This window comes from Streptomyces sp. NPDC085900 (assembly GCF_044540925.1).
GTDB lineage: Bacteria > Actinomycetota > Actinomycetes > Streptomycetales > Streptomycetaceae > Streptomyces > Streptomyces gilvifuscus.
On record NZ_JBITSP010000014.1, the window covers coordinates 151,065 to 234,755 of the forward strand.

79 protein-coding genes, 1 pseudogene and 1 riboswitch are annotated in these 83,691 nt (G+C 72.2%); of the genes and pseudogenes, 36 read left to right on the forward strand and 44 right to left on the reverse strand.

The features are described 5' to 3' along the window. Nucleotides 1-437: 437 nt before the first annotated feature. From cobC to cobM, 6 genes are read right to left on the reverse strand one after another with little or no spacing between them, the layout of a single operon-like run. Nucleotides 438-1,508, reverse strand: a complete 1,071-nt coding sequence (cobC, locus tag ACIGDI_RS36910; RefSeq protein WP_399906248.1) for an Rv2231c family pyridoxal phosphate-dependent protein CobC — start codon at nt 1,506-1,508, stop codon at nt 438-440. Further along, nucleotides 1,498-2,424 carry a sirohydrochlorin chelatase gene (locus ACIGDI_RS36915; RefSeq protein WP_399906251.1) on the reverse strand — a complete coding sequence of 309 codons (927 nt, stop codon included), beginning with the start codon at nt 2,422-2,424 and terminating at the stop codon, nt 1,498-1,500. The genes cobC and ACIGDI_RS36915 overlap by 11 nt, the downstream gene beginning before the upstream one ends. Further along, nucleotides 2,421-3,011, reverse strand: a complete 591-nt coding sequence (locus ACIGDI_RS36920) for a precorrin-8X methylmutase (RefSeq protein WP_399906253.1) — start codon at nt 3,009-3,011, stop codon at nt 2,421-2,423. Before ACIGDI_RS36920 ends, ACIGDI_RS36915 begins: the two co-directional genes overlap by 4 nt. Beyond that, nucleotides 3,008-4,690 carry a precorrin-3B C(17)-methyltransferase gene (gene cobJ / locus ACIGDI_RS36925; protein ID WP_399906256.1) on the reverse strand — a complete coding sequence of 561 codons (1,683 nt, stop codon included), beginning with the start codon at nt 4,688-4,690 and terminating at the stop codon, nt 3,008-3,010. The genes ACIGDI_RS36920 and cobJ overlap by 4 nt, the downstream gene beginning before the upstream one ends. Beyond that, nucleotides 4,687-5,937, reverse strand: a complete 1,251-nt coding sequence (cbiE, locus tag ACIGDI_RS36930; RefSeq protein WP_399906259.1) for a precorrin-6y C5,15-methyltransferase (decarboxylating) subunit CbiE — start codon at nt 5,935-5,937, stop codon at nt 4,687-4,689. The genes cobJ and cbiE overlap by 4 nt, the downstream gene beginning before the upstream one ends. Beyond that, nucleotides 5,934-6,752, reverse strand: a complete 819-nt coding sequence (gene cobM, locus ACIGDI_RS36935) for a precorrin-4 C(11)-methyltransferase (RefSeq protein ID WP_384817581.1) — start codon at nt 6,750-6,752, stop codon at nt 5,934-5,936. Before cobM ends, cbiE begins: the two co-directional genes overlap by 4 nt. A 105-nt stretch (nt 6,753-6,857) precedes the next feature. Between cobM and ACIGDI_RS36940 the strand changes: the two genes are divergently transcribed. Continuing rightward, the gene (locus ACIGDI_RS36940; protein WP_399906262.1) at nt 6,858-7,589 is read left to right on the forward strand and encodes a ZIP family metal transporter; all 732 of its coding nucleotides are present in this window, start codon (nt 6,858-6,860) and stop codon (nt 7,587-7,589) included. 20 nt (nt 7,590-7,609) lie between these two features. Here ACIGDI_RS36940 and cobI read toward each other — a convergent pair whose 3' ends face one another. From cobI to ACIGDI_RS36990, 10 genes and pseudogenes are all read right to left on the reverse strand, one after another. Continuing rightward, nucleotides 7,610-8,341 (reverse strand): precorrin-2 C(20)-methyltransferase, encoded by a 732-nt coding sequence (gene cobI / locus ACIGDI_RS36945; RefSeq protein ID WP_399906265.1) that lies wholly within the window; start codon nt 8,339-8,341, stop codon nt 7,610-7,612. Next, nucleotides 8,338-9,738: a cobyrinate a,c-diamide synthase gene (locus tag ACIGDI_RS36950; RefSeq protein ID WP_399906268.1), complete on the reverse strand. Its 1,401-nt coding sequence runs from the start codon at nt 9,736-9,738 to the stop codon at nt 8,338-8,340. The genes cobI and ACIGDI_RS36950 overlap by 4 nt, the downstream gene beginning before the upstream one ends. Then, nucleotides 9,735-10,334, reverse strand: a complete 600-nt coding sequence (cobO, locus tag ACIGDI_RS36955) for a cob(I)yrinic acid a,c-diamide adenosyltransferase (protein WP_200700488.1) — start codon at nt 10,332-10,334, stop codon at nt 9,735-9,737. The genes ACIGDI_RS36950 and cobO overlap by 4 nt, the downstream gene beginning before the upstream one ends. Next, nucleotides 10,334-12,322 (reverse strand): putative cobaltochelatase, encoded by a 1,989-nt coding sequence (locus tag ACIGDI_RS36960; protein WP_399906272.1) that lies wholly within the window; start codon nt 12,320-12,322, stop codon nt 10,334-10,336. The genes cobO and ACIGDI_RS36960 overlap by 1 nt, the downstream gene beginning before the upstream one ends. Beyond that, nucleotides 12,319-15,972, reverse strand: coding sequence for a cobaltochelatase subunit CobN (cobN, locus tag ACIGDI_RS36965; protein WP_399906275.1), 3,654 nt, complete (start codon nt 15,970-15,972; stop codon nt 12,319-12,321). Before cobN ends, ACIGDI_RS36960 begins: the two co-directional genes overlap by 4 nt. After that, on the reverse strand, nt 15,969-17,480 hold the full coding sequence (locus tag ACIGDI_RS36970; protein WP_399906277.1) for a cobyric acid synthase: 1,512 nt from the start codon (nt 17,478-17,480) through the stop codon (nt 15,969-15,971). Before ACIGDI_RS36970 ends, cobN begins: the two co-directional genes overlap by 4 nt. After that, complete coding sequence (locus tag ACIGDI_RS36975) at nt 17,477-18,418, reverse strand: cobalamin biosynthesis protein (protein WP_399906280.1); 942 nt, start codon at nt 18,416-18,418, stop codon at nt 17,477-17,479. Before ACIGDI_RS36975 ends, ACIGDI_RS36970 begins: the two co-directional genes overlap by 4 nt. A gap of 100 nt (nt 18,419-18,518) precedes the next feature. After that, a riboswitch (cobalamin riboswitch) is annotated at nt 18,519-18,660 on the reverse strand. Nucleotides 18,661-18,787: 127 nt separating this feature from the next. Continuing rightward, nucleotides 18,788-19,015, reverse strand: coding sequence for a hypothetical protein (locus ACIGDI_RS36980; protein WP_200700493.1), 228 nt, complete (start codon nt 19,013-19,015; stop codon nt 18,788-18,790). Nucleotides 19,016-19,049: 34 nt separating this feature from the next. Further along, the gene (locus tag ACIGDI_RS36985; RefSeq protein ID WP_200700494.1) at nt 19,050-20,294 is read right to left on the reverse strand and encodes an inorganic phosphate transporter; all 1,245 of its coding nucleotides are present in this window, start codon (nt 20,292-20,294) and stop codon (nt 19,050-19,052) included. Nucleotides 20,295-20,395: 101 nt separating this feature from the next. Beyond that, nucleotides 20,396-21,139, reverse strand: a pseudogene (locus ACIGDI_RS36990) (lysozyme); the annotation flags it as partial. A gap of 196 nt (nt 21,140-21,335) precedes the next feature. Here ACIGDI_RS36990 and ACIGDI_RS36995 point away from each other — a divergent pair. The 6 genes from ACIGDI_RS36995 to ACIGDI_RS37020 all read left to right on the forward strand — a co-directional run bounded on the left by ACIGDI_RS36995 (nt 21,336) and on the right by ACIGDI_RS37020 (nt 28,123). Continuing rightward, nucleotides 21,336-22,064, forward strand: a complete 729-nt coding sequence (locus ACIGDI_RS36995) for a class II aldolase/adducin family protein (RefSeq protein ID WP_399906283.1) — start codon at nt 21,336-21,338, stop codon at nt 22,062-22,064. A gap of 116 nt (nt 22,065-22,180) precedes the next feature. Next, the gene (locus tag ACIGDI_RS37000) at nt 22,181-23,299 is read left to right on the forward strand and encodes an alpha/beta hydrolase (protein WP_399906286.1); all 1,119 of its coding nucleotides are present in this window, start codon (nt 22,181-22,183) and stop codon (nt 23,297-23,299) included. Nucleotides 23,300-23,471: 172 nt separating this feature from the next. Continuing rightward, nucleotides 23,472-24,875, forward strand: coding sequence for a hypothetical protein (locus ACIGDI_RS37005; RefSeq protein ID WP_399906289.1), 1,404 nt, complete (start codon nt 23,472-23,474; stop codon nt 24,873-24,875). Between the two features lie 149 nt (nt 24,876-25,024). After that, complete coding sequence (locus ACIGDI_RS37010) at nt 25,025-26,623, forward strand: ABC-F family ATP-binding cassette domain-containing protein (protein ID WP_200700653.1); 1,599 nt, start codon at nt 25,025-25,027, stop codon at nt 26,621-26,623. A 352-nt stretch (nt 26,624-26,975) separates the two neighbouring features. Further along, nucleotides 26,976-27,197, forward strand: coding sequence for a helix-turn-helix domain-containing protein (locus ACIGDI_RS37015; RefSeq protein ID WP_004002281.1), 222 nt, complete (start codon nt 26,976-26,978; stop codon nt 27,195-27,197). 122 nt (nt 27,198-27,319) lie between these two features. Next, entirely contained in the window at nt 27,320-28,123 is an 804-nt protein-coding gene (locus ACIGDI_RS37020) for an enoyl-CoA hydratase/isomerase family protein (protein ID WP_200700652.1), read from the forward strand. 4 nt (nt 28,124-28,127) lie between these two features. On the opposite strand, the gene ACIGDI_RS37025 is transcribed toward ACIGDI_RS37020, so the two are convergent. Further along, nucleotides 28,128-28,838, reverse strand: coding sequence for a nucleopolyhedrovirus P10 family protein (locus ACIGDI_RS37025; RefSeq protein ID WP_399906292.1), 711 nt, complete (start codon nt 28,836-28,838; stop codon nt 28,128-28,130). Between the two features lie 88 nt (nt 28,839-28,926). Between ACIGDI_RS37025 and ACIGDI_RS37030 the strand changes: the two genes are divergently transcribed. Genes ACIGDI_RS37030 through amaP form a run of 5 tightly spaced genes read left to right on the forward strand, consistent with a single transcriptional unit; the run spans nt 28,927 to nt 31,265 of the window. Further along, nucleotides 28,927-29,424: an Asp23/Gls24 family envelope stress response protein gene (locus tag ACIGDI_RS37030; protein ID WP_399906295.1), complete on the forward strand. Its 498-nt coding sequence runs from the start codon at nt 28,927-28,929 to the stop codon at nt 29,422-29,424. Between the two features lie 29 nt (nt 29,425-29,453). Next, a complete protein-coding gene (locus ACIGDI_RS37035) occupies nt 29,454-29,639 on the forward strand; it encodes a hypothetical protein (RefSeq protein WP_399906297.1) in 186 nt (61 codons plus the stop codon). A 2-nt stretch (nt 29,640-29,641) separates the two neighbouring features. Beyond that, complete coding sequence (locus tag ACIGDI_RS37040) at nt 29,642-30,025, forward strand: Asp23/Gls24 family envelope stress response protein (RefSeq protein ID WP_399906431.1); 384 nt, start codon at nt 29,642-29,644, stop codon at nt 30,023-30,025. Further along, nucleotides 30,022-30,681 (forward strand): DUF6286 domain-containing protein, encoded by a 660-nt coding sequence (locus ACIGDI_RS37045; protein WP_399906300.1) that lies wholly within the window; start codon nt 30,022-30,024, stop codon nt 30,679-30,681. Before ACIGDI_RS37040 ends, ACIGDI_RS37045 begins: the two co-directional genes overlap by 4 nt. A 5-nt stretch (nt 30,682-30,686) precedes the next feature. Continuing rightward, nucleotides 30,687-31,265, forward strand: coding sequence for an alkaline shock response membrane anchor protein AmaP (amaP, locus tag ACIGDI_RS37050; protein ID WP_399906302.1), 579 nt, complete (start codon nt 30,687-30,689; stop codon nt 31,263-31,265). 15 nt (nt 31,266-31,280) lie between these two features. Here amaP and ACIGDI_RS37055 read toward each other — a convergent pair whose 3' ends face one another. From ACIGDI_RS37055 to ACIGDI_RS37075, 5 genes are read right to left on the reverse strand one after another with little or no spacing between them, the layout of a single operon-like run. Beyond that, entirely contained in the window at nt 31,281-32,036 is a 756-nt protein-coding gene (locus ACIGDI_RS37055) for an SDR family oxidoreductase (protein ID WP_399906305.1), read from the reverse strand. Between the two features lie 5 nt (nt 32,037-32,041). After that, complete coding sequence (locus tag ACIGDI_RS37060) at nt 32,042-33,829, reverse strand: glycoside hydrolase family 15 protein (RefSeq protein WP_399906308.1); 1,788 nt, start codon at nt 33,827-33,829, stop codon at nt 32,042-32,044. A gap of 33 nt (nt 33,830-33,862) precedes the next feature. After that, the gene (locus ACIGDI_RS37065; RefSeq protein ID WP_399906310.1) at nt 33,863-34,162 is read right to left on the reverse strand and encodes a hypothetical protein; all 300 of its coding nucleotides are present in this window, start codon (nt 34,160-34,162) and stop codon (nt 33,863-33,865) included. Next, nucleotides 34,159-34,725, reverse strand: coding sequence for a SigE family RNA polymerase sigma factor (locus ACIGDI_RS37070; RefSeq protein ID WP_384817555.1), 567 nt, complete (start codon nt 34,723-34,725; stop codon nt 34,159-34,161). Before ACIGDI_RS37070 ends, ACIGDI_RS37065 begins: the two co-directional genes overlap by 4 nt. Further along, nucleotides 34,722-36,263 carry a sodium:solute symporter gene (locus tag ACIGDI_RS37075; protein ID WP_399906313.1) on the reverse strand — a complete coding sequence of 514 codons (1,542 nt, stop codon included), beginning with the start codon at nt 36,261-36,263 and terminating at the stop codon, nt 34,722-34,724. The genes ACIGDI_RS37070 and ACIGDI_RS37075 overlap by 4 nt, the downstream gene beginning before the upstream one ends. Before the next feature lie 342 nt (nt 36,264-36,605). On the opposite strand from ACIGDI_RS37075, the gene ACIGDI_RS37080 reads away from it, so the two are divergent. Further along, the gene (locus ACIGDI_RS37080; RefSeq protein ID WP_399906316.1) at nt 36,606-38,747 is read left to right on the forward strand and encodes a carbon starvation CstA family protein; all 2,142 of its coding nucleotides are present in this window, start codon (nt 36,606-36,608) and stop codon (nt 38,745-38,747) included. A 108-nt stretch (nt 38,748-38,855) separates the two neighbouring features. Here ACIGDI_RS37080 and ACIGDI_RS37085 read toward each other — a convergent pair whose 3' ends face one another. From ACIGDI_RS37085 to ACIGDI_RS37095, 3 genes are all read right to left on the reverse strand, one after another. Continuing rightward, complete coding sequence (locus tag ACIGDI_RS37085) at nt 38,856-39,647, reverse strand: SURF1 family protein (RefSeq protein WP_399906319.1); 792 nt, start codon at nt 39,645-39,647, stop codon at nt 38,856-38,858. 50 nt (nt 39,648-39,697) lie between these two features. Next, the gene (locus tag ACIGDI_RS37090; protein WP_063824492.1) at nt 39,698-39,931 is read right to left on the reverse strand and encodes a hypothetical protein; all 234 of its coding nucleotides are present in this window, start codon (nt 39,929-39,931) and stop codon (nt 39,698-39,700) included. Between the two features lie 80 nt (nt 39,932-40,011). After that, nucleotides 40,012-40,992 carry a DEDDh family exonuclease gene (locus tag ACIGDI_RS37095; RefSeq protein WP_399906321.1) on the reverse strand — a complete coding sequence of 327 codons (981 nt, stop codon included), beginning with the start codon at nt 40,990-40,992 and terminating at the stop codon, nt 40,012-40,014. A 326-nt stretch (nt 40,993-41,318) separates the two neighbouring features. Between ACIGDI_RS37095 and ACIGDI_RS37100 the strand changes: the two genes are divergently transcribed. The 4 genes from ACIGDI_RS37100 to ACIGDI_RS37115 all read left to right on the forward strand — a co-directional run bounded on the left by ACIGDI_RS37100 (nt 41,319) and on the right by ACIGDI_RS37115 (nt 45,049). Then, on the forward strand, nt 41,319-42,032 hold the full coding sequence (locus ACIGDI_RS37100; protein WP_399906324.1) for a VIT family protein: 714 nt from the start codon (nt 41,319-41,321) through the stop codon (nt 42,030-42,032). Nucleotides 42,033-42,155: 123 nt separating this feature from the next. After that, nucleotides 42,156-43,046, forward strand: a complete 891-nt coding sequence (locus tag ACIGDI_RS37105) for a sterol desaturase family protein (protein ID WP_399906327.1) — start codon at nt 42,156-42,158, stop codon at nt 43,044-43,046. A gap of 272 nt (nt 43,047-43,318) precedes the next feature. Next, nucleotides 43,319-43,966 carry a lysoplasmalogenase gene (locus ACIGDI_RS37110; RefSeq protein ID WP_399906434.1) on the forward strand — a complete coding sequence of 216 codons (648 nt, stop codon included), beginning with the start codon at nt 43,319-43,321 and terminating at the stop codon, nt 43,964-43,966. A 36-nt stretch (nt 43,967-44,002) separates the two neighbouring features. After that, entirely contained in the window at nt 44,003-45,049 is a 1,047-nt protein-coding gene (locus ACIGDI_RS37115; protein ID WP_399906330.1) for a zinc-dependent alcohol dehydrogenase family protein, read from the forward strand. A gap of 14 nt (nt 45,050-45,063) precedes the next feature. Here the strand turns inward: ACIGDI_RS37115 and ACIGDI_RS37120 are convergent, their stop codons facing one another. From ACIGDI_RS37120 to ACIGDI_RS37135, 4 genes are all read right to left on the reverse strand, one after another. Beyond that, nucleotides 45,064-46,074, reverse strand: coding sequence for a CopD family protein (locus ACIGDI_RS37120; RefSeq protein WP_399906332.1), 1,011 nt, complete (start codon nt 46,072-46,074; stop codon nt 45,064-45,066). A gap of 100 nt (nt 46,075-46,174) precedes the next feature. Next, nucleotides 46,175-47,539 (reverse strand): CoA transferase, encoded by a 1,365-nt coding sequence (locus tag ACIGDI_RS37125; RefSeq protein WP_399906335.1) that lies wholly within the window; start codon nt 47,537-47,539, stop codon nt 46,175-46,177. A gap of 54 nt (nt 47,540-47,593) precedes the next feature. After that, nucleotides 47,594-49,126 (reverse strand): S8 family peptidase, encoded by a 1,533-nt coding sequence (locus ACIGDI_RS37130; protein WP_399906338.1) that lies wholly within the window; start codon nt 49,124-49,126, stop codon nt 47,594-47,596. 101 nt (nt 49,127-49,227) lie between these two features. Then, complete coding sequence (locus ACIGDI_RS37135; protein WP_399906340.1) at nt 49,228-50,757, reverse strand: S8 family peptidase; 1,530 nt, start codon at nt 50,755-50,757, stop codon at nt 49,228-49,230. Between the two features lie 253 nt (nt 50,758-51,010). On the opposite strand from ACIGDI_RS37135, the gene ACIGDI_RS37140 reads away from it, so the two are divergent. The 3 genes from ACIGDI_RS37140 (at nt 51,011) to moaA (ending at nt 54,140) form a co-directional block, all read left to right on the forward strand. Continuing rightward, entirely contained in the window at nt 51,011-51,367 is a 357-nt protein-coding gene (locus tag ACIGDI_RS37140; RefSeq protein WP_272175470.1) for a DUF485 domain-containing protein, read from the forward strand. After that, nucleotides 51,364-52,989 (forward strand): cation acetate symporter, encoded by a 1,626-nt coding sequence (locus tag ACIGDI_RS37145; RefSeq protein ID WP_200700630.1) that lies wholly within the window; start codon nt 51,364-51,366, stop codon nt 52,987-52,989. Before ACIGDI_RS37140 ends, ACIGDI_RS37145 begins: the two co-directional genes overlap by 4 nt. A 161-nt stretch (nt 52,990-53,150) precedes the next feature. Beyond that, a complete protein-coding gene (moaA, locus tag ACIGDI_RS37150) occupies nt 53,151-54,140 on the forward strand; it encodes a GTP 3',8-cyclase MoaA (RefSeq protein ID WP_399906344.1) in 990 nt (329 codons plus the stop codon). On the opposite strand, the gene ACIGDI_RS37155 is transcribed toward moaA, so the two are convergent. Both ACIGDI_RS37155 and ACIGDI_RS37160 read right to left on the reverse strand, forming a co-directional pair. Beyond that, nucleotides 54,137-54,352 carry a hypothetical protein gene (locus ACIGDI_RS37155; RefSeq protein ID WP_399906347.1) on the reverse strand — a complete coding sequence of 72 codons (216 nt, stop codon included), beginning with the start codon at nt 54,350-54,352 and terminating at the stop codon, nt 54,137-54,139. The genes moaA and ACIGDI_RS37155 overlap by 4 nt on opposite strands. Nucleotides 54,353-54,566: 214 nt before the next feature. Continuing rightward, the gene (locus tag ACIGDI_RS37160; protein ID WP_399906350.1) at nt 54,567-54,965 is read right to left on the reverse strand and encodes a DUF3099 domain-containing protein; all 399 of its coding nucleotides are present in this window, start codon (nt 54,963-54,965) and stop codon (nt 54,567-54,569) included. A gap of 243 nt (nt 54,966-55,208) precedes the next feature. On the opposite strand from ACIGDI_RS37160, the gene ACIGDI_RS37165 reads away from it, so the two are divergent. Further along, the gene (locus tag ACIGDI_RS37165; RefSeq protein ID WP_200700625.1) at nt 55,209-55,487 is read left to right on the forward strand and encodes a GlsB/YeaQ/YmgE family stress response membrane protein; all 279 of its coding nucleotides are present in this window, start codon (nt 55,209-55,211) and stop codon (nt 55,485-55,487) included. Nucleotides 55,488-55,536: 49 nt separating this feature from the next. Here the strand turns inward: ACIGDI_RS37165 and tyrS are convergent, their stop codons facing one another. The 3 genes from tyrS to ACIGDI_RS37180 form a co-directional block, all read right to left on the reverse strand. Then, the gene (gene tyrS, locus ACIGDI_RS37170) at nt 55,537-56,805 is read right to left on the reverse strand and encodes a tyrosine--tRNA ligase (RefSeq protein ID WP_399906353.1); all 1,269 of its coding nucleotides are present in this window, start codon (nt 56,803-56,805) and stop codon (nt 55,537-55,539) included. Nucleotides 56,806-56,862: 57 nt separating this feature from the next. Continuing rightward, entirely contained in the window at nt 56,863-58,257 is a 1,395-nt protein-coding gene (locus ACIGDI_RS37175; RefSeq protein ID WP_399906356.1) for a metallopeptidase TldD-related protein, read from the reverse strand. Between the two features lie 168 nt (nt 58,258-58,425). After that, a complete protein-coding gene (locus ACIGDI_RS37180; protein ID WP_200700622.1) occupies nt 58,426-59,949 on the reverse strand; it encodes a TldD/PmbA family protein in 1,524 nt (507 codons plus the stop codon). 251 nt (nt 59,950-60,200) lie between these two features. Here ACIGDI_RS37180 and fabG point away from each other — a divergent pair, with 251 nt between their 5' ends. The 3 genes from fabG (at nt 60,201) to ACIGDI_RS37195 (ending at nt 62,195) form a co-directional block, all read left to right on the forward strand. After that, nucleotides 60,201-60,905: a 3-oxoacyl-[acyl-carrier-protein] reductase gene (gene fabG, locus ACIGDI_RS37185; protein WP_399906360.1), complete on the forward strand. Its 705-nt coding sequence runs from the start codon at nt 60,201-60,203 to the stop codon at nt 60,903-60,905. A gap of 5 nt (nt 60,906-60,910) precedes the next feature. Then, complete coding sequence (gene fabI / locus ACIGDI_RS37190; protein WP_399906362.1) at nt 60,911-61,678, forward strand: enoyl-ACP reductase FabI; 768 nt, start codon at nt 60,911-60,913, stop codon at nt 61,676-61,678. A gap of 175 nt (nt 61,679-61,853) precedes the next feature. After that, nucleotides 61,854-62,195, forward strand: a complete 342-nt coding sequence (locus tag ACIGDI_RS37195) for a hypothetical protein (protein WP_399906365.1) — start codon at nt 61,854-61,856, stop codon at nt 62,193-62,195. On the opposite strand, the gene ACIGDI_RS37200 is transcribed toward ACIGDI_RS37195, so the two are convergent. Further along, on the reverse strand, nt 62,176-62,865 hold the full coding sequence (locus tag ACIGDI_RS37200) for a FadR/GntR family transcriptional regulator (protein ID WP_399906367.1): 690 nt from the start codon (nt 62,863-62,865) through the stop codon (nt 62,176-62,178). The genes ACIGDI_RS37195 and ACIGDI_RS37200 overlap by 20 nt on opposite strands. 82 nt (nt 62,866-62,947) lie before the next feature. On the opposite strand from ACIGDI_RS37200, the gene ACIGDI_RS37205 reads away from it, so the two are divergent. From ACIGDI_RS37205 to ACIGDI_RS37220, 4 genes are all read left to right on the forward strand, one after another. After that, on the forward strand, nt 62,948-64,240 hold the full coding sequence (locus tag ACIGDI_RS37205; RefSeq protein WP_399906370.1) for a CynX/NimT family MFS transporter: 1,293 nt from the start codon (nt 62,948-62,950) through the stop codon (nt 64,238-64,240). A 47-nt stretch (nt 64,241-64,287) separates the two neighbouring features. Then, a complete protein-coding gene (locus tag ACIGDI_RS37210) occupies nt 64,288-64,404 on the forward strand; it encodes an SGM_5486 family transporter-associated protein (protein ID WP_142151069.1) in 117 nt (38 codons plus the stop codon). A 167-nt stretch (nt 64,405-64,571) separates the two neighbouring features. Further along, nucleotides 64,572-64,778, forward strand: coding sequence for a hypothetical protein (locus ACIGDI_RS37215; RefSeq protein ID WP_399906373.1), 207 nt, complete (start codon nt 64,572-64,574; stop codon nt 64,776-64,778). 65 nt (nt 64,779-64,843) lie between these two features. Further along, on the forward strand, nt 64,844-65,362 hold the full coding sequence (locus ACIGDI_RS37220) for a SixA phosphatase family protein (RefSeq protein ID WP_399906376.1): 519 nt from the start codon (nt 64,844-64,846) through the stop codon (nt 65,360-65,362). Nucleotides 65,363-65,438: 76 nt separating this feature from the next. Here ACIGDI_RS37220 and serB read toward each other — a convergent pair whose 3' ends face one another. Then, complete coding sequence (gene serB, locus ACIGDI_RS37225; RefSeq protein WP_399906378.1) at nt 65,439-66,665, reverse strand: phosphoserine phosphatase SerB; 1,227 nt, start codon at nt 66,663-66,665, stop codon at nt 65,439-65,441. A 151-nt stretch (nt 66,666-66,816) separates the two neighbouring features. Next, nucleotides 66,817-68,961: a streptophobe family protein gene (locus ACIGDI_RS37230; protein ID WP_399906381.1), complete on the reverse strand. Its 2,145-nt coding sequence runs from the start codon at nt 68,959-68,961 to the stop codon at nt 66,817-66,819. Between the two features lie 238 nt (nt 68,962-69,199). Here ACIGDI_RS37230 and ACIGDI_RS37235 point away from each other — a divergent pair, with 238 nt between their 5' ends. Continuing rightward, entirely contained in the window at nt 69,200-71,746 is a 2,547-nt protein-coding gene (locus ACIGDI_RS37235) for an FHA domain-containing protein (RefSeq protein ID WP_399906384.1), read from the forward strand. Nucleotides 71,747-71,825: 79 nt separating this feature from the next. Here the strand turns inward: ACIGDI_RS37235 and ACIGDI_RS37240 are convergent, their stop codons facing one another. From ACIGDI_RS37240 to ACIGDI_RS37250, 3 genes are all read right to left on the reverse strand, one after another. Beyond that, nucleotides 71,826-72,593 (reverse strand): transglycosylase SLT domain-containing protein, encoded by a 768-nt coding sequence (locus ACIGDI_RS37240; protein WP_399906387.1) that lies wholly within the window; start codon nt 72,591-72,593, stop codon nt 71,826-71,828. Between the two features lie 298 nt (nt 72,594-72,891). Continuing rightward, the gene (locus tag ACIGDI_RS37245; protein ID WP_399906390.1) at nt 72,892-74,013 is read right to left on the reverse strand and encodes an S-adenosylmethionine:tRNA ribosyltransferase-isomerase; all 1,122 of its coding nucleotides are present in this window, start codon (nt 74,011-74,013) and stop codon (nt 72,892-72,894) included. Further along, the gene (locus ACIGDI_RS37250; protein ID WP_399906393.1) at nt 74,010-74,708 is read right to left on the reverse strand and encodes an SDR family NAD(P)-dependent oxidoreductase; all 699 of its coding nucleotides are present in this window, start codon (nt 74,706-74,708) and stop codon (nt 74,010-74,012) included. Before ACIGDI_RS37250 ends, ACIGDI_RS37245 begins: the two co-directional genes overlap by 4 nt. A 226-nt stretch (nt 74,709-74,934) precedes the next feature. Here ACIGDI_RS37250 and ACIGDI_RS37255 point away from each other — a divergent pair, with 226 nt between their 5' ends. From ACIGDI_RS37255 to chpE, 3 genes are all read left to right on the forward strand, one after another. Then, complete coding sequence (locus ACIGDI_RS37255; RefSeq protein ID WP_399906396.1) at nt 74,935-76,080, forward strand: GAF domain-containing sensor histidine kinase; 1,146 nt, start codon at nt 74,935-74,937, stop codon at nt 76,078-76,080. Beyond that, nucleotides 76,073-76,714 carry a response regulator gene (locus ACIGDI_RS37260; protein WP_399906398.1) on the forward strand — a complete coding sequence of 214 codons (642 nt, stop codon included), beginning with the start codon at nt 76,073-76,075 and terminating at the stop codon, nt 76,712-76,714. Before ACIGDI_RS37255 ends, ACIGDI_RS37260 begins: the two co-directional genes overlap by 8 nt. A gap of 169 nt (nt 76,715-76,883) precedes the next feature. Further along, nucleotides 76,884-77,129, forward strand: a complete 246-nt coding sequence (gene chpE, locus ACIGDI_RS37265) for a chaplin ChpE (protein ID WP_200704208.1) — start codon at nt 76,884-76,886, stop codon at nt 77,127-77,129. A 78-nt stretch (nt 77,130-77,207) separates the two neighbouring features. Here chpE and ACIGDI_RS37270 read toward each other — a convergent pair whose 3' ends face one another. Continuing rightward, nucleotides 77,208-77,996: a hypothetical protein gene (locus tag ACIGDI_RS37270; protein ID WP_399906401.1), complete on the reverse strand. Its 789-nt coding sequence runs from the start codon at nt 77,994-77,996 to the stop codon at nt 77,208-77,210. Nucleotides 77,997-78,139: 143 nt separating this feature from the next. On the opposite strand from ACIGDI_RS37270, the gene ACIGDI_RS37275 reads away from it, so the two are divergent. The 3 genes from ACIGDI_RS37275 (at nt 78,140) to ACIGDI_RS37285 (ending at nt 80,497) form a co-directional block, all read left to right on the forward strand. Beyond that, entirely contained in the window at nt 78,140-78,937 is a 798-nt protein-coding gene (locus ACIGDI_RS37275) for an ABC transporter ATP-binding protein (protein WP_142151056.1), read from the forward strand. Nucleotides 78,938-78,986: 49 nt separating this feature from the next. Beyond that, nucleotides 78,987-79,418 (forward strand): NfeD family protein, encoded by a 432-nt coding sequence (locus tag ACIGDI_RS37280; protein ID WP_399906404.1) that lies wholly within the window; start codon nt 78,987-78,989, stop codon nt 79,416-79,418. A 131-nt stretch (nt 79,419-79,549) separates the two neighbouring features. Further along, a complete protein-coding gene (locus tag ACIGDI_RS37285) occupies nt 79,550-80,497 on the forward strand; it encodes an SPFH domain-containing protein (protein ID WP_399906407.1) in 948 nt (315 codons plus the stop codon). Nucleotides 80,498-80,564: 67 nt separating this feature from the next. Here the strand turns inward: ACIGDI_RS37285 and ACIGDI_RS37290 are convergent, their stop codons facing one another. From ACIGDI_RS37290 to ACIGDI_RS37300, 3 genes are all read right to left on the reverse strand, one after another. After that, nucleotides 80,565-81,071 carry an HNH endonuclease gene (locus ACIGDI_RS37290; RefSeq protein WP_399906410.1) on the reverse strand — a complete coding sequence of 169 codons (507 nt, stop codon included), beginning with the start codon at nt 81,069-81,071 and terminating at the stop codon, nt 80,565-80,567. Nucleotides 81,072-81,214: 143 nt separating this feature from the next. Beyond that, nucleotides 81,215-81,754, reverse strand: coding sequence for a YbhB/YbcL family Raf kinase inhibitor-like protein (locus tag ACIGDI_RS37295; protein ID WP_200704213.1), 540 nt, complete (start codon nt 81,752-81,754; stop codon nt 81,215-81,217). 43 nt (nt 81,755-81,797) lie between these two features. Next, a complete protein-coding gene (locus tag ACIGDI_RS37300) occupies nt 81,798-82,580 on the reverse strand; it encodes a sporulation protein (protein WP_142151051.1) in 783 nt (260 codons plus the stop codon). 146 nt (nt 82,581-82,726) lie between these two features. On the opposite strand from ACIGDI_RS37300, the gene ACIGDI_RS37305 reads away from it, so the two are divergent. Beyond that, complete coding sequence (locus ACIGDI_RS37305) at nt 82,727-83,368, forward strand: DNA-3-methyladenine glycosylase (RefSeq protein WP_399906413.1); 642 nt, start codon at nt 82,727-82,729, stop codon at nt 83,366-83,368. The last annotated feature ends 323 nt before the right edge of the window (nt 83,369-83,691 follow it).

Sequence of the window (83,691 nt, forward strand, 5' to 3'; positions counted from 1 at the left end):
CGCCGGCCGTGTCCCGGGGGGCTCGGCGGGCGGCCGGCGTCATCGGGCCTTGTGGCCCGGTCGCGCGCTGTCGGCCGCGGCCACTTCTCGCCGAGCCGGGCGGATCCGACCGCGACCGCCGGGGCCTTGCCGACAACCTGCCCGTGCGGCACGCCGGCCGTGTCCCGGGGGGCTCGGCGGGCGGCCGGCGTCATCGGGCCTTGTGGCCCGGTCGCGCGCTGTCGGCCGCGGCCACTTCTCGCCGAGCTGGGCGGATCCGACCGCCGGGGCCTGCCCGCAACCTGCCCGTGCGGCACGCCGGCCGTGCCGCGTGGGGCTCAGCGGGCGGCCGGCGTCATAGCCCGGTCTCGCGCAGTCGGGCGCGGCCACTTCTCGCCGAGCCGGGCGGAGCCGACCGCCCGGGCCTTGCCCACCGCGCCGGCCGTGTCCCGTAGGCCTCAGGGCGCCGCGAGCGTCATCGCCCGGTCCAGGGCCTGCAGGAAGGAGTTGACCGTGGCCCGGTCCCGCACCGCCAGCCGCAGCCACTCCTCGTCCAGCCCCGGGAACGTGTCCCCCCGGCGCACGGCATAGCCGAGGTCTCGCAGATGCTCGCGGACCGCTCCCGCCCTCGGCAGCCGTACGAGGACGAAGGGGCCCTCGGCGGGCTCCGCCACCCGCAGGCCGTCCGGGGCGAACTCGCGCAGTCCCGCGACGAGATGAGCCCGGTCGGCGGCGATCCGGTGGGCCGCGTGGGCGGCCTCCGCGAGTGCCTGCGAGCCCACGCAGGCCTCGGCGGCGGCCAGCGCCGGGGTGGAGACCGGCCACAGCGGCTGCGCCCGCTCCAGGTCGGCGATCGTCTCCGGGGCGGCGAGGACGTATCCGATGCGCAGCCCGGCGAGACCCCAGGTCTTGGTGAGGCTGCGCAGGACGACGAGACCGGGCACGTCCGTGCGGTCCGCCAGTGCTTCCCGCTCGCCCGGCACCGCGTCCATGAACGCCTCGTCCACCACCAGCGTCCGCCCGGGGCGCGCGAGTGCGGCGACGGAGGCGGCCGGGTGGAGGACCGACGTCGGGTTCGTCGGGTTGCCGATCACCACCAGGTCTGCGTCCTCGGGGACGGCCGCCGCGTCGAGCCGGAAGCCGTCCTCCTCGCGCAGCAGCACCCGGCCCACCGTGTGCCCGGCGTCCCGCAGCGCCGCCTCCGGCTCGGTGAACTGCGGGTGCACCACGACCGGCCGGCGCACCTTCAGGGCGCGCGCCAGCAGCACGAAGGCCTCCGCGGCGCCCGCGGTGAGCAGCACGCGCTCCACCGGCAGCCCGTGCCGGGCCGCCACCGCCGCCCGCGCGGCCCGCCCGTCGGGATAGGCCGCGAGCGAGCCCAGCGACCGGGCGATCCGCTCCCGCAGCCAGGCCGGGGGCGTGTCCGCGCGGACGTTGACGGCGAGGTCGATCAGTTCGGCGCCGCCGTCGCGCACCTCGGCGTCGCCGTGGTGCCGCAGATCGTGCCCGGCGCCGTCCTCAGTGCGCATGGGCGTGTCCGCCGTGATGGTGCCCGTGGTGGTGATGGTGGCCGTCGTCGTCGGGGTGGAAGTGCGGCTGCTGCGGCTGGCCGACCTTGTCCTCGAAGCCGGGCAGGGCGATGCGGTACACGCACGAGTCGCAGTTCATGCGCAGATCGCCCTGCACGGCCTCCCGGTACCGCTCCATGACGAGGTCGAGGAGCTCCGGCTCCGGGCCGATGACCTCGGCCGACCGCACCTCGGTCGCCGGGTGCGCGGCCGCCCAGGCCTCGGTCTGCTCCTTCACCCGGTCCGGCAGGATGCCGGTGAACAGGAAGTAGGGGAGCACGACGATCCGGCGCGCCCCGAGCTTCAGGCACCGGTCGAGGCCGCTGGGCACGTCCGGCGCCGCCAGCGACACGAACGCCGTCTCCACGCCCGCGTACCCGCGCCCCTCCCACAGCAGCCGCGCCGCCTTGTGCACCTCGGCGTTGGCGTCGGGGTCGGTGGAGCCGCGCCCGACCAGCAGCACGGTCACGTCGGCCCGCTCCTCGGGGGTGCGGGGGCCACCGCCCAGGGCCTCGTCCAGCCGCCGCTCCAGGACCGACAGCAGCGCGGGGTGCGGACCCAGGGGACGGCCGTAGGTGTACGAGATCCCCGCGTGCCGTTCCTTCTCGCGGGACAGCGCCGCCGGGATGTCCCCCTTGGCGTGACCGGCGGACACCAGCATCAGCGGGACGGCGGCGAACCGGCGCACCCCGCACTCCACCAGTTCGGCGACCGCGTCGCCCAGCGGCGGCGGCGACAGCTCGATGAAGCCGCCGGCGACGGGCAGTTCGGGGTGGCGGCGGCCGAGCTCCCGCACGAAGGCGCGGAACGCCTCGGCCCCGGCCTCGTCCCGGGTGCCGTGACCGGCGATGAGCAGGGCGGGCGGCGGGGTGGTCACGATGTCTCCTCGGACGGTGAAGTGGGGTGGTACAGCAGGGCGTTGAGCGCGGCGGAGGCGACCGCCGAACCGCCCTTCTCGGACACGTTGCTCACGGCGGGCAGCCCGCTCTCGCGCAAAGCGGCCTTGGACTCGACCGCGCCGACGAAGCCGACGGGCAGTCCGATGACGAGCGCCGGGTCGGTGTCCAGGGTCAGCAGCTCCTCCAGCGCGGTCGGCGCGTTGCCGATCACCCAGAGGGCGCCCGGGCCGACCTGCTCGTGCGCCAGCCGGATCGCGTGCGCGGAGCGGGTAAGCCCGGGCCGGGCGACGGCGTCCCGGAGCCGGCAGACGGTCTCGCGCCGGGTGATGCCGGCGGCCACCATCTCGACGTCGACGACCACGGGCGCACCGGCGTGCAGCGCGGCGTGCGCCCTGACCAGCTCGCCCTCGTCCATGACGAGGTCGGTGGCGTAGTCGAGGTCGGCGGCCGAGTGGACGACCCGCTCGACCACGGCCCGGGTCAGCGGCGGGAGGTGCGAGGTGTCCAGGCGGGCGCGCATCCGCCGGTAGGACTCCACCTCGATCGGGTGGATCACACGGTTCACTTCGGCTCCTCCTGCCAGCGGTAGCCGCGCGGCGTCACCATGCGTCCCGCGATCTCGCGGGTCGCCGTGTTGCCCACGGTCACGACCGTCATCATGTCGACCGTCGCCGGGTCGAGGTCGGCCAGCGTCGTCACCCGGGCGGACTCGTCCGGACGGGAGGCGTTGCGTACGACACCGACCGGTGTCACCGGCTCGCGGTGCCCGGCGAGGATCGCCAGCGCCTTCGGCAGCTGCCAGTCCCGGCCCCGCGAGCGCGGGTTGTAGAAGGTGACCACGAGATCCGCCTCGGCCGCCGCGCGCACCCGCCGCTCGATGACCTCCCAGGGGGTGTGCAGGTCGGAGAGGCTGATGGACACGTGGTCGTGGCCGAGGGGAGCCCCGAGGAGCGCCCCGGCCGCGAGCGCGGCGGTGACGCCGGGCACACCGACCACGTCGATGTCGTCCGACGCCTCGGCCAGCGCGGGCGAGGCCATGGCGTACACGCCCGCGTCCCCGCTGCCGATCAGCGCGACGGCCTGCCCCTCGCGGGCCTCGGCGACCGCCGTACGGGCCCGCTCCTCCTCGGCGCCCAGCCCCGACTCCAGGACACGGGTGCCGGGCCGCAGCAGATCGCGGATCTGGTCGACGTACTGGTCGAGGCCGACGAGCACGGAGGCGCGCCGCAGTTCGGCCTCGGCACGCGGGGTGAGCAGGTCGCGGGCGCCGGGGCCGAGGCCCACGACCGCGAGCCGGCCGCGCGCGGGTCGCCGTACGACCGCGCAGGTCGCCATCGCGGGGCTCGCCGCGGACTTCCGCTTGGGGACGAGGAGTTCGCCGCCCCGCACGAGGGCCGCCGCCTCGGCGACCGACGGCGTGCCGACCGCCGCGAGAGGGGCCTCGGACGGGTTGGGCACGTCGACCGCCGCCAACTGCTCGGCGGAGTACGTCACCAGCGGCACGCCCAGCCGCTCGGCCGCCCGCACGATCCCGGGCTCGTCGGCCTTGGCGTCGACGGTGGCCAGTTCGGCGAGCGAGGCAGGGGACAGGCCGGCGTCCCGCAGCGCGTCCTCGACCAGCCCCAGAACCTCCTCCACCGGCGCGCCCCTGGAAGCGCCGACGCCGACGACGAGGGAGGGCGGCCGCAGTACGACCTCGCGCTCGCCGGGCTCGACGGCCCGGTCGGTCACCCGGATCGTGTACGCACCCTGCGCCGCGACCGGCAGCGCGGGCAGCGGCCAGCGCAACTCGGCTTTCAGGGCGACCGGTTCGCCGTCCAGCAGCGCCCGCGACACGGCCGCGACGGCTCCCTCGACGGGCAGCCCGAGCGTGTCCAGACCGGCCAGTCCGACCGAGTCCGTCGCCGTGGTCACCACCGGCTCCGCCCCCAGCAACTCCCCGACCTCGCGCGCGAGTTCGTTGGCGCCGCCGCCGTGCCCGCCGACCAGCGACACGGCGAACCTGCCGCCCTCGTCGACGCACACCACACCGGGGTCGGCCGTCTTGTCGCCCAGCAGCGGTGCGACCAGCCGGACGACCGCTCCCGTGGCCAGGAAGCACACGAGCTGCTCGCACTCCGCGAACGCGGCCCGTACGGCGTCCCCGACGGGACCCTCGTACACGCGCGTGCGGTCCGGCCATGCGGCGGCCAGCCGGTCGCGTGCCGCCGCCCCCGCCGCGGTGGCGGAAATGAGGCCGATCACTGGGCAACTCCTTCGTCAGACACGGGGGTTCTGACCCCCCACAGCAGAAACACGGGGTTGGTCGCCGCGAGCCGGGTGACGTTCCCCGGCAGCGGAGCGAGCCGCGAGGACTGCAGCAGCACGCCGTCGCAGTCGAATCCGGCGCCGGTGAGCGCCTCGCGCGCGGCCGGTACGCGGTCCAGCGCGGCCATGGCGACCACGACGGTCCGCCGGGCGCGTTGGGCGCAGGCGCCGACGACGGCGGGCAGATCGGCTCCGCCGCCGCCGACGAACACGGCGTCCGGGTCGTCGAGTTCGCTCAGCGCGGCCGGCGCCGAGCCGTGCACGACCTGGACGTCCACGCCGTGGGCGGCGGCGTTGGCCCGGATCCGTTCGACGCCGTCCGCGCTCTTCTCGACCGCGGTGACGGCGGCACCGAACCGGGCGCACTCGACGGCCACCGAGCCGGAGCCCGCGCCGACGTCCCACACCAGGTCACCCAGGCGCGGCCCGAGCCGGGCCAGCGCGAGGGCCCGTACCTCGAACTTGGTGATCATCGAGTCCCGGTGCGCGAACGCGCCCTCGTCCAGGGCCCACAGCCCGGGACCGGCCGGCGCACCGGCGACGGTGCGCACCCCACCCGTCGCGCGCGTCTCGTCGAGACACAGCACCACGCTGACGTCCGCACCCCAGTCCCGCCCGGCGGCCTCGGCGGGCGTCACCCGCTCCAGCCGCTCGGCCCCGGAACCGAGCGCGGAGGCGACGACCAGGACCCGGCCGGCACCGCGCAGCGCGGCCCCCAGTTCGGCCGGCCCGCTGCCCGGCCCCGTCAGCACGGCCACCTTCGGCCGCGCCCGGCACACGTTCACCGCCGTCCGCAGCGCCCGGCCGTGCGCGCTGACGACCACCGCGTCGTCCCACGTCAGCCCGGCCCGCGCGAACGCGGCGGCGACGGACGACACCCCGGGGCGCACATCCAGCCGCCCCGATCCGAACCGCTCGGCCAGCACCCGCACGATCCCGAAGAACCCGGGGTCGCCGGAGGCCAGCACGACCACCCGGCCGCCCTTGTCCAGATGCCGCTCGACGGCGTCCAGGGCCGGCGCCAGCGGGCCGAGGACGACCTGCTCGGCGTCCGGCGGCACCGCGGCGGCGGCCAGGTGGCGCCGCCCGCCGACGACCAGCCCGGCGCCGGCCAGCACCTCGGCGGGAACCGGCGCTCCCGTCCCCGTGCCGACGACCGTGATCGGGCCGCTCACGTCGCTCACGTACTCGCCCCTCGCTCGCGCAGGGCCCGGCGGGCCTCCGGGTCGGCCTTGCGGAAGCCGTGGAAGTGACCGGGGTGGTACAGGTGCGAGCGGGTGCCCTCGGCGTCCAGCGCCGGGCCGACCAGGAACAGGGTGTGCTTCCAGAGCTTGTGCTCCTTGACCGTCTCCTCCAGGGTGCCGATGGTGCAGCGCACCAGCAGCTCCTCCGGCCAGGTCGCCTGGTAGGCGACGACGACCGGCGTGGACGTCGGATAGCCGCCCTCCAGCAGCTCCCGCACCAGCTGCCCGCTGCGGGCGGCCGACAGGAACAGCGCCATGGTGGTGCCGTGCCGGGCGAACTCCCGCACCTCCTCCCCGGGCGGCATCGGTGTCTTGCCGCCGCCGAGCCGGGTGAGGATCACGGACTGCGCGACCTCGGGGATGGTCAGCTCACGCTGCGCGAGCGCGGCGACGGCGGAGAAAGCGGAGACACCGGGGACGACCTCGGTGGCGATGCCGATCGCGGCGCACCGGTCGAGCTGCTCCTGGGTGCCGCCCCACAGGGCGGGGTCGCCGGAGTGGATACGGGCCACGCGCAGCCCCTCGGCATGCGCCCGCTCGTAGACGGCGACGACGTCCTCCAGGGACATGGTCGCCGAGTCGAGGATCTCCGCGCCCTCGCGCGCGTGCTCGAGGACCTCCGCCTGCACCAGGCTCGCCGCCCAGATCACGACGTCGGCCTCGGCGATGGCGCGCGCGGCACGGAACGTCAGCAGGTCGGCGGCGCCGGGGCCGGCACCGACGAAGGTCACCTTGCCGGTGGAGGCATCGGCCATGAAAATCGGTCCTCTCATGAACAATTCGTACAAAACGTCTTACGTGGAAGGCCGTGGAGGCCGCACGATGTGCGAAAACGGCGGTTGATCGGATAACAAGGCCCCATGGCGGTCTTCGTCGCGCTCTGCGCGTTCCTCATGACGCTGGCCGGCGGCTGGACGGCACAGCGGGTCACCGACCGTCGCCATCTCGTCCTGGGACTGGCCGGCGGGCTGATGCTGGGCGTGGTCGGCCTGGACCTGCTGCCGGAGGCGCTGAAGGCGGCGGGCGACGAGGTCTTCGGCGTACCCGCGGCCCTGCTGCTGTTCGTGGCCGGCTTCCTGCTCGCCCATCTTGTGGAGCGCACCCTGGCCGGCCGCCAGGCGTCCCACGGCGGTGACGAGGCGCACGACCACCGGGCGCCCGAGGTGGGCCTGACGGCGGCGGCCGCCATGGTCGGCCACAGCGCGATGGACGGCGTCGCGATCGGCGCGGCCTTCCAGGTCGGCGGCGGCATGGGCGCGGCGGTCGCGCTGGCAGTGATCGCCCACGACTTCGCGGACGGCTTCAACACGTACACGATCACGAGCCTGTACGGGAACGCCCGCCGCAGAGCCCTGGGCATGCTGTTCGCGGACGCGGCGGCCCCGGTGGTCGGCGCGGCCTCCACGGCCTTCGTGACCATCCCGGAGGGCCTGCTCGGCGGCTATCTGGGCCTGTTCGGCGGCGTACTGCTCTACCTCGCCGCCGCCGAGATCCTCCCCGAGGCGCACCACGAGCACCCCGCCCGCTCGACCCTGCTGTTCACGGTCGCGGGCGCGCTGTTCATCTGGCTCGTGGTCGGGCTCGCCGGCTGAGCCGGGCCGCTCGCGCAGTCTCACAGCTTGCCGCCCCGCCCGCCCTCGCGCCGGGCGGGCGCGATCAGCGTCGACAGGTACGGCAGCGGGGCCCCGTCGAGGTCGGCGGCCGCCCGGATCGACTCGCTCTCCAGGCCGAGCGCCGCCCCCCACACCGCGCCCTCGAGCCGTCCGGTCTCGCGCAGCGCCTCGGCGACCTCGGCGGCGTGCCGGCCGAACTTGTAGGCGACGACGGTGCCGGGACCGTTCAGGGCGTCCTTGAGGACGGCCGCCCCGGCGGTGACGGGGACCAGGGTGAGCGGCTCGGTGCCCTCGGTCAGCACGGCCCCCGACCGCGCCGCGAGGTCCTGCATGGCGGTGATGCCGGGCACGGTCTCCACCACCGTTCCCGGAACCAGCCCGGCGACGGTCTGCGCGAGGTAGGTGAAGGTGGAGTACACGTTGGGGTCGCCGATGGTGGCGAAGGCGACGCTGCCGTGCTCCCGCAGCAGTGCGGCGACCCGCTCGCCGGCCGCGTCCCAGGCGGCCTCCCGCCGTCCCCGGTCACTGCGCTCGTTGAGCGCGAACACCACCCGTACGACCTTCTCCTCGGGCACGTAGTGCAGCACGGTCGCCTCGGCACGCCCGCGCTCGCCGGTGTCCATGACGGGCACGACGACCACACCGGCGGCCCGCAGCGCGTTGACGCCCTTGACGGTCACCAGCTCGGGGTCGCCGGGCCCCACGCCCACTCCGGTCAGCTTGCTGCTCATGACGTCCGGCACCTCTCCACGAACCGACGGGCGACACCGGGCAGCGACGCCCAGTGCGTGTGCAGATAACTCGCGTGCACACCTTGTTGTACGAAACCTTCGACGCGCCGCTCGGGGCCGCGCACCCCCCACGCCGGAGCCGCCCCCGCGCCCGGCTCCACGACGGTCCGGTGGAACTCGTGCCCCCGCATCCGCGTCCCGGCGACGGCCAGCGCGCTGTCGCTCACGGCCACGGCGTCGCGGTACCCGAGGGTCAGCCGCTCGCTCATCCGCGCGGTCACGTCCAGCACCCCGCACATGGGCAGCCCGTCGAGCTCCCGGCCCAGATAGAGCAGCCCGGCACACTCGGCGGCGACGGGCGCCCCGCTCCCGGCGAGGTCGGCGACCGCCTTCCGCAACGGTTCGTTGGCGGACAACTCGGCGGCGTACACCTCGGGAAACCCGCCACCGATCACCAACCCCGCCGTCCCGTCCGGCAGTTGCTCGTCCCGCAGCGGATCGAAGACGACGACCTCGGCGCCCGCGGCGGTCAGCAGCTCGGTGTGCTCGGCGTAGGAGAACGTGAAGGCGCTGCCGCCGGCCACGGCGACCCTCAGCCCGTCCGACGATCGGGGACCATGCCTTTCGGCCTGAAGGGGGCCTGCGGGTTCAGCAGCCCCCAGGACCTCAGCCGCATCCCACGCCGCACACGACAACGCCCCCGCACTCCGCGCCAGCGCCGACAGCGCCTCCAGGTCACAGCCGCGCTCGACCTGCGCCCGCATCGCCTCCACGGCCTCCACCGCGGCGGCGCCCCGCTCGGCGACCGGCACCAGCCCCAGGTGCCGTGACGGCGTCTCCACCTGCGCGGCCCGCCGCAGCACCCCCAGCACCGGCACGCCGGCCGAGTCCAACGCCTCCCGCAGCAGCGCCTCGTGACGGTCGGACGCCACCTTGTTCAGGATCACGCCCCCGACCCGCACCTGCGGGTCCCACGACGCGAACCCGTGCACCAGCGCCGCCACCGACCGCGACTGCGACGACGCGTCGACCACGAGCACCACCGGCGCCCGCAGCAGCTTGGCGACATGGGCCGTGGACGCCAGCTCGCCCTCGCCCGCGGCCCCGTCGTACATCCCCATGACACCCTCGACGACGGCGAGGTCGCACCCGCGGGCGCCGTGCGCGAACAGCGGGCCGACCAGCTCCGGCCCGCACAGGTACGCGTCGAGGTTCCGTCCCACCCGCCCGGTCGCGAGCGCGTGGTACCCGGGATCGATGTAGTCCGGTCCGACCTTGTGCGGGGACACGGCGAGCCCCCGCGCGGCGAACGCGGCCATCAACCCCGTGGCGACGGTGGTCTTGCCGCTGCCCGAGGAGGGCGCGGCGACGACCAGCCGTGGAACGGAACCTGTCACCACTCGATGCCCCTCTGGCCCTTCTGGCCCGCGTCCATCGGGTGCTTGACCTTCGACATGTCGGTCACCAGGTCGGCGAGGTCGACGAGCTTGTCCGGCGCGTTCCGCCCGGTGATCACGACGTGCTGGGTCCCGGGCCGCTCCCGCAGCACCTCGATCACCTCGTCGGTGTCGACCCACCCCCAGTGCATGGGGTACGCGAACTCGTCCAGCACGTACAGCCGGTACGTCTCGGCGGCCAGGTCCCGCTTGACCTGTTCCCAGCCCTCGCGGGCCTTCTCCTCGTTGTCCATCTGGGCGTCCCGCTGGACCCAGGACCAGCCCTCGCCCATCTTGTGCCAGTCGACGGTTCCGCCCTCACCGCTGGCGCCGAGCACCCGCAGTGCGTTCTCCTCGCCGACCTTCCACTTGGCCGACTTCACGAACTGGAACACCCCGATCGGCCACCCCTGGTTCCAGGCGCGCAGCGCGAGCCCGAAAGCGGCGGTCGACTTGCCCTTGCCGATCCCCGTGTGCACGACGACCAGCGGCCGGTTACGGCGCTGACGTGTCGTCAGCCCGTCGTCCGGCACCACACTCGGCTGCCCCTGCGGCATTACGCGGCCCTCCTCTGTACGTCCTTCACGAGCCCGGCGATGCTCTCCGCCCGCAGCTCGTCGAGCGTCACCGCCGTACCGCCCAGGTCACCGGCGAGCTGACCGGCCAGCCCCAGCCGCACCGGCCCGGACTCGCAGTCGACGACCACGGAGGCAACCCCGTCGGCGGCGAAGAGCCGCGCGGCACGCCCGGCCAGGGCGACCGGCTCGGGGCCGCCCGTGGCGCGCCCGTCGGTGACCACGACCACCAGCGGCCGCCGCGCGGGATCCCGCAGCCGCTCCACCCGCAGCACGTCGTGGGCCTTGAGCAGGCCCGCGGCGAGCGGTGTCCGCCCGCCCGTCGGCAGCGACTGGAGCCGGGCCGCCGCCGCGTCCACGGACGAGGTCGGCGGCAGCGCCACGTCGGCGGCCGAACCGCGGAACGTCACCAGCCCCACCTTGTCCCGCCGCTGGTAGGCGTCCAGCAGCAGCGACAGCACGGCGCCCTTGACGGCGCTCATCCGCTGCCGCGCCGCCATCGACCCGGAGGCGTCGACCACGAACAGCACCAGGTTGCCCTCGCGCCCCTCCCGCGTCGCCTGCCGCAGATCGTCCCGCCGCACCACGAGCCCCGGCCCGGACCTCCCCCGCGCCCGCTGGTGCGGGGCGGCCGCCTGCACGGTCGCCGCCAGGTGCAGCTTGGTGAGCGCCCCGCGAGGCCGCCGGGCCCCGGTCGTGCGCCCGTGCTCGGTCCGCGCCCGCGACCGCCGCCCCGCGGCACCCTCACCGATCCCGGGCACGCTCAGCACCTTGGTGCGAAAGGGCTCGGCGGCCCGTACGGCGGACTGCTCCCCGCCGCCGGAGGCCTGCGGGGCGTCGTCGTCCTCCCCGGCCTCGGGGCGCGCGCCCGTGTCCCCGCCCTGCGGCCCCGCGTCCGGAGACGGCTGCCCGCCGCCCCCGCCCGGTCCGCCGCCGTCGGGGTCGGGATCGTCGTCCTCCTCGCCGAACTCCTCCAGCGTCTGGTCGAGCTTGTCCTCGTCCAGGCCGGGCGCGTCGAAGGGGTTGCGGCGCCTGCGGTGCGGCAGCGCGAGCAGCGCCGCCTGCCGGACGTCCTCGGCGAGCACCTCCGTCCGCCCGGCCCACGCGGCCAGCGCGGTCGCGGTGCGCGCCATCACGATGTCGGCCCGCATGCCGTCCACCTCGAAGGCGGCACAGGTCGCCGCGATCTGCCTGAGCGCCCCGTCGCCCAGCCGCACCGACGGCAGCAACTCCCGTGCCGCGACGATCCGTTGACGTACGGAGGTCTCCTCGTCCGCCCAGCGCGCCGCGAAACCGGCCGGGTCGTCGTCGTAGGCGAGCCTGCGCCGGACGACCTCCACCCGCTGGTCCGGCTCCCGCGAGGCCGCCACCTCGACGGTCAGCCCGAAGCGGTCCAGCAACTGCGGCCGCAGTTCGCCCTCTTCGGGGTTCATGGTGCCCACGAGGAGGAAGCGGGCGGCGTGCCGGACGGACACGCCCTCGCGCTCCACGTACGACGCGCCCATCGCCGCCGCGTCCAGCAGCAGGTCGACCAGGTGGTCGTGGAGCAGGTTGACCTCGTCGACGTAGAGGATCCCGCGGTGGGCGTCGGCGAGGAGGCCGGGCTCGAAGGCCTTCACGCCCTCCGCGAGCGCCCGTTCGATGTCGAGGGCGCCGACGAGACGGTCCTCGGAGGCGCCGACCGGCAGCTCCACCATGCGGGCCGGGCGACGCGCCCCCGGACCCGGCTCGTGCGGTCCGTCCGGGCAGGACGGGTCCGGCGCCGACGGGTCGCAGGAGAAACGGCAGCCCGGCACGACGGCCACCTCGGGCAGCAGCGCCGAAAGGGCCCGCACGGCCGTCGACTTGGCGGTGCCCTTCTCGCCGCGCACCAGCACACCGCCGACCGCCGGGGAGACGGCGTTCAGCAGCAGCGCCAGGCGCAGGTCGTCCTGTCCGACGACGGCGGTAAAGGGGAAGGGGGTGGTCACTGGTCGCCCTCCAAGTCGCCTTCCAGCTCCAGATAGGTCGCGCGCAGCCGCTCCAGCGTCTCGGCGTCCGGCTCGGCCCACAGCCCGCGCTCGGCCGCCTCCAGCAGCCGTTCGGTGATGCCGCGCAGCGCCCACGGGTTGGACTGCTTCATGAACTCCCGGTTCTCCGGGGCGAAGACGTACTCGGCACTGAGCTTCTCGTACATCCAGTCGTCGACGACCCCGGCCGTGGCGTCGTACCCGAAGAGGTAGTCCACGGTCGCCGCCATCTCGAAGGCGCCCTTGTAGCCGTGCCGGCGCATGGCCGCCATCCAGCGCGGGTTGACCACCCGGGCGCGGAAGACCCGGTGGGTCTCCTCGCCGAGGGTGCGGGTCTTGACCTGGTCCGGGGTGGCCGAGTCGCCGACGTACGCCTCGGGGCTCTCGCCCGTCAGATGGCGCACCATGGCGACCATGCCGCCGTGGTACTGGAAGTAGTCGTCGGCGTCGACGAGGTCGTGCTCGCGGGTGTCGACGTTCTTGGCCGCCACCGCGATCCGCCGGAACGCCGTCTCCATGTCCCCGCGCGCGGCCCGCCCGTCGAGCCCGCGGCCGTAGGCGTATCCGCCCCACACCGCGTACACCTCGGCGAGGTCGGCGTCGGAGCGCCAGTTGCGGGCGTCGATCAGCGGCAGCAGCCCGGCGCCGTACGCGCCCGGCTTGGAGCCGAAGACGCGGGCGGTGGCCCGGCGCCGGTCGCCGTGTGCGGCGGTGTCCTCGTCGGCGTGCGCCTTCACGAAGTTGTGCTCGGCGGGCTCGTCCAGCTCCGCGACCGTGCGCACGGCGTCGTCGATCAGGCCGACCACATGGGGGAAGGCGTCCCGGAAGAACCCGGAGATGCGGACCGTGACGTCGACGCGCGGCCTGCCGAGTTCGGCGAGGGGGACCACCTCGAAGCCGGTCACCCGGCGCGAGGCGTCGTCCCACACCGGCCGGCAGCCCAGCAGCGCCAGGATCTCGGCGATGTCGTCGCCCTGGGTGCGCATCGCGGACGTGCCCCACACCGTCAGCCCGACGGACTTCGGGTACTCGCCGGTGTCCTGCAGATAGCGCTGGACGAGCGAGTCGGCGAGCGACTGCCCGACCTCCCAACTGAGCCGCGACGGAATGGCCTTGGGGTCGACGGAGTAGAAGTTGCGGCCGGTCGGCAGGACGTTGACCAGACCGCGGGTGGGGGAGCCGGAGGGGCCGGCGGGGACGTAACCGCCGTCCAGCGCCTTGAGGATGTGGCCGATCTCGTCGGTGGTGCGGGCGAGCCGGGGGACCACCTCGGTGCAGGCGAACTCCACCACGGCGACCGCCTCCGGGAGTTCCTCGCCGAGGACCTCACGCACCAGGGCGCCGCTCTCGGCCGCGGCCCACGCCCGCTCCTCCATCCCCTCCGCGATCCGCCGGCACAGCTGCTCCAGCAGGTCGATCGCGTCGGCGGCGGTCCGGGACGGCCCCTCGACCAGGTCCGTCAGCTCCACCGGCACCTTCACCGGCGCCCCCGGCTCGGCCAGCAGCTCCTTCTCCACCAGCCCGAAACGAGCGGCGAGACAGGCCCTGAGCCCCGGCAGCGCGTTGGCCTGCCCGCCCCACACCTGAGAGGCGCGCAGCACGGCGAGCACCAGATTGACGCGCGGCTCACCGACCGGACCGCCGCCGAGGATGTGCAGACCGTCCCTGATCTGCACGTCCTTGATCTCGCACAGGTAGCCGTCGATGTGCATGACGAACTCGTCGAACGTCTCGTCGTCCGGCTGCTCGTCCACGTGCAGGTCGTGGTGGAGCTCGGCCGCCTTCACCAGCGTCCAGATCTGGGCCCTCACGGCGGGCGCCTTGGTCGGGTCGAGGTCGGAGACGAGCGCGTACTCGTCGAGCAGCTGCTCCAGCTTCGCCAGGTCGCCGTAGGTGTCGGCGCGGGCCATCGGCGGCACGAGGTGGTCGACGACCGTGGCATGCCCGCGCCGCTTGGCCTGGGTGCCCTCGCCGGGGTCGTTGACGATGAACGGGTAGACCAGCGGCAGTTCGCCCAGTACGGCGTCCGGCGCGCAGCCGCCGCTCAGCCCGAGTCCCTTGCCGGGCAGCCACTCCATCGTGCCGTGCTTGCCCATGTGGACGATCGCGTCGGCGCCGAAGGAGTTCTCCAGCCACCGGTAGGCCGCCATGTAGTGGTGCGACGGCGGCATGTCGGGGTCGTGGTAGATCGCGATCGGGTTCTCGCCGAAGCCGCGCGGCGGCTGGATCATCACGACGACGTTCCCGAACTGCAGGGAGGCGAGGACGATGTCGTCCCCGTCGACGTACAGGTTGCCCGGCGGCTCGCCCCACGCCTCCAGCATCCCGTCCCGCAGCTCCGGGTCGAGCTTGTCGAACCACGCCCGGTAGTCGGCGAGCGGCACGCGCGCGGGCGCGGCGGCCAGCTGGTCCTCGGTCAGCCACTCGACGTCGTGCCCGCCGGCCTCGATCAGCCGGTGGATCAACTCGTCGCCGCCGGAGGGGTATTCGGTGAGCGAGTAACCGGCCTCCCGCAGCGCGTCCAGCACCCGCACCGCCGACGCCGGAGTGTCCAGCCCCACCGCGTTGCCGACCCGGGAGTGCTTCGTCGGATACGCCGTGAAGACCAGCGCCAGCTTCTTGTCGGCGTTCGGCTTGTGCTTCAGCCGGGCGTGCCGTACGGCGATCCCGGCGACCCGCGCGGCCCGCTCGGGGTCGGCGACGTACACGGGGACGTCGTCGGGGCCCTGCTCCTTGAAGGAGAAGGGCACCGTGATCAGCCGCCCGTCGAACTCCGGGATCGCGACCTGCATCGCCGCGTCCATGGGGGAGAGGGCGGCGTCGGACTCGTCCCAGGCAGCCCTGGACGACGTGAGGCAGAGCCCCTGCAGCACGGGCACGTCGAGGTCGGCGAGCGCCCCGATGTCCCAGGCCTCCTCGTCGCCGCCCGCGGAGGCCTGCGAGGCGTGCGTGCCGCCGGCGGCGAGGACGGTGGCCACGAGCGCGTCGGCCCGGCCGAGGATCTCGTACAGCCCGGGGTCCGCGCCGCGCAGCGAACCGCAGTACACGGGAAGGGCGTTGGCGCCCCGCGCCTCGATCGCCTGGCACAGGGTGTCCACGAAGGCGGTGTTGCCGCTGAGTTCATGGGCCCGGTAGAAGAGCACGCCCACGGTCGGGCGGCCCTCCACCCTCTCGTACGAGCCGTGGACCCCGTACTCCGGCATCTTGTGCGGCTCGACGAAGCCCTCGCCCGTCAGCAGCACGGTGTCGGACAGGAACCGCGCCAGCTCGGTCAGGTTGGCCGGCCCGCCCTCGACGAGGTACTTCAGCGCCTCGGCGACCACACCCGCCGGCACGGACGACTCGGCCATCAGCTCCGCGTCCGGCACGGCCTCCCCGCCGAGCAGCACGGTCGGGACGCCGGACGCCTTCAGCGCGGCGAGCCCGTCCTCCCACGCCCGTTTCCCGCCGAGCAGCCGTACGACGGCGATGTCGGCGCCCTCGACGAGCCCCGGCAGCTCCCCGGCGACGTCCACCCGCATCGGGTTGCCGATCCGGTAGTCGGCGCCGGTCGCGGCCCGCGCCGCCAACAGGTCCGTGTCGGCGGTCGACAACAACAACACAGTGCTCATGCGGGCGCTCCAGGTGGAATGAATGGCAGTCCTTGCGGCGCGCCCGACTCGATGAGCCGCCACAGCGCGTCCGTGTCCGCGTGCTGTTCGATCAGGTCGCCGAGCCGGTCCAGCTGCTCCTCGCGCAGCGCGGCGAACGACGTGCCCTCGGCCGGCACGAAGCGGCGGCCCGCGGCGGCCGCCACCTCGCGCAGGAAGGCGCGCCGGAAACCGTCCGACTCCAGCGAACCGTGCCAGTGGGTGCCCCAGGTCTGGCCGACCCGGCAGCCGTCGAGGAAGGGCCGGCCCCCGCTCACGGAGGCGACCCCGTGATGGATCTCGTATCCCTCGACCCGCTCGCCGAGGGCTTCGCCCACCGGCCGGGTGAGGGTCTTCTCGCGGGCGAACCGCACCCGCACGGGCAGGACTCCGAGGCCCGCCACATGCCCCCGCCGGCTCTCCACCTCGTCCTCGATGTGCTCGCCGAGGACCTGGAAGCCGCCGCAGACACCGAGGATCGGGCGCTGTTCGGCCGCCCTGCGGCGCAGCGCGTCGGCGAGTCCCCGCTCGTGCAGCCACTCCAGGGCCCGGACGGTGCCGCGGGTCCCCGGGATCACCACGAGGTCCGCGTCCGCCAGTTCCTCGGGCCGGTCCACGAACCGCACGACGACCCCCGGTTCGGCGGCCAGCGCGTCGACGTCCGTGAAGTTGGACATCAGCGGGACCGCGCAGACCGCGACCCGCAGGACGTCCTCGCCCACCGGCGGGGCGACGTTCGACTCCCGCACGGTCCCGCGCAGGGACACCCGCAGTCCGTCCTCCTCGTCGATGCCGAGCCCGTGCCGGAAGGGCAGGACGCCGTACGTGCGCCGCCCGGTGAGCCCGTGCAGCATGTCGAGGCCGGGCTCCAGGAGGGCGACGTCACCCCGGAACTTGTTGACCAGGAACCCCGCCACGAGCGCCTGGTCCTCGGGGGACAGGAGCGCGACGGTCCCGAAGAAGGAGGCGAAGACGCCCCCGCGGTCGATGTCCCCGACCACCAGCACGGGCAGCCCTGCGTTCCGGGCGATGCCCATGTTCACGATGTCCGTGCGCCTGAGGTTGATCTCGGCCGGACTGCCCGCCCCTTCGCAGATCACCGCGTCATACGTGCCCCGCAGTTCGGCGAGACAGTCGAGAACGGTCCCGAGGAGCTTCTGCTGCCGGCCGCCGTGATACCCGCGCGCGCTCAACTCGCCCACGGGCCGGCCCATCAGCACGACCTGGCTGCTCTGCTCGCCTCCCGGCTTCAGCAGCACGGGGTTCATCAGCGCGGTCGGCTCGATCCGGCACGCCTGTGCCTGCATGGCCTGCGCCCGCCCGATCTCGGCGCCCTCGCGCGTCACGAACGAGTTCAGGGACATGTTCTGCGCCTTGAACGGCGCGACCTTGACGCCCTGTCGCACCAGCCAGCGGCAGATCCCGGCGGTGACGACGCTCTTGCCCGCGTCGGAGGTGGTGCCGGCGACGAGCAGCCCACCGCCGCTCATGACGCACGTCCCTTCAGCAGGGCGCGCGCCGCAACGCTCACGCCGAGCGAGAGCAGTCCGACGCGCCGTGACAGCCGTACGGCCCGCTCGATGTCCCCGACCTCCACGGGCCGCCCCTCACTGTTCAGCACGGGCCGGTGCTCGACCCGCCCTCCGTACGACAAGGTCCCGCCCAGGCGCACCCCGAGCGCTCCCGCGAACGAGGCCTCCACCGGACCGGCGTTGGGGCTCGGGTGCCGGCCGGCGTCGGCGCGCCAGGCCCGTACCGCCCCCGCCGGGTCGCCCCCGGCGACCGTCGCGAGCCCGGCCGTCAGCCTGGCCCCCGGCCAGCCGGCGACGTCGTCCAGCCGCGCCGAGGCCCATCCGTAGCGCCGGTACCGGGCCGAGCGGTGCCCGACCATGGCGTCCAGCGTGTTCACGGCCCGGAAGCCCAGCAGCCCCGGCACACCGCCGACGGCGCCCCACACCAGCGCCCCGACCACCGCGTCGGAGGTGTTCTCGGCGACCGACTCCACCACGGCCCGCGCGATCCCGTCGGCGTCCAGCGCCTGTGGGTCCCGCCCGCACAGATGCGGCAGCCGCGCCCGCGCGGCCTCGACGTCCCCGGCCTGAAGGGCCCGCCCGACGGTCCGGGCCTCGCGCGCGAGCGAAGTCCCGCCGACCACAGCCCAGGTGGCGGCGGCGGTCAGCGCGACGGAAGCGGTCCGGGAGGAACGTACGAGCGACTGTGCCGCGGCACCGAGGGCCACGGCACCGCCCACGCACACGGCGGTGTGCAGCGCGCCCCACCCTCGGTGGTCGCGCCACAGCACTCTTTCCACGGCGCCGGCGGCACGCCCGAACACGGCGACCGGATGCCCGCGGCGGGGATCGCCGAGGAGCTGGTCACCGAGGAGTCCGGCGGCGGCGCCGTACGCGAAGACGCGATCGGCCCGCACCGGCTCAGCCCGCCACGGGGTCGGGCAGGGCTCGGTGGATGAACCTCAACAGGCAGCCGCGCATGGCGATATGTCCTCACTCAGGGTGTCCACGCCCTGGTTCGACGAGACCGGCGGTGGGAGTTCCTGGCTTCCGGGGGATTGCTACCCCGGTGACAGTGGCGGGACCGCGCCGGAATCTCACCGGCTTCCTCCCTTGCCGCCGTACATGGCTCCGGAAGTCCACCATGCGCCCGTACGGCAGTCAACTTGCCGTTGACCTGCGGCGCGGGAGTGTGCTGAGGCCCACACGCAGGGGGTCGCCGGGGTCACCGGAACGCGTGATGCCGGGACGGATCACCGTCCCGGCATCACAGGTGCGTTCGAGGCTCAGGCCTTGTTCATGATCAGCGAGATTCCGTACGCGACGGCCGCCGCGCATCCCGCGAAGGCCACGTAGGCCCCGGTCGCGGCGAGAGCCGCCGAGTTGCCCTCGGCCACGGCCCGTTCGCGGCGGGCCAGGCCCATCACGCCGAGGGTGAACAGGGCGACGAGACCCACGGTGACCGCGAGGCTGACGCCGAAGACGGAGCCCAGAGCTGCCCAGTCGATCTTCATGCTGCTGATTCCTTCGTTACCTGATGCTCGAGACTCAGACGGCGGCCGGCGGGGCCGCCGGCTCCGTGGTCGTGGTCGTGGCCGGCGCCGAGATGGTGGCCGTCAGCTCCTCGCTGACGGTGCCCGCGGGCGGCGGGGTCACGGCGGCGATGGCCGTGGTCACCACGCCGGGCGGTTCCTCGGTCTCGTTGACGTTGGACGCGTCGACGACCTCGCGGCGCGAGAGCTTCCAGATCGCGGCGCTCGCGGCGACCAGGAAGACGGCGACGAGGGCGGTGCCCCAGTCCCCGAGATCCGTCACGGACTCGGCGCCCGCGCCGACGAGCGCGGCGGCCGGGAGGGTGAGGACCCAGGCGACCAGCATGCGGGTCGCGGTCGACCAGCGCACCACACCGCCCTTGCGGCCCAGGCCCGCGCCCATCACCGAGCCGGAGACGACGTGCGTGGTGGAGAGCGAGAAGCCGAGGTGCGAGGAGGCCAGGATCGCCGTGGCGGCGCTGGTCTGGGCGGCGAAGCCCTGCTGCGGCTGCAGCTCGGTCAGGCCCTTGCCCATCGTGCGGATGATGCGCCAGCCGCCGATGTAGGTGCCGAGCGCGATGGCGAGACCGGCGGAGAGGATGACCCAGGTGGGCGGGTCGGCGTCCGGGGCGACGACTCCGCCGGCGACCAGGGCGAGGGTGATGATGCCCATCGTCTTCTGCGCGTCGTTCGTGCCGTGCGCCAGGGAGACCAGTCCGGCGGAGGCGACCTGCCCGGCGCGGTAGCCCTTGGCGGCGGCCTTGCCCTCGGCCTTCTTGTCCAGGGTGTAGGAGAACCGCGTCGCGAGGAGCGCGGCGAGACCGGCGACGATCGGGGCGGCGAGCGCCGGCAGGAGCACCTTGGTCGCGAGCACGTCGCCGTGGACGGCACCGAAGCCGGCCGAGGCGACGGTGGCGCCGATCAGACCGCCCATGAGGGCGTGCGAGGAGCTGGAGGGCAGGCCCACCAGCCAGGTCAGAAGGTTCCAGAGGATCGCGCCGACCAGAGCGGCGAAGATGACCTCGGGACGGATGCCGGTCTCGTCGACGAGACCCTTGGAGATCGTGTTGGCGACCTCCACGGAGAGGAAAGCGCCCACAAGGTTCAGCACGGCGGACATGGCCACCGCGACCTTGGGCTTGAGTGCACCGGTCGAGATGGTCGTGGCCATCGCGTTGGCGGTGTCGTGAAAACCGTTCGTGAAATCGAACGCGAGTGCGGTTACCACCACAATCGCGAGGATCAGCGAGAAGTTTTCCATTTACCCAGGCAATCGTTCGAAGTCATCGGACGGTTGACCGTAAATAACCTGGGTGAACGGAAGATGAACTGAGATGGGCATCGGGGTGTCGGAAACCAGCCGCCCCGGGTGAACTTCCTCAGCTGGGCCTGCGACCCGTTGAACAGGTTCTGGTCACCCGGCAGGGCGCCGCCGTTGTCGTACTGCCAGAAGGTCCAGGACGACCATCCGGCGGGCAGCGCCCCCGCGTCCGCCGCGCCGTGCCGGGCGATCCACAGCGCGTGGTTCGAGGCGAAGGCGCGGCTGCCGCCGGTGCACGTGTTCCACCAGTGGGCGGTCGTGTAGATCACCGGGCGGCGCCCGGTGAGCCGCTTCACCTCGTCGCTGAACGAGTGGATCCAGCCGGTCATGGCGGCCTTGCTCAGCCCGTAGCACCGGTGCCCGGCGCTGTAGGGGTTGTATTCGATGTCCAGCGCGGGCGGCAGGGTCCAGCCGTCCGCCCGCCAGGCGCCGCCGTGGCGCACGAAGTACGCCGCCTGCGTCCTGCCCGGCGACCTGTCCGGCAGGGCGAAGTGGTACGCCCCCCGGACGATGCCGGCGGCGCGGGCGCCGTCGTACTGCCGGGAGAAGTAGGGACTGACGTAGTCCGTGGACTCGGTCGCCTTGATGTAGACGAACCTGGCGCCCTTGGCCTTCGCGCTCCTCCAGTCGACGTTCTTCTGGTGCGAGGAGACGTCGTGTCCCCTGGGCGGACTCGCGGCGAACGCCGGCGACCGGGTGAGCGCGGTTCCCGCGACGGTGAGCGCCGCGACGAGCAGGGCGGCCGCACGGGTGCGGCGGCCGGACGGTTTGCGACCACGGGCCATGTGTCCCCCCGGAATGGCGACGTGCACGACAAATCACCGGGAGATTACTGAAAGATCCGTGCATGCCCGCTGATCTCCGGCCAAACACGGCGACACGTGGATATGTACCGGTACGTCATCTTTCGGAGGAGCGGCTTCCGCTCTAAAGTGCCCGCGCCCCGGGACGGCCCGGCACCCTCTTTGGCAGGATCGCGGCATGGCTGATCAGCGGCGGGAACAGGGCGACGGGCGGGATCCCCGGGAGGGCGCACAGGACGTGCCGCGGGGACGGGGGAGGACCGCGCTCCCGGAGGAGGCGCGCGCCTGGGAGGCCCTCGTCGCCACGGCCCGCCGCACCGTCGCCGAGGGCCTGGTCGTCGGCACCTCCGGCAACGTCTCCGTACGGGTCGGTGAGACCGTCCTGGTCACGCCCTCCGGCGTGCCCTACGACCGCCTCACCCCGGACGACATCACGGGGGTCGCACTCGACGGGCGCCAGGTCCTCGGCACCCTGGTCCCGACCAGCGAGCTGCCCATGCACCTCGCGATCCACCGCTCCACCGACGCCCGCGCCGTCGTCCACACCCACGCCGTGCACGCGACGGCCGTCTCGACCCTCGTCCCCGAGCTCCCGACGATCCATTACATGTCCGCCGCCCTCGGCGGACCCGTCCGAGTCGCCCCCTATGCCACCTACGGCACCGACGAGTTGGCCGAGAACATGCTCCGCGCCCTCGCCGACCGCACGGCCTGCCTCCTGCAGAACCACGGCACGATGGCCCACGGCGCCACCCTCGACCAGGCCTACGACCGCACGGCCCAACTCGAGTGGATGTGCCGCCTGTGGCTGACGGCGTCCTCGGTGCCGGGCCTGTCACCGACCCTGCTGACCCCCGAACAGCTGGACGAGGTGGGGGAGAAGCTCAAGGGGTACGGGCAGCGCTGACGCGGGCGTCACGGGGTAACCGGGATGGCGTGAGCACACCACATCGCCGTCGCACCACATCACCCCGCCCCCGCCTTCCGCTGGCCGGTCACCGCCACCGCCAGGACACTGGACAGGTGCGTACTGTCAGAGCGACGGCCGCCGCCGTCACCGTAGCCCTCGCCGCCGGCGCGGCCTCCGTGGCCGCCGGCCGCTTCGCCAGCGGCGCCGCGCTCAAGGCGACACCCGGCAGGCCCCTGCCCACCGAGCCCCGCCTCACCGTGCACGCCACCGCGGCCGGCCGCATCACCCTCACCCGCGACCTGGCGGCCCTGCGCCCCGGCACCTACGGTCTCGCGGGCGACGCCAGCCACGCGGTCGTCGGCCCCGTCCTCGACTCCGCCGAACACTCCGCCGACACGGTCGTTCGCCGGCTGGAGCGCGTCACGCACGGCACCCTCCAACGCCGCGACAAGGTCTGGTTCACCCCCAACCTGTACGTCGGCAACCCCCGCGACGCCCTCGGCCTGGACCACGCCGACGTCGACATCCCCGGCGAACTCGGCTCCCTGCCCGCCTGGTTCGTCCCCGGCGTGCGCGACACCTGGATCATCGCGGTGCACGGCCTCGGCACCACCCGCGAACTCCCCATGAACGTCATGGAGTTCCTGCACCGCCAGCGCTTCCCGGTCCTCTCCCTGGCCTACCGCGGCGACCTCGGCGCCCCCCGCTCCCCGGACGGCCTGAACCACCTCGGCGAGACCGAGTGGCGCGACCTGGACGCGGCGATCCGCTACGCCATGAGCCACGGCGCCGGACGCGTCGTCCTGCACGGCTGGTCCACCGGCGCCGCCATGGCCCTGCGCGCCGCCGCGCACTCCGGTCAGCGCGGGCGGATCTCGGGACTGATCCTGGACTCCCCGGTGCTCGACTGGCCGACGACCCTGCGCGCCCTCGCCGCGGCCCACCGCACCCCCGGTGCCCTGCTGCCGCTCGCGGTGCGCGCCGCGCAGGGCCGCACCGGACTCGACCGCGACCACACCGCCGAGACCGTCCGGCTCACCGTCCCGACCCTGCTCATCCACGGCCCCGACGACACCCTGGCCCCCTGGGAGCACTCCCGCCGCCTCGCCGCCGCCCACCCGAACCTGGTCGCCCTCCACACCGTCCGCGGCGCCCCGCACTCGGCCATGTGGAACGCCGACCCGAAGGCCTACGAAGAGGCCCTGCGCCGCTTCCTGACCCCGCTGATGTGACGTCCCAGGAAAGGCGCTCCGCCCGAACCGTTGGCCCCGGTTCCGTTTAACCTCGAACAGCTGGCCTGATCTCGGTCCCGGGCCGCCCTCGGGCGCCCGCCCTTGGCCAGTCCCGTCGCCGCCCGTGACCTTCCGTTTGGGTTTTCGGACCGTCAACCGGAAGACTGCACCCGTGACGTCCCGTATCCCGCGCGACTCCAGGCTTCGACTCGTCCGCCCGCGACCCCTGGCCGCCGCCCCCACAGCTGTGAACCAGCGGCGCCCGCGCCGCCCCGCGCCCCGCCCTCCGGAGGGCACACCGGCCCCCGCGGAGCTGGCCAGAATGGCTCGGTCCCAACTGGCCGCCGCCGCCCGGGTCGCCCGCTGGGCCGACGTCGCGCTCGGCCCGGGCAGCGACGGCGCGGGAGACGGCAAGGCCACCCTCGCCGACGCGACCGCCGAACGCGCGGCCCGGGACCTCGGCCTGACCGCCGCTCAGGTCCGCGCCGACTGGGACACCGCCCGCCTCGCCGGCCTCGTCGAGGTGCACGGCGACAGCGCCCGCCCCGGCTGGCGGCTGCGCGCCTGGAACCGCGACGACAGCGCCGTGCTGCGCGGCTGGGTCGCCCTCTTCGACGCCTGGTCGCTCGCCTACCCGGAGCCCGCGGACCACGAGCCCGCCGCCGTCGCCGAGGTCGTCTCGGCCATGCCCCAGGTGCTCTCCTTCCTCCAGCTGTCCGCCGGGCCCGTCCCCGTCGAGCAGCTCCTCGACCTGCTGGAGCAGCGCGTCACCGAACTGCGCACCGAGCGCTGCGAGATCCCGTACGGCCCGCAGCCAGAGCCTGCGCAGCCCGAGCCCCGGCGGTCCGAGGACACGCCCCTCGCCCCCCTCCTCGAGTGGGCCCTGCACGCCCTCGCCTCCGTCGGCGCCCTCACCTACGGCGACGGGCACGCCACGCTCACCCCGCTCGGCAGCTGGGCGGTGTGGGTCAAGCTGGAGCAGATCTGCGTGGCCGCGCAGAGCCCCGCCGGGAACATCGAGGCCGTCGCCGAGGAGATGCTGCGCGGCTGCGCCCAGCTCCGCCCGAACGCGGCCCGCGCCGAGTACCGCGCCTGGCTCGCCGCCCGCCCGGTCGGCAGCGCCGTCACCGAGCTCATCGCCGCCGCCCGCGGCGACGACGCCCTGCTGCGCGGCCTCGCCTTCGAGGCGCTGCGCGTGGTCGGTGCCCCCGCCGAGCCCGACGTCCGCGCCGTCGTCGAGGAGCCCACCCTGCGGCCGTACGCCCTGCTGTGGCTCGCCGAGCACGACGGTGCCGATGCCGAGGACGCCCACGAGGTGCTCACCCGGCAGGAGGCGACCTGGCTGTGGGTGGACACCGCGGCCGCCGTCGCCGACCACGGCGAGGCCCCGATGCTCGTGCGGCACCTGGAGTCGGCCGTGCAGCCCACCGTGCCCATGCTCCTCGACGAGGTCCGGGCCGTCGGCCACCCCCGCACCGTCCAGGTCCTGGTCGCCCTCGCCGCCGCCCATCCCGACCCGGCCCTCGCCAAGGCCGTGCGCCGGGCCGCCTTCCAGGTGCACACCGGGGGGAACTGAGAAGTGCCGTAACGAACACCTGGACGCCGGAAAAGTGCTTGCACGGCCCCGTTAGACTTCTCCCATGGCCATTCTCCTCGCGCATTAGACGGCGGGAACGTCCTCAGCCGCCCACCCGTCAAATCCCATATCCGCCCTGGAGTCTGTCCGTGATCTCCGCCTCCGGTATCGAGCTGCGCGCCGGCGCCCGAGTCCTCATCGAGTCCGCCACCTTCCGTGTCGCCAAGGGCGACCGGATCGGCCTGGTCGGCCGCAACGGCGCCGGCAAGACCACCCTCACCAAGTGCCTGGCCGGCGAGGGCATCCCCGCCGGGGGCCAGATCACGCGCTCCGGCGAGGTCGGCTACCTCCCCCAGGACCCCCGCACCGGCGACCTCGACGTCCTCGCCCGCGACCGCATCCTCTCCGCCCGCGGCCTGGACGTCCTGCTGCGCAAGATGCGCGAGAACGAACAGCGCATCGCCAACGGCCAGGGCGCCACCCGCGAGAAGGCGCTCAAGCAGTACGAGCGCCAGGAGACCGAGTTCCTGACGAAGGGCGGGTACTCCGCCGAGGCCGAGGCCGCCACGATCGCCGCGGCGCTCAACCTGCCCGACCGGGTCCTCGGCCAGCCGCTGCACACGCTCTCCGGCGGTCAGCGCCGCCGTATCGAGCTGGCCCGGATCCTCTTCTCCGACGCGGACACCCTGCTGCTCGACGAGCCCACCAACCACCTCGACGCCGACTCGATCATCTGGCTGCGGGACTACCTGAAGACCTATCGCGGCGGCTTCATCGTGATCTCCCACGACGTCGACCTGGTCGAGACGGTCGTCAACAAGGTGTTCTACCTGGACGCCAACCGCGCCCAGATCGACATCTACAACATGGGCTGGAAGCTCTACCAGCAGCAGCGCGAGGCCGACGAGAAGCGCCGCAAGCGCGAGCGGCAGAACGCGGAGAAGAAGGCCGCGGCCCTGCATTCGCAGGCCGACAAGATGCGCGCCAAGGCGACCAAGACGGTCGCCGCGCAGAACATGGCCAAGCGTGCCGACAAACTCCTCGCCGGCCTAGAGGCGGTGCGGATGCAGGACAAGGTCGCCAAGCTCCGCTTCCCCGAGCCCGCGCCCTGCGGCAAGACCCCGCTGACCGCCGAGGGCCTGTCCAAGTCCTACGGCTCCCTGGAGATCTTCACCGACGTCGATCTGGCCATCGACAAGGGTTCCCGGGTGGTCATCCTCGGCCTCAACGGCGCCGGAAAGACCACCCTGCTCCGGCTCCTCGCGGGCGTCGAGCAGCCCGACACCGGCGCGGTCGTCCCCGGGCACGGCCTCAAGCTCGGCTACTACGCCCAGGAGCACGAGACCCTCGACGCCGACCGCAGCGTCCTGGAGAACATGCGCTCGGCCGCCCCCGACATGGACCTCGTGGAGGTTCGCAAGGTGCTCGGCTCCTTCCTGTTCTCCGGCGACGACGTCGACAAGCCCGCCGGCGTCCTCTCCGGCGGCGAGAAGACCCGCCTCGCGCTGGCCACGCTCGTCGTGTCCTCCGCGAACGTCCTGCTGCTCGACGAGCCGACCAACAACCTCGACCCCGCCAGCCGCGAGGAGATCCTCGGCGCGCTGCGCACCTACAAGGGCGCGGTCGTTCTCGTCACCCACGACGAGGGCGCCGTCGAGGCGCTGCAGCCGGAGCGCATCATCCTGCTCCCGGACGGCGTCGAGGACCTGTGGGGTGCCGACTACGCGGACCTCGTGGCCCTGGCCTGAGGGTCAGCACCGCTTGATCGAATGCGTGATCAACGGCGTATGGATCATTCGGCCGACCGGTGATCCACCATCTGTGTGAGATCTCCTCGTACCGTCGTGTGTCCTACATCCATTTCGCGGCCGAGTCCTTTATCGACAAGGGCTCGGCCGTCGTACGTCTCTGACCTGGCGGTTCCCGAAAGAACCCGTTCGGCGGTACGAACGCGCCGTCGTGGAATCCCTGATTCCGCTTGTGGGGATGCGCTCCTGTCGTCAAAACCCTGTCTCACGGACCTTGCCGAATGGGTGGCCATCGCGCCCCGGAGGGGTGATCATGAGGAGACCAGAGCGCACTTCCCATGAGGAGGCACGGGTGGCCGAGACTCTGAAGAAGGGCAGCCGGGTGACCGGCGCCGCGCGCGACAAGCTCGCGGCAGACCTGAAGAAGAAGTACGACTCCGGTGCGAGCATTCGGGCACTGGCCGAGGAAACCGGCCGCTCGTATGGCTTCGTGCACCGGATGCTCAGCGAGTCGGGCGTCACGCTTCGTGGGCGTGGTGGCGCGACACGGGGCAAGAAGGCCGCCTCGTCCTGACCGGGCGGCCCATCGGCTTCGATGGTGGCCACCCGGTCGGTCGGCTGACCGGCCGGGTGGTTACTGTGCAGTCACTTAGCTTGTACGTCTGCTCTGCTGACCGCACTCATCGGAGGCGCCCCATGGCCACGCCCGCCAAGGACCTCGGTCCCGTACTCGACAAGGACGGCGTACGGCTCACCGTCGACGACGCGATCGCCACGGTGACCCTGACCAACCCGGCCAAGCGCAACGCGCAGAGCCCCGCCATGTGGCGCGCGCTCGCAGAGGCCGGGCGGGTCCTGCCGGGGTCCGTCCGCGTCGTCGTGCTGCGTGCCGAGGGGCAGTCCTTCTCCGCCGGCCTCGACCGGCAGATGTTCACGCCCGAGGGCATCGAGGGCGAGCCGACGTTCATCGACCTCGCACGCAGCAGCGACGGTGAACTCGACGCGAGCATCGCCGGCTTCCAGGACGGTTTCACCTGGTGGCGGCGCAGCGACCTCATCTCCATCGCCGCCGTACAGGGGCACGCCATCGGGGCGGGCTTCCAGCTTGCCCTCGCCTGTGACCTGCGCGTCGTCGCCGACGACGTGCAGTTCGCCATGCGCGAGACCAGCCTCGGACTGGTCCCGGACCTGACGGGCACGCACCCGCTCGTCGGGCTCGTCGGCTACGCCCGCGCCCTGGAGATCTGCGTCACCGGCCGCTCCGTCCAGGCCGAGGAGGCGGTGAGCAGCGGCCTCGCCAATATCGCCGTGCCCGCCGACCAGCTCGACGCCGCCGTGAAGGACCTCGCGTCGGCGATCCTGGCCGCGCCCCGGGACGCCGTGATCGAGACCAAGGCACTGATCCGCGGAGCGCAGGGCCGTTCCTACGACGACCAGCGGGCCGCGGAGCGGGCCGCGCAGGCCAGGCGGCTGCGGGACCTGGCCGGCCTCGGCGAGTGACCCCTCAGACGATCGCCGTGACCAGCACCGCCACCGTCGGGTGATCCGGTAGCGCCTCGGCGACCACCGCACGGACCTCCCGGGCCACTTCCACGGCCCGGTGGTCCGCGCGCACCGCGATCTCCACGCGCGCGTGGCGGCGCGGAAGAGTGCCCTCCTGGTGGCGTTCCTCGATGTGCACCGCGCGGCCCAGGCCGGCGGTGAGACGGTCGACGCCGGGGACCGACAGCGCGGCGGACACCGCGCGCGTCTCCTCGCCGGCGGCGGGCTCCTCGGCGCGCGGCGGCTCGGGCGGTGCCACCGGGGCCGGCCGCTCCACCTCCTCCAGCAGGGACGTGACCCGCAGGTCCACCTCCGTCACCGTCAGGCCGAGCAGTCGCGTCGCCGCGTCCGCCAGCGTCGTCCGCACCCGGGCGGCCGTCGCCGGCAGCGGCTCGGCCGGCGAGGCCGCGAAGTCCACCGTCACCCGCAGCGGACCGGGCGGCAGGGCGCTCGGCGGCGGCGGTACGACGGGCTCGTCCGTTTCCGCCGGGTCGGCGAGGGCGATGCGGAGCGCGTCCAGCCGTACTCCGCGCAGTTGCCCCGCGGCCCGCCGCAGCGCCGCCGCGGCGGCCTCCTCCGAGATCCACGCGCCGTCGCGCGGCCCGCCCAGCGGCAGCAGCCTGCCCATGCCCAGCCGGCTCCGCACCGTCCGCGTCCATCCGTCCGCCGTCATTCCTCCAGCCTGCCGCATCCCGGGCGCGCTGCGGCGTAACCCCACTTACCGTAGTCACAGGACGACGAACCGAAAGGGACGTGCGGCGATGACGGACATGACGGAACCGAACCGGACGGGCACCACGGGAGTCGAGACGGAGGTGCCGGAGACCGTCGGCACGCAGAAGGCGCAGCTGACCCGGCGTGGCGGCGGAGACTCCGGCGCACGGGGCCGGACGACGATCGCCGACGGCGTCGTGGAGAAGATCGCAGGGCTGGCCGCCCGGGACGTGCTCGGCGTACACGCCCTGGGCAGCGGGCTCAGCCGCACCTTCGGAGCCGTCCGCGACCGGGTGCCCGGCGGCACCAAGTCCGTGACGCGCGGGGTGAAGGTCGAGGTCGGCGAGGTACAGACGGCGCTCGACCTGGAGCTCGTCGTCGACTACGGCGTGTCGATCTCCGACGTCGCCCGTGCCGTGCGCGAGAACGTCATCGCGGCCGTGGAGCGGATGACCGGCCTGGAAGTGGTCGAGGTCAACATCGCCGTGAGCGATGTGAAGCTGCCGGAGGAAGAGGACGAGGAGCCGGAGCCCCGGATCCAGTGACCGGCGGACAACCGTGAGGGGAGAGCACCATGAGCACGGCTGTGGTCGGCATGATCGCCGGAATGGCACTGGGCTTCGCCGGCTACTTCGGCGGCTTCGGAGCCTTCCTGCTGGTGGCCGCCCTGGGCGCCATCGGCTTCGTGGCGGGCCGGTTCCTGGAGGGCGACCTGGAACTGGGCGACTTCTTCCGTTCGCGTGACGACCGGCGGCGGTGACGGTGACCACGGTGGACGACGGCGCCGACACGCGGGGCGGACCACGCGGCGCCGTCGCGCCGGGTGAGCGCGGGGCCACCCGCATCACCGACCGGGTCGTGGCGAAGATCGCCGCGCAGGCGGCCCGCGAACGCCTCGGCGACCAGTCGAAGGGGACCGCGTCCCCGCACGCCACGGTCGTCGTCCACCACGGCACCGTCCGCGTCCGGCTCCATCTCGAACTCGACTACCCCTGCGACATCGGCGCCCGGTGCGCGGATGTGCGTCGACATGTCGCTTCGCGGGTACGCGCGTTGGTGGGCATGGAGGTGCCGGAGGTCGCCGTCCACGTGGAACGGCTGCACCTGACCCCGGCGCACGGCGCGGTAAAGGGGAGGACGCGATGAGCGAGCCCCAGGGCTCCGAGGGCACCACACAACGGCTGCCGGTGATCGAGCGGGCACCGGACGACGAGCCCGAGTACGGGCCGCCGCCACCGCCACCGCCACCGCCGACGGGCAGTCAGGGCCGCTTCTGGTCCGCGCGCCGCGTCCCCGCGGCCGTCGTGGCGCTGCTGGTCCTGGCCGTCGCGGGCACCTTCCTCTACGACATCGCGGCCGTCCGGGCACACCGGGACGCGATGGCCTGGCGCCGCGAACTCGCCCGGCAGCTCGCGCAACGCCCCCTCGACGACACCTGGGTGCTGGTCGGCGCCGGGGTGGCCGCGGCCCTCGGCCTCTGGCTGATCGTGCTGGCCTGCACCCCCGGCCTGCGCGGCGTCCTGCCGATGCAACGCGTCGAGTCGGACGTCCACGCCGGCCTGTACCGCGACGCCGCCGCCCTCGTCCTGCGCGACCGCGCCATGGAGGTGGCCGGCGTCCAGTCGGTGCGCATCCGCGTCGGCCGCGCCCGCGCCGACGTCCGCGCCCTCTCCCACTTCCGTGACCTCGGCGACGTACGAGCCGACCTGAACGCGGCCCTGGAGGCCGCGATCGAGGGTCTGGGCCTCGCCCGTCCGCCCGCGCTGTCGGTCCATGTACGGCGACCCGGGCGAAAGGGGTGAGCGGGATGCTGCGCACCGTCAACCGCGTACTGATCGGGATCGTGGGACTCGTACTCGTCGTCGTCGGCGGCTCGGTGCTCGCCGTCGGACTGGGGACCCGGCCGCCCTCCTGGTGGATCCACGACGGGCGGCACGACGTCCTGCTCAGCGACGCCGAGCGGACGAAGTGGCAGGGCCACGGCTGGTGGTGGCCGGCGGTCCTGGCCGCCCTCGCGGTCCTCGTCCTGCTCGCCCTGTGGTGGCTGACGGCCGTGCTGCGCCGCCGCCGTCTCGCCGAGGTCCTGGTGGACACCGGCGACGGCGAGGGCGCGCTGTTGCGGGGCCGGGCCCTGGAGAACGTCCTGACGGGCGACGCGGCCGAACTCGACGGCGTGGCAGACGCGCAGGCCTGTCTGACCGGCCGTCGCACCGCCCCCGAGACCCGCGTGCGGCTCCTCCTGGAGCCCCACGTGGACCCGGCGATCGCCCTGCACCACCTCACCGCACGGTCTCTGACGCACGCCCGCAACTCGGCGGGCCTCGCCGCACTGCCGTCCGAGGTCCGCATGAAAGCGGTCAAGCACCGTGCGGAAAGGGTCAGTTGAGCCTGTGACTCCGGTTCAGAAACCGTGTCGCATACCGCCGTCGACGGGCACCATGATCCCCGTCAGGTAGGAGGCGGCCGGCGACAGCAGGAACGCCGCCGTCCGCCCGAACTCCTCCGGCCTGCCGTAACGCCTCAGCGGGATACGGGACTCATGGGCCGCCCGCGTCGCCTCGGGGTCCGCGGACATTCCGTCGAGCTCGCGCACCCGGTCGGTGTCGATGCGGGCCGGCAGCAGCCCGACGACCCGAATGCCGCGCGGCCCCAGTTCGTCGGCGATCGACTTCGCGAACCCGGCGAGCCCCGGCCGCAGGCCGTTCGAGATCGTCAGCCCCGGAATCGGCTCGTGCACCGAGCCCGACAGCACGAACCCGATGACACCCCCCGCGTCCAGCTCCTCCGCCGCCGCCCGGGCCAGCCGCACCGCGCCGAGGAACACCGACTCGAAAGCGGCCCGCCACTGCTCGTCGGTGTTGTCGGCGACGAACCCCGGCGCGGGCCCGCCCACGCTCACGAGGATGCCGTGGAAGGCGCCGAACCTCTCCCGCGCGGCGGCGATCAGCCGGGCCGGCGCCTGCGGGTCGGCGTTGTCGACGGCCACCCCGAAGGCGTTCGGCCCCAACTCGTCCGCCGCCTCGGCCACCCGCTTGTCGTCCCGGCCGGTCACGACGACCTTCGCGCCGTCGGCGACCAGCTCCCGTGCCGCGGCGTTACCGAGGCCGCGCGTGGCCCCGGTGACGACGTACACCCGGTCCTTCAGTCCAAGATCCATGACCCCTATCCTGCCTCGCCGTCCCCGAACAGGGCGAGGGCGGTGTTCACCAGACCGACATGACTGAAGGCCTGTGGGAAGTTGCCCAGCTGACGTCCGCTCACGGGGTCGTACTCCTCGGACAGCAGTCCCACGTCGTTGCAGAGGCCCACCAGCCGTTCGAACAGCTCCCGCGCCTCCTTGTGGCGGCCCGTCATGTGCAGGGCGTCGGCGAGCCAGAACGAGCACACGAGGAAGGTGCCCTCGTCGCCGGGCAGCCCGTCGACGGTCGTGCCGTCCGTGCTGTAGCGGCGCAGCAGACCGTGGTGCCCGAGCTCGCCGCGGATCGCCTCGATGGTGCCGGTGACCCGCGGATCGTCCGGGGGCAGGAAGCCCAGGCGGGGGATGAGCAGCAGCGCGGCGTCGAGTTCGCGGGAGCCGTAGCACTGCGTGAAGGTGTTCCGTTCGGCGTCGTAGCCCTTCTCGCACACCTCCCGGTGCACCTCGTCGCGCAGCGTGCGCCAGCGGTCGAGGTCCCCGTCGAGTTCCGGTTCCTCCTCCAGCGTCCGCACCGCACGGTCCGCGGCCACCCACACCATGATCTTGGAGTGGACGAAGTGGCGTCTGCCGCCGCGCACCTCCCACAGCCCCTCGTCGGGCTGCCGCCACTGCGCGCACAGCCAGTCCATCAGCGCCCGCTGGATCGCCCACATGTGCGGTCGTGGCGGCAGGCCCGAACTGCGAGCCAGCGCCAGGGAGTCCATGACCTCGCCGTAGACGTCGAGCTGGAGCTGGTTGACGGCGTCGTTGCCGATCCGTACGGGTGCCGACCCCGCGAAGCCCGACAGCCACGGCAGCTCGGTCTCCGGCAGTCGCCGCTCGCCCGCGAGGCCGTACATGATCTGCAGGTCGGCCGGGTCGCCGGCGACCGCGCGCAGCAGCCAGTTGCGCCAGGCCTCCGCCTCCTTGCGGTAGCCCGCGGCCAGGCCCGCGTTCAGGGTGAGGGTGGAGTCGCGCAGCCAGCAGTAGCGGTAGTCCCAGTTGCGGACGCCGCCCAGCTCCTCGGGCAGCGAGGTGGTGGCGGCGGCGACGATGCCGCCGGTCGGCCGGTAGGTGAGGGCCTTGAGGGTGATCAGGGAGCGTACGACGGTGTCGCGGTACGGGCCGTCGTAGCGGCAGCGCCGCACCCACTTGCGCCAGTCCTTGACGCTGGCGCGGACCGCCTTGTGCGGGTCGACGAGCGGTGGCCGCGGCTGGTGCGAGGGATGCCAGGTCAGGACGAACGCGACCTTCTCCCCCTCCGCCACGGTGAACTCGGAGTGGGTGCCGAGATCCTCGCCCCAGGTCTGCACGGGCGGTTCGCTGCGCAGCCACACCGAGTCCGGCCCGGCGACGGCCACGCGGTGCCCGTCGGACTTGCGCATCCACGGCACGATCGAGCCGTAGTCGAAGCGCAGGCGCAGCGTGCTGCGCACGGTCACCCTGCCGCTGAGCCCCTCGACGACGCGCACCAGGTCGGGGGCGCGGTCGCGCTGCGGCATCAGATCGGTGACGCGGATCGCGCCCTGGTCGGTCTCCCACTCCGTGTCCAGTACGAGGGTGTCAGGGCGGTAGGCACGGCGGGTGCAGGGCCCGTCGACGCCCTTGGGGGCGATGCGCCAGTGGCCGTTCTCCTCGTCGCCGAGCAGCCGGGCGAAACAGGCCGCCGAGTCGAAGCGGGGCAGGCACAGCCAGTCGACGGAGCCGTCGCGGCCGACCAGGGCCGCGGTCTGCTCGTCGCCGATGAGGGCGTAGTCCTCGATGCGGGGATGCACGAGTTGCGGGTTCCCGGCCTGCCGAGGTGACAATCAGCGGGTGGGCCGGGGGAGTGAGTGCGCCATGCCAGAGAAGACGACGCCTTGATGGGAGGGCGTCTGGTTGAGCACCCACAGCCCGATCAGGGTGGCGAGGGCGAAGACCACGGTGATCAGTACGGCCAGCACCAGGCGCCGCCTGCGCTCCCGCCGCAGCCACTCGCCGCGCGCCGTACGGTAGGCGTCGGGGGCGGCCCGCACCCCTTCGGCCAGCGCGGCCAGCGCCTCGCTCAACTCCCGCTCGGTGCGGTCCGGTCCGGTGCCACGCGACCCGGTCGCGTCTCGGTGCGTCATCGCCGGGCCTCCATCGCCTGGGTCAGTGCGGCGAGGCCGCGGGACGTGTGGGTCTTCACCGAGCCGCCGGAGATGCCCATCGCGGCGGCGATCTCACCCTCCTTCAGCCCGAGCCAGTGCCGCAGCACCAGCGCCTCGCGCTGCCGGGCGGGCAGTTGCTGGAGCGCGTCGATCAGGACGCGCTGGTCGTCGCGGAGCAGCGCGGCGCTCTCGGCGGAGACGACGGTCTCCTCGGGCGGGTTCTCCACGTGCCTGCGGGCGACCTGGAGATGGCGTATCCGCATCCGGGTCAGATTGCACACCGTGGAGCGCAGATAGGCCTCCGCCGCCTCGACGTCCCGCAGGCGCCGCCACTTGCGGTAGATCTGGTAGTACGCCTCGGCCACCACGTTCTCCGGGTCGTCGGCGCCGAGCAGCACGGCCAGCCGCAGCATCGAGGAGTAGTGCAGCTCGAAGAGGCGCGCGAGCCCGGCCTCGCGCTCCAGGTCGGCCGGGTCGGCCGGGGTCGGCGCGAGCGGCTCGACGCGCGGCTCGGGCACGGGTGTCGGGTACTTGCGTCTCACGGCTGGTTCGCTCCCGTCTCCGGGCGTCGCCTGACGGTCAGGCGCGACGGCAGGTCGGTCAGGTCGGCGCCGCGCGGGACGCCGAGACGTTCGAGGAGGGCGGTGCCGGCGACCGCGACGGCCAGGTTCAGGACCAGGGCGGCGAGGCCGGCGTAGATCCGGAGCGGTCCGAAGCCGAGGGACACGATGGACGAGAACCCCTCGCGCACGACCAGGAAGGTCCCGGCGAGCATGCCCGCGCCCCAGCCGGCGAGCAGGGCACGCGGATGCAGCCGCCCGGTGAACAGGCCCACGGCCACGGCCGGGAAGATCTGCAGGATCCAGACCCCGCCCAGCAGCTGGAGGTTGACCGCGTCCTGGTCGCGCAGCCCGAACACGAACGCCACCGCCCCCACCTTCGCGGTCAGCGAGACGGCCTTGGCGACGCGGACCTGCCGCTTGGGCGTGGCCGTGGGGTGCACGTACTCGACGTACACATTGCGTACGAAGGCGGTGGCCGCCGCGATGGACATCACGGCGGCCGGGACCAGTGCCCCCACGGTGATCGCGCCGAACACCAGCCCGGCCAGCGGCCCCGGCATCAGCCGGTCCACCAGCATCGGTACGGCGGCCTCCGCCCCGCCCCTGGGCGCGCGCACGCCCGCGGCCAGCGCCGCGATGCCGAGGAAGCCGAACAGGGCGAGCAGCCCCGTCCAGGCGGGCAGGGCCACGGAGACCTTGCGCAGCGTGCGCGGCCCGTCGGCGGCGAAGGCGGCCGTCAGCACGTGCGGGTACATCAGCAGCGCGAGAGCCGAGCCCAGGGCGAGGGTCGCGTACGCGGGCTGCTGCTGAGGTGTCAGGACCAGCGCCTGGCCGCCCAGCCGCCTCGCCGCGCCGTCGAAGACCCTGCCCGGCCCGCCGAGCCGCTCGAAGACCAGCCAGGTCACCGCGGTCAGCGACACGAACACGGCGACCGCCTTCAGGGCCGAGATGACCGTCGGCGCCCGCAGCCCGTGCCGGTACGTGGCCACCGCGAGCCCCGCGAACAGCGCCACCATCGCCAGGTCCCCGGCCGCGCCCCGCGGATACACGCCCCCGGCCGTCAGCACCGCCCGTATACCCAGCAGTTGCAGCGCCAGGTACGGCATGGTCGCGAGGATGCCGGTGAGCGCGACGACCAGGGCCAGCGACGGCGAGCCGTACCGTCCGCGCACGAAGTCCGCCGCGGTGACGTAGCCGTGCGCGCGGGCCACCGTCCACAGGCGGCTGAGCAGCACGAAGGCGATGGGACAGACGATGATCGTGTACGGCACCGCGAAGAAGGCGGGCGCGCCGTTGCCGTACGCCAGTCCGGGTACGGCGGTGAAGGTGTACGCCGTGAAGATCGTGCCGCCCAGCAGGAACCACGTCCGGACCGGGCCCAGGCCGCGGTCGGCCAGCGCCCAGCCCTCCAGGGACGGCAGGCGGTCGCTGGGACGCAGGTGCCGCGCGGTCACGGCGAGCAGCGACGCCCCGCCGATCACGGCGAGGAACGTCGCGGTCATGGCGCCGTCGGCCATGGGTCACCGTCCTTGGTGTGCCTGAACCCTCGTGCGGGAGTTGCGCGAGCGGCCGGAACGGAGGACAGGGAACCGGCGGGAAATCTTCTGGACATGCGCTGTCAACCGGTCCCGGGGGGTGGGCAACTCTTGCACAGACCGACAGCGAGCGGGAGAGGAGCGCAGGTCATGGCACCCCACGGTCATCACCGGCCACGGCGCGTCGCGATCGCCGTACCGCTCCTCGCGCCCGCCGCAGGCCCGCTGACGGTCCCCTGGTGACCAACCGGCCGGTCGGCAGACCGAGCTGAAGTCCCTTTCCGACCCCCACGTCGTCACACCGTTCTCCGGTGAGGAGCCGCCATGCCCGCGACAGCCCTGCCCGCAGCCGACCCCAAGGCGCCCGAAAAGTCACGTATGTCACTGCGATCGGTCCTGCTCTGGACCACCGTCTCCCTGCTCGGCGCCGTCGCCTGGGGCGTCCTCGCCCTGGCCCGCGGCGAGAAGATCTCCGCGGTCTGGCTGGTCGTCGCCGCCCTCGGCTCGTACGCCGTCGCCTACCGCTTCTACTCCCGCTTCATCGCCCGTCGCGTCCTGCGGCCCGACGACCGCCGGGCCACGCCCGCCGAGCGGCTGGAGGACGGTGTCGACTTCCACCCCACCGACCGGCGCGTGCTGCTCGGCCACCACTTCGCCGCGATCGCCGGGGCCGGACCGCTCGTGGGCCCCGTCCTCGCGGCCCAGATGGGATACCTGCCGGGCACCCTGTGGATCGTCGCCGGAGTGATCTTCGCGGGCGCGGTACAGGACATGGTCGTCCTGTTCCTGTCCATGCGCCGGGACGGCACGTCGCTCGGCCAGATGGCCCGGGACGAGATCGGCCGGGCGGGCGGGGCGGCGGCACTGATCGCCGTGTTCGCCATCATGATCATCCTCCTGGGTGTGCTGGCCCTGGTCGTCGTCAACGCCCTCGCGCACTCCCCGTGGGGCACCTTCTCCGTCGCGATGACCGTCCCCATCGCCCTGTTCATGGGCTTCTGGCTGCACCGCTTCCGCCCCGGCCGGGTCGTGGAGACCAGCCTCATCGGCGTGGCCCTGCTCCTCCTGGCGATCGCCGGCGGCAGCTGGGTGCAGAACTCCTCGCTGGCGTCCGCCTTCACCCTCAGCCCCACGACCCTGGTCTTCTGCCTGATCGGCTACGGCTTCGTCGCCTCCGTCCTCCCGGTGTGGATGCTCCTGGCCCCGCGCGACTACCTCTCCACCTTCATGAAGATCGGCACCATCGCGCTGCTCGCGGTCGGCGTCGTGATCGCCGCGCCCGTGCTGCACGCGGACGCGGTCAGCAAGTTCGCGACCTCGGGGGCGGGGCCGGTCTTCGCCGGGTCCCTCTTCCCCTTCCTGTTCATCACGATCGCCTGCGGCGCCCTGTCCGGATTCCACGCCCTGGTCTCCTCCGGCACGACTCCGAAGCTGATCGAGAAGGAGTCCCAGGTCCGGCTGATCGGCTACGGCGCCATGCTGATGGAGTCGTTCGTCGCGATCATGGCGCTGATCGCCGCGGCCACCCTGGAGCCGGGTCTGTACTACGCGATGAACGCTCCCGCCGGCCTCCTCGGCACGACGGCCCAGTCCGCCTCCCACGCGGTCGCCGGCCTCGGCTTCACCATCACCCCCGACCAGCTGACCCACGCGGCCAGGGCGGTCGAGGAACAGACCCTGATCGCCCGCTCCGGCGGCGCCCCGACCCTAGCCGTCGGCATGTCGGAGATCTTCTCCGGCATCTTCGGCGGCAGCGCGCTGAAGGCCTTCTGGTACCACTTCGCGATCATGTTCGAGGCGCTGTTCATCCTGACCACGGTCGACGCGGGCACCCGGGTGGGACGCTTCATGCTCCAGGACATGCTCGGCAACGTGTTCAAGCCGGTCGGCCGGGTCAACTGGAAGCCGGGCATCTGGCTGTGCAGCGGGCTGGTCGTGGCCGCCTGGGGCTACTTCCTCTACACCGGGGCCACCGACCCGCTCGGCGGAATCAACCAGCTCTTCCCGCTGTTCGGCATCGCCAACCAGCTGCTGGCGGCGGTGGCTCTGACCGTGTGCACCACGATCCTGGTGAAGTCCGGCCGCCTGCGCTGGGCCTGGGTCACCGGGCTCCCGCTCGCCTGGGTCACCGCCGTCACCTTCACCGCGGGCTGGCAGAAGATCTTCTCCGACGACCCCCGGGTCGGCTTCTTCGCCCAGCGCGCGAAGTACGCCGACGCCCTCGGCGCCGGCCAGGTGCTGCCTCCCGCCAAGTCCCTCGACGACATGCACACCGTGGTCACCAACTCCACCGTCGACGGCGTCCTGATCGCCCTGTTCCTGCTGCTGGTCGCGGTCGTGATCGTCAACGCGGCGGTGGTGTGCGTCCGGGCCGTGCGGTGGCCCGGCGTGCTCCCCACGGCCGAGGCGCCGTACGTGGAGTCCCGCATCGGTGCGGTGCCGGAGCTGGTGGAGGTGGGACCGTGAGGGCCTGGGCGCGGGCGGTGTCCTGGTACGTGCGGGAACTGCTGCACACGCTGGACCGGGGCGGCGAGCATCCGCGGGGCCGGTGCTGCTGACCCGGCGCCCTGAAGGTCACACCGAGGCGGGGGTCGCCTCCGCCTCGGTCTCCTCCTGCGCCGCCGCCCGGTCACGGCGCTCCCGGCGCACCAGAACCCACCAGCCGTACGGCACACCCGCCGCGAACAGCCACCACTGGATCATGTACGCGTAGTTCAGCGGGGCGTCTTCCTTGCCCGGGTCGGAGATCTGCTCCGGGCTGCCGCCCTTCGGCTCGGGCGCCGTCTGCTGGATGTAGCCGCCGAGGACCTCGGCATGCAGACGCCGGGCCTGCTCCTCGCTGTTGATCAGCATGATCTGCCGGGCCGGCAGCCCCTTGAGGTCCTTGATGCCGCTCGCCGCGGTCGTCTCGTCGGGCATCAGCCGGCCCTGGACGGTGACCTGGCCGCTCGGCGGCGCGGGAACCTTGGGGAAGGTGGTCTGGCTCGGGCCGTCGGACGGGATCCAGCCCCGGTTGACCAGCAGCACCCTGCCGTCCGACAGCACGAAGGGGGTCAGGACGTGGTAGCCGACCTCGTCGTCGGAGTTGGTGCGGCGGCGGACGACGACCTCGTGCGCGGTGTCGAAGTGCCCCTTCGCGGTCACCGTGCGGTACCGGTCGTGGGTGGTGACGGTGTGCCCGGGCGAGGTCAGCTCCTCCGCCGGTACGGGCTTGGCGTGCAGCGCGTTCGACACCAGCTGGTTGCGCGCGGAGCGCATCTCGTAGCGGTGCATCTGCCAGATGCCCAGCCTGATCATCGTGGGGATGAGCAGCAGGGCGACCAGCGTCAGGATCACCCACTGCCGGGTCAACAGGAAGCGGTACACCCCACGACCGTACCTCTCGGGCCGTGGGGTGCTTGCGCCAGGGGTGCGTCTCAGACGCGGTCGACGATGCCGGCCTTCCCGGCCGCGCGGGCGCAGTGGGCACCGCAGTACCACTGGCCGTCGGCCTCGACGCCCTGACCGATGATCTGCACCCGGCAGTGCTCGCAGATGGGTGCCATGCGATGGATCGCACAGGAGAAGCAGTCGAAGACGTGCACCGCGCCCTGCGCGTGCACCTCAAAGCTCATTCCGTAGTCATTGCCGCAAACTTCGCATCTCGCCATGGGGCACAGGGTGGGCCGTCGGCGCCGCGCGGGCGAGCGGGCGCCGGGCGAGTCGCGCGGCAATCACCCGTCCGTACGGGTCACTCGTCCGCCGGTTCGACGTCCCTGAGCAGCTGTCCGAACGCCGCCTCGTCCACCACCGGCGTCCCGTACTGCCGGGCCTTGACCACTTTCGACGTGCCCGAGTCGGGGTCGTTGGTGACCAGCAGGCTGGTCAGCCGGGACAGGCTGGTGGCGACATGCAGGCCGGCCTCGGCCGCGCGGTCCTCCAGCAGCTCCCGCTCGACGGAGGTGTCCCCGGAGAAGGCGACCCGCATGCCCTGCTTGAGCGGTTTGCCGTCCTCGTAGCGACCTGGATTGGGATGGGGGCACGCGGGCCTCTTGCGGGAGGGGCGCCAACTCGTCGGCCGGTAACCGCCGTAGCCGCCCGCCTGGCGGGGCACCGGCCGGTCGGTGAACTCCGTCAGCGGCCGGCACTCCAGCAGCGGCAGCCGTACGCCGCCCGCCGCCGCGGCCCTCAGACTCGGCCGGAACGCCTCCGCGAGCACGCGCGCGTCGTCCAGCGCGTGGTGCGCGCGCCGCTGCACGACGCCGAAGTGGGCGGCCAGCGACTCCAGCTTGTGGTTGGGCAGCGGCAGCCCCAGCTCCTTGGACAGCGCGATGGTGCACAGCCGCTGCCGCACCGGCGCCTCGCGCCGGGCGCGCGCGTACTCCCGCGCGATCATCTGCCAGTCGAAGACCGCGTTGTGCGCCACGAGCACCCGGCCCTCCAGGCGGGCCGCGAACTCCTCGGCGATGTCCGTGAAAAGGGGGGCGCTCTCCAGCACCTCGCTCGTCAGACCGTGGATCCACACCGGGCCCGGGTCCCGCTCCGGGTTGACCAGCGTGTACCAGTGGTCCTCGACCTCACCGCGCGCGTCCAGCCGGTAGACGGCCGCGGAGATTATCCGGTCGTCCCGGGCCAGGCCGGTCGTCTCCACGTCAACGACCGCGTATCCAGGGGGATACGCGGCCGGCCACCCGGTGGGGAAGGAAGCTGCGGTCGTGGGGTCTTCGAGCATGGTCCCTGAGGATACGGGCCACGACTGACAGTCTCCTCCAACAGGGGCTCCACGTACGGAATGTCCGATCTCGCGGCAATGGCCCCTTCGCGCACCTGTCGCAGGCGCGCCGCCCGCACAGGGGTTGACGGTCTGTGCGGTACGGCTCCGGGACAACCAGGTGGGCGCGGACCGGGGTTGGGAGGCCGTGGGTCGCTGATGCCGCCGGTCGAGGAGGCGGGTACCACCGCCGGCCGGTGGAGTCCGGGTCGGAGAACACCGAACGGCACTGCGGCGTCGCCCTGTCGGTACGCGTGCAGGCGGCGTCCGGGTGGCATCCTCCCCGTGTGACCGAACCAACGCACGGCGGCGAAGCCCACGGGGGCGCACTGGGACAGCGGCTGAACTGGCTGCGCGCGGCCGTGCTCGGCGCGAACGACGGCATCGTCTCCACCGCCGGCCTCGTCGTCGGCGTGGCCGGTGCCACCGACAGCCGCTCCGCGCTGCTCACCGCCGGACTCGCGGGGCTGCTCGCCGGGTCGATGTCGATGGCCGCGGGCGAGTACGTCTCCGTGTCCACCCAGCGCGACTCGGAGATGGCTGCCCTCGCGCTGGAGAAACGGGAGTTGCGGGAACAGCCCGAGGCCGAGCTGGAGGAGCTGACCCAGATGCTCCAGGAACGCGGCCTGTCCCACGACGTCGCCCGGGAGGCGGCCGAGCAGCTGACGGAACGTGACGCGCTCAGGGCGCACGCGCGCGTGGAGCTCGGTATCGACCCCGACGAGCTGACCAACCCCTGGCACGCGGCGTGGGCGAGCTTCCTGGCGTTCACGGTCGGCGCGCTGCTGCCCCTGCTCGCGATCGTGCTGCCGCCCGCGGGCTGGAGACTCTGGGTCACCGTGGTGTCGGTGCTCGCGGCCCTCGTCCTGACCGGATGGAGCAGCGCGCGCCTGGGCGCGGCCGGGCCGGGACGCGCGGTGCTGCGGAACACGGTGGGCGGGGCGCTGGCCATGGGGATCACCTACGCGGCGGGGGCCCTGCTCGGAGCGGTCGGCGTGTAGGCACGCACCGGAGCGCCCCCGGGTCCATTGGCGGAGATCACCAAGGAGCAAGCGCGTACCCCGGGTGATACTTGTGGGTAACAACGTCTAGCCCTCAGCGACCAGCGGTTCTACGGTGCCCACATGTCGGACCTGCCCGATGTCGTGCTGTGGTCGATACCCGCCTTCGTACTGCTCACCGTGGTCGAGATGATCAGCGTCCGTCTCCATCCCGACGAGGACGCCGCGGGATACGAGGCGAAGGACGCCGCGACGAGTGTCGGCATGGGACTCGGCAGCCTCGTCTTCGACTTCCTGTGGAAGATCCCGATCGTCGCCATCTACTCGGCGGTCTACGAACTCACGCCCCTGCGCGTGCCGGTGCTGTGGTGGACCGTCCCGCTGATGCTCCTCGCACAGGACTTCTTCTACTACTGGTCGCACCGCGGCCACCACGTCATCCGCATCCTGTGGGCCTGCCACGTCGTCCACCACTCCAGCAAGAAGTTCAACCTCACCACCGCGCTGCGCCAGCCCTGGACGTCGTGGACGGTCTGGCCGTTCTACGTCCCCCTCGTGGCCGCCGGCGTGCACCCGGCCGCCGTCGCGTTCTGCTCCTCGGCCAACCTCGTCTACCAGTTCTGGATCCACACCGAACGCATCGACAAGATGCCCCGCTGGTTCGAGTTCCTCCTCAACACCCCGTCCCACCACCGCGTCCACCACGCCTCCCAGGGCGGCTATCTGGACCGCAACTTCGGCGGCATCCTGATCGTCTGGGACCGGCTGTACGGCTCGTTCGTGCCGGAGCTCGAGCGGCCGGTCTACGGGTTGACCAAGAACATCAACACGTTCAACCCGATCAAGGTGGCGACCCATGAGTACGCCGCGATCATCAGGGACGTGCGGGCGGCGGAAAGCTGGGGCGAGCGCGCCGGGCGGATCTTCCGGGGTCCGGGCTGGCGGCCGGCCCGCCTCGCCCGGCCGGCCCCGGTGGCCGAACCGGCCCCGGCCGAGGGGACCGCGGCCGCGTGAGACCGGACGACGAACGCCGGGCAGGCACAAGGGCGTCGCGCACGGGCGGTCCGCCGCCGTCCGTGACCGAGCCGGCTGCGACCGCGCCCGGCACCGGCGTGCCCGAGGCCGGGTCGACGGCCGCAGCGCCCGGCACCGGCGTGCCCGAGGCCGGGTCGACGGCCGCCGCGCCCGGCATCGGTGAGTCCCGGGCCGAGTCGGCCGCCGCCGCGCCCGCGCCCCACGCGACCCGCCCCGGCGAGCCCCAAACCCAAACCCCCTGGCCCGCCCGGCTGCTCGCCCTCTTCGGCGTCGCCACCCTCGCCGACCTCGTCTTCCTCGCCGCGGGCTTCGAGCCCGGCCACGCCGTCGCCAAGACGCTCCTCATGCCGCTCCTGGCCGCCTACGCAGGCGGGCGCGGCGCCCCCCGGCTCCTGCTCGCCGCCCTTCTGTTCGGCTGGGGCGGCGACATCCTGCTCCTGTCCGACGCCGACCCGGCGTTCCTCGCCGGGATGGCCTCCTTCGCGGCGGGGCACGTCTGCTACATCGCGCTCTTCCTGCGCCACGGCGCTCCACACGCGCGTGGCCGTCTCCTCGCCCCGGTCTACGCCGTCGCCCTCGCCGCCACGGTCGCCCTGCTGTGGCCGGATCTCCCGGCGGACCTGCGCGTCCCGGTCGCCTGCTACAGCACCCTGCTCACGGCCATGGCGTACGGCGCCGCCACCCGGCTCGGCCCCCGGGCCGCCTTGGGCGGCGCGCTCTTCATGCTCTCCGACACCCTGATCGCGACCGGCGTCGCCGACTGGCCGCAGCCGCCACGACCCGACCTGTGGATCATGCTCACCTACGCCGCCGCCCAGTTCCTGCTGGTCCAGGGCACCCTCGACGAGCGGCCCGGGCCGGCGACGGCGTACCGTGAAGTGCGCTCGACCACCCCCTGAGCGCGCTCACGACACCGCACGAGAAGGATCCTCGCCATGCGCGCCACCACCATCCACGCCCCGTACGACATGCGCGTGGAGGACGTTCCCGAGCCCGTGGTGCAGCTGCCCACCGACGCCGTCGTGCGGGTGCTGCGCGCCTGCATCTGCGGCAGCGACCTGTGGGCGTACCGCGGCGAGGCCGCGCGACAGCCGGGGCAACGGATCGGGCACGAGTTCCTCGGTGTCGTCGAGGAGACGGGCAGCGAGGTCTCCGGCTTCCGGCGGGGTGACCTCGTGGTCGCCCCGTTCATGTGGTCCGACGGTGTCTGCGACTACTGCCGGGAGGGCCTGACCACCTCCTGCGAGCACGGCGGCTTCTGGGGCTCCGTCGGCTACGACGGCGGCCAGGGCGAGGCGGTCCGCGTCCCCTTCGCCGACGGCACCCTCGTACGACTGCCCAAGGAGGCCGCGTCCGACGAGCACCTGCTGTCGGCCCTGCTGACCCTCTCCGACGTCCTGGGCACCGGCCACCACGCGGCCCTCGGCGCGGGCGTCCGGCCGGGTGCCACGGTCGCCGTCGTCGGCGACGGAGCCGTCGGCCTGTGCGCGGTCCTCGCCGCCAAGCGGCTCGGCGCCGAACGGATCATCGCCCTGGGCCGCCACCGGGTTCGTACGGACATCGCCCGCCGCTTCGGCGCCACCGACGTCGTCGCCGAGCGAGGGGAGGCGGCCGTCGAGGCGGTGCGCGAACTCACCCGCGGCCAGGGCGCGCACGCCGTGGTCGAGGCCGTCGGCACCGAGCAGTCCATGCGCACGGCGGTCGAGATCACCCGCGACGGCGGCGCCATCGGCTTCGTCGGGGTGCCGCACGGCAGCGGCACCGGTCTCGACCTGGGCGTCATGTTCGACCGGAACATCGCGCTGCGCGGGGGAGTCGCACCCGTGCGCGCATACATCCCGCAACTGCTGCCCGACGTCCTCGACGGCACCGTGGACCCCTCGCCCGTCTTCGACATGACCGTCGACATCGAGGGCGTGCCCGACGGCTACAAGGCGATGGACGAGCGCACCGCACTCAAGGTGCTCGTCACCAACGGTTGATCAACGGATCAACGTCACGCCCAGCGGATCGGCAGCGGCAGCGCCGTCAGCAGCCCCGACACCACGACCACCACGCCCAGGGCGACGACCTCCGCGCGGGCGGGAGCGCAGGCGGTGAGCGGGTCGGCGGCGCGGCGCAGCCTCAGCCGCGCCCACACGGCGAGCAGCGCGACGGCGGCCACCAGGAGCACCTTGGCGAGCAGGGTGCGCCCGTAGGCCGTCGTCGTCAGCTGGTCCAGGACCGTGGCCGACGGCATGCGGCGCAGCGAACTCCACACGCCCGTCGCGGTGATGGCGGCGAGCAGTACGGCCGCCACGCGCGCGTAGAGCCCGAGCAGGGCGGGGCCGGCCTCGGCGCGGCCCCAGCGGCGCAGTGTCCGCAGCACGTGCAGCAGACCGCCCGCCCACAGCGCCGCGCACGTCAGATGCACCAGCGTCAGCCCGGATCCGAGGAGCGGGGCGTGCTCGGTGGTGGGGTGCGCCCGCAGGGCCTCCGCCACGATCACCGCGGCCACCGGCCAGAGCCGGGCGGCCGGACGGCGTGAGCGGGCGCACAGGGCGGCCACGAGGAAGGCGTTGACCTCGACCAGGGCGAGCCTGCCGTCCCGGGAGTCGTACAGGCCGCCGACGTCGATCTGGTCCAGGCCGTGCGGCACCAGGTTGCCCGTCGACACGACCGACGCCAGCCCCAGGGCGGCCACGAAACCGGCCGGCGCCGTGAAGGGGGCCCAGCTGCGGGGCGCCTCCCCGGGGGCGCCGGGCAGGGAGCGTGCCAGACGGTTCACGAACGCCTCGCCGACCGGGACGCACAGCGCGGCGAACAGCACCGCCCGCAGCAGCGCGATGCCCCCGACGCCGGGCGCGGCGGCCTCCCCGGTGCCGTGCAGGGCGGCGGACGGGCCCAGCAGGGGTATCAGCGCCGCCAGTGCCACCAGGACGAGGACGGTGACGGCCCGGCGGGCACCGGCGCGCGGTCCGGGCCCCCTCGCGTCCGCCACCCCGGCGGGGGGTCGTATCAACGTCACCTCGAGAACTTCACCAGCCGTCGCAGAACAGGGCAACTGCAGTAAAACAACTGGCGGTACGCCATTCCGGCCGTAGAGACGTTTTTGGCCGTCCCTTGGCTCAGACCCAACGGGCGGGGCCGGACCCCCAGGGCACCGGCGGGCGCGCCCAGTCGGCCGGACCGCCGTCGAAGGACACCGGCGGCAGGGCGTGCCGCAGTCGCCCCAGGGCGCTGTCCGTCTCGGTCAGCCAGGGCCCCGGACCGTTGTACGGGGTGTCGCCGGGACCGTCCGCCTCGACGTCGTCCACGAGCCACCCGGCCGTCCGGGCCAGCGCCAGCCGCACGTAACGGCCGCCGCCCTCGTACGACTGCTCGGTCAGCGCCCGCAGCACCGCGGCCGCCAGCAGGTACCCCGTCCCGTGGTCCAGGGCCTGCGCCGGCAGCGCGCCCGGCTGCCCCGCCGAGCCCTCCAGGGCGGCGATGCCGGTGGCGACCTGCACCAGGCTGTCGAAGCCCCGCCGCCCGCGCCACGGCCCGTACGCGCCCCACGCCGACACCTGCGCCACGACCAGTCCCGGCCGCCGCTCGGCCAGCGCCTCGGGCGACAGCCCGAACCGGTCCAGGGCGCCCGGCCGGTAGCCGGTGACGACGACGTCCGCGCGCGCGAGCAGTTCCTCGAACACGCGCCGGTCGGCCGTCAGGTCCAGCAGCGCCGACCGCTTCCCGAAGCCCGTGTCCGTGTGCTGGTCGGGCAGTTCGGGCAGGTGCGGGGGGTCGAGGCGCAGGACGTCCGCGCCGAGCAGGGCGAGCGTGCGCGTGGCGACCGGTCCGGCGAGCACCCGGGTCAGGTCCAGGACGCGCAGTCCGGCGGCGGGCAGCAGCGCGGGGCCGTCGAGAGGCGGCAGCACGCGCGCGGGTGCGGAGTCCAGCCGCCCGCGCTCGACGAGGGGCCGTCGGCCCACCTCGGCGGCCTGCTCGTGGGCGGCCCACTCCTTCGGTGTCCGCAGCGCCACCGCGAGGCCGCCGGCCTCGTACACGGCCTCCTCGACCTCCAGCGAGGACCGTCGCGCCAGCGCCGCCTCGACCGCGGCCACGTCCTCGGGCACGCCCAGCACGTCCAGCAGCCGGGCCCGGTGGTGGGGGTAGTTGGCGTGTGTGCGCACCCACCCGTCCGCGGTCCGCCAGAACCGCGACAGCGGCGCGAAGACGACCGGTGCCCGCCCGTCGACCTGCAGATGCCGCTCGCTGTGGAACGCGGTGGCGACCACCCCGTCGTCGACCCGCACCCGGGGCACGTCCGTGAGCCCGGCCCGCCGCGCGCCGAGCTCGGCTGCGGCCAGCGCACACGCACCGACACAGGCCCGCGCCAGCTCCCGTACGGGAAGGCGCCCTTGGAGAGCGCCCTCCCGTGCGGAGGTCGACACCCTGGAGAGCAGGGCGGGATCGCCGCCCAGCTCGGACCATGCGAAGTTGATTGCAGTCATGACTGCACTATGCAGTATTGACTGAATCAATATATTTACGTGGTCACCGGGTGATCAGTGGGTCACCGCGGCCAACGCGTCAACGGTGCCCCAGCCGTAGAAGCCGTTGCGGTTCTTCGTCCCCTCGCACACCGCGTCGACCTTGCCGTCGCCGTCGATGTCGTAGGGGTCCGTGCACGACGTGGCGTCGGCCTCCGCGTAGAGCAGCGCCTTCACCAGGGCCGGCGAGGCGTGCGGATGCGTTGACTTGATCAATGCGGCGACGGCCGCGACATGCGGCGAGGCCATCGACGTACCGGCCATGTAGCCCCACTTGCCGCCGGGCAGTGTGCCCAGGATCAGGCCGCTGGTGGCCGGCGGGGCCGGGGTCTGGTAGCGGGTCGAGTCGCCGCCCGGCGCGGCGACGTCGATGACGCCCAGGCCGTAGTTGGAGAAGGACGACTTCAGGCCCTTCGCGCCGGTGGCCGCGACCGTCACCACACCCGGCAACTGGGTCGGTATGTCGAAGCACTTGGAGGGGTCGATCACCCGGTCCGAGGGCGTGCCGTCGTTCGGCGACACCGGGTCCGTGATCGTGTCGGCGGCGAGGTCGTAGTTCTCGTTGCCGGCCGCCGCGACATTGACGGCGCCCCGCTTCTCCGCGTACCGCGAGGCCCGGGTGACGGCGTCGACCAGTGCCTTCTGGTCCGGGTCGTCGGTGCAGTTGAAGTACCACGGGTCGGTGTAATAGCTGTTGTTCGTCACGTCGACGCCGTGCTCGGCCGCCCACACGAAGCCGCAGACCACGGCCTCCGTGTAGAAGTAGCCGTCGGGGTTGGCCACCTTGATGCCGGCGACCTTCACCCCGGGCGCCACGCCCGTCATGCCGACGCCGTTCTTCGCGGCCGCGATCTCGCCCGCCACGTGAGTGCCGTGCGGGCTCTCCGAGGCGCTCGGCCGCCAGGCGCCGTCCGTCGTGTCCGGCTTGCCCGCCACGCAGTTGACCGACGCTCCGCGGTCGAAGTTGGGCGCGATGTCCGGGTGCGTGTCGTCGACGCCGGTGTCGATGACGGCGACCGTCACCTTCGGGCTGCCCAGCGACACCTCGTGCGCCTTGTCCGCCTTAATGGCGGCCAGGTCCCACTGCTGGGGTTCGAGCGGATCCTGCCCGTCGGCGGCCTGCGCGGCGGCGACCTCCCGCGCGGAGAGCACCTTGGGCGTGCCCATGTCGGTCGTCGACTGGGCGGGCAGCGGCGCGTTGCGGGTGTTGCCGGCCGACTCCACACCGGGCACGGCGCGCAGGATCTTGGCGAAGTCGGCGTTCGACGAGTGGACGACGATCACGCCGATCTGGTCGTACGACGTCACGATGGTGCCGCCGGCCTCTGCGATCGCCTTCTTCACGCGCGCCGAAGGGCCGTGCCCGGGGCGGACGTTGACGACGTAGCTGAGCGAGGTGGCGTCAGCGGCCGTGGTCTTGGCCGCGGCCGTCGGCGCGGCCTCCGCCGCCGCGGCGGTGATGTTCGGCAGGAACGCGAGAGCCGTCGCCATCGCCATCCCAACCGAAAGGGCGAGCGCGCGGCGCGAGCGCGGGTGAGGCGCTGTCATGTGTCGGGGTCTCCAGTTCGTTCGCGTTACGAAGGGGCCGTGCGGGAGCCCCGGGGGACGGTGGCGTCCCCCGGGGCGAGTGGACGGTCGGTCGGCAGAGGTCACTTCACCGCGCGCAGCGCGTCGACGACGCCGAAGCCGTAGAAGCCGTTGACCCGCTTGCCGCCCACACAGGTCGCGTCCACCACGCCGTCGCCGTTCCCGTCGTAGGGGTCGCTCGGGCAGCCCGGGTTGACGGCCTCCGCCTTGAGCAGTGCCTGCAGCTGGGCCGGGGTCGCCCGCGGATGCGTCGACTTCAGCAGCGCGGCGACGCCGGCCACGTGCGGCGTGGCCATCGACGTGCCCTGAAGGAAGCCGTACTGGTCGTTGGGCATTGTGGAGAGGATGCGGCCGTTCTTCGACGGCGTGTCCGGGATCTGGTACTTGTCGCCGCCGGGCGCCGCGACGTCCACGACCCCGTAGCCGTAGCTCGAGTAGTACGACTTGGTGCCGTTGACGCCCACCGCGCTGACCGTGACGACGCCCGGCAGCTGGGTCGGCACGTCGAAGCACTCGTGCGGGTCGACCGTCCGGGTCACCGGAGTCGAGTCGTCGGGGCTGGCGTCGTCGACGAGGGCGTCCGAGTCGAGGTCGTCGTTGGCGTTGCCCGCGGCGGCCACATTGAGCGTGCCCTTGCTCTGTGCGTACAGCTGGGCCCTGTTGACCGAATCGACGATGGCCCGCTGATCGGGGTCGTCCATGCAGTTGTACTGCCATGGATCAACGTAGTAGCTGTTGTTGGTGACTTCGACACCGTGGTCGGCGGCGAACACGAACGCGCACACGACGCTCTCGGGGAAGAACAGCTGGTTCTCGTCCGGCTGGGCCACCGTGATGCCGGCGACCCGCACGCCGGGCGCGACGCCCGCGACGCCGATGCCGTTGCGCGCCGCGGCGATCTCGCCCGCCACGTGCGTGCCGTGGTAGTGCTCGGCGTCCACCGGCCGCCAGGAGCCGTACGTAGTATCCGCCTTGCCGCTGACGCAGTTCGCGGACTGCGAGGGGGAGAAGTTCGGGGCGAGGTCCGGGTGGGTGTCGTCGACGCCCACGTCGATCACGGCGACCGTCACCTTCCTGCTGCCCGGGTCGATCGCGGCGGCCTTGTCGGCGCCGATCGCCCTGAGGTCCCACTGGTCGGCCTCCAGCGGCTCCTCACCGGCCGCCGAGCCCTTCTCGACCTTCGCGGCCTCGACCTCGGACAGGTACTGCGCCGCGCCCTCGTCCGTGGTCCCCGCCGCCTGCACCGGCGAGGTCCGCGAGGCACCCGCGGACTGCACACCGCGGACGGTGCGTATCTTCTTCGCGAAGTCGAGGTCCGTGGAATGGACCACGATGACACCGATCTTGTCGTACGACACCACGATCGAACCGCCGGCCGCCTTGATCGCCGCCTTGACCGACTTGATCGTGTAGGGGTCCGTCTTCGTGTTGACGAGGTATGCATATGTGTCCGTGCCGACGGCCGCCTGGGTGGCGGACACCGCGCGCGGAGCGGCCTGAGCCGCCGCCGGCAGGAAGCCGAGCGAGGCGGTCAGCGACAGCACGACCGGCACCGCGAGCGCGAGCCGACGTCTGGAACGCAGATGAACCATGGGGTCTCCACATCATCCGGAAACGAAACCGCCCGAGACACAGGTGGTGCTCGGGCAGGTACATGACGGGCGGTCCAGGCCGAAAACTATCTCCCGAAGTCGCTGGTCAGCAATGAGTTGCCCAAGGCGAGTTCGGAAAACGGTCAAGTGAGTTGAACCCGCTCCCGCGTGGCGCCGTGACCTTCAGCAGGGAGCAGCAGGACACCGGCCCCCTATCCCCGAGACCACCGCATCCGCAACGCGAGGAGACTACGTGGCCACCGAGACACCGCCCCCCTCGAAGACCCCGACCCGACTCCCTGCCACCGAGGCCTTCGTCGCGGAGCAGGAGAGCGCGGAATTCGGTGAACTACGCCGCTCCTACCGCTCGTTCGCCTTCCCGCTGACCGTCGGCTTCATCGCCTGGTACCTGCTGTACGTCCTGCTGTCGAACTACGCGGGCGACTTCATGGGCACCAAGCTGTTCGGCAACGTCAACGTGGCCCTCGTCCTCGGCCTCGCCCAGTTCCTGACCACGTTCCTCATCGCCTGGTGGTACTCGCGGCACGCCGCCGCCGAGCTCGACCCCAAGGCCGAGGCGATCAAGTCCCGGATGGAGGGCGGCGCATGAGCCCCGCACAGCACACCCTCATCGCGGCCGGCGAGGCGAGCCAGCACCGGACGCTGATCATCACGCTGTTCGCGGTGTTCGTCGCCGCGACCCTCGTCATCACCATCTGGGCCGGCCGCCAGACCAAGGACGCGGCCGACTTCTACGCGGGCGGCCGCCAGTTCACCGGCTTCCAGAACGGCCTCGCCGTCTCCGGCGACTACATGTCCGCCGCGTCCTTCCTCGGCATCGCGGGCGCCATCGCCCTGTTCGGCTACGACGGCTTCCTGTACTCCATCGGCTTCCTGGTCGCCTGGCTGGTCGCCCTGCTCCTGGTGGCCGAGCCGCTGCGCAACTCCGGCCGCTACACCATGGGCGACGTCCTCGCCTACCGGATGCGCCAGCGCCCCGTCCGCACGGCGGCCGGCACCTCCACCATCGTCGTGTCGATCTTCTACCTGCTGGCCCAGATGGCGGGCGCCGGCGTCCTGGTCTCCCTGCTGCTCGGCATCACCAGCGACGGCGGCAAGATCGGCATCGTCGCCCTGGTCGGCGTCCTGATGATCGTCTACGTCACCATCGGCGGCATGAAGGGCACCACCTGGGTGCAGATGGTCAAGGCCGTGCTGCTGATCGCCGGCGCCCTGCTGCTGACCTTCCTGGTGCTGCTGAAGTTCCACTTCAACATCTCCGACCTGCTCGGCTCGGCCGCCGACAACAGCGCCAAGGGCTCGGCCTTCCTGGAGCCCGGCCTGAAGTACGGCGCCACGGGCACCACCAAGCTGGACTTCATCTCCCTCGGCATCGCGCTGGTCCTGGGCACCGCCGGCCTGCCGCACATCCTGATCCGCTTCTACACGGTGCCGACCGCCAAGGCCGCCCGTAAGTCCGTGATCTGGGCGATCGGCCTGATCGGCGCCTTCTACCTGATGACCCTCGCCCTCGGCTTCGGCGCCGCCGCGCTGATCAAGCCGGACGAGATCATCGCCTCCAACAAGGCGGGCAACACCGCCGCGCCACTCCTCGCCCTCCACCTGGGCGGCGTCGACTCCAACTGGGGCGCGATCCTGCTCGCCACGATCTCGGCGGTCGCCTTCGCCACCATCCTCGCGGTCGTCGCGGGCCTCACCCTGGCCTCCTCCTCGTCCTTCGCCCACGACATCTACGCCAACGTCATCAAGAAGGGCACGGCCACCGAGAAGCAGGAGCTCGGCGCGGCCCGCTGGGCCACGGTCGGCATCGGCGCCGTCTCCATCGTCCTGGGCGCCCTCGCCCGCGACCTCAACGTCGCCGGCCTGGTCGCCCTCGCCTTCGCGGTCGCCGCCTCCGCCAACCTCCCGACGATCATCTACAGCCTCTTCTGGAAGCGGTTCACCACCTCCGGCGCCCTGTGGTCGATCTACGGCGGCCTGGTCACCGCCGTCGGCCTGGTGCTGTTCTCGCCGGTCGTCTCGGGCAAGCCGACGTCGATGTTCCCGGACGTCGACTTCCACTGGTTCCCGCTGGAGAACCCGGGCATCATCTCGATCCCCGTCGGGTTCCTGCTCGGCGTCCTCGGCACCTACCTCTCCAAGGAGGAGCCGGACGCCGGCAAGTACGCCGAACTGGAGGTCCGTTCACTCACCGGCACCGGCGCCCACTGACACCCCGGTACGCCCCTGAGCGGCCGCGTCGTAGATCCCTACGACGCGGCCGCGCCGTACCTCGTGGGATCCGGGCCGCTGTCGTTGTCAGTGACGTCACGTAGGCTCGCAAGTGACGGAAACGACGACCCGCACGATCCGCTACGAGGGAGGGGGCCCACGTGCTCATCGACACCTACGGCCGAGTGGCCACCGACCTGAGGGTCTCGCTGACCGACCGGTGCAACCTCCGCTGCACGTACTGCATGCCCGAGGAGGGCCTGCAGTGGCTGGCCAAGCCCGACCTGCTCACGGACGACGAGATCGTCCGCCTGATCGACATCGCCGTCACCTCCCTGGGCATCAAGGAGATCCGCTTCACCGGCGGAGAACCCCTGCTGCGCCCCGGCCTGGTCGGCATCGTCGAGCGGGTCGCGCGGCTGGACCCCCGCCCCCAGATGTCCCTGACCACCAACGGCATCGGCCTGGGGCGCACGGCCAAGGCCCTGAAGGAAGCGGGCCTGGACCGGGTCAACGTCTCCCTGGACACCCTGCGCCCTGACGTCTTCAAGGCCCTCACCCGCCGGGACCGCCACAAGGACGTCCTCGAAGGCCTGCGGGCCGCCCGCGAGGCGGGCCTGACCCCCGTGAAGGTCAACACGGTCCTGATGCCGGACCTGAACGCCGACGAGGCCCCCGACCTGCTGGCCTGGGCCGTCGAGCACGACTACGAACTGCGGTTCATCGAGCAGATGCCCCTGGACGCCCAGCACGGCTGGAAGCGCGAGGGCATGGTCACGGCCGGCGACATCCTGACCTCCCTGCGCACCCGCTTCGACCTCACCCCCGAGGGTGCCGCCGAGCGCGGCTCGGCCCCGGCGGAGCGCTGGCTGGTCGACGGCGGACCGCACCGGGTGGGCGTCATCGCCTCGGTGACCCGCCCGTTCTGCGCCGCCTGCGACCGCACCCGCCTCACCGCCGACGGCCAGATACGCACCTGCCTGTTCGCCCAGGAGGAGACGGACCTGCGCACCGCCCTGCGCGACGGCTCCCCGGACGAGGAGATCGCCCGCATCTGGCGGCTGGCCATGTGGGGCAAGAAGGCGGGCGCGGGCCTGGACGACCCGTCCTTCGTCCAGCCGGACCGGCCGATGTCGGCCATCGGCGGCTAGCCGTTCTCCGGGGCCTGCCAGTCCTCGAACCTCACGACATCCTTCAGCATCCCCCGCACCCCGAGGAACTTCGACAGATGTTCCCGGTGCTCGTCGCAGGCGAGCCATGTCTTGCGCCGCTCCGGCGTATGGATCTTCGGGTTGTTCCACGCCAGCACCCAGACGGCGTCGACACGACAGCCCTTGGCGGAGCAGATGGGGGTGTCACTCACAGATATGTCTCACAACCGCTGTAAACAAAGGCGACGCCGAGCAGCCACGGGGGGAGCTGCCCGGCGTCGGTCCGTCGCTCCGACGGGGGATGCGGAGCGCCTACGAAGTATGTCACGGGTCACCCGTCGCCCGGCACCTGAACAACATGATTGATCTGAGGTTTTCTTGAGCTTGGCGCGAAGACGCCTTCCGTTTGTCGCGCCCGGATGCGGGTCACGCCGGATCGCGCGGCTCGCTTCGTACGCCCGCCGCGGGCTCCGCCGCGACATCTTCCGGAGCCGGTTCCGCGAAACCGTCGTTCGTCCGCGACGGCGCGATCATCGGGCGCATCGGCACCGACACGAACGTCGAGGGCAGAGTCGGCGCGTTCTCCCGCCCGGCGTTCGCGACCACCACCGCGATGTACGGCAGGACCGCGCCGAGCACCAACGCCACGATCGCGACGGGCCGTTCGACATTCCACAGCGACGCCGCGAGAATGACCGACACCGTACGGATCGACATGGAGATGACGTACCGGCGCTGCCGGCCGCGCACGTCCTCCTGCAGGCCGGTCCGGGCGCCGGTGATCCGGAACACCTGGCCGTTGCCGCCACCGTGCTGCTTCCGCATCACATTCCACCATCCGCCCGCATCGGCCTTGCCTCTCCCCGTGCCCGGTCCACCCCGGCCGGGGTGGGGGTCCGGACTGCATCCACGTTACGCCGCGCCTGCGCCGCCTACGAGACCGGGTCACCTCCACGCTGGGCGGACGCCCTCGCGCGGAGCACGTATGGCCGTACCCGACATGCGCCGTACGGCGTACGGGCCGAGGCTTTACGTAATGCTCGCGTCGAGCCGTACAAGGAGGCAGCAATGGGCTGGTTGTGGGCGATCATCGTGGGATTCGTGCTCGGCCTGATCGCCAAGGCGATCATCCCGGGCAAGCAGCACAGCCCCCTCTGGCTGACCACCATCTGCGGCATGCTCGGCGCCGTCGTCGGCAACGCGATCGCGCGGGCGTTCGGGGTGGAATCTACCCCGGGCATCGACTGGAGCCGGCACGCCTTCCAGCTCGTGGCCGCGATCGTCATCGTCTTCGTGGTCGACATGCTGTACATGGCGACTCTGGGCAAGCGCAAACAGACCGCCTGAGCACGCGGAAGGGGCGGGCTCCCACGGAGCCCGCCCCTTCGACGTGGGCCTAGGCGGACGTGACCTCGACCGCCGCCAGGTTCTTCTTGCCCCGGCGCAGCACCAGCCACCGGCCGTGGATCAGGTCCTCCTTGGCGGGGACGGCGTCCTCACCGGCGACCTTGACGTTGTTCACGTACGCGCCGCCCTCCTTGACCGTGCGCCGCGCGGCCGACTTGCTGGCCACCAGGCCGACCTCGGCGAACAGGTCCACGACCGGGCCGAGCTCGGCGACCTGGACGTGCGGCAGCTCGGCGAGGGACGCGGCGAGCGTCTTCTCATCCAGCTCCGCCAGCTCGCCCTGACCGAACAGCGCCTTCGACGCGGCGACGACGGCGGCCGTCTGGTCGGCGCCGTGCACCAAGGTCGTCAGCTCCTCGGCGAGGGCACGCTGGGCGGCACGGGCCTGCGGGCGCTCCTCGGTCTGCTGCTCCAGCTCCTCGATCTCCGCGTGGGACCGGAAGCTGAAGATCCGCAGGAACTTGGAGACATCCCGGTCGTCCGCGTTCAGCCAGAACTGGTAGAAGGCGTACGGCGTGGTCATCTCGGGGTCGAGCCAGACCGTGCCGGACTCCGTCTTGCCGAACTTGGTGCCGTCCGCCTTGGTGATCAGCGGAGTGCCCAGCGCGTGCACCACGGCGTCGGGCTCGACCTTGTGGATCAGGTCGGTGCCCGAGGTCAGGTTGCCCCACTGGTCGCTGCCGCCGGTCTGCAGCGTGCACCCGTGGCGCCGGTACAGCTCCAGGAAGTCCATGCCCTGCAGGATCTGGTAGCTGAACTCGGTGTAGCTGATGCCCTCCTGGGACTCCAGCCGACGGGCGACGGCCTCCTTGCCGATCATCTTGTTCACGCGGAAGTGCTTGCCTACGTCCCGCAGGAACTCGATGGCCGACATCCCCTGGGTCCAGTCCAGGTTGTTGACCATGACCGCCGCGTTCGGGCCCTCGAAGTCCAGCAGCGGCGCGATCTGCGCGCGCAGCCGCTCGACCCACTGGGCGACGACCTCGGGCGCGTTCAGCGTGCGCTCCGCGTTCGGCTTCGGGTCGCCGATCAGGCCCGTGGCGCCCCCGACCAGGCCCAGCGGACGGTTGCCCGCCTGCTGGATCCGGCGCATCGTCAGGATCTGCACGAGGTTGCCGAGGTGCAGGCTGGGCGCGGTCGGGTCGAAGCCGCAATAGAACGTGACGGGACCGTCCGCGAACGCCTTGCGCAATGCGTCCTCGTCAGTGGAGAGGGCGATCAGCCCACGCCACTTCAGTTCGTCGACGATGTCCGTCACGGTTCTCGTATCTCCTTGGATGATCCTCGGGCAGTCGAGCGACAGCCGCCTACGAGGTTATACGCCCTGACTGACAGAGCTCATGTTGAAGTCGGGCACCCTGAGGGCGGGCATCGCGGTCCTAGTGAACCAGTCGCTCCACTCCCTGGGCAGCGTCTTTTCCGTACGCCCGGCCTCGGTGGCCCGGCCCAGCAGGTCCACCGGGGACTCGTTGAACCGGAAGTTGTTCACCTCGCCGGTCACCTCGCCGTTCTCCACGAGGTAGACGCCGTCCCTGGTCAGGCCGGTCAGCAGCAGGGTGGCCGGGTCGACCTCGCGGATGTACCACAGGCAGGTCAGCAGCAGCCCGCGCTCGGTGCTCGCGACCATGTCCTCCAGGGAGCGGTCCTCGCCGCCGGTCAGGATCAGGTTGTCGATGGCCGGAGCCACCGGCAGCCCGGTCAGACCGGCGCTGTGCCGGGTGGTGGCGAGGTTCCGCAGCACCCCCTCGCGCACCCACTCGGTGGCCGTGAGCGGCAGACCGTTGTCGAACACCGACTGGTCGCCCCCGGAGGAGTGGGCGATCACGAAGGGCGCCGACTCCAGTCCGGGTTCGTTCGGGTCGCTGCGCAGCGTCAGCGGCAGCTCACTGAGCCTGTCGCCCACGCGGGTGCCGCCGCCGGGCTTCGAGAACACCGTGCGCCCCTCGACCGCGTCCCGGCCCGACGCCGACCACAGCTGGTAGATCAGCAGGTCGGCCACCGCGGTCGGCGGCAGCAGCGTCTCGTACCGTCCGGCGGGCAGCTCGATCCGCCGCTCCGCCCAGCCGAGGCGTACGGCGAGCTCGGCGTCCAGCGCCGCCGGGTCGACGTCCTTGAAGTCCCGCGTGGACCGCCCGGCCCACGCCGAGCGCCTGCGGTCGGGCGACTTGGCGTTGATCTCCAGCGTGCCGTTGGGCTGGTCGTGGCGCAGGCGCAGCCCCGTCGACGTACCCACGTAGCTCGTCACGAGTTCGTGGTTGGCGAAGCCGTACAGTTCGCGGCCGCCGGCACGCGCGCGTGCGAAGGCCTCGCCCAGCGCCGGCGCGAAGTCGGCGAACACGGCGGAGCCGGTCTCCGCGGGCGCGTCCGTGAAGTCGGGGGAGGCGGGTACGTCCGTGACCAGCGGCTGCGCGTCCTCGGCGGGTCCCGCGGCCCGCGCCGCGGCCTCCGCGGCCCGCACCAGGGGCTCCAGCTCCGCCACGGTGACGGCCGACCGCGAGACGACACCGGAGGCCGTGCCCTCCTTGCCGTCGACGGTCGCGATCACCGTGAGCGTACGGCCCCGGGTCACACCGTTCGTGGTGAGCGCGTTGCCCGCCCAGCGCAGGTTCGCTGTGGACTGCTCGTCGGCGATGACGACACAGCCGTCGGCGGTGGACAGCTCCAGCGCCCGCTCGACGATCTCGTGCGGCTTGTTGCTGCGGGCGCTCATCGGCCGGCCTCCTGGGTGGTGTTGAGACTGTGCTTTCCCGGGGGATAGCCCCCGGACCCCCAGCCGAGTCCTGCACTGGCGCTCATCGGCCGGCCTCCTGGGTGGTGTTGAGGATGTGCTTTCCCGGGGGATGACCCCCGGACCCCCAGCCGAGTCCTGCACTGGCGCTCATCGGCCGGCCTCCTGCGTGGTGTTGAGGATGTTGACGCCCCGGAAGAGCGCCGAGGGGCAGCCGTGCGACACGGCGGCGACCTGGCCCGGCTGGGCCTTGCCGCAGTTGAAGGCGCCGCCCAGGACGTAGGTCTGCGGGCCGCCCACCGCGGCCATCGAGCCCCAGAAGTCGGTGGTCGTCGCCTGGTAGGCGACGTCCCGCAGCTGCCCGGTGATCCGCCCGTTCTCGATCCGGAAGAACCGCTGGCCGGTGAACTGGAAGTTGTAGCGCTGCATGTCGATGGACCACGACCGGTCCCCGACGACGTAGATCCCGCGGTCGACCCCGCCGATCAGGTCCTCCGTCGACATTCCGGCCGGGTCCGGCCGCAGCGAGACGTTGGCCATGCGCTGCACGGGCACATGCCCGGGGGAGTCGGCGAAGGCGCAGCCGTTGGAGCGCTCGAAGCCGGTCAGCTTCGCGATGCGGCGGTCGAGCTGGTAGCCGACGAGCGTGCCGTCCTTGACCAGGTCCCAGGACTGGCCCTCGACGCCCTCGTCGTCGTAGCCGACGGTCGCGAGGCCGTGCTCGGCGGTGCGGTCACCGGTGACGTTCATCAGCTCGGAGCCGTAGCGGAGCTTGCCGAGCTGGTCGAAGGTGGCGAAGGAGGTGCCGGCGTAGGCGGCCTCGTAGCCGAGCGCGCGGTCCAGCTCGGTGGCGTGGCCGATGGACTCGTGGATGGTCAGCCACAGGTTGGACGGGTCGACGACCAGGTCGTACAGGCCCGCCTCGACGCTCGGCGCCCGCATCTTCTCGGCGAGCAGCTCCGGGATCTGCTCGAGCTCGCTCTCCCAGTCCCAGCCGGTGCCGGTCAGGTACTCCCAGCCCCGTCCGACCGGCGGCGCGATGGTCCGCATCGAGTCGAACTCGCCGCTCGACTCGTCGACCGACACGGCGGTCAGGGACGGGTGCAGCCGGACGCGCTGCTGGGTCGTCACGGTGCCGGCGGTGTCGGCGTAGAACTTGTTCTCGTGCACGGTGAGCAGGGAGGCGTCGACGTGATTGACGCCGTTCGCCGCGAGCAGTCGCGCGCTCCAGTCGGCCAGCAGCGCCGACTTCTCCTCGTCGGGCACGCCGAACGGGTCGATCTCGTACGACGACACCCACGTCCTGTCGGCGTGCACGGGCTCGTCGGCGAGCTCCACACGCTCGTCCGAACCGGCGGCCTTGATCACCTGGGCGGAGAGCTTCGCCATCGCCACCGCCTGCGAGGCGACCTTGGCCGCCGCGTCCAGGGTCAGGTCGACGCCCGAGGCGAAGCCCCAGGTACCGCCGTGCACGACGCGCACCGCGTACCCGAGGTCGGTGGTGTCCGACGACCCGGCGAGCTTGGCGTCCCGCAGCCGCCAGGAGGCGCTGCGCACCCGTTCGAGGCGGAAGTCCGCGTGCTCGGCGCCCAGCGCACGTGCGCGTGCGAGCGCGGCGTCCGCGAGGGCACGTAGCGGGAGTGCCGTGAAGGCTTCGTCGATGGTATGAGGCACCTGCGTCTCTTCCTGTTGACATGACAGTGACCGGCGGTTGCCCCGATCATGTCGCGGCGACCGGGTGGCCGACCACACGTTTGCGGGCGTGCCCGGCCACTTTCTGTAGGGACCCGACAGCGAGTCCCCCGAGCCACTGTCGGTGCCCGATTGTCCGCGGGACGGCCCGGACCGATAGGTTTTCGAGGGAAGCCGCCTGTCATCCAGGTGTTCGGGCGGATGTGTCAGACCCCTATCGAAAGGGTGATCCGTTGAGCCGCTCGGTTCTCGTCACCGGAGGCAACCGGGGCATCGGCCTCGCCATCGCCCGCGCGTTCGCCGATGCCGGCGACAAGGTCGCGATCACATACCGTTCGGGTGAGCCGCCGGCCGGCTTCCTGGCCGTCAAGTGCGACATCACCGACACCGAGCAGGTGGAGCAGGCCTACAAGGAGATCGAGGAGGCCCACGGCCCCGTCGAGGTCCTGATCGCCAACGCCGGCATCACCAAGGACCAGCTCCTGATGCGCATGTCGGAGGAGGACTTCACGTCCGTCCTCGACACCAACCTCACCGGCACCTTCCGTGTGGTCAAGCGGGCCAACCGCGGCATGCTGCGCGCCAAGAAGGGCCGCGTGGTCCTGATCTCCTCGGTGGTCGGCATGTTCGGCGGCCCCGGCCAGGCCAACTACGCCGCCTCCAAGGCCGGCCTGATCGGCTTCGCGCGCTCCCTCGCCCGTGAGCTGGGCTCGCGCAACATCACCTTCAACGTCGTCGCGCCCGGCTTCGTCGACACCGACATGACCAAGGCGCTCACCGACGAGCAGCGCGAGAACATCGTGTCCCAGGTGCCGCTCGGCCGTTACGCACAGCCCGAGGAGGTCGCCGCGACGGTGCGGTTCCTCGCCTCGGACGACGCCTCGTACATCACTGGAGCCGTCATCCCCGTTGACGGCGGACTGGGAATGGGTCACTGAACACCATGAGCGGAATTCTCGAGGGCAAGCGCGTCCTGATCACCGGTGTGCTGATGGAGTCCTCCATCGCCTTCCACGCCGCAAAGCTGGCCCAGGAGCAGGGCGCCGAGATCATCCTGACCGCGTTCCCGCGGCCGACGCTGACCGAGCGCATCGCCAAGAAGCTGCCCAAGCCCACCAAGGTCATCGAGCTCGACGTCACCAACGACGAGCACCTGGGCCGCCTGGCCGACCTGGTCGGCGAGGAGCTCGGCGGCCTCGACGGCGTCGTGCACTCCATCGGCTTCGCGCCGCAGGACGCGCTCGGCGGCAACTTCCTCAACACGCCGTTCGAGTCGGTGGCCACGGCCATGCACGTCTCGGCGTACTCCCTGAAGTCGCTGACCATGGCCTGCCTGCCGCTGATGCAGAACGGTGGCTCGGTCGTCGGCCTGACCTTCGACGCGCAGTACGCGTGGCCGCAGTACGACTGGATGGGCCCGGCGAAGGCCGCCCTGGAGGCCACCAGCCGCTACCTCGCCCGCGACCTGGGCAAGCAGAACATCCGCTGCAACCTGATCTCCGCGGGCCCGATCGGCTCCATGGCCGCCAAGTCCATCCCGGGCTTCAGCGACCTGGCCGCCGTCTGGGACAGCCGCTCCCCGCTGGAGTGGGACCTGAAGGACCCGGAGCCGGCCGGCAAGGGCATCGTCGCCCTGCTGAGCGACTGGTTCCCGAAGACCACCGGCGAGATCGTCCACGTGGACGGCGGTCTGCACGCCATCGGCGCCTGATCGCCCCCTGCGCCGCCTGACCGGCCCCCGCGCCGTCGACGCCCCGCTTCCGCAAGGCAGCGGGGCGTCGCCCGTTCGGCCTATCCGGCCGGGCGCGGGCGGACGGTGACCGGGCACGCTGGAGGGGCGTTCACCACACGTTCCCCTCCCCAGCCCGGCCGAGGAGGTCCCCGTTGTGCGCCTGTCCCGCAGCCTGGCCTCAGTGACCGCCGCCGTCGCTCTCGTGATGTCCCTGCCGTTCGAGGCGGTGCCGCACGCGCGCGTACCGAGATCCGCCTCCGCCGAGCCCTTCGGGGCCGAGTGCCGCACCAGGGTCACCGGCTCCCATGTGACCGCCTACTGCCACAACCCCTATCCGCGGACCGACCGCGTCAGCCTGCACATCGAGTGCGACCAGTGGTGGGACCTCGACAGCGACGGCACACCGGTCGACGCGGACCCGGCGATGACCGTACGGCTCACCGGGCGCTGCTGGGAGGACGTGCGCACGGTGTGGATCAGTCACCAGAAGGCGTGAACCGTCCCGGGCGGCACAGGAACGGATAGCTCGCCGCCTCCCTGCCCGCCGCCTCGGCGTCGCCCGCGCGGATCGCGTCGACCAGCCGCGTATGGTCCATGTACGTCTCCGGCGTCAGCTCGTCGCCGACGTCCTCGCGCAGCCAGTCCCGCAGCACCTCGCCGAGGTCGGCGTACATCTCGCTCATCACGTCGTTGTGGGACGCGGAGACCACCGCCAGATGGAAGGTGGAGTCCGCCGTCACGAACGCCTCCGTGTCGCCCGACTCCCACGCCTCCTCGCGCCGCACCAGCAGTGCGTCGAGCTGCTTGAGGTCCCTCTCCGTGCGTCGCCGGGCGGCCAGCCGCGCCGCGGAGGACTCCAGCGTGGAGCGCAGCTCGGCGATGTGCCGGGGGTCGGCGTCGGCGAACCGGCGGTGCATCACGCCGGCCAGCTCGCTGGTGGCGACGACATAGGTGCCCGAGCCCTGGCGGATGTCCAGCAGGCCGTTGTGAGCGAGCGCGCGGACGGCCTCACGGACCGTGTTCCGGGCGACGCCGAGCTGCTCGACCAGCTCCGGCTCCGTCGGGATGCGCGAGCCCACCGGCCACTCACCGGAGGTGATCTGGTTCCGCAGCGCGGCGATGACCTGCTCGGACAGGGCCGAACGACGGGGATGGCTCAGGGGCATGGCACACCTTCGCACGCGGCGGCCGGGTATCGCCGACCCGGGCATGGACAACCAATCATCCCATGATTCTATGATGGGTCTCATGGCACGTGAGGAAACCAGCACGACGACGTCCACGGCAGTGCGCGGCCCGGCCGCCGAGCAGCCGACGCGAACCGCCACGCACGCGTGGACGACACGACTGCTGTTGATCGGCATCGTGCTGACCGCGCTGAACCTCCGCCCCGCCATCACCAGCCTCGGCGCGCTCCTCAAGGAGGTCCGCGACGGGCTCGGCATGAGCGGCAGCGTCGCCGGGCTGCTCACCTCCGTGCCCCCGCTCTGCTTCGCCGTCTTCGGCGTCATGGCCCCGCGCCTGGCCCGCCGCTTCGGCCCCGCCACGGTGGTGTGCGCGGGCATGCTCGCCATCACCGCGGGCCTGCTGATACGGCCGTACGCGGGCGGTACGGCGGGCTTCCTGGCCGCCAGCGCGCTCGCCCTCATGGGCATCGCCGTCGGCAACGTCCTGATGCCGGTCATCGTCAAGCGCTGGTTCCCCGACCGGGTCGGCTCCATGACCGGCCTGTACTCGATGGCCCTCGCCCTCGGCACCGCGTCCGCGGCCGCGATCACCGTCCCCATGACCGACGCCCTGGGCGGCGGCTGGCAGACCGGCCTCGCGGTCTGGGCGGCGCTCGCCGGCGCGGCCGTACTGCCGTGGATCCCGTTCGTACGGCGCCGGGAGGCGGCCCCGGCCGAGGAGCGGCACGCGCGCGTGCCGGAGCAGTCCGCCCACGACGCGGCGCCCGCGCTGCGCATCACCCGGAGCCGTACCGCGTGGGCCCTCGCCGTCTTCTTCGGGCTCCAGGCCACCGCCGCCTACATCACGATGGGCTGGATGGCGCAGATCTTCCGGGACGCGGGCGTGTCCGCCGGCACGGCGGGCCTGCTGCTGGCCGTCACGATGGTGATGGGCGTGCCGCTCGCCTTCGTGATCCCGCGCGTCGCCACCAGGCTGCCGCACCAGTGGCCGATCGTGCTCGCGCTCGGCGTCTGCGGACTGGCCGGATACGCGGGCCTCTACCTCGCACCGGCGGGCGGCGCCTGGGCCTGGGCCGTACTGCTCGGCGTCTCCAACTGCGCCTTCCCCCTCGCCCTGACCATGGTCGGCATGCGGGCCAGGACCGGCGCCGGCGTCGCCCAGCTCTCGGCCTTCGCGCAGAGCACCGGTTACCTGATCTCCATACCCGGCCCGCTCCTCGTGGGCGTGCTCTACCAGCACAGCGGCGGCTGGGGCCTGCCGATCGCCCTCATGACCGGGCTGATGCTCCCGCAGATGGTGGTCGGCGTGCTGGCCGGCCGCAACCGCACGGTCGAGGACGAGGCCGCCCGCTGACTCACCCCGCCGGATCCGGGGCGGTGCAGGGGTGCGAGACTTGCCGTATGCCAGTGCTCGACCCGAACCCCCAGAACGGCCAGAAGAAGCTGCTGATCGTGTTCGGCGCCTTCTTCGCCATCTTCGTGATCATCGCCGTCATCGCGACGATCGCCTCCCCCTGACGCCCGTCCGGAGGGCCCATGGTGGTGCTAGCCCCACCATCCCCTAGGGGGCGAGTGTCAGGGTCAACTGGGTGGATCTCCGGATGGGTTGAGGACGTCCGACTCCGTACCTTCGAAGTGTGGCCGCGAGCGGCGGACCACCGGCCCGAGGACCCACGGAGGAACCCATGTCGGCCCAGTCGTACACCCGGCCCCACGCGGCGACCACGGGCCGCGTCGACATCCGGCTGCCCTGGTGGGCCCTCGCCCTGCCCATCCTCGCCTTCATCGTGCTCCTGGCGCTCATGCTGAACCCGACGGACGCGCAGGCGGCGGCCGGCGACCCGGCGATCACCCACCTCTTCGAGCGCGTACAGCAGCTCATGGCCCGCTGAGCACGCCCGAAACCGCCGGTCAACTCCCTGCGCCCGATGGCCTGTTTCATGCGAAGCTGGGTGTCATGAGCGTCGCAGAACCCCGCAGGATCGTCCTCTTCCGGCATGCGAAAGCCGACTGGCCACAGGTGACCGATCACGAGCGCCCCCTCGCCGAGCGGGGCCGCAAGGACGCCGCAGTCGCCGGACGCAAGCTGGCCGACTCCGCAGTCACCTTCGATCTGGCCCTCTGCTCCACCGCGACCCGGACCCGCGAGACCTGGAAACTGGCCGTGCACGAACTTCCGCACCGGCCGAAAACCGTCTATGAGGAACGGATCTACGAGGCCTCGCCCGGCGAGCTGATCGCGCTGCTGAACGAGACCCCGGACGACGCGCAGAACGTCATCCTCATCGGTCACAACCCGGGTGTGCAGGGTCTCGCCGAAATCCTCGCCGGCTCGGCCGACGGCGACGCCCGGCAGCGGATGAACGGCCGCGGCTTCCCGGCCGCCGCCTTCGCCGTCCTGACCTTCGACGGCTCCTGGAAATCCCTGGAACCGGCCGCGGCCACCCTGACCGACTACTGGGCGCCCAGCGAGTGACACCCCGAGCGAACGGCCGAGGGGCCCGGCACCACCCCGGTGCCGGGCCCCTCGCCGTATACCTCGCGCGGCCGGCTCACCGCTCGTCCTGGGTGTCCGCGGCCTCGACTTCCTCGCGGGTGACGCCCAGCAGATACAGGACGGTGTCCAGGAACGGCACGTTCACCGCGGTGTGTGCCGCCTCCCGGACGACCGGCTTGGCGTTGAAGGCGACCCCGAGGCCGGCGGCGTTGAGCATGTCCAGGTCGTTGGCGCCGTCGCCGATCGCCACGGTCTGGGCGAGCGGCACGCCAGCCTCGGCGGCGAACCGGCGCAGCAGCCGCGCCTTGCCCGCGCGGTCCACGATCTCGCCGGTGACCCGGCCGGTCAGCCGCCCGTCGACGATCTCCAGGGTGTTGGCCTGGGCGAAGTCCAGCCCGAGCCGCTCCTTGAGATCATCCGTGACCTGGGTGAACCCGCCGGAGACCACACCCACTTGGTAGCCGAGCCGCTTCAGCGTGCGGATCAGGGTCCGGGCACCGGGTGTCAGCCGCACCTCGCTGCGCACCTTGTCGACGACGGAGGCGTCCAGCCCCTCCAGCAGCGCCACGCGCGCGTGCAGCGACTGCTCGAAGTCCAGCTCCCCGCGCATCGCGGCCGCGGTCACCTCGGCGACCTTGTCCTCGCAGCCCGCGTGCGCGGCGAAGAGCTCGATCACCTCGTCCTGGATGAGCGTGGAGTCGACGTCCATGACGACGAGCCGCTGCGCCCGCCGGTGCAGGCCCGCGGCGACGACCGCCACGTCGACACCCAGTGCCGCCGCGTCCGTCACCAGGGCCGTGCGCAGGGGCCCCGTCTCGACGCCGGAGACCGCGAACTCGACCGCCGTGACCGGGTACTTGGCGAGCCGGAAGATACGGTCGATGTTGCCGCCCGCATGGGCGATCTTCGCCGCGATGCGGGCGATCGCCTCCGCCGTGAGCGGATGGCCCAGGACGGTGACCAGCGAGCGGCCGAGACCGCGCGGACGGTTGTCGCCGTGGCCGGAGATGATCTCCGCCTGCATCTTCATCGACTCCGCCCAGCTGTGGACGGTCGCCCGCAGGTCGCCCTCGAGTCCGGCCACCGGCTGGGTCACGAGCGCGCACAGCGTGAGACGGCCACGGGTGACGACCTGCTCGATGTCGACTACGTCGACGGAGTAGGCGGCGAGGGTGTCGAAGAGTCCGGCCGTGATGCCCGGCCTGTCCTTGCCGAAGATCTTGACGAGGAGAGTGGGGACGTCAGGGGCCACGTCGGAGGGCGAGGTCTGCGAAGCGCTCATGGTGTACCCACCGTATCCGGCACCCAGTGCCGACCGCCGCCGCGGTCCGCCTGGCGGACACGGAACATCGGGTGTCGCGCAGATGACGAACGTCTTGCACGGGCGTGCCCTCTCGGCGCCCGCGCCAGGACCCGCCGGCAGCGCATCGCACTCACCGACCCCCCTTGGGCCTCCCCGGCGGGGGAGGGGGCGGCGGAGGCGGTGGCGGCGGACCGTCGCTCCCCGGCGACCTGGGGCGGTCCCCGCGGCCCGGCCGAGGTGGCTGCCGGCCAGGCGGCGGGTTCCCGATCGGCCGGACCACCGTGGGGGCGCCGTACACGTCGTCGTCACCGGCGCCGGGCGGCGGTACGCCGTCACCGGACCGGGGCCGGTGGGGCGGCTCTGCGTTCCCGCCGGGTCCGGGCCCTTCGGGGGGCTGTCCGTACGCACGGGGTCCGGGCCGGTCGGGCTGCCGCGCGTTTCCACCGGGTCCGGGCCCTTCGGGGGGCTGTCCGTACGCACGGGGTCCGGGCCGGTCGGGCTGCCGCGCGTTTCCACCGGGTCCGGGCCTTTCGGGCGGCTGTCCGTATGCACCGGGTCCGGGCCGGCCCGGCTGCCCCGCGTTCCCACCGGACCCCGCTCGGTCGGGCGGCCGTGCGTCCTCGGGCTCCCTGGCCTCGTCCGGCAGCCGCAGATACGGATTCGTGGCCGGGTTCGGCGCCCGGTAGGACGCGCCGGGCGTGTACGGCCCCGAGTCACCCGCATACGGCCCCGAGCCGCCCGGATGTGCTCCCGCCGTCCCCGCGGGCACCCCGGATTCCGGCGCGTACCGCGGACGCGCGGTGCCCGTGCCCCCGGTCCCCGCCGTCCCGCCGGCCCGCGCCAGGGGGGCCGCCCCCCGTCCCGCCGCTCCGGTCGCCCGGGCCAGCAGCGCGCCGACCGCACCCGCCGCCGCGCCCCACGCCGCACCGAGCAGCAGTGCCATGCCGAGGTTGCCCCTCAGGCTTATCCCGGCGCCGAACGCGTCGAAGCCCAGCACCGAGAGCGAGGCGTCCACCGACACCTCGGTCAGCCATGCGAGCAACGGCAGGGTCAGTGCCGTGACGACCCCGAGCCGCAGAGCGCACTGCCCCGCGAACCGGAGGGCACCGGAACCGCGTACACCCGGACCGCCCGTCCCCGGCTCCGCCGCACCCCCGACCGGCGTCCGCACCGCCGTCAGCACTCCCGCCAGCAGCATCGTCACGGCCGCCGCGACGCCGAGCAGCCACACCCGTCCGTCCAGGTCGGCCAGTCTGCTCAACGTCACCGACTGGTCGGTCTTCGCGGTGAGGAGGTCGTCCAGGGGGTTGGGCAGCAGCTTGGCCAGCGCACCCGTCGCCTTGCCGTCGAACGGGACGAACAGGCCGGTCGGGATGCCGAGCCAGGTGCCGTTGGGGGCGCCGAGCAGCGCCGCGCCGAAGATCCGCCGGGGATGGTCGTCGCCGATCGCCGCGTACACCGCCGCGGCGAACCCCGCCGCCACGGTCACCAGCAGCACCGTGACGAGCGACGAGGCCGCCGGCCGGACGACGCGGTGCATCGCCTCCCAGCCCCGCGGCAGAGGCGTGCGCCGCGAGGCCAGCAGGGCGATCAACAGGACCCCGGCCGACCAGCCGAGTCCCCCGAGCAGGGTGGCCGCGGTGTCGACCGAGAAGCCGACCCCCGCCTTGGCCTTGATGAGGTTGCCGATGTTGTCCGGGAGCAGGCCGCCGATGTTCCCGAGGTCGCCGAGGCCCGGGACGCTGATCCCGCCGCCACCGCCCGACCCGCCGGGCAGCTTGTCGAGGCCCAGCGAGCCGCCGTCGATGGTGATGACGTCGTGGCCCGCCCAGGCCAGCCCGCCCAGCATCGCCACGAACAGCACGACCACCGCGCCCGCGCGCGCGAGGAGTTCGGCCGGCGCGACGGCAACTCCGGCCGCGCGCAGGGATCGTAGGAAGTACCACGACAGCAGCAGCGCGCCGACCAGGCTCACCCCGAGCGGCGTGATCGTGACGGCCGTATGGGCTTCGGCGCCATTCAGGCCGAACGCGGAGACATCGCCGGACGGAGTGACCGAACCACCCGCGCCGAGGGCGACCACGGCCGCGGTCATCGGTCCCAGCGAGCCCGCGGCGTCCGCCCGCAGCAGATGCAGGCCGAGCGCCGCCGTACCGGCCATCCCGATCAACGCCCAGCTCACGGAGGCGATCGCGGACAGCACGACGTCTCCCCACGGCACCCGCGAGCCGCGCGTGCCGTGCTCCGCGCTCTCGACACCGGACGACGCACTCATGGCAGACCCCCCGATCCGCGGCGCGGCCGGTTGCCGCGCATGTCCCCCTCGCGTGGATTACCACTCTCCGGGTCGGTTTCAACCCCGTCAACGGAACCGGACGACCCGTCCGTGCGTGGTGTTCACAAGGCCCGACTTTCGGTCAGAGGGGCGAGCCTGAAATAGTTCCCGACGATGTTCGACATCCCTAGACTCCCTGTGTCGGGGGTATCTCGGGGGACTACTCAGTGGGGCTGGAGTGCCGGAACTCGTACTGGAATTGAATGGGCGCACCTGGACGCTGGACCCGTCCAGGCCGTACACGCTCGGACGCGATCCGCAGGGGGACGTCGTGGTCGACGACGCCAGGGTCTCCTGGCGGCATGCCACGATCAGCTGGAGCGGCCGCGGTTGGGTCCTGGAGGACAAGGGCTCCACCAACGGCACGTTCGTGCAGGGGCAACGCGTCCACCACGTGGAGATCGGCCCGGGTACGGCCGTCCACCTCGGCAACGCGACCGACGGCCCGCGCCTGACCGTCTCCGGCGCTCCCGCGTCCGTCGCGACCCCGCAGGCCCAGCCGCAGCAGCAGCCGTACGCCGCCCAGAGCGCGGGCCCCGGCTGGGCGCAGCAGGCCCCGCCGCAGCAGGCACCGCAGCAGTCGGCTCCGCAGCCGCAGGCCTCGCAGGCGCAGCCCGCCTGGCCGCAGCAGCAGGCCGCGCCGCAGATCCCGCAGCAGCAGAACCCCGGTGGTGGCGCGGGGGCGCCGCCGGTCTACGGCGACCGCAGCCCGACCACGTTCCACCAGTTCTCCATCGGCCGCGTGATGCGCATCGGCCGTGCCCTGGAGAACGAACTGGTCGTCTCCGACCTGCAGGTCTCCCGGCACCACGCCGAGTTCCACTCGACGCCCGACGGCCGCATGGAGATCCGCGACCTGGGCTCGCACAACGGCACGTACGTCAACGGCCAGCCCATCGCCAAGGGCGGCTCCGCGCTGCTGGGCCCGCACGACATCGTCGGCGTCGGCCACTCCACGTTCCGGATCGTCGGCGACCGGCTGGAGGAGTTCGTCGACACCGGTGAGGTCTCCTTCTCGGCCCGCCATCTGACCGTGACGGTCGACGGCGGCAAGCAGATCCTCAAGGACGTCTCCTTCGGCGTCCCGGAGAAGTCGCTGATCGCGGTCATCGGCCCGTCCGGTTCGGGCAAGTCGACCCTGCTGAAGGCGCTCACCGGCTACCGGCCCGCCAACCAGGGCGACGTCCTCTACGACAACCGCAACCTGTACAAGCAGTTCGCCGAACTGCGCCAGCGCATCGGCCTGGTCCCGCAGGACGACATCCTGCACAAGGAACTGACGGTCAAGAAGGCCCTCAAGTACGCGGCCAAGCTCCGCTTCCCGGCCGACACCACGGCGGCCGAGCGCGAGGCGCGCATAGACGAGGTACTGCGCGAGCTGAAGCTCGACATCCACAAGGAGAAGAAGGTCACCTCCCTCTCCGGTGGCCAGCGCAAGCGCGTCTCGGTGGCCCTGGAGCTGCTCACCAAGCCGTCCCTGATCTTCCTGGACGAGCCGACCTCGGGTCTCGACCCGGGCATGGACCGCGATGTCATGCAGCTGCTGCGCGGCCTCGCCGACGACGGCCGCACGGTCCTCGTGGTCACCCACTCCGTGGCCGAGCTCGCCCTGTGCGACAAGCTCCTCGTGATGGCCCCGGGCGGCGCGGTCGCCTACTTCGGCCCGCCCGAGGAGGCACTGAACTTCTTCGGCTACGACACCTGGGCCGACGTCTTCTCCGCCTTCGAGAACTACCGCGACTACGACTGGGCCGGACGCTGGAAGGGCTCGCAGCACTACCAGATGTACGCCGCGGACATCGACGCCGTTGCGCCGCAGTCCGTACAGATGCCTCCGATGCAGGCGATGAAGCCGCCGAAGCCGCAGGGCTGGATGAGCCAGTTCGGCACGCTGGTGTGGCGCTACGTCTCCGTCATCGCCTCCGACAAGGGCTTCCTCGCGCTGACGGTGATCCTGCCGCTGGTCCTGGGTTCGGTGAGCCTGCTCATCGACTCCGGCAAGGACCTGCTGGTCAACACGGAGATCAACCCGACCACGCAGCAGCCCGTGCCGAACGGCACGGCCACCACGGTGCTGCTGATCCTCGCGGTCGGCGCCTGCTTCGCCGGTGCCGCCAACTCCGTCCGTGAGCTGATCAAGGAACGGGTCATCTACGAGCGCGAGCGCGCGACCGGCCTGTCCCGCTCCGCCTACCTGATGTCCAAGGTGTTCGTGCTCGGCCTGATCACGATCGTGCAGGGTCTGATGGTCGGTGTCATCGGCTTCGCCAGCCGCACCGTCCCGGACAAGGGCGTGGTCCTCGGCAACGCGGTGCTCCTCGAGCTCTGCCTGCCGATCATGGCGCTGGGCTTCACCTCGATGATGTTCGGCCTGATCATCTCCGCCCTGGTGAAGACCTCCGAGAAGACCATGCCGCTGCTGGTCATGTTCGCGATCGTCCAGGTCGTCTTCACCGGCTGCCTCTTCGCGCTGAACGGCGCGATCGGCGTCAACCAGTTCTCCTACCTGATGCCCTCGCGCTGGGCCGTCGGCGCCGCGGGCGCCACGCTGGACTTCAACCGGATCGCCCCGCCGGGCAAGGGCAAGCCCGACGACCCGCTGTGGGCGCACACCGCCGGCGCCTGGACCCTGGACATGGTCGCCCTGATCGTGCTCGGCGTGATCTGCGCCTTCTTCGTGGCCCGCTTCCTGCGCCGCCACGAGCCGGAGGTCATGCGCAAGTAGCTCCCGGAAAACTCCGAAGGGCGGCACCCGTCAGGAGGTGCCGCCCTTCGGCGTTCACGTGCAGAGGTCCGCGCTGACCTCAGTACGCGCTGTTGACGTTGTCGATCGAGCCGTACTTGTCCGCCGCGTAGTTGGCGGCGGCGGTGATGTTGGCGACCGGGTCGTAGATGTTCCAGGACGTGCCGGAGACGTGGTAGGCGGTGAACGTCGGCGGGATGACCTGCAGCAGGCCCTTCGAGGGGATGCCGTTGATCGCGTTGATGTCCCAGTCGTTGATGGCGTTCGGGTTGCCGGAGGACTCCCGCATGATGTTGCGGTACAGACCGTTGTACGAACCCGGGATGCCCTTGCTGTGCATGATGTCGAGGGCGTGGTTGATCCAGCCGTTCAGGTTGTTGCCGTAGCTCTTCACGGCGGCCTTCTTCACGGCGGCCTTCTTCAGGGCGACGCGCTTGGCGGAGCGGCTCGCGGCCTCCTTGGCCCGGCGCTCGGCGGCGGCCTTCCTCTTGGCCGCGGCAGCGGCGGCCGCCTTCTTCTTCGCGACGGCCTCGGCGGCGGCCTTGGCGGCGGCCTTGGCGCGGGCGTCGGCCTTCGCCTTGGCGGTCTCGGCCTTGATCGTGTCGACGGCGAGCCGGTCGGTGACGCTGGCCTTGACGTCCTTGATCTGCTGGGAGCTGTAGGCGACCTTGGCCGGGGTGGCGGCCTCACTCGTGGTGGTCTCGGCGTTGCTGGGCACCGCGGAGAAGGCGAGGGCGGCGGCACCGAGGGTGGCCACACCGGCGACGGCGATCTTGTGGTGGCGGGTCAGCTTACGACTGTGACCGCGGGTGTTGGTGTTCTTGAGCATGGCAGACGGACCTCTTCGAATAGCGCGGAGGTCGCTCGACGTGCCGCGGGGGACACGGGTCCTCCCGCACGAACGCCGCGGGCAGAACCCGCGGCGCTGAGCGACGGCAGCCATTCTTAGCGGCCGCAAAATCGGCAGGCAAAGATGTGACGTACGATCCCGGGTAGTTGATCGGGTAAGGGCAAATCGGGGCAGACTGGACTGTCTGCGCCGCTCATCATGTGAGTCTTGATCTCCTACCCACCTTCGTAAGTGACCTGCGCCCTATGTGCGGGCTCACATGCCCCCCGAGGTTTCCTCACCAACAGTTGCTGGCGCAATGCTGAGTGTGAGGGGCCTGTCCCGGGAGGATGAGATGGACGTCGCCGAACTCGTGCCACAGGTAGCGCCCGCGCAGGGCCTCCTCGTACGCGCGGTCCACCGCTTCCCGTCCGGCCACCGCCCGCAGCATCAGCAGATGCGAGGCCTCCGGCTCGTGCAGCCCGGTCACCAGCCCGTCCACCACCCGCACCCCGCGCTCCGGGGTGACCACGAGATCCGTCCACCCCTCACGCGCGCGTACGACACCGTCGGCGCCGGCCGCCGACTCCACGGCCCGCACGGCCGTCGTCCCCACGGCGACGACCCGTCCGTCCCCGGCCCGCACCGCGTTGATGAGCCGCGCCGACGCCTCCGGCACCGAGAACCGCTCCGGGTACGGCGGCTCGTGCGCCTCCGGCGACGCCACCCCGGTGTGCAGCGTGACCGGGGCGAACTGCACCCCCCGGCTCACCAGCTCCGCCACCAGCCGCGCCGTGAAGGGCCGCGCCGCGCTCGGCATCTCCGCGCTGCCCGCCCCGCCTGCCGCCGGCAGCGCGAACACCGTCTGGTAGACGGACAGCGGCTGATCCCGCTCCGTATAGGAGTAGCGGATCGGCCGACCGTGCTCCCGAAGCATCCCCGGCACCCCCGCGCCGGTCGCCCGAGCCCACCACAGGCGCTCGCTCCGCGCGCTCAGCGGCTCCTCCAGGACCAGCCGCCCACCCCCGGGCAGCCGCACCTGCGTGCCCGTCGGCCCTCCCGCGTCCTTCCAGGGAGCGCTTCGCGTCCACCCCGGCTCCAGTGGGCGCGTGGTGCCCCTCCCGTCCGGCTCCCGCAGCTCCACCGCCCACCGGCCGTCGTCCCCGCGCGTGGAGAAGTGCACCACCACGCGTGTGTGCCCGATCCGCCCGTCCACGGCGGCGGCCAGCGTCGGCGAGGTGTTGACCACCAGCAGATCCCCGGCCCGCAGCAGCCGCGGCAGCTCCGTGAACGCGTGGTGCGACACTTCCGTCCCCCGCGACACCAGCAGCCGCACGGCATCCCTGTCCAGCCCCGGCCCGCGCTGCTCGGCCGGGACCCGCGCCGACAACTCCTCCGGCACCTGCACCGCGAGCGTCACAGCCCCTCCACCAGCAGCGAGACGGCCGCGTACCGCCCGCTCGCCGGGCGCTCGTCCAGCAGCCGCAGGAACGCCGGCACCACCCCGGCCGGCGCCGGCCGCGGATCGTCGTCGTCCGGTACGGCGGCCGCGTACAGGTCGGTCGCCATGTCCCCCGGGTCCACCGCCCACACCCGCAGCCCCGGCTCCTCCTCCCCGAGCACGGCCGCCATATGGTCCAGCGCCGCCTTGGAGGCCCCGTACCCGCCCCATGTCTCGTAGGCCTCGGCGGCCGCGTCCGAGCTGACCGTGATCACCGCGCCCGCCTCGGACGCGCGCAGCGACGGCAGCGCCTCCTGGACCAGGCCCAGCGCGGCCACCACGTTCACCTCCAGCGCCCGCCGCAGCCCCTCCAGGGGCAGCGCCTCCAGCCGTACGAGCGGCTCGGCGCCCAACGCGCTCGCGTTGCTCACCAGCAGATCCACGCCGCCCAGCTTCCCGGCCGCCGCCACCAGCTCGGCCCGGTGCCCGGCGTCCGTGACGTCCCCGGCCACCGCCGTCACCCGCGCGCCCCGCGCCTCCAGCTCCGCCGCCGTCTCCCGCAGGACCTCCGGCGTCCTGGCGTCCAGCACCAGGTCCCAGCCCCGCGCGGCCAGGGCCTCGGCGAGTGCCCGCCCCAGCCCCTTCGACGCCCCCGTGATGATCGCTACCGGCATGACTCCACGTCCCCTCGTCGTCGCCGTCCTGCGACGGCCTGCCCTCAACGTAGGAACCGGGCCGCCCGCCCCGCGTCGGACGCGGGGCGCAAAGCGACGGGGCCCTTCGCCCTAAGCCGCCGGTCGGGGGCGGTGGACCTACACCGGCCGACCTAGGTCCAGCGCCCCACCTCCCGCCGTCACAGGTCCGATCCGCGCTGTCACACCCCGCCGGTACCGTGAGGTCATGAGTCAAGGCCCCCGGTCCGGCCTGGCAGCGGTGAGCGCCGCGCTGCTGGCCATGAGCAGGCATCTGGAGGTGCGCGACGTCCTCAAGACGATCGTCGCCTCGGCCCGCGAGCTGCTCGACGCCCAGTACGCCGCGCTGGGCGTCCCCGACGACCACGGCGGGTTCGCCCAGTTCGTGGTCGACGGCGTCAGCGCCGACCAGTGGGCGGCCATCGGCCCGCTCCCGCGCCAGCACGGCATCCTCGCCGCCATGCTCCAGGAGGCCAAGGTCGAGCGCCTGGCGGACGTCCGCAAGGACCCCCGCTTCGAGGGCTGGCCCGCCGCGCACCCCGACATGTCCGACTTCCTGGGCCTGCCCGTCCGGGACGGCGACGAGGTCATCGGCGCCCTGTTCCTGGCCAACAAGAACTGTTCCAAGCCCAGCGGCGGCTGCGGCTTCACCGCCGAGGACGAGGAACTGCTCGCCATCCTCGCCCAGCACGCGGCGATCGCCCTCACCAACGCGCGCCTGTACGAGCGCAGCCGCGAACTGACCATCGCCGAGGAGCGCTCCCGCCTCGCGCACGAACTGCACGACGCGGTCAGCCAGAAACTCTTCTCCCTGCGCCTGACCGCGCAGGCCGCGGCCGCCCTGGTGGACCGCGACCCCTCCCGGGCCAAGGGCGAGCTGCAGCAGGTGGCCGCGCTCGCCGCCGAGGCGGCCGACGAGTTGCGCGCCGCGGTCGTCGAGCTGCGCCCCGCGGCCCTCGACGAGGACGGCCTCGTCGCCACCCTGCGCACCCAGGTCCAGGTCCTCGACCGCGCCCACAGCGCGCGCGTGAGCTTCGACAGCCAAGGGGTGCGCGCCCTGCCCTCCGCCCAGGAGGAGGCGGTCCTGCGCGTCGCCCAGGAAGCCCTGCACAACGCCCTGAGGCACTCCGGAGCCGAGCACGTCGACGTCACCCTGACCCGGCACGGCACGGCGGCGGTCCTCCGGGTGACCGACGACGGCTGCGGCTTCGACCCCAAGGCGATACGGCGGGCCGGCCGCCACCTCGGCCTGGTGTCCATGCGTGACCGCACCAGCGGGGTCGGCGGCAGACTGACGGTGGAATCGGCGCCCGGCAAAGGCACCACGATCGAGATGGAGGTCCCCGGTGGCTGACGCAATCAGGGTGCTGCTCGTCGACGACCACCAGGTGGTCCGCCGCGGCCTGCGCACCTTTCTCGAGGTGCAGGACGACATCGAGGTCGTGGGTGAGGCCGCCGACGGCGCCGAGGGAGTCGCCCGCGCCGAGGAACTCAGGCCCGACGTCGTGCTGATGGACGTCAAGATGCCGGGCATGGACGGCGTGGACGCCCTGCGCCGGCTCCGGGAACTGGACAACCCCGCGCGCGTGCTGATCGTCACCAGCTTCACCGAACAGCGCACGGTGGTGCCGGCCCTGCGCGCGGGCGCCGCCGGCTACGTCTACAAGGACGTGGACCCCGACGCCCTCGCCGGCGCCATCCGCTCGGTGCACGCCGGGCACATCCTCCTGCAACCGGAGGTGGCCATCGCCCTGCTGTCCCAGGAGGAGGCCAACTCCGCTCCGGGAAGGGCCGGTTCGCTCACCGAGCGGGAGCGCGAGGTGCTCGGTCTGATAGCCGACGGCCGGTCCAACCGCGAGATCGCCCGCAGCCTCGTCCTGTCCGAGAAGACCGTCAAGACCCACGTGTCGAACATCCTGATGAAGCTCGACCTGGCGGACCGGACACAGGCCGCGCTGTGGGCCGTACGACACGGCGTGGCCGGCTGAAACGCGTCGCGCGCGCCGGTACGGCACGGCAACACGGAGCGTCCCGCTCCGGACTGAGATTCATACCGTCGTGGGAATGTCCCCCGAATGGCGCAACCTCCGTGGATCTCCGCCGTTCTCCAGTGCGTGCTGCGGCGACTGCCGCGGCAATCGCTAGGAGGACTCAGAAGTGAAGAACCTGAAGAAGGCAGCGGCCGTGACGATGGTGGCCGGCGGTCTGATCGCCGCGGGAGCCGGAATGGCCTCCGCCACCAACGGCGCGCACGCCGACGGCCAGGCCGTGGGCTCGCCCGGCGTGGTCTCGGGCAACCTCGTTCAGGCCCCGGTCCACGTCCCGGTGAACGCCGTGGGCAACAGCGTGAACGTCATCGGCGTGCTGAACCCCGCCTTCGGCAACCTGGGCATCAACCGCTGACGTCCGCCACCCGGCGTGCAGTGATCTCCGGCCTCCCGGCCCCGTCCGGGAGGCCGGTCGGCCGTCCGCGGGCAGAGCTCACCTGATGCCCCGCTCCCGCTCCTCCACATACGCGTTGTACGCGGCGACCTGGGCCCGGCGGGCCGTCCGCTCCACCGGCCGCAGCGCCTGCGCCCGCGCCCCCATCTCGGCCGAACTCACCGCGCCCCCATGCCCGTTCTCGTAGGCGAGGGACACCAGCAGCCCCACCCGCTGCGCCAGCTCCAGCACCCGGACCGCCCGCGGCGGATACCCCGGCGCCAGCAACTCCCGGCCCCGCTCGGCCCGCGCACGGTACGCGTCGATCGCCGCCTCCGCCACCGGCCCCGACCCGGCGACGTCCAACCGCGACAACACCTCGGTCGCCTCGCGAAGCGCCTCCGCCAGCTCCCGCTCCGCCTCACCGAGCGACGGCACATCGGCCGGCGGCGCCTCCCGCACCGGCAGACAGTGCCAGACGACCTCGACATGCACATCACCGTCGGGACCGGCCTCGTACACCTCCGGCACCAGCCCCAGCGCGGCGCCGTGACAGACCACCGCCTCCTCGGCCTCCAGCGCCCGCGCGTTGAACTCCGGCGGCCCGCTCAGCCCCAGCGGATGCCCGGGAGCCGGCAGCGCGACCCGCAGACCGGCCACCCCCAGCGCCCGCAGCCGCCCCAGCCCGAGCGACAGCCCCACCTGCCCCGACTCACCGGGCAGCCCCTCCATCCGGTGCACGGCGTCCTCCCCGACGATCGCGACCACGGCGTCGTCCGGGGAGACAAGTCCGGCCAAAAGGGCGTTTCCCCAAGCGGCAAGGCGTCCAGAGCGCGGTTCCGAGAACATGCCCCCACCCTAAGGACCGGACCGATGGAATGGACCGGCCGACCAGTGGCGTAGATTTCTTCGAGGGCTGCGCCCACAAGCGCACGCGACAGCCGAGACGCCGACCCGAGACCGGTCACACTGCAAGGGGAGACAACGCGCTCATGAGCGATGTTCTGGAGCTTCAGGACGTATCCGTGGTCCGGGAGGGCCGGGCTCTGGTGGACCAGGTCTCCTGGTCGGTCAAGGAAGGCGAGCGCTGGGTCATCCTCGGTCCCAACGGCGCGGGCAAGACCACCCTCCTGAACGTCGCCTCCAGCTACCTCTACCCCAGCAAGGGCACCGCCACCATCCTCGGCGAGACCCTCGGCAAGCCCGGCACCGACGTCTTCGAGCTGCGCCCGCGCATCGGCGTGGCCGGCATCGCCATGGCCGACAAGCTCCCCAAGCGCCAGACCGTCCTGCAGACCGTCCTGACCGCCGCGTACGGCATGACCGCGGGCTGGCAGGAGGAGTACGAGGACATCGACGAGCAGCGCGCCCGCGCCTTCCTCGACCGCCTCGGCATGAGCGACTACCTCGACCGCAAGTTCGGCACCCTCTCCGAGGGCGAGCGCAAGCGCACCCTCATCGCCCGCGCCCTGATGACCGACCCCGAGCTGCTCCTCCTCGACGAGCCCGCCGCCGGCCTCGACCTCGGCGGCCGCGAGGACCTCGTACGCCGCCTCGGCCGCCTCGCCCGCGACCCGATCGCCCCCTCGATGCTCATGGTCACCCACCACGTCGAGGAGATCGCCCCCGGCTTCACCCACGTCCTGATGATCCGTCAGGGCAAGGTGCTCGCCGCCGGCCCGCTGGAGCTCGAACTCACCTCCCGCAACCTCTCCCTCTGCTTCGGCCTGCCGCTCGTCGTCGAACAGGCCGGTGACCGCTGGACCGCCCGCGGCCTGCCGTTGACCTGAGGCCCTTGCGCCCTGTCCGCAAAGGGACTTGCGGTCATACCATGACCATGTGAACGACATCGACGCATGGGTGTGGTGGCTCGTCGGCGCGGCCGCGCTCGGAATCCCGCTCGTGGTCACGGCGATGCCCGAGTTCGGCATGCTCGCCGTGGGCGCCGTCGCCGCCGCCGTCTTCGCCGGACTGGGCTTCGACGTCGTGGCCCAGGTCCTCGCCTTCGTCGTCGTCTCGGTCGCACTGATCGCAGTGGTACGGCCCATCGCGCTCCGGCACAGCAGACAGCGCCCCCAACTCGCCACTGGCGTGGACGCCTTGAAGGGCAAGCAAGCCGTCGTGCTGGAGCGTGTCGACGGCTCCGGTGGCCGGATCAAGCTCGCCGGCGAGGTCTGGTCGGCCCGCGCCCTCGACACCGAACGCGCCTACGAAGTAGGCCAGGAAGTGGATGTCGTGGAGATCGAGGGAGCGACCGCCATCGTCATCTGACCTCGTAGGACTCAACTGATACGAACAGCCCACGAGTTGTACGACGGTCTGTCAGACTCGACCAGCAAGATCTTCAACAACCATAAGATCTTCCGAGAGCGCCGAGGCGGAGAAGGGTACGGGGAACGACGATGGAACCGGTCATCATCGTCCTGATCATCCTGGTGGTGTTGGTCTTCATCGCCCTGATCAGGACAATCCAAGTCATCCCGCAGGCCAGCGCCGCCATCGTCGAGCGCTTCGGCCGCTACACGCGGACACTCAACGCGGGCCTCAACATCGTGGTCCCCTTCATAGACACCATCCGCAACCGCATCGACCTGCGTGAACAGGTCGTGCCGTTCCCGCCGCAGCCGGTGATCACCCAGGACAACCTGGTGGTCAACATCGACACGGTCATCTACTACCAGGTGACCGACGCGCGGGCCGCGACCTACGAGGTCGCCAGCTACATCCAGGCCATCGAGCAGCTCACCGTCACCACACTCCGCAACATCATCGGTGGCATGGACCTCGAGCGGACGCTGACCTCCCGCGAGGAGATCAACGCGGCCCTGCGCGGCGTCCTCGACGAGGCCACCGGCAAGTGGGGCATCCGCGTCAACCGCGTCGAACTCAAGGCGATCGAACCGCCCACCTCCATCCAGGACTCGATGGAGAAGCAGATGCGCGCCGACCGTGACAAGCGCGCCGCGATCCTCACCGCCGAAGGTACGCGCCAGGCCGCGATCCTCACCGCCGAAGGTGAGAAGCAGTCCCAGATCCTGCGCGCCGAGGGTGAGGCCAAGGCCGCCGCCCTGCGCGCCGAGGGCGAGGCCCAGGCCGTCCGCACGGTCTTCGAGGCGATCCACGCCGGCGACCCGGACCAGAAGCTCCTCTCCTACCAGTACCTCCAGATGCTCCCGAAGATCGCCGAGGGAGACGCCAACAAGCTCTGGATCGTGCCCAGCGAGATCGGCGACGCCCTCAAGGGCCTGTCCGGCGCCATGGGCAACTTCGGTCCCATGGGCGGCGGTTCGGGCGGAGGGGCCGGCTCGGAGAGGGCCACGGAACGCCGGGAGAAGCCGTCGATCGACTGACGCCCTTCCCCTGTACGTGGCTGGGGCCCGCCTCCCTCGGGAGACGGGCCCCAGTTCCACGTGTGCTCTACGCGGCCTCCCGCGCCAGCCAGTCGGGCAGCGCGTCGAACTCCTCGGAGCCCAGGGCCAACAGCATCGCGTCGGCCGGACTCGGCTCGAACGGCTGCCGCAGCAGCGGCATCCCCGCCTGCTCCGGAGTCCGGTCGGCCTTGCGGTGATTGTCCTCCGCGCACGAGGCCACCGTGTTCAGCCAGGAGTCCTGGCCACCCTGCGCCCTCGGCACCACATGGTCCACGGTCGTCGCCCGGCGCCCGCAGTACGCGCACCTGTGCCGGTCCCTGACCAGCACCCCCCGCCTCGACCACGGTGCTTGTCTTCGGAACGGCACCCTCACGTACCTGCACAACCGGATCACCCGCGGCGCCGGTATGTCCACGTCGGCACCGCGCATGCGCAGTTCGGGGTGGGCCTGCTCGACCACGGCCTTGTCCTGCAGCACCAGCACGACGGCTCGGTTCAACGTCACCGTCGACAGCGGCTCGAAGCTCGCGTTCAGAACCAGCGTGTCCCGCATTCCAGCCCACCTCCCGTGCAATCGGCCCACCCCCTGGCGGGCTGGATCAACTCTGGCCGGGCACGCCGAGATGGACAACGCAATAAAAACTGCCCGCCTCTGATCAATTCCAAGACCAGAGGCGGGCAAACGTTCCATGAACGTCAGTCTTCGGCGGGCACCTCGTACTCACCGATGAGCTGCGCACGGGCGATCGCGTGGAACCGCAGGTTGAAGCCCACGACGGCCGGGGACGCGTCCGCGTCCGGTCCGAGCTTCTCCTGGTCCACGGCGTACACCGTGAACACGTACCGGTGCGGCCCGTCCCCGGCGGGCGGAGCCGCACCGCCGAAGTCCTTGGACCCGTAGTCGTTGCGCGCCTGGATCGCGCCCTCGGGCAGCCCCTCGAACTTGCCGCTGCCCGCACCGGTCGGCAGCTCCGTCACCGAGGCGGGGATGTCGAACACCACCCAGTGCCAGAACCCGCTGCCCGTCGGCGCGTCGGGGTCGTAGCAGGTGACGGCGAAGCTCTTGGTCTCGGCGGGGAAGCCCTCCCACCGCAGCTGCGGCGAGGTGTTGCCGGCCGCGTAGACCTGAGCGTCCTTGAGCGTGGCGCCTTCCCGCACGTCCTCACTCGTGACCGTGAACGACGGCACGGGCGGGTGGAAGTCGTGGGGGAGCGGCCGCCGCTTGAGCTCGGACACCTCGGTACCTCCTGATCGGTTACGGAATCAGTGGTTCCCGAGCCTAGAACCAGTTGCGCTTGCTGCCGACCTCGGACAGCCACTGGTTGAGGTAGGCCGCCCAGTCGGTCCCGTGGAAGTCGTTCAGCCCCACCTGGAACGAGCGGAAGGTGTCACTGCCCTCGCTGAACAGCCCCGGCTTCTTGTCCATCTCCAGCACGACGTCCATCGCGTGCTCGTCGGCCACGAAGCTCAGCTCGACCTGGTTCAGCCCCCGGTACTGCGACGGCGGGTAGAACTCGATCTCCTGGTAGAACGGCAGCCGCTGCCGCGTGTTGCGGATGTGACCGCGCTCCATGTCCGCGTTCTTGAAGCGGAAGCCGAGCTGGATGAAGGCGTCCAGGATCGCCTTCTGCGCCGGCAGCGGGTGCACGTTGATCGGGTCCAGGTCGCCGGAGTCCACGGCCCGCGCGATCGCCAGCTCGGTCGTCACGCCGATGTTCATCCCACGCAGCGCCTGCCCGTCGATCATGGTGATCGGCGTCTCCCACGGGATCTCCAGCCCGAACGGCACGGCGTGCACGGCCCCGGCCTGCAGCTCGAAGGCGCCACCGAGCCGCACCTTGGTGAACTCGATGTTCTGCTTGTACTCCTCGTCGCCGCTCTCGACCTCGACCTTGGCCTGCAGACCGACGGACAGACCCTCGATCTCCTGGTTCACGGACCCGCCCTGGATCCGCACCTCGCCCTGGACGACGCCGCCCGGAACGGTGTTGACCTCGGTCAGCACCGTCTCGACCGAAGCCCCACCGGCCCCCAGACTCGCGAGCAGCTTCTTGAACCCCATGTCTCTCCCTATACGTGCGGTACGTGCGGACCCTTGATCCCTACAAACGCGATCCGGGCACGGCCGGTTCCGCCCCACACCCTGGCAAGGAGAGGGAACCTTGACCAGCCCTTGGCATCCACCCGCCTGGACTACGCTCGGACGGCATGATCGCGCCCACGGACCGTACGCCACTCCCCAGGGAGTTCTTCGACCGCCCCGTCCTGGAAGTCGCCCCCGACCTCCTCGGCCGCATCCTGGTCCGTACGACACCCGACGGTCCGATCGCCGTCCGCCTCACGGAGGTGGAGGCCTACGACGGCCCGAACGACCCCGGCTCCCACGCCTATCGCGGCCGGACCGCCCGCAATGACGTGATGTTCGGTCCGCCCGGCCATGTGTACGTCTACTTCACCTACGGCATGTGGTTCTGCATGAACCTGGTGTGCGGCCCCGAGGGCAGGGCGAGCGCGGTCCTGCTGCGGGCCGGCGAGGTCGTCGAGGGCGTCGAACACGCCCGCAAACGTCGACTCTCGGCCCGGAACGACAAGGAACTGGCCAAAGGCCCGGCACGCCTGGCCACGGCCCTCGGCGTGGACCGAGCCCTGGACGGCACGGACGCGTGCGCCTCCGGCGAGACCCCTCTGAGGGTGCTGACCGGCAGTGCGGTCGCGTCCGACCAGGTACGCAACGGCCCACGCACCGGAGTCGCAGGTGACGGGGGCGTCCACCCCTGGCGCTTCTGGGTCGCCGGCGACCCGACGGTGAGCCCCTACCGGGCCCATACGCCCAGGCGCCGCCGAAGTTGACTCGCCCTTGCGAGGTGCGTAATGTAGCCCGAGCCGCTTGAACCGGGTACGGCGTTCGCCAGCAGCCGGAAGCGGCCAAACCACTACCTTCGATCAACCCCTGGCGGGGTCGAATTCGTCATGCCCGCATGCCCGAATTCGAACTCGCGGAACCCGATTATGAGTTCTCAAGGGAATCGGCTAACGTAGTGAATGTCGAAAGGCCCCGCCGACAGGGAATCAGGCCCGAAAGGATCTGATAGAGTCGGAAACGCAAGACCGAAGGGAAGCCCGGAGGAAAGCCCGAGAGGGTGAGTACAAAGGAAGCGACCGTTCCTTGAGAA

Excerpts from the sequence above, each read along its gene's own strand:
- cobC (WP_399906248.1), bottom strand. The coding sequence starts at position 1,508 with ATGCGCACTGAGGACGGCGCCGGGCACGATCTGCGGCACCACGGCGAC.
- cobM (WP_384817581.1), bottom strand. The coding sequence starts at position 6,752 with ATGGCCGATGCCTCCACCGGCAAGGTGACCTTCGTCGGTGCCGGCCCC.
- ACIGDI_RS36940 (WP_399906262.1), top strand. The coding sequence starts at position 6,858 with ATGGCGGTCTTCGTCGCGCTCTGCGCGTTCCTCATGACGCTGGCCGGC.
- cobI (WP_399906265.1), bottom strand. The coding sequence starts at position 8,341 with ATGAGCAGCAAGCTGACCGGAGTGGGCGTGGGGCCCGGCGACCCCGAG.
- cobO (WP_200700488.1), bottom strand. The coding sequence starts at position 10,334 with ATGCCGCAGGGGCAGCCGAGTGTGGTGCCGGACGACGGGCTGACGACA.
- cobN (WP_399906275.1), bottom strand. The coding sequence starts at position 15,972 with ATGAGCACTGTGTTGTTGTTGTCGACCGCCGACACGGACCTGTTGGCG.
- ACIGDI_RS36970 (WP_399906277.1), bottom strand. The coding sequence starts at position 17,480 with ATGAGCGGCGGTGGGCTGCTCGTCGCCGGCACCACCTCCGACGCGGGC.
- ACIGDI_RS36980 (WP_200700493.1), bottom strand. The coding sequence starts at position 19,015 with ATGAAGATCGACTGGGCAGCTCTGGGCTCCGTCTTCGGCGTCAGCCTC.
- ACIGDI_RS36985 (WP_200700494.1), bottom strand. The coding sequence starts at position 20,294 with ATGGAAAACTTCTCGCTGATCCTCGCGATTGTGGTGGTAACCGCACTC.
- ACIGDI_RS36995 (WP_399906283.1), top strand. The coding sequence starts at position 21,336 with ATGGCTGATCAGCGGCGGGAACAGGGCGACGGGCGGGATCCCCGGGAG.
- ACIGDI_RS37020 (WP_200700652.1), top strand. The coding sequence starts at position 27,320 with ATGGCCACGCCCGCCAAGGACCTCGGTCCCGTACTCGACAAGGACGGC.
- ACIGDI_RS37025 (WP_399906292.1), bottom strand. The coding sequence starts at position 28,838 with ATGACGGCGGACGGATGGACGCGGACGGTGCGGAGCCGGCTGGGCATG.
- ACIGDI_RS37030 (WP_399906295.1), top strand. The coding sequence starts at position 28,927 with ATGACGGACATGACGGAACCGAACCGGACGGGCACCACGGGAGTCGAG.
- ACIGDI_RS37035 (WP_399906297.1), top strand. The coding sequence starts at position 29,454 with ATGAGCACGGCTGTGGTCGGCATGATCGCCGGAATGGCACTGGGCTTC.
- ACIGDI_RS37045 (WP_399906300.1), top strand. The coding sequence starts at position 30,022 with ATGAGCGAGCCCCAGGGCTCCGAGGGCACCACACAACGGCTGCCGGTG.
- amaP (WP_399906302.1), top strand. The coding sequence starts at position 30,687 with ATGCTGCGCACCGTCAACCGCGTACTGATCGGGATCGTGGGACTCGTA.
- ACIGDI_RS37055 (WP_399906305.1), bottom strand. The coding sequence starts at position 32,036 with ATGGATCTTGGACTGAAGGACCGGGTGTACGTCGTCACCGGGGCCACG.
- ACIGDI_RS37065 (WP_399906310.1), bottom strand. The coding sequence starts at position 34,162 with ATGACGCACCGAGACGCGACCGGGTCGCGTGGCACCGGACCGGACCGC.
- ACIGDI_RS37075 (WP_399906313.1), bottom strand. The coding sequence starts at position 36,263 with ATGGCCGACGGCGCCATGACCGCGACGTTCCTCGCCGTGATCGGCGGG.
- ACIGDI_RS37080 (WP_399906316.1), top strand. The coding sequence starts at position 36,606 with ATGCCCGCGACAGCCCTGCCCGCAGCCGACCCCAAGGCGCCCGAAAAG.
- ACIGDI_RS37090 (WP_063824492.1), bottom strand. The coding sequence starts at position 39,931 with ATGGCGAGATGCGAAGTTTGCGGCAATGACTACGGAATGAGCTTTGAG.
- ACIGDI_RS37095 (WP_399906321.1), bottom strand. The coding sequence starts at position 40,992 with ATGCTCGAAGACCCCACGACCGCAGCTTCCTTCCCCACCGGGTGGCCG.
- ACIGDI_RS37105 (WP_399906327.1), top strand. The coding sequence starts at position 42,156 with ATGTCGGACCTGCCCGATGTCGTGCTGTGGTCGATACCCGCCTTCGTA.
- ACIGDI_RS37115 (WP_399906330.1), top strand. The coding sequence starts at position 44,003 with ATGCGCGCCACCACCATCCACGCCCCGTACGACATGCGCGTGGAGGAC.
- ACIGDI_RS37125 (WP_399906335.1), bottom strand. The coding sequence starts at position 47,539 with ATGACTGCAATCAACTTCGCATGGTCCGAGCTGGGCGGCGATCCCGCC.
- ACIGDI_RS37130 (WP_399906338.1), bottom strand. The coding sequence starts at position 49,126 with ATGACAGCGCCTCACCCGCGCTCGCGCCGCGCGCTCGCCCTTTCGGTT.
- ACIGDI_RS37135 (WP_399906340.1), bottom strand. The coding sequence starts at position 50,757 with ATGGTTCATCTGCGTTCCAGACGTCGGCTCGCGCTCGCGGTGCCGGTC.
- ACIGDI_RS37145 (WP_200700630.1), top strand. The coding sequence starts at position 51,364 with ATGAGCCCCGCACAGCACACCCTCATCGCGGCCGGCGAGGCGAGCCAG.
- ACIGDI_RS37160 (WP_399906350.1), bottom strand. The coding sequence starts at position 54,965 with ATGCGGAAGCAGCACGGTGGCGGCAACGGCCAGGTGTTCCGGATCACC.
- ACIGDI_RS37165 (WP_200700625.1), top strand. The coding sequence starts at position 55,209 with ATGGGCTGGTTGTGGGCGATCATCGTGGGATTCGTGCTCGGCCTGATC.
- ACIGDI_RS37175 (WP_399906356.1), bottom strand. The coding sequence starts at position 58,257 with ATGAGCGCCCGCAGCAACAAGCCGCACGAGATCGTCGAGCGGGCGCTG.
- fabI (WP_399906362.1), top strand. The coding sequence starts at position 60,911 with ATGAGCGGAATTCTCGAGGGCAAGCGCGTCCTGATCACCGGTGTGCTG.
- ACIGDI_RS37200 (WP_399906367.1), bottom strand. The coding sequence starts at position 62,865 with ATGCCCCTGAGCCATCCCCGTCGTTCGGCCCTGTCCGAGCAGGTCATC.
- ACIGDI_RS37205 (WP_399906370.1), top strand. The coding sequence starts at position 62,948 with ATGGCACGTGAGGAAACCAGCACGACGACGTCCACGGCAGTGCGCGGC.
- ACIGDI_RS37210 (WP_142151069.1), top strand. The coding sequence starts at position 64,288 with ATGCCAGTGCTCGACCCGAACCCCCAGAACGGCCAGAAGAAGCTGCTG.
- ACIGDI_RS37215 (WP_399906373.1), top strand. The coding sequence starts at position 64,572 with ATGTCGGCCCAGTCGTACACCCGGCCCCACGCGGCGACCACGGGCCGC.
- ACIGDI_RS37220 (WP_399906376.1), top strand. The coding sequence starts at position 64,844 with ATGAGCGTCGCAGAACCCCGCAGGATCGTCCTCTTCCGGCATGCGAAA.
- serB (WP_399906378.1), bottom strand. The coding sequence starts at position 66,665 with ATGAGCGCTTCGCAGACCTCGCCCTCCGACGTGGCCCCTGACGTCCCC.
- ACIGDI_RS37230 (WP_399906381.1), bottom strand. The coding sequence starts at position 68,961 with ATGAGTGCGTCGTCCGGTGTCGAGAGCGCGGAGCACGGCACGCGCGGC.
- ACIGDI_RS37240 (WP_399906387.1), bottom strand. The coding sequence starts at position 72,593 with ATGCTCAAGAACACCAACACCCGCGGTCACAGTCGTAAGCTGACCCGC.
- ACIGDI_RS37250 (WP_399906393.1), bottom strand. The coding sequence starts at position 74,708 with ATGCCGGTAGCGATCATCACGGGGGCGTCGAAGGGGCTGGGGCGGGCA.
- ACIGDI_RS37255 (WP_399906396.1), top strand. The coding sequence starts at position 74,935 with ATGAGTCAAGGCCCCCGGTCCGGCCTGGCAGCGGTGAGCGCCGCGCTG.
- ACIGDI_RS37270 (WP_399906401.1), bottom strand. The coding sequence starts at position 77,996 with ATGTTCTCGGAACCGCGCTCTGGACGCCTTGCCGCTTGGGGAAACGCC.
- ACIGDI_RS37275 (WP_142151056.1), top strand. The coding sequence starts at position 78,140 with ATGAGCGATGTTCTGGAGCTTCAGGACGTATCCGTGGTCCGGGAGGGC.
- ACIGDI_RS37285 (WP_399906407.1), top strand. The coding sequence starts at position 79,550 with ATGGAACCGGTCATCATCGTCCTGATCATCCTGGTGGTGTTGGTCTTC.
- ACIGDI_RS37290 (WP_399906410.1), bottom strand. The coding sequence starts at position 81,071 with ATGCGGGACACGCTGGTTCTGAACGCGAGCTTCGAGCCGCTGTCGACG.
- ACIGDI_RS37300 (WP_142151051.1), bottom strand. The coding sequence starts at position 82,580 with ATGGGGTTCAAGAAGCTGCTCGCGAGTCTGGGGGCCGGTGGGGCTTCG.
- ACIGDI_RS37305 (WP_399906413.1), top strand. The coding sequence starts at position 82,727 with ATGATCGCGCCCACGGACCGTACGCCACTCCCCAGGGAGTTCTTCGAC.